This is a genomic window from Acinetobacter sp. SwsAc5 (assembly GCF_013391485.1).
Taxonomy (GTDB): Bacteria; Pseudomonadota; Gammaproteobacteria; order Pseudomonadales; family Moraxellaceae; genus Acinetobacter; species Acinetobacter towneri.
On the sequence record NZ_JACAXD010000009.1, the window covers coordinates 1 to 112,870 of the forward strand.

Genomic DNA, 112,870 nt, shown 5'->3' on the forward strand with positions numbered 1-112,870 from the left:
GTTTGAAGGATAAAAAAAGAATTGGGATTCAGCCCCAGGTTGAAACTTAATACGAGATCAAAGGGGTCAATTTTACTTTGCCATTTGTAAGGTAAAAGGGGTCAATTTTAGAATGCCGTTGACAATATTGTTGGCTATCCACGGTTTAAGTCCAAGAAAGTACCTCAACGGTCTTATCAATGCCCTCAACACGCAACGGTGAGCTTTGAGCATGGTTTACTACATCTACCCAAAATTAAAGGGATAAAAACTGTATTTAGTCGGACATTTGATGGGAAAATGGCTTTGTTGCATAAATATGTAAGCATCTGATTTAAATAAATTTAATTTTGGATCAAAAAATAATCAAAACTTTTAAAATCATATAGTTATGAAATCTTTGTGCAACAAAGCCATCCATTAATAAAAATTGATTTATGACTTGTGTGGAATATTAGATGTCTAAACGCATTAAATTTTTTTTAGGGCATTTATCTGCTTCTATTTTGATTGCATTATGTTTGAGTGTAATTGTGTTTTGCTATTGGTATCCATCGCCATTAGCTAAAGCAGTTGGGGTCACTCATTTATTTTGCATGTTATTAATCATTGATGTAATCATTGGTCCTCTGTTTGGGTTGTTGGTCTATAAAGAAGGGAAAAAAACATTAAAATTTGATCTTAGTGTCATTATTCTCATTCAAATTGTGGCTTTATGTTATGGGGTGTTTAGTATCGAACAAGGTCGTCCTGCATGGTTGGTTTATAATGTAGATCGTTTTGAATTGGTTAGAAAAAATGAATTAGTTAATACGAATATTCAGCAAGCACAGCCACAATTCCAAAAACCTTCATGGTTTAAGCCGCAATATGTTGCCACTGAATTTGCCAAAGATACACAACAACGCAATGATGAAATGTTTGCAGAAGTTTTAGGTGGTATTTCTATTGCACAGCGTCCAGAACGCTATGTAGAACTGACTCAAGCAAAAAACCAAATCCAACAACGTGCATTGCAGCTAAAAGAATTAGAGCAATACAACTCAAAAACAGAAGTTAAAAAAACTTTAGCAAAATACCCAAAAGCAGATGCTTGGCTACCTTTAAAAGCCAATGCTGTAGATATGGTGGTATTAATCAATAAAGAATCTGCATCTATCATCAAAATAGTAGACCTAAGACCATGGAAATAATATTTTAAGTTGAAAAATGGGGAATCTAAGTATTCCCCATGCAATCATCCAATTTTAAAACTAGCAGAATTCCAATCAAACTTGCCGTACAAAGTACTATCATCTTGCCTAAAAAAATATAAGATAGAGCCAGTCTTTTGATCTGTTTTTCTTATGAAATCTGCATTGCTATTTTTGGCTGCTATCCTCATCTCCCTTGCATGGTTATTGCCCATTCACTACCGCCCGTGGGTGACTTATACAGGCGAACTTTACGCATTTTTTGCTCTATTTGCGCTCGCAGCCTGCCTATTCAAAGAAAAATTACAGATACCTAAAATCAGTTTGCCCTTACTGGCACTGTGCAGTGTTCCCTTTATTCAGTGGGGCTTTGGCTTAGTCTACTTTTTTGACAAAGCCCTGCTCAGTAGCGTGTATATCTTCAGTTTTTGGCTGGCGATTATTTTTGGCTATAACCTCACGCAAATCAACAGCGAACGTGAACGCATCTTCGCAGGCTTTAGTTATGTGCTACTTGGCGTGGGTAGCATTACCGCATTCATGGCAATTTGCCAGTGGCTGACGCTCGACCAATACCTGCCAATGATGGTAGATATTAAAATTGGACAACGCCCTTATGCCAACTTCGCCCAACCCAATAACATGGCGACGTTTTTAGTGATGTCACTCATGGCATGCCTATATTTATACGAAAAACAAAAACTTAAAACCATGTGGATTGTGATTGCAGCTGCCATGATTTTGGTGGGTGTTGTACTAAGTCAATCGCGGACGTCATGGTTGGCATCGCTGTGTCTCTTGACCTATTTGGGTTATCAACAATACCGTGGCGTGATGCGGATTAAATGGCGCTATAGTTTGCTGTGGTTTGCCGCATTTATCGGGCTGATTTTTATCGCACCTGCTTTTAGTCAATTGCTTTCACAAAGTGCAGACCTTTCGGTGCAATCTCGTGATGTGGTGCAACGTGCCACAGGCGATATGTCACGTTTGGCGATTTGGCAGCAAATGCTGGCTGCGATTGAACATCAACCATGGTGGGGTTATGGCTGGCATCAAACCAGTGTGGCTTATGTAAGCATTAGTGAATTTGTGCAAGGCCCTGTGTGGATTCGCAGCGCACACAATTTTATTTTGGACTTTTTACTCTGGAATGGTGTGATACTCGGCGTGCCATTTTTGGCGTATCTGGGCTATTGGGGCTACCAGTTGCATAAATATACCCAGTCGGTTGAATCGGTTGTTGGTATTTTGATGGTCGGTGCATTTAGTGTGCATGCAATGCTGGAGTTTCCACAAAACTATGCCTACTTCTTGCTGCCTGTAGGTTTTATTATCGGCATGATTCAGTCACAACGGGTGTTTAAAAACTTCACTTTATCTGCAATTTATTTACGCAGTACTTTTGTACTTGGCGCATTGTTGTTGATGCTGATTTATCGTGATTATGAGGTGATGGTGCCTAAATTGAATCAGTCGGTACGCTATGAACAGACACCTGAAAAAATCACCCATCAAGAGCGTATTTTGGTACTCGAAGAATTTAACCGCCGCATTGCGTGGATTCGATTAAATCCGTATAGCCTACAAACGCCTGAACAATTGCAGGATATCCATGAAATTGTGTTGAATTATCCAACCCGCTACGATTTATTGAAATATGCACGCGTATTAGCATTTAACGGTTATGAAGCAGAAGCCAAAAAGCAATTATGGTTGTTAAGCACTTTGTGGCAGGTCAATGTAGATTATGCGACTTTATTGGATGAAGCGGAGCCGCGCTGATTTGTGTAGCGCAAGGAGGGGGATTTGAAAATAGTGAGCCAAATATGGTGAAAATTTTCAATGTTGAAAATCTCTCCCAACTTCTCTTTAAAAAGAGAGGAGGTATTCATTATAAAATTGATTTCATGTGCGAAAATTTAAAGAGATGCTGAACTTTTGTTCAGATAAAGGGAGTTGTGTTAGAATTGTATGATCTATTCACACAATAAGGCATGCTGATGGCGAGAACTACAAGTGTAACAATTGGCCCACAACTCGATGACTTCGTGAGCAAACTGATTGAATCTGGACGTTATGGTTCAACCAGTGAAGTGATGCGATCTGCATTAAGATTATTGGAACAGCAAGAAAATCAAACTGCAGCTTTAAAGCAAGCGATTGAAGCAGGTGAGAACAGTGGAGAAAGTACACTTAGCCTAAAAGATATTGCGGCTCAAGTGAAGCAGAAGCATCGTGTATAAACTATCTAATTTAGCTGTCGATGACTTCACTGCTATTTATGAATACACCTTACTTAATTTTGGTGTAGCTCAAGCTGACCAATACACGCAACATTTGGAAAATACCTTTCATTTGTTAGTGAGTTCACCGCTGATTGGTTATGCATGTGTAGATATTGGCGAGGGAATACGCCGTCACGATCATCATCAACATGCTATTTTTTATAAAAAACAGGATTATGGAATTTTTATTATTCGGATATTGCATCAACAGATGCAACCCATGAAACATTTTTTTGCGTTATAAATACTTTTTTATAAATCCAAGAATTTAAAATGCGCATAAGTAAAATATATTGATATTGAGAGCTTCTTCATTAGAGATGAGGAAGATGCTGAATTGTAGTTAAAGTGCTTCTCTAAAAACAAAAGACTGGAAAAACCAGTCTTTTGTGCGATTGAAACGAGATGCATTTTAGAGTTGACTTTGAATATAGTTTTCAATGCCTACCGTTTCAACCAAATCAAGCTGTGTCGTTGCCCAATCTAAATATTCTTCTTCTTTCTCTAAAATTTCCTGAACCAAATCACGGGTTACATAGTCCAATTGTTGCTCTGCTAAAACCACCGCTTTTTGGATTGCTTCAATATTTTCTTGGACTTTACGCACATCGCAGTTTAAAACTTCAACTGTATGCTGACCGATATACAATTTGCCCAAGTGTTGTAAATTTGGCAGCCCTTCTAAAAATAAAATACGTTCAATAATTTTGTCAGCATGCTTCATTTGACGAATCGATTCTTTATATTCAGCCGAGCCCAGTTGTTCAATACCCCAATCATTAAACATACGTGAATGCAAAAAATATTGGTTAATTGCAGTCAGGTGATGATATAGCACTTGGTTTAACTGATTAATCACATCGCGATTGCCTTTCATTGCAGCACTCCATCAACAATTTCTGCCTTAAACCGCTTAAGGCAATCTATATTTCTATCTTAAACAAGACTGGGCAAAATGGCGAGTGATTTATAGAACGGCAAATGAAAATCGCAATCAAAAACAATTAGCTAGGCGGTGTGAAGAAATGTAAGACAAGAAAAACCCGCTGTAGTCGGAAGCGGGGGAGGAAAAACACGGTAAAAATTAAAATAACTAAATGTGGGAATGTATTGGAAAATACGAGCTTTATGCAGCAATAGCAAGACGAGAAGCAATTTGAGCAATTTCATCACTGATGATGGCACGAGTTTCAGGTGCACAGCGACCGCAGCACGTACCTAAATCAAACATATCGCGAATTTCACGATAGCTCTCTGCACCATTGGCAACGGCTTCTTTGATGTCTTGATCTGTAATACCACGGCATAAGCAAACGTACATGAATGCAACCACAATAATTGAAATAAGATAAGTGTTATTATTGATAATTATTATCGTTTGTCAATAAAAATCATTTGAAAAGTCATTTATTGTGATTGGGTTTTTGAATTAAAAAATGCCACTTAATAGGTGGCATTGTTTATTTGTTTTTAAGTGTTTGAATGATAATGGTTTATGAATTGATAGTCACCACGCCATCCATTTCAACCAAAGCACCTTTAGGCAAGCTAGCAACACCTAAGGCTGCACGTGCAGGGTAAGGTTGTGCAAAGTATTCCCCCATAATCTGATTGACCAATTGGAAGTGAGATAAATCAGTCAGGAAAATATTGAGCTTGGCAATATCGGCCAAAGAGCCACCTGCCGCTTCGCAAACGGCCTTTAAGTTATCAAATACGCGGCGAATTTGCGCTTCAATCCCTTCTACCAATTCCATGCTGTATGGGTCTAAACCAATTTGACCTGATAAATAAACAGTATTGCCCACTAAAATGGCTTGAGAGTAAGTACCAATTGCTGCAGGTGCATTTTCAGTATGGATGACTTGGCGAGACATTGATTTCTCCTAAAATAATGTACGAACATCATAGACCATCCGACTAGCTTTCAGTAGCCTGATGAGTCAGTTATGCAAAATCGCTTGAATGTGCGGCAATATCACCATGCAGCGCATTGAATTAACAAGCTTTGGCTTCTTCTGCGATGCTGATGGGACGCGCTAAGCGGCTAATTCGTGGGAAACCGAAGTGCATACGCAAATCACGAATAATTTTGGCAATTTGCTTACGGTTATTCACCACAATATTCACGTGGGTTTTACCATCATGGCTGCGCACCATTTCTACTCCCGTTTTGGCCTTACGACATTGATAGATCAAATCGGAAATTTGTTCGTCATTCATATCCATATCAATGCTGAGGTAAGCGGTAAAACTCACGTCATCGACATCTTCCGAAGTCCATTGTAGCGGCATGATATTTTCAGGATGTTGATGTTGCTCATGCAGTAAGTTGTTGCAGCGCGCACGATGCACAATCAAACCGCGACGTGACAAGTTGCCCTGAATCGGGTCGCCCAGCACAGGATTGCAACAGTGTGCATATTTCACATCAATGCCTTCTGTGCCCTGAATTAGACGGTCAGAATGTTCGTTGCTGTCCTGATCAAGTGCGTAAATGTGATTTGCCACCAACTGCGGCAATAAATCACCGACTGCAATTTGCTCAAATAAACGGTCTTTGGAGTCGATATGACGCCATTGCAACACATTTAACCAATCTGCTTCGGTCAAGTCTTGAATCGAGTGATTAAACAATTTCAGCGCACGGTTCAGGGCTTGCTGACCTACCAAACGCTGTTCTTCAATATCCTGATCACGCAGAATGTTTTGTAAGGCACGACGGGCCTTTTGGGTATTAATAAAACTTAGCCAGTCTGGGTTTGGTGTGGCTAACACATCGGTGATGATTTCGACCACTTGCCCGCTGATGAGTGGTGTTGACAGCGGTTTGCTTTCACCATTAATTTTTGTACCGACGGCGTGGTTACCTAAGAATAAACTGGCTGCATAGGCAAAATCAACCGCGGTGGCGCCTTGCGGCAATTCATGTAAATGTCCATGCGGTGTATAAACATGAATTTTCTCTTGGTGTAGATAATCCAGTAAATCGCTAAATGTGGTTTTAGCGCATTCACCATCAACCAACACGTTTAAGCTTTTCATAGAGGCTTGAATGGCAGAACGGCAGGCTTGTGGTGCGTTTTCACCCAAGACTACGCCAAAACGTGCGGCTTTACGCATCAATTCAGTTTGAATGGTGAGTGATAAGGTGGTTTGTTCACCTTTTAGACGCATCATGAGTGATTGGTTACCGCCTGGTAGGGGGCGACGGATATGATCTTCATAATGCAAGACCTGAAAGTTGTCACGTAAAATATCGGCCAAACGGTCACAGTCGGCAATGCTTTGTAAAATAATTTCAAACGCATGGCTGTGGGTCAGTTCTTGTAGATCAATATCGTTTTTAACAAAGTGGCGCAGTAATTCTATATTGTTATTTTTCTTTTTAATCCGACCGGTAATTTGATTGTCTTGGAGTAGGTCGGCAAGATTTTGTTCCCATTTAGATTGGTATTCGCAGCGTTTTGGTTTGGTGTGCAAAAGGGCAGCTTGCACATCGTTATACATATCTAAATCAAGATTTTGATAACACAGATGTTCGAGGTTATCTGCCATTTCATTCATACCCACGATACGTGCCATGGGTACAAATACATCAAAGGTTTCTTGGGCGATACGTGCGCGTTTGTCTGGTCGCAGCGCATCTAAAGTGGTCATGTTGTGATAGCGGTCTGCCAGTTTCACAATAATGACACGTGGATCCTGTAAGGTCGCTTGCAGAATTTTACGGAACGATGCGGCTTTGTTGTATTCCTTGTCGCTGGAATGGCTAAGTTTGGTCACACCATCGACTAGTTCGGCAACGGTGCGTCCAAATTTTTCTGTGATGTCATCTTTGCTGTAGTCAGTATCTTCAATGACGTCATGCAATAGGGCAGCAATGAGCGTGTCGGCATCCAAACGCATGTGCGCCAAAATACAACTGACCGCAATCGGGTGTAACACATACGGTTCACCACTTTTACGGGTAACGCCATCATGCGCATGCTCGGCATAATCGCAAGCCGTAAGCACCTGTTCGACTTCACTTACGCTAAGGTAAGGTTCGATCATGGCTTGAAGCTGTTGTTTGGCTTGGCTGACCATCGTGCCTGGCATATAACACCCTTTAAAATACAAGTGATAACGAATATACAGTTAGACCTTATAATGAAAAGCATATTGCATGACTTGTCAATTTTTTTCGTACCAAAACATAAGGTCATTAGACCATTTAAAATTAGGTCTTAATCCTTATGTTATAACGGTTTTTAGCGCAAGATTAAAGTTCAGACAACAAAAAAGCCTAGTAAAAAACTAGGCTTTTTCAGAAAGTCGTTCTTATTGGAAAGAAAAACCATCTAAATTCAAGTTATTTGCTGAAAGTGCGAGGTCAAGACTCGAAGTTTGATAATCTTGATCACGTTGTTTCAAAATGTCTTTAGAAACGTGACCTTCTGCAATTTCACGTAAAGCAACAACGGTAGGTTTGTCGTTGTCCCACTCAACGGTAGGTTCTATGCCTTGACGTGCCAATTGACGCGCGCGCTTGCTTGCCACTAGTACAAGCTCAAAGCGGTTGTCTACATGGTCTAAACAATCTTCAACGGTAACGCGTGCCATAAGGATTCTCGTTCGAATAATAAATTTAAACAGACTGTGCAGTATAAGGTGCTTTGCTTATAGACTCAAGTTTTAATCACGCGCTTGGCGGGCTAATTAACTTTTGAATCAAGGCTTGATGACGATGCGCCTGCTGCGCCATCACCAAACGATTAGCCGTAATCACCGATTCTAAATCGTGCAGAGCCTTATTAAAGTCATCATTAATAATCACATAGTCAAAATTGACATATTGCTGCATATCTTCAACTGCGCAGCCTAGACGATGCTCAATCACATCGACAGTATCGGTGCCACGGTTAGACAAGCGTTCACGTAAATCAAACTGACTTGGTGGAAGAATAAAAATTTGCTTCGATTCAGGAAAAAGATTGCGTACTTGTTGAGCACCTTGCCAGTCAATTTCAAGTAACACATCGTGACCTTTGGCTAACTGCTCTTTAACCGTGGCTTGCGCGGTGCCGTAATAGTTGCCAAATACTTCTGCATACTCAATAAAACCGCCTTGTTTTACCAAGTCAATGAAATCTTGTTTTTGTGTGAAGTGATAATGCACACCATCGAGTTCGCCGGGACGCTGACCACGTGTTGTGTGAGAAACTGAAACGTGTAAATTATTCACACGCTCAAGCAGGGCTTTAACAAGGGATGTTTTGCCTGTTCCTGAAGCGGCAGAAACGACAAACAATAGACCCGACATGATATTTTTCCTGATATGATAAAATATCTTCTCTATTTTAGAGTAGACGCCCCTTAAACAAAATAGCCAAGATGGCTTTTGTTGGCATAAATTTTTAAACATCCGACCTATTTAACTTCAACATAGAGGGTTCTATGGAAATTGTATTGGCGAATCCACGTGGTTTTTGTGCAGGTGTAGACCGAGCAATTGCGATTGTAAATCGTGCCCTTGAGTGTTTTAACCCCCCTATATATGTACGTCACGAAGTGGTACACAATAAATTTGTGGTGGACGACTTGCGTCAGCGCGGTGCAATTTTTGTCGATGAGCTGGACGAAGTGCCAGATGACAACATTGTGATTTTTAGTGCGCACGGTGTATCTAAGGCAGTACAACAAGAAGCGGAGCGTCGCGGCTTAAAAGTATTTGATGCGACTTGTCCGTTGGTCACCAAAGTACATATTGAAGTTACCAAATATGCGCGTGAAGGCACAGAGGCGATTTTAATTGGTCACGAAGGACACCCCGAAGTTGAAGGGACGATGGGGCAGTACGACAAGAAAAATGGCGGCGAAATTTATTTGGTAGAAGATGAAGATGATGTGGCTGCACTTGTGGTTCAGCATCCAGATAAAGTGGCTTTTGTGACGCAAACTACTTTGTCGATTGATGATACAGCCAAAGTGATTGATGCCTTGCGCCAAAAATATCCGAATATTCAAGGGCCACGTAAAGACGATATTTGTTATGCCACTCAAAACCGTCAGGATGCAGTGCGTGACTTAGCCAATCAATGTGATGTGGTGTTGGTGGTTGGTTCGCCAAACTCATCTAACTCTAACCGTTTACGCGAACTTGCAGAGCGTATGGGGAAACACGCCTACTTGGTGGATAATGCCGATGAATTAAACCAAGCATGGTTTAAAGCAAATACAAAAATTGGTGTAACTGCGGGCGCATCTGCACCTGAAATTTTAATTAAACAGGTGATTCAACGCTTACAGGATTGGGGTGCAACTGCCCCTGAAGAGCTGGCAGGTCGTGAAGAAAACATTACCTTTAGTTTGCCCAAAGAGTTACGTATTCCTGTAACACAGGCTTAAACTGCGAAGTAGTACATTACACATTAAAAATTGATGAAAAATAGGCAGATAACCGTTGTATGACGGTTATCTGCTTTTTTATGCCTTTTATCCTGAAGTGTGAGGGTTTTGTAAAGTTGTTGGTTATTATTTTAAATAGGGCAAAGTCTGTGTCTTGGGGGGAGTATGCAAAGAAAAGAAAACGGGTTCACCTTAATTGAGTTGATGGTGACCATTGCGGTGTTGGCGATAGTGGCTTCAATTGCTGCTCCATCATTTTTGGATACTCTTGCATCTCAACGCTTAACCACAGCTAGTAATGAAATAGTTTCTGTATTTTCTGAAAGCAGAAGGCAAGCAATGGTTTTGAATAATACTGTTGCAGTCTGCTTAAGTAAGGATTCAGCTAAAACAAGCGTAACAGAAACAGCTTGTATCACTCAGCTTTTGCCTACGGCAAATGTGAATCAGGTCATTGCTCAAAAACGGGTACAGCTTGTGAACATCTCAGAAAAAGTGGATGTGGAATCTGCAGACTATGGTGTTGTTTTTAATGCAAATGGGACAGTTTCATCTCCAATAACAATAGAAGTATGTTCTAACGGTAAAAGTAAAACTGTGAGTGTGGCTTTAATTGGAACATTAAGCCAATCTAAAGGAACTTGCTGATGAAAAAAAATCAGATAGGCGTAGGCATGGTTGAGGTTTTAGTTGCCTTAATATTGTTGGCTATTGGTGTTTTAGGTTATTCCGCATTGCAATTGCGAGCGATTGATGCGGGCGATGAAGCTTTAGTTAAGTCTCAATCTGTCATGTTGTTACGTGGGTTGACTGAAAGCATTCGTGTAAATACGCAGGGGCAGGGGAGTTATCCTGCGGCAGTAAGGTCGTATGCATCGAAGAATGCACCTTCAGCGCCTAAAAGCTGTTTGAATTCAACTTGTACACCTGCACAAATGGCAACTTATGATGCCTATTTGGTTGCACGTGCTGCAAATCAAATAGGTGTTGTAGTTAGTATGCATCAATGTCCTGGGGTGCAGTCAGTGCGTAGACAATGCTTATTTGCAGCATGGGGAGATACAACAGTTTCTGCCAGTAGTTATGCGGGGTGCATGAGTACAACGGGTGTGTATGTCGCTAATGCGAGATGTGTAATGATGGAGGCATACTAATGAACAAGAAGCCTCATCATCTTAAATATAGTCAAAAGGGTTTTACTTTAATTGAACTCATAGTTGCACTTGCACTGGGTTTGTTAATTACAGCAGCTGCAACTCAATTGTTTCTAGGCGGTGTTGTCTCAACGCGTATTCAACAAGCTAATGCTGAACTTCAGGATAGTGGCGTATTTGGACTAGAGTATGTGGCGAGAGATGTGCGCTTGGCTAATTATGGAAATATTAGTAACCCTGAGTTGACGAATACAACCCCTATGGGAGGGATTGTATTTTCACAAGGTGGAGCAAATTCCAATGTATCTGAAGATATTGGGGAAACATCGGTTACTCGGCAGGGACTAGGGTCGAACGCTTCTGAAAACAGTGATCAATTAACGATTCAGTTTATCGCACCAAACAGAATGTTCAATTGCGAAGGTGAAGAGGTTCAAGCAGGTGAATATGTGATCCAACGTTATTTCTTGCGAAAAGATAATAATGGTGCAGCTACGGATTTAGCACTTGCTTGCGATGCAAATAAGCATGGTGTTACCTCTGCCGCAGGTATTGCAAACTTTGGTGGAAATAATGAAGGGCAGGTGATCATGCCTAGAGTTGATCACCTTCGTTTTTATTTGGGCACCATGACTAAAGATAGTACGCATACCAATATCACCTATGCATATTATAGCATTAATGACTATATTGCTGCCGTCAATGCTGCACGTAGTAATGGAGAACCTCTTCCTAGAGTTGTATCAGTAAAAGCTGTAGCTGTCGTAAGATCTATGGATAACACTAATAATGAATTAATAGATGAAACTAAGCCAGTTCAGGGGCTTGATCGTGCAGTAACTCTTATTGCGGCAAATCAAACAAAGCATTTAAGACGAACTTATATCACAACCATTGCAATACGTAATGGAATGGGAGACGCATTATGATCAACAATCACAATTTTTCTTCCCAACGTGGTGCGACGCTAATTGTTGTGATGATGATTTTATTGATCTTGACATTTGTAGGCGTTTTAGCAATTAGAGTTGCAATGTCAAGTTTAAATATTTCAACTCATACACAAGTTGGTCAGTTTTTAAGCCAAACTGCAGATACGCCAATTAATCAGGTATATACGGGTAATTTGTCGACTTTAGTTGATTTGAGTGGCGTGATTGGTTATGCATTACAAGATAGTAAGTTGGAGCCTGGGAATGAATACAACTTTTGTTTCAAGCCAATGTCTAATGAAAAATTTGGCTCAACCTTAGGTGTTGCAGTTAAGCGACCTCCTGTGAGTAATACAGCTAAAGCTTCTGGTTTAGCATCGGGTGGTAGCGACGGTTTTTGCGATTTAGATAAAGATTTTGGAAGCAGTCGTGAAGCGGTAATTACTCAGGTTGCTGTAACTATTCCTACAGATGCAATTGTTGACTTAAAACCAGGTGCTTTGTTGAGTCGAGGGACAAACCTAAGCTCAGGCACGATTATGCCTAGAAATGTGGTTGAACAACAACGTGTACGTGTTACTACCACATCTATTGTACCTAGTTTTTCGCATGATCTGAGCGCTGCTCAAAACTGTATTGGTACAGGTAGTGGGTCTGTTGGCTATATTAGCGATGATACAGGTAGTGATACACGCGGCTTTGAAACGATTGCAAAATGTTTGGCAAAACTTGGCGTGCCAGTGAACTCACAAACTCAGGAGTTTAACTTGCAGACGATCTTTAATCAGACTAAAGATCCTTGATGAAGAGGATAACATGATGAAAAAGCAAACTTATAAATTAGCTGGTGTCTCAGGATTAAAGAACATGAATTTACGTCCATTGGCTGTCGCTTGTATGTCGTTTATGGGTACTTGTGTTTTAACAGCATCCGTGGCACAAGCAAGCGATTTACAGATTTATGCAACTCCAACTGCAGGGCAAAAAACTATTGTGATGATGTTGGATACATCAGGATCGATGGAATATACAGACCGAGGACAAGCTGGTACTCGCTTAACGCGGTTAAAAAATGGAATGTATGCCCTATTAAATAGTAATGATCCAGTTTTGCGGGAAACTAAAGTCGGGTTGGGGAATTACTCATCTGGTGGTGATGGGCGTACGGGACAGATTTTGGTAGAAGCAGATAAAATGGGTCCAGTGAATTCTGCTCATAGACAAAAATTGAAAGCTGCTATAGACAATTTAAGAGCTTCAGGCGGAACTCCAACAGCACACGCCTATGCTGAAGCAGCTGCTTACTTGATGGGAACCAACACTTTAAAACGAGCAACTATTAAAGTGGATAAATTTAAGACAGAAACGAAGTCTGAAATTGTTGGTTATTCGTGTACAAATACATCATATCCTAATTTAGACGGAAATCGTTGCTATGATAAATGGTGGTATAATTATAAAACGGCATCACCCAATTATAAAAATGTCACTCGACATTATCAATGTGCTTCATGGAGAACTACAGATTTTATTAATGAAGTACAGCGATGTTCTTCTACTGGGTGGAGTGAAGTTTCTGGTATTCCGAATGGCTATGAGCAAGACGGTGTGTATTATATAGAAGAAGTTCAAGCACAAGATAGCAATTATAGTGGTTTTAATAAATCAGAAAAAGGTGCTATACGTGATGATTTGAATTATATTTCTCCACTTCCTGCTGCAGCCCAAAGACAAAGTTGTGATGGTCAAGGGGTGTATATTTTGTCTGATGGTGAGGCGAATAACTCACGAACAAGTTATGCAGAACCGATCATGCAACAAGCGCTCAATGATACAGGGTTTCGTTGTTCGGATGCTGGCTTAAGTTCCAGTGGGTCTGGTGCTTGGCATTGTATGGGGGAGTTTGCTAAATATTTATTTGATAAAACTAAAAACCCAGCGGGCGTGTCTATTCAAACAGCTTTTGTTGGTTTTGGTAATGACTTTCAAGGATTGAATAAAACGCATGTGCAACAAGCTTGTAAATTGAGTTCCAGAACACAAGACGATCGTCGTTCTAATGATGCTTGTTCACCGACTGCAGACACAGTGCATAAATTGACTAAGCCTGGCTATGGTAATGGTGGATATTTTGAGGCACAAGCTACAGAAGGAGTAACTGACAGTGTTATTCAATTTATTAAAAACTTGGGGGATACTAAAATTGAACCTTTACCGACAGGTGCAATTTCAGTTCCTGTAGATGCACTGAATCCGAATGGCTTTCAACCTTATGGTTATTTACGTGCCTTATCACCAAATCCTGGGCAGCCTGTTTCAGTTTGGGCGGGTAATTTGAAAAAGTATAATATTGTAAATGGTGCACTTGCAGATGGTGCAACGACTGTATTTACTGAATTGGGTAAATTTGATTTAACCACGCGAGATATTTGGAATAATACAGGTGTTGCAGATGGTGGATTAGTCGATCAGGGTGGGGTGTATTGGAATTTACCAATGCCAACACAAGAAGTAGAAGCCATAACTGCTAACCCATTAACAAATACTCGTGCTGTGCCTAAAATTCAAGCAAACCCGAATGCAATCCGTAACTTGTTTACTGATGCTGCTTCTGTTTCTGCTGGTCAATTGACAGCAGCAACACAGGGAGTATTGTTAGAAATACCTGCAAAATCGGGTGCTACAACAGTGAGCGGCGAGTACATTTTAGACAAATTTAACAATCAAGCTGTACTCGAAGATTTTCCATTATTGTTGAAATACAAACTTTTAAACTATTTAGGCTATAACCTAGATTTAACCACCCCAACAGAATTGCCAACCCAGTTAAACGTACCGACACAACCCTTTATTAGTTTAGGTGGAAGTATTCACTCTTTCCCAGTGCAATTAACTTACTCTGGTGAGTTGGATGTCAATGGTGATTTAACCTCGGTACGTCAGCAATCGGTTTTGTATGGCAGTATGGAGGGTGGTTTGCATGTGGTTGATGCTCGAACTGGTATTGAACAAACTGTTTTTGTTCCATCTGAAATTTTAAATAATCCTGATGCATCTAGAGCTTTGCGTTTTGGCGAAGCTGGGACTGTACAACATGGTATTAGTGGTGCATGGATAGCCGATCCTGCTTATAAAGCGGAACGAGGTACGGGTACGGGTTCGTCTGTTGTAATTGCCAGAAAAATGAATGTTTATGGCGGGATGCGTATGGGCGGTAAAAGTTATTATGGGATGGATTTAATGAATCCAAGAAAACCAGAATTACTTTTTAGAATTGGTGCAGATCAGAGTAACTTTTCAAGAATGGGACAAACTTGGTCTAAACCTGTACTCGCAAATATTCGATACCAAGATAAAATTCGTCGTGTTTTGATCGTTGGCGGTGGTTATGATCAATGCTATGAATATCCACGATTTAGCTTAGGTAGTACAAATCCTGCCGAGTTTGGTGGTGGCTGCAGTAAAACTGCTGCGGAAGGTAATGCAGTTTATATTGTAGATGCACAAACAGGTGAGCGTTTATGGTGGACAAGTAATGCGGGTTCAAACCTAAATAATGCCAATTTAGTGCATAGTATTCCATCACGTATTAGTACTTTAGATCGTGATGCGGATGGTTTAGTAGATCACTTATATTTTGGTGATTTAGGCGGACAAGTTTTTCGTATTGATTTGAATAATGCGAAAGGTACACCTACAAGTAGTTTTGGTAAAAATGTTATTCGTCTTGCAAATTTAGCAACGAGCAATACAGGTGCGGCTGTGGCTAGTGGTGATGCACCACGTTTTTATCAGCCACCAACGATTACCATACACGATGAAGGGAGTGATACCTTTATTGTGGTTGGAATTGCATCAGGTGACCGTAGTACACCACTTGATGTTGCTCCAAGTCGAGGACGAGAGAGCTTAAAACCATTCGATCCTATTCAGAATAGACCTACTAATAAAGTCTATGGATTGATTGACCGTGACTTTATTGAGCCTGAATTAATTAGAGGTAACTATACAAGTTTTAAATCTCAAAATATAACATTGGACCAATTACAGCCAAACCCTCAAAATTTAAATGCATCACTAATTCGGAATACCTTTTTAGGTACGGGGTCAGGTGTTAAGCAAGGCTGGTATCGTTCTCTTTCAAGCAATTACTTGGGTAGTGAAGTGGCAGGGAGAACACCTGGAGGGGTAAAAGCATTTGAAGAAGAGCCTATTGCAATCAAAGGAAATTTATTTATTCCTGTATATGATCCAGAAGGTACGGGTGTTGAGGATGCTGACCCATGCCAACCAAGAATTGTTGGTGAATCTAACCGTCAGCAATATTGCTTACCGTTTGGCGTATGTTTGAAAAATGGGTTAAAGGATACTGATTCTGAAAAGCGTACGGGCATGATTATTGAAGATGGTAAAAATAAGAATGTCCTTGGGGCAGGTATTCGTGGTATCACTTTAGGTCCAGTAGGTGGTGGATCGGGCAGTGGTTCTGGAGGTCCAAATACAAATAGTTGTGGAACATTGACATTGATTGGCAATCTTCAAGGAGCGGGCGAGTGGGAATGTTTACGTGTTCTTAATCCTGTACGATGGTATGAAAAAAATGTCGCACCTTAATAGTATTAATAAAGGTAACACTGTGGCAAAGTGCCATAGTGTTGCTTTTAAAAATGGATTCACATTGATTGAGGTTATGGTGGTAGTTGTGATACTTGCGATTATTTCTGCTATTGCCTTACCATCTTATGTGGCTTATACCCGTAAAGCTGCAGCATCGCAAGCTGAACAAGAGATGCAAAAAATTGCAGAGCAATTGGAGAGGCATAAATCTCGTAATTTTAGTTATAAGGGGTTTGATCCCAATTATATATATGGGAGTAATGCTCCGATGACAGAAGTTACCTTAAAAGAGTACTCGATCACGATAAGAGATATGAATACTGGAAAGCTTCTCACCTCAGCGGATGCTGATATGCGGGGGAGAAATTGGTCAATAAAGGCGGAAACAACAGATAGTCAAAATTATAATTATTTATTTACGAGCACAGGCATACGTTGTAAATCTAAAGCTTCTATCTCGACTTATCAATCATGTCCAGGAACAGAAACATGGTAGTTAAATATAAACAAGGTTTTACGCTTATAGAGATTTTGATTGTTGTAGCAATTATTGGTATTTTGGCGATGATTGCTTATCCTTCTTATACGCAATATGTGATTAAAACGAAAAGAGTTGATGCTCAAAGTAAGATGATGGAAATATCTCAGAAGCTTATGCAGTATAAAACTGCGAATGGAACTTATTCTGGGGTGAGCTTAACCGATAGTAAAATTTATGGAGCAAGTGTATTTCCTGCGACAGGAGATTCAACATATACATTTGATTTATCAGTTCCGAATGCTAATAGTTGGATATTAACTGCAACACCTGTGAATACAAGTACTCAAAATGGAAATGGCTCAATAGCTATAAACAGTCAAGGACAAAAGTGTTGGACTAAAGGTTCAAGTTGTCTACCAACTGCTGCAACAAAATGGGAATAATTTAAATTCAAACCTGCGGATAAATACGTTTAGATCTTTCATTCAGGGCAAAATTCACGTAAAATACTGCCCTCTATGAAAGGGGTTTGAAATGTATCGATGGTCGATACAGGGATAATCCGTAAAAACTATAAGGTTGTATCATGGTAGTTATTCGTCTTACTCGTGGTGGTGCTAAAAAGCGTCCATTCTATCAAATCGTTGTAACTGACAGCCGCAATGCGCGTGACGGTCGTTTCATCGAGCGTATTGGTTTCTTCAACCCAACAGCTCAAGGTAAAGCAGAAAAACTTCGTTTAGATGCTGACCGTTTTGCTCACTGGGTTGCACAAGGTGCTCAACCTTCTGAACGTGTTGCTTCTTTAGCTGCTCAAGCGAAGAAAGCTGCAGCTGCTGCATAATTTTTACAAATTAAGTCGTAGGTAGCCCATGACACCAACACAGAATGTGCCCGAAGATCGTATTCAGATTGGACAGCTACGTTCAGCATATGGATTAAATGGGTGGCTCTGGGTCTATTCCAATACAGAACCCATGAGCAATATATTTGACTACCTGCCTTGGTACATTGAAACCAAAGCAGGTTGGCAAATGGTCGATGTAAAACGTTGGAAACCACATGGCAAAGGCTTGGTGGTCAGCTTAAAAGGTGTGAGTGATCGTACCGCAGCAGACAACTTGGTTGGTGCAAATATCTGGATTTCAAAAGCGCAGCTGCCTCAACCGGGCGTGGACGAGTATTATTGGTCTGATTTAAAAGGTCTAACAGTGTTAGGTCTGGACGATGACGAACAAGAAGTGAACCTCGGTCAAATCCATGAACTGTTTGAAACAGGTGCCAATGACGTGATGGTGGTTCGCGCAACTGCTGCCAGTGTCGATAGCGAAGAGCGCATGATTCCATGGCATAAAGATGTGGTGCAACGCGTTGATCTCGAAGCGGGTCGTATCTACGTGAATTGGGGCGTAGATTATTAATCCTTTCAGGATTCACATAGCAGGAAAATAGAGGAGTCTGCGGTGTTTTTTGCAGTCATTACGCTTTTTCCTGAAATGTTTGAAGCGATTACAGCTTACGGTATTAGCGGACGTGCAGCAAAACGTGAATTGATGCAAATTCATTGTATTAATCCACGTGATTATGCACAGGGCAACTACAAACGGGTGGATGAACGTCCATTTGGTGGTGGTCCGGGTATGGTGATGATGGCAGAGCCTTTGGCGCAAGCAATCCAGCATGCCAAACAGCTTGCACAGCAAGCAGGAGCAGTTCATGTACCTGTGGTGTATATGTCGCCACAAGGTAAAACCTTAAACGAAACTGCAGTACAACAATTCGTTGAATATGATGGATTAATTGTATTGTGTGGTCGTTATGAAGGGGTCGATGAGCGTTTAATCCAAAACTATGTTGATCAGGAATGGTCAATTGGAGATTACGTTTTATCGGGTGGGGAGCTACCTGCAATGGTGTTGTTGGACAGTATTATTCGGAGACTTCCAGGTGCTATGTCTGATGAGCAATCTCATGTGCAAGACTCATTTGTGGATGGTCTTTTAGATTGCCCACAATATACCAAGCCAGACCATTTTGAAGGTTTGGATGTCCCCGAAGTACTAAAGTCGGGACACCATGCCAATATTGAAAAATGGCGGTTTTTGCAGCGTTATCAACGGACTTTAGAGCGTCGACCTGAGTTGATTGAAAAAGTTGAGTTGAGCAAGCAGCAAAAAAAATGGCTAAAAGATTCGCAAGGACAGACCAAGTAATCGGTTTGTCTAAGCAAAATTGCTACAGACAGTGTGTTTGTAGTTTTTAAATAGGCTCTTTATGCATTGAAGCGGTCAGGCATAAAGGGAAAGTCAATCGGGTCTATGCGCTTGAGCCTCTAGACCCAGTGGAAATCAGACCTCTTCTGACCCACACATATTGGAGATACCCCATGAGTGGTAAGCATCCTTTAGTACAAGCTGTTGAGAATGCACAGCTTAAGCAAGACATCCCAGCTTTTGCACCAGGCGATACAGTTATCGTTCAAGTAAAAGTAAAAGAAGGTGATCGTGAACGTCTTCAAGCATTTGAAGGTGTTGTAATTGCGAAGAAAAACCGTGGTTTGAACTCTGCGTTCACAGTACGTAAAATTTCTAGCGGTGTTGGTGTTGAGCGTGTTTTCCAAACTCACTCTCCAATCGTTGCGAAAATCGAAGTGAAACGTCGTGGTGACGTTCGTCGTGCTAAACTTTACTACCTACGCGAATTGTCTGGTAAAGCTGCACGTATTCGTGAGAAATTACCAGCACGTAAACAAGGTTAATTTTAACTTTGCTTTACAGCTAAAAAATGCGCCGTTTAGGCGCATTTTTTATGTCTGCTATTTGAGTTTATAAACCTTGTAGTTTTAAGCGATTGGCATGTTGACGATACACATCAACAGGATCTGGTGCAAAAATATCTTTCATGCCCAAGAGTTGATTGACTTCGTCCAAGTGGTTCCAATAGTAGTTATCACGAATGGTTTTACCAAATTTGGCGCTGCAGCGTGATACCAAACCATCATTATCACGACCATTATCAATCAACAAACTGGTCGCCAACATGGCTGAGTCTGGATCAAGTAAATTAGTGACAGCCGTATTGCCCGTAAATGAATAGAACTGGATGCCTTTTTCTTGATAAGCGCCCTCACCACAACTTGTCGTTGGCATACCCATTGGGAATTTGCGGTTAAATTGTGCTGAACCTGTGGTGCTCAAACTGTTGGCACCTGCCAATGAGTCATGTGGATAGCTATTTGGATCTAAACCTTGTGCCCAAGTAATGGTTTTAGACACTAAATTGACCATATCAATTAATGGTTTTTCGAGCGGTGCACCTTGTACATTCAAAATAAAGTCTGCCACAGGTGAGCCTTTATTCGGTGCACCGACAGCAGTCAGCGATGCGACTTTAGATGGCATCACGCCTGCAACATAACGAATGGTTGGTCCACCATGTGAGTGACCAATTAAGTTGATCTTGCTTGCGCCTGTAATCGCAAGAATTTCATCGACTTGTTGTGCCAATTGTTCGCCACGAACTTCTGATGAGTTAAATGGAGATACGCGGGTTGCCCAAGCGTTAGCACCGTTACGTGCTAAATTGGGTAAAATTTGGTACCAATAATCGACACCTAACTGATCTCCACCAATATTGATAAAGCCTGCCATACCGTGAGTAAACACAATCGGATATTTGGTTTTGGCATAACTGGAGATCACGAAGTTAGATTTGACCTGTTCTGCATTGGATGCGTGCGCGGTACCGAGAGTACTGGCCGCGATTAAGCCTGCAATGAATAATCCATATTTCATATAACATCCTCTATTTTATTGTGCTTTCCTAGCATGACAATATCTATTGTCAAATATCATTATTCAGGAAATTTGCTAGATTGCAAGTTCTGAATGATTCATGGTTATAGAACTTCTTGCACTTGAGTTTCAAGCACAGGAAGATGGTTTTGCCAAGATTGAAATGAGCTTTACTATTACAAACCTTGTAATTTCAATCGGTTGGCATGTTGTCGATACAGTGCAACTGGGTCAGGTGCAAACAAGCCCGTTAAGCCAAACATCATGTTGGCAAGGTCGGTATGATTTAGTCGGTAGTTGTCACGAATGACGTGTCCAATGTGGGTACTACAACGTGCGACCATGCCATCGTTGTCTAAATTGCCATAAGACAGTGGGCCGAGTTGCATTAAAATAGTGTCGATATCCAGTAAATTGGTGGCTTGAGCGACACCTGTCCATGAATAGTAATGAATTCCGCGATCTACTTTGGCACCGCTGCTGCTGCAATTTGCGGCCAAGGCTGTGGTTGGAAAACGACGGTTAAAATCTGCAGACGCTGTTTCAGTTAAAGAAGCCATCGAGGCATCAAAATCCACAGGCATGTCTGGCTGTTGCTGCGCCCAAGTAATGAGAGGCGCCACCATATAGTCGCCTAAAATATTAAACGCGGTACGAGATAAACGATTATTTTGAATATCATCGGCAACTTTGGAGCCACGGAATGTACCTGCAACGCCCGTAATTGATGCCACATATTCAGGTTTGGTCGCAGCTACATAACGTACTGTTGGGCCACCATGTGAGTGACCAATTAAATTGACTTTGGATTTGCCAGTGATTGCCATGACTTCTTCGACTTGGGCAATCAGTTGCTCACCTCGAAATTCAGTACGGTGTGCAGGGGAGAGTTGTGCGGCAAATACGGTTGCGCCATTACGTGCCATATCTGGCAAAATTTGATACCAATAATCCATATTAAAGGTTTCATTGCCAATGCGTGACCATCCGAGCCAGCCGTGTACCATGAGCAATGGATATTTGGTTTTGGCATAGTCAGATTTGGCCTGTTCCTGAATAGGCAACACGCTTGGAGCAGCTTGAGCGACACCCATTGAACCGAGCAAGCAGCCAGTGACAGCCAATGTAATTGCCCGTATGTTAGAGATGATGGTCATAAAATAATCCTGTGTTCTTTATTTTTATTACAAGTGAAGTGGTGGCTTCGCTTCCCTCCTGAAAGCTCAGATATGCAAATTGCCGTTGGTTACGGCACATTATTGTGAGTCATCCTCGACTATTTTTTGTACGCTCAGGTATTTTTTCATGCGTAATTTAGAAAAAACATATCATTTGGGGACAGTTATTGCGCATTGTCCCAGAGATTTGTAAATCTACATGCATCTTGATATCTATTTAATATTTATAGACATTTGTATATTAAATCGTTGTGGTGGGTTTGTACTAAAACAGCTTTTCAGGCATAAAAATGGGGCATGTTGCATGCCCCAGTTGTTCTATGCAATATGTTAGTCAGCAAAGGGTAATTTTCCACCTTGATCATGTACCTGTTCAAAGGTTTCTAAACGCAATTGCTCTTGTGGATTTTGAAAATGCTGTCCGCGTAATTGTTTCACGGCTTGTTGCTTGGCTTGATCATTCATTCCACTTTGCATGATTTGATCACGCGTACTTAAATAATCCTCTACTCGTGATTTCCACTGACTGCGTTGCCCATCTAATTGTTCTAAACGCTGAGTTGCTTCAGGACCAACCAGATTTAAACGCATTTGGCGGATTTCAGCAGCAGAACCACCACGTGCTTTAATTGCCGCAGTCAAGCTGCGTAAATCTTGCAAGGTGTTCAGCTGTTCTAAATTTTCTTGCCAATCTTGAGGTAATTGTTTAAATAATTCCTGCAATTGTCGTGCTTTTTCAGCTTCAGATAATTTTTTATCATCCATGACTGCCATGCGCTTTAGGGTATATTCGTGATAGGCATCTTCCGTACCAAATAAACCTTCAATTTCATAATCAGAAAAATATTGTTTACGCAGATTTTGCATGCTGCTAAAAATGCTGCGGTAATATTGCGGATCTTCCTGATTTAAATTCGGTGCTTGCAGTTGTCCAAGCGCATTGCGATAGTCCAAATAACGCTGCCATAAATCTAAAATTTGCGATAAGGCAGGCTCTTTATGTCCTTGTTGAATATACCTTTTAAAATCACCACGAATTTGTTCAATGCTTTTTTCGCCATATTGGGTAATAAAATATTCAAAACAGTTACGGGTTTGCTCATTCACAATCAGACGATTACTTGCATCCAGTTTAAGCTGACAATTGACTTCGGTGTCCTGCTGACTTGGGCTTAAAAAATTTGCAGCAGGTTGATTCTGCATGGCTTGCTGCATGCTCAAAGCTTGAGATGTTTCATCATTTGAGCTTTGCTGGGGTGATGTATCGGGGGAGTTTGATTGTGGCATCAGCCAATACACCAAAGCCGCAATCAGCAGTATCACTACGCCTAAAACAATCCATATTTTATGTTTCTGCATTTCAATGCACCTGTATATCCATTTTATTTTTTTAATCATAAGCGCTCAAATATGCCATAAAAGTAAATCGCTGTTCTAGAAATGTTGTCATTTATCGCGGCAGATTGTTACCATGACGCAGTTTTGCTTTGACCTATGTGTGCTATGAAATCATCTGCGGCTAAAATCCAGCGTCGTGCCATTAGTGGTGTATTTTTATTGAATAAGCCTTTGGGCATCAGTTCCAATGCAGCATTGCAAAAAGTGCGTTGGTTATATCGGGCGCAAAAAGCAGGACATACGGGAGCATTAGATCCATTGGCTTCGGGTTTGCTGCCGATTTGTTTGGGTGAAGCGACCAAATTTTCGCACTATTTACTCGATTCGGTAAAACGCTACCAAACCACCATTCAATTGGGACACAGCACCACCACGGGAGATGTCGAGGGTGAAGTGTTGTTGCAGCAGGCTGTACCTGCATTGAGCCAAGAAAGCATTGAACAGGTATTGGCACAATTTCAGGGCGATATTATGCAAGTTCCGCCCATGTATTCTGCCTTAAAAAAAGAAGGTCGTCCGTTATATGAATTGGCGCGACAAGGTATTGAAATTGAACGTGAAGCGCGTCCAGTCACAATTTATGCCATTGAATTGCTGTCTTTTACTGAACAGAGCATCACTTTGGATGTAACTTGTTCTAAAGGCACGTATATTCGTGTTTTAGGTGAAGACATTGCCAAAGCCTTGGGTACTTATGGACATTTGACCTATTTGCATCGGATTAAAACGGGACATTTTGACCTGATTCCAAGTTATAGCATTGAATATTTGGAAAGTTTAAGTGAAGCAGAACGTGAGGCTTTATTGCTGCCTGCGTATGCACCTGTGCAGCATTTTCTACACATTCAAGTCCCTGAAGGTCGCGCTGAATATTTTAGTCGTGGCATGGAAAGTAATATTGACCATCCTGCAGCAGCGCAAGTGTTGGTCTTTGATGGTGAAAAGTGTTTAGGTTTGGCTGAAATTACAGATAAAAAGCGCTTGGTACCGAAACGGGTTTTAAATCTCTAAATTTTGCTCAGATACATAACTTGAATAAAGTGGGTAAGTGAATTAAAGCTTTCTATACAAATAGTTGCAGGAATTCGGATTGATCCTCTATACAGTAGCTAGAGGATTAAAAAACGAAATCAAAACTGACTCCAAAACCGATGTGGATGTGCGAGTAGATTCTTATCAATCTGTTCGCCGCGCATGGGTTAAAAATAGAGGGCTGCACATGAATATTTTTGAAGCTTTACGCCAAAGTCACGACATCCAACGAGATTTAGCCCGCCAACTGACGCAAACTTCAGGTGATAGCCCTGAACGTAGAGCGGTATTTGAACAACTTAAAAATGAATTATTTGCGCATGCAGTGGCAGAAGATCGCTATTTTTATATTCCCTTAATGATGACTGATGCGGGTTTAAATATCACTCGCCATGCTTTGGCAGAGCATCATCAAATGGATGAATTACTCGAACAATTAACCGAAACGGAAATGAGCAACACGGGTTGGCTGGCAATTGCCAAGCAACTGTCAGATAAAGTGCATCATCATTTAAAAGAAGAAGAACATGGCTTTTTTCAGCAGGTAGGCAAAATTTTGTCTGAACAGCAAAAACAAAGTCTAGCCAAGCAATATTTGGCAGAATATGAAAAATACCAACAGATGTCTAAAAACAGCTTGGTTTAAACATTCTGGTTTAAATATTCTGTGGCTGTTTGGATTTTTTTACTGCTCTAAAAGTAACGCCGACCGAAGCTAACATAATGCAGCATAAAGCAAGCCATTGCAGTGAAGTAATTTTCTCACCCAACAATACCAAGCCTGTCAGTGCGGCTAAAGCAGGCGATAAACTGGAAAGTGTGCCATAGCTCATTTTGCTCAGTTGTTTTAAGGCTTGTAAATCCAGCGCATAAGGAATGGCCGTGGCAAGCACTGCAATGGCAAGCGCTTTGCCCCAATATTGGGTTTCAAACAGCGCGGGAGCATTGTTATACAGTCCAAATGGAATTAAAGCCAAAGCCGAAATACTGATGGCGATGGTCAGCGCGTGCATGCCAATATTTTGTTGCACCACTTTTTGCCCAAAATAAATATAAAAAGCCCAGCACAATCCTGCACCTAAGGCACATGCTGCACCAAACAGACTAAAATGATCTCCCTGCGCTTGTCCCCAAGGCACCATAAGAATAATGCCTAAAATTGCCAACAATACCCAGACATAATCTTTACGGTTTTGAATGGACAATAAAGCCAGCCCCAAAGGCCCGACAAACTCTAAACCCACCGCAATACCTTGTGGCAATTTGCCCAACGACAGATAAAACAGAATATTCATTAAGCCCAAGGCGGCGCTATAGCACAATAAGTCACGCCATTTTAAGTGTGCGAGTCGTGACAGAATTTGCCATGAGCGAAACATGATTGCCACAATTACACTGGCAAAGCACAGTCGCAAAATCGTCACAGTAAGCGGGTCGAGTACCTGAAAGAGTTGTTTGGCAAATGAGGCACTGATTTGATAGGAGATCATGGACAGAACCATGAACAACACCGCAGTGAGTTGGGCGTTTGGCATGAGGCAGGAAAATACTCAACAGTGTGGAAATGGGAAGGTCAGGCAGATTATAGCAAGTTTAAAAATACAGGGCTGTGGCAACTCAAGGTTACTCATAGATCAGGCATAAAAAACCACAGTGCTAAGACTGTGGTTTTTTGTAGCATCAGCGTGTGGTCTTAGAACAAGACACGTACGCGAATTGTGCCTTCAACTTCGTGTAAAGTATCTAGTGCTTCTTTAGATGCAGTCGCATCAACATCCATCACTAAATAACCGACATCACCTTTGGTCATAAGTGACTGACCAGAGATGTTGATGCCGTGTTCAGCAAACAAGTTGTTGATTTTAGACAATACACCTGGAATGTTTTGGTGAATATGCAATAAACGGTGCTTGCCTTCAGTCAATGGCAGTGCAATTTCAGGGAAGTTCACTGCAGACAAAGTCATACCTTTATCTGAATATGCAACAAATTTCTCTGCCACTTCTAAACCAATGTTCGCTTGCGCTTCCATGGTCGAACCACCCACGTGCGGTGTTAAAATCACGTTTGGTAGGTTACGTAGTGGGGAAACAAATTCTTCACCATTGGCTTTTGGTTCTTTCGGGAATACGTCAACTGCAGCACCTGCAATATGACCAGATTTGATGGCATCTGCCAAATCTTCAATCACCACACAAGTACCACGTGCCGCGTTAATGAAAATTGCGCCTTCTTTCATTTGTGCAAATTGTTCTTTTGCCATGAAATTGCGGGTAGATGGTACATCTGGAACGTGTAAAGAAACCACGTCAGCATTTGCCAATAATTCGCTCATAGAGCCAACTTGACGTGCATTACCTAACGGTAATTTGGTCACAGCATCATAATAAATTACGTGCATACCCAAGCTTTCAGCCAATACTGAAAGTTGAGAACCAATTGAACCGTAACCCACGATACCTAAAGTTTTACCACGTGTTTCAAATGAACCGACTGCAGACTTGTTCCAGCCACCTGCATGTGTATCGGTTGATTTTTCAGGTACGCGACGTAGCAATAAAATTGCTTCAGCCAATACCAATTCTGCAACCGAACGGGTGTTTGAATAAGGGGCATTGAAAACTGGAATACCACGTTCCATTGCTGCAGTTAAGTTCACTTGGTTTGTACCAATACAGAAACAACCTACCGCAATTAGTTTGTTCGCAGCTTCAAAAACTTCTTCAGTTAGCTGTGTACGTGAACGAATTCCAATGAAATGCGCATCTTTAATCGCTTCTTTTAACGCATCGCCCTCAAGCGCCGTTTTACGATAATCGATGTTGGTATAACCCGCTGCATTTAACACGTCGATTGCGTTCTGGTGTACGCCTTCTAACAACAAGAAACGAATTTTATCTTTAGGTAGTGAAAGATGTTGGCTCATTACGGCTCCGCTACAAAGGCCAAATTTAGTGGCGGTATGATAACATAGGAGATGGGTCGATATACATTTCCTTTATGACCAAGAGTGCAGGTATTTTTTGTCAGATATAATCTCTTTCAGAAATATTGCCCAAAATTACCCTGTTCTTACCACGTTATATTATCGGAATTGCCAATATTCACAGGTTTTTCAAAAAAATCGCTTATAATAAGCGGCACACATGAAAGCCAACCCACGCTGTTGCTTTGATGCACATATTTAGTCTGCAGTATCTTCAAATTGATCAAGATATGCAGACAGTCGCTTTTCTTCCTGTTTAATTCTTGCTAGGTCTGCAAACGATGAATGCTCCAGTCGCTTTAACCCCTGAGTTATTGACCCAATTAACGGCAATAGTCGGTGAAAACCGTATTAAAACGGATGCCGATAGCCTCCAAAACTGGGGTCGTGACCATACAAAGCATTTTGATCCGAACCCATCGGTCATCGTTTTCCCATCAAGCACAGAGCAAGTACAAGCCATTGTAAAACTGGCGAATCAGTTTAATGTGGCCATTACTCCATCGGGCGGACGTACAGGTTTATCTGCGGGTGCGGTGGCAGCCAATGGTGAAATTGTAGTCAGCATGGACAAGATGAACCAAATCTTGGAATTTTTCCCTGCAGACCGTATGGTACGTGTGCAAGCGGGTGTGGTGACTGAGCAACTACAAAACTATGCCGAAGAACAAGGCATGTATTATCCAGTCGATTTTGCATCTTCAGGTTCTTCACAAATTGGCGGTAATATTGGTACCAATGCGGGCGGTATTAAAGTCATTAAATACGGCATGACCCGTAACTGGGTGTTGGGTCTGACTGTGGTAACAGGCAAAGGAGATATCCTGCGTCTGAACAAAGGCATGATCAAAAACGCAACAGGTTATGCGCTGCAACATTTATTTATTGGCGGTGAAGGCACACTTGGCTTAGTGACCGAAGCTGAAATTAAGCTAGAACGCCAACCGCAAGATTTGCAAGTGATGGTGTTGGGCGTACCTGATTTTAATTCGGTGATGCCTGTATTACATGCTTTCCAAGCTAAAATTGATCTGACTGCATTTGAATTCTTTGGTGAATTGGCGATGCAAAAAGTCTTGGATCATGGTCATGTGCAACGTCCATTTGAAACCCAATGTCCATTCTACGTGTTACTTGAATTTGAAGCGCCATTTGAGCCAATTATGGACAAGGCGATGGAAATTTTTGAACACTGTATGGAACAAGGCTGGGTGATGGATGGCGTATTGAGCCAAAGCCTAGACCAAGTTGAAAGTTTATGGCGTTTGCGTGAAGACATTTCTGAGTCGATTGCACCGTTTATTCCATATAAAAACGATATTTCAGTATTGATTACTCATGTTCCTGCATTTATTCAGGAAATTGATGCAATTGTGGCAGAAAACTATCCTGACTTTGAAATTTGCTGGTTCGGCCATATTGGTGATGGTAACTTGCACCTGAACATTCTTAAACCTGCCGATTTAAGCAAAGACGAATTCTTTGCCAAATGTCAGGTGGTAAATAAGTATGTATTTGATACTGTGAAGAAATATGATGGTTCTATTTCTGCAGAACACGGTGTAGGCATGACCAAAAAACCATATTTGGAATATTCACGTTCAGCTGAAGAAATTGAATATATGAAAGCGTTGAAAAAGGTTTTTGACCCTCAAGGCATTATGAACCCAGGCAAATTATTTGATTTGTAATTCATTGCGCCTTTCATTTATTCGCGTGGTCAGATTTTCGTGAATGAGATGTAGCAAATTAATTGTAGTGAATTGAAAAACGCATCCTTGAGATGCGTTTTTTATGCTTTCGTTTTAATTTTACATTTCTATGCTAGCGTTTTTGCGCTAACAGGGCATCATAGAAGCATAAATAATAATCAACATTTTGGAGGAGTTATGTTGCGTTTAATCACGGTTTCCGCATTGGGTGTTGCGTTATTGTCAGGCTGTGCGACTACACAGAATATTATTTCACAAGTTACGCCTGCAGAAACACCTTTGGCGCAGGTACTCAAACAACGTCCAGATTTGCGTAAAGAATTGGCTACCGTTGAAATTCGTCAATACTTTAACCGTGTCGAAGCACCAACTGCGGCAGAAGTAAAAATTACCGAAACAGGCTTAATGGATGATTCGGTACGTTCAATTCGTAGTATTTATCACTTTAAAAATATTAATGGACAATGGCAGCAGGGTGATGTGCAAACCGCTTACTTATGCGCACGTGGTAAAAATACCAAGACTTTCCAAAGCAAAAAATGTCCTTAAATTGCTGTAGGGCTTAGGTAAATCTTGCATGATGTTCTAAAAATGCAACAAAGCGTCTGTGGATAATACTCGTGTTATCCACAGCTTTTATTTAGGATGACTTCATTCGATTCAAAAACGTGTGAGCGCAGCATGTCCATCAAAACGCTAGCATTTCTACACTGTAATGATCGCCTCATTGCCGTGGGTGATTTTTATCCTGTGCTTTCGGTATTTTCATATTATGAATTGGGCAATACCGTATCGCCTTAACCCGCTGAAGGAGGTGATGCCTAACTTGGTCTGATGTCACATCAAGTGCCGCAATTTATTTAACGGACTTAAAAAATGCGCCATAAATTTGCCATTCAACTCTGTTAAACTGCAGCTCAATTTTCTATTTTTATGGGCTAAACGCGGCTGACTTGCATCGTTTTGTCCTTTATAACTCATGCCACAGCAGCAAAAAAATACCATTCAACGTGCCACACTCATGTTTCCCTTGGCTTTGGTCTTGTTTGAGTTCGCGGTTTATATTGGCAATGACTTGGTTCAACCCGCAATGTTGGCCATCACACAAGATTTTGGTGTCAGTAGTGCATGGGCAGCTTCGTCCATGTCATTTTATTTGCTGGGGGGTGCTTGTGTGGCGTGGTTATTGGGGCCACTCTCTGACCGTTTGGGACGCAAAAAAGTATTATTGGGCGGCGTGGCATTTTTTACCCTAACCTGTTTATTGATTTTATTGACTCAGAACATTGAAAGCTTCCTTGTTCTTCGTTTTTTTCAAGGTTTTGGTTTGTCAGTCATTAGTGCAGTCGGTTATGCGGCTATTCAGGAAAACTTTGCAGAACGTGATGCAATTAAAGTCATGGCGCTCATGGCGAACGTCTCTTTACTTGCTCCCTTGCTCGGCCCAGTCTTAGGTGCATTTATGATTGAGCATGTTTCTTGGCATTGGGGTTTTATCGGCATAGCACTGTTGGCATTTTTGAGTTGGTTTGGACTGAAAGCCAAAATGCCTGAAAATCAGCAGCGTATTCCCAAACCTCCATTTCGAGATGTATGGGATGATTTTAAACAAGTTTTTCAAAATACCAGATTCTTAGGTTTGACATTGGCGCTGCCCTTATTGAGCATGCCTTTAATGTTGTGGATTGCGTTATCTCCTGTGATGTTGGTGGAAGAGTTAGGCTTTAGTAGTCTGCAATACGGTTTGGCGCAGTTTCCTGTTTTGGGTGGTTTGATTTTAGGCAATCTGGTACTGATGAAAGTCATTGACCGTTTACCTTTAGGAAAAACAGTCTTGATTGGTTTACCTTTAATGTTGTTGGGTAGTGTGCTGATCGTATTGGGGGCAATTTGGCAAAGCTATTTTGTTTGGTGTTTGGTGATTGGTATGAGCTTGATTAGTTTTGGTGAGGGAATGAGCTTCTCAGTCTTATACCGTTTCGCCTTAATGTCATCGGAAGTGTCTAAAGGTACTGTTGCTGCTAGTGTTTCAATGATATTGATGCTGTGCTTTTTTATTGTGATTGAACTGGTGCGTGTTTTATATATGCGGTTTGATATTTGGGCGTATAGTTTGGCTTGTTTGGTGCTGATAACGCTCTGGTTTAGTTTGCCACGCATGATGCTTAAACAGGTGATGCAGGAGCGAGTTGCTGCAGGGCAGTTTTAAGGGTTTAAATTTTTCAGCTGCATCATAAAACAAGGCGATGTGGAATCGCCTTGCAAATATTTGATTTATAAGTTAAATTTCAGAAAATGTATGGTGTGAAGAAAGCTGAAAAGGACTTGCAGATTAAGCTTGTACTGGTTGTTCCATCTTTTTCAATTTAGCATCAAAAACAAATGGGCCAAAAGGTAAAATTGAAGCAATTAAGCCCAAAATAAACATTTTAAGAGACCATTTTTGTTTTTCACAAACCACAAAAAGCACCACTAAAAATGCGATAAACAATACGCCGTGTCCCATACCTACATATTTCACTAAAATTGGGTTATCGAACATATATTTCATGGGCATAGCAATAAATAACAACAATAAGAATGAAATACCTTCTAGGAACCCAACCCAACGTAATGTTTTAATGTTCATGCCCAAATCTTTTTCATGTCGATAAAACAGCAGTGTAGCGCAAATAGTGACAATCGCAAAGACGAGCGGTTGTGATCTCTGCACATTTATAAGTTAGACACGATGTTTGCAAAATTGAGCTGTTTTCTGCTAGTTCGTAGCAAGTTTTTCAAAAATTAGTGAGTGTGGATATGAAACACGACTGATATAAAGCGAGACGAGCTGCATTGAGCTTATTTTTAGAATAATCCACAACAAGATGATTTTACTTTTTTGCGGATAAGTCGAAAGGCATGTGTATAACCCTTAACTTATCCACAATTGATTTTAAATGTTTTATTGAAAATGTATAAAGCGGGTTTAAATGACCCCACAGGCGATTCGCTCACCACCACCGCCCAATGGTTTTGGATGGTCGGCATAGTTATCGCCGCCTGCATGAATCATTAAAGCCAATCCTTCAACTTGTGCCAATGTTAAACGTGGTGCAATCACGGTTACTTTGGCTGTTCCATCGCTTGCAACACTTAAAGCAGGTAAATCACCTAAATGTCCTGTCAGTGGTGTGCCATGATGCGGGACATTTTTCGGATTAAAATGACCGCCCGCTGCCAAAGCAGCAACCATTTTTCCTTCTTTTTCTGCTGCTGCACATGAACCTTTTTCATGGATATGAAAACCTCGTTCACCTGCAGGGAGTTGCTGGAGTTGGGTGTGAATGATTAAGCCTGCTGCACTGTCACGCAGTTCGACCGTACCTAATTCTTTGCCAATACCTTGTGCTGAAACAGCATGCATTTTCACTAATTTTGATTTTTCTTGTGTGGTTGCGGTGGTGCTGCAACCCATGAGTACTAGACCACTAAAAGCAGCAAGACTGGCAAATTGGAGTATTGAGCGCATAAAAGACATCCTGTTTGTTGTGCATAATATTGAGGGATGTCTTGATTGAAACAAAGTTAGCCACGTTACAATACAACATTTGCGTAGTGGAATGTATGTACTGTGTTGAGCTGATTTGTTCAGATCAACACAGCCATGTGAGCAATATGATCAGAAAGAAAGCTTAATCAAGCTTTGAATTGGAAGATGAATCGTCTTCGGGTAGGTCGTGTGCAAGTGTGGCTTTCGGCATCATTAAAGCTTCGGGTTGATTATTTTCATGCAACCATTCACGCCAAATAGCCAGTAACACGGCCAAAATAACAGGGCCAATAAACAGACCAATTAAGCCAAAGCTAGCAATACCACCCAGTACACCAAACATAATCAATAAGAATGGAATTTGGGTCGCACCTGAAATCACCAAAGGTCGGATGACGTTATCTGCCGTGCTGACTACACACACGCCCCAAGCCATAACGCCAATGGCTTCCATGGTATGCCCTTGGGTGAATAACCATAAGGATACCGAACCATAAGCCAGCGGTGGGCCAAAGGGAATCAGCGCAAATAAGAAGGTCACAATTGTCAGTACCATTGGGTTAGGTACATCGGCCACAAAATAACTTACACCTGCCAATAAGGCCTGTGCAATTGCCGTAAGACCAACCCCATACACCACGGCACGTGTGGTTTCAGAAATGGTATCTAAATAGTGGTGAATACGTGGCCCAATCACCATTTCTAAAGCCTTGCTGACTTGATGCAAGATGGTGTGACCATCACGATAGAAAAAGAAGAGCGATAACAGGGCAAAACCCAGTTTAATCAGATTTTTACTGACCTCATTAATGACCACTTTTCCGTAGTTTAAATGTCCCTGAATCCATAAGGAAATAGACTGCACAATACTGTTGGGATCGTGGTTAATTTCTTTGAGAGTGCGGGTGACTTCTTTTCCGATAATCGGTAAATTACGAATAAGATCAGGCACATCTAAATGCCCAGAAAAGACCTGTTTTTGCAATTCGTAATATAAATTGCGACCTTCATGTTGCAGAATAAAAATGGCAAAGGTGAGTGGAATACCTACTACCAACGTGACCAACAGCATCATTAGGGCTGCACTGAGTGTAGGACGATGACCGCATAGACGTAGCACCGACTGATACAGTGGCCAGCTCATGTAGGCAATAATTGCTGCCCAAACAACAGGAACAATGAAGTATTTGAGTATATGAAAACCCAAAAACATCAGGACAAAAAACAGTCCAAACAATAAAATTTTTTGTAATGTTGGCGCGTACTGTTGCACTGAATTCACTGAAACATTCCTAAGGTCATGTGCCATATTAACTGAAAAAAAAGCTCCCGAAAACGAGAGCTTGGTAAGTTCTGGTGAATAAACCCTAAACAGGGGATATTCTAGGCTTTAAAACCATTGGCTAGGGTCATCTACTATGGCGTTTAACACAGGTTGCCATTGATCTTGCATCTGTAAATAAGTCTTTTGAGTTTTATCAAAAATACTGAGACCCTGCATGGCCAATTGTCCGTAAGCGGCGCGTTCTGAAATCCAAGCCACAGGCTGCTGTTCAATTTTTTGGAAAAAGTCCTGAATATCTTTAGAACTGGCAGAGTTTGGTTTGACACGGTTGGCCAGTAATAAAATTTGTACCTTGCCTTTGCGAATGCGCTTAATATCTTGTAAATGCTTTAAAAAGCGACGAGTGGAGTCAATATCAAAAAACGAAGGTTGTAGCGGCGTGATAATAGCATGCGCTTCACTGACCAATTGTTCAGCATGCTCGCCCGATAATGCCCCAGGTGCATCAATAATTAAGTATTCAATATTTTTAGGTGCATCACCAATCGACTTTTCGTGACGCCAGTCCAGACTTTGAATTGGGGCGGCTGTTTCTGGTCGTTGTTTTAACCACTGTAGCGCAGATTTTTGGTTGTCGGCATCAGCTAAGGCAACTTTATAGCCTTTTTGTGCAAGTGCAGATGCTAAACTAATAGCCGTAATGGTTTTACCACAGCCACCTTTTTGGTTGGCAATTAATATAGTTTTCATGACCCTCGAATCGATTTTACGCTGCTCAGTCCTAGCATAGCATTGTTTTATGCTCGGAATATGACAGTTGACAAAAGTCGTAAAGAGAACTGAAAAAATTCAGGATTAGAAGGTTAAATGTCAATTTGGATGGCCATGCTGATTGGGGCATGTATAGGCGTAGTGTTGACCACGCTGATTTTGAGTAATAGCCGTAACGGGCGGATTAAAGCTGAGTATGAGCAATATATTGCAGAAATTGAACTGGCTCATCAGCAGGCGTTATTGCAGGCGCAAAAGCGCAGTGTAAATACCAGCCGTGCGGTGTTAAAAGGCAAAATGGCAGAGCAGCTGGCACCGATTATGCCTGAATTTCAGTATTTACCCAGTGACGCCAAATTTTTAGGTGATCCTGTCGATTATGTGGTGTTTGATGGTTATACCGATTATCGGGATGGCAACGGACGTGCCGAAGATATTGCCATTGTCTTAATTGATATTAAAAGTGGTGGTGCGCGTCTGACCAAAGGCCAGCAAGCCATCGCTCAGGCAATTCAGCAGGGTAAAATTCGTTTTGAAACCATCCGCATTGATTTTCAAGATGATGATTAAACATCATTCACGCTGCAACAACGTGACATGACGTCATCTTTGTGGGGTGCATGGTAATGTAAGAGGCATAATTGGCTTTAGCTATTGAAGCAAAGTCTTCGCATTTAGATTTTAAAGTGATGACTTCAATTTATCATTTAGGTTTATGCACCCGTGCCAATAACATACGCTGTGCAAGACTTGGAATGCCTGCAACATCGATATAGCGGACTTCGCCTAATTCAAAACCCGTTTCGAGTAGGGCGACTTCAATATCACGATTTAGATGGCAGCCATCTGCAACTTTCTTTTGAATAGGGGTGAGCAGGTGCTGTAAACGCTGAATATTTAGGCTTTGTCGGTTCAGCACATGCTCCACCACATGCAAAGTACCACCAGGTTGTAGTACTCGATAAATTTCCCGCAAACTTTGTGCCAAATCTGCGATGCTGCACAGCGTCCAAGTAGACACCACATGCTGTAGTTGTTCATCGGCAAAAGGGAGTTGTTCTGCACTTGCAGCAATATGCTCAACTAAAAAGGGGGCTGCGTCAATTCGTTCCTGTGCCAGTTGAAAGACGGCTGCATTGGGCTCTAAGGCATAAACCGTATCGACATTTTGATAAAAAGCTAAATTGATCCCTGTACCAAAGCCTATTTCCAACACTTCACCTGACACGCCCAATAAAAGTTCACGGCGCAAATCCATGAGCGATGGGGTTTGCATGACTTGATTGAGCAGGTGCGGAAAAATATGTTTTTGATAAAGTCGGTACAGCATATTTTAATCTAATCATTCCTTTTTATTGCCTTTGAGCTTAGCTGAAAAGTCTGTACTTTTGCTATGTCAGTACATGCCAAAGACTGCATTTTGTTACTAATTTCAACTATTGTATTCATGATCTGGCGCTAAGATAAAAAGCTGAATACATGAATTTGATGGGCTGATGACCATGATGAAAAAGCATATTTCACTCAAACTGACCGCATTATTGCTGACTTTGGCTTTGCCATGTTCTGGCTATGCTTCGGTTGAGCGTAATATTGCCAAAGGCTTACCACCTGTGGTGAAAGGTCAGTCGATTGAAGTCTTACAACCTTTTAAAGGTGATTTTCGGATTTTGGGTTCTAAAACCTATCAACATGATGCCCAAGCCAAATTTTCCCCCATTGATTATGCGGTAAGTTGGGGCTTATTTGCTGAGCCTGAAATTGCCCGTCATATCACGGTCAATCAATATGACCGCTATTTAAACTGGAAAATAGATCGTTTGCCCGTACCTGCGGAACAAGCCATGCAAATGGTCTCCAATATGCACATCATTCCTGCCAACCCACAAATTGCCAAAGAAATTAAGAAGGTCAAACGTGGCGATTTGGTACGTTTAAAAGGGGAGTTGGTGGAAGTCAAAGATCAGGATTTGGTCTGGACATCATCGCTTACTCCTACCGATACGGGGGATGGTGCTTGTGAGGTATTTCGCGTCAGTTCAATTCAGTGGATTGAAAAGGTTAAAAGTTAGGACAGGGTGATGAATTGCTATTTGCGCATGTGTTTGAGTGGATGTGTTGTGGTATTGGGCTTAAGTGCATGCACAGGTATGAATTCAAGCATTGATGGACAAACTTTTAAATTTACGGCACAGCAGCAATGTCCCGCATTGTTAGAGATGGATGTCGGACAAACTTTAGAATTACAATTGAATGAAAACCTAAGTACAGGCTATCAATGGAGTTTGGTAGAGCCGCTGAAGCTATTTGATGTAGAAAGTATTTATCATACTGCTGAAGCTTCATCTTCTGCTCAAGTAGGACAAGGTGGACAAAAAATATTCTACTTTCAGGCAGTCAAGGCTGGTCAGGAATTGCTCCACGTGAAACATGCCCGTGCATGGGAAAAAACCGCAATACAAGAATGGCAATGTCTGGTGCGTATTTCTTGATATGTTTGATTATGCTAAACAGCTTGAATTGTTGTGAGATTTAGCAGCAAAAAATCTATAATTTTCTTAAAATAAAAAGCCGTGTGAGGCTGTTTATAATCAGTATCGCACGGCTTTCCTATCTAAATTAAAAACTAAAATACTCAAAATTATTTGGCGCTGAGTGCTTGTCCTTCAAATTGGATGCCATCCCAACCATGTTGCATAAACTGGCGAATATTTTGGTGGTCACTGCCTGTCGGGTTTGCACGTACCGAGGCATAGTGTTCTGCAAACAGACTGAGGGTTTGTGCCTGATCTAAACCTTTTAATTGAGCAAAAGAAAACACTTTAGCGCTGCCCTGATTTTCAGTGGCAGCATTGCTTTGTTGTCCATTTTTAAATGCGGTTGGGGTGTGGTTATAGTGTGCTTCAATGAATGCAATCACATCGGTAAATGTTGCGTTACCTGCCTCAACTTGAGCCAATAATTCTTTTGCCATGACTTCCTCCACATGTGCCTAAATTGAAATAATATGCAGACTAGCGCGATTTGGTTTTGAGTGGAAAACTTTTTCGTGTATTTAACTTATGTGATTTAGGAAGATGTAAAATCTGAGCAAAGATATGGATGCTTCGGGCATAAATATCTTGAAATAAAGAGTGAGATCACGTGTGACTAAAATTATGGCTGTGAGAAATACACGACATAGCCACAAAAAGGACAGTAGAACAGATGAATTGGCTATTGGTGGCAATTGGCGGTGCATTGGGGGCAAGTTTACGTTATGCCGCAAGCCTGTATTTATTTAAATCGGCACAGCATTTTCCATGGGCAACGTGGTCGGTCAATCTGTTTGGCTGCTTTTTGGCAGGTGTATTTTTTGCGTTGAGTCAGAAATATCCTGTGTTGCAGCAGGAAGCCCGTTTATTGTTGATGGTCGGAATTTTAGGTGGGTTTACCACATTTTCTAGCTTTGGTTTGGAAACTTGGCAACTGTTACGGCAAGGAGAGCACGGTTTAGCTTTTGGCTATGCCATGTCGAGCGTGGTTTTAGGTGTGATTTTTCTGGCACTAGGTTTTTATAGTATTCAACAAGTTTTAAAACATTAACTGCTTATATTTGCTTTTCAGATAAAAAGAAGCCCAAGCTGGAGGAGAGTGCTTGGGCTTTGAAGATAGAGAACTGCTCAGCTTGGGGCTAAGCAATTGGGCTATGATTAAACTATAAAATAGAAAACTTAACTGAATATGAAGTTATTGTGAGCGTTTGAAACGTGCAAAACGTTTATTGAAACTCGCCACACGACCTTCGTTACTGGTTTGACGTTGCTCACCTGTATAGAACGGATGTGAAGCACTAGAAATATCCAAAGTTACATAAGGATAAACTTTGCCTTCGTACTCTTTGGTTTGACTGCTTTGCAGGGTACTACCAATAACAAAGTAGGCATTGGCATTGGTGTCGTGGAATAAAACTTCACGATATTCAGGATGGATATCTGGACGCATAGGATTTCTCCGAACAAAAAGGTGAGATGATAAATTTATTTAAAGAAATGTTATAACATAACATTAAAATTGACAAATAAAACCCATCTCTGGGCTTTATTTTTAACATCACCTTGTTCAGTGAAACGCTGAGTTTAATCTCGTGGTGGAACCAACTCTTCAAAAATATCATTTAAATTGTCATGCACTTTTAAATGAATCAGATTCCAATAATGTCCAGATACAGTACGATTCACCATGAGGGTATCGGGCGAAGGTTTGAAGACATCCCAGTATTTCAGCGAACTTTTGACCAGTTCAACCCCATCATGGTGGGCAGAGTTTTCTGCAAAGTCATAATGTGTGGTCAGTGGGCGCATCAACACTTCTAGCCATTGCAGATATAAATCTTCAGGGAATTTACCCCGTGCAGAAATTGCCTGCAACGCATCTAAATGCTGTTCAATTTCGGCAATGTCTTGTGCACGTGCGGCATGAATCAGTTGTTTAAAATGATGTACTACATCGCTCGACAGAGTTTTCACACCGCCGTAGTCGTAAATAATGACTGAACCATCTTCACGGAAGGCAAAATTGCCTGGATGCGGGTCGCAATGGAAGCGTTTTAAATAAAAGATTTCTTGGCCCATGGCACGCAATAAGCGTCGCCCCAAAGTGTTACGGGTGCGCTGTGACCATGTACTGGCGGTTTCAATACTTTCGCCCTGTTCCAGACTTAAGGTTAAAATGTGCCGTGAAGAATAGTCTTTAAAAACCTCTGGAATAATAATTTTATCATCCAAAGCCGCGTGAAATGTACGTGCTACTTCAAGGTTTTGTGCTTCGATCTGATAATTCAGTTCATTGTCTAAACTTTCCTGAATTTCTTGAAACAGACGGTCTTGCAATTTACGGTCTATTTTTAACACACCCATTAAGCGCAGGGCTAAACGGACTTGCTTCAGGTCGCTTTCACAGGCTTCATCTACCCCTGGATATTGCACTTTAACCACGACTTGTTCGCCATTGGGCAAAGTGGCTTTATGCACTTGTCCAATCGAAGCGGCTGCAAATGGCGTTTCATCAAAGTGTTTAAAAATTTTATCGAGTGGTTTACCGAGTTCTTTTTCAACTTGTGCTTTAATTTCGGCAAAAGGCATAGCAGGCGCTTGGCGTTGTAACTTACTGATGGCTTTAGCGACTTCAGGCGGGAAAATGTCTTTATATTGCGAGGCAATTTGCCCAACTTTCATGACTGCGCCTTTCATTTCACCTAAAGTATTGGCAATTTGGACGCCAATATCTTGAAACAATTGGCTGCGTGCTGCATTTTTTTGTTGTTCATCTGCGGTCAGGTTTTTAATTGAATTCGATACGGTTTTAGTTGCAATACTTGCGGTCATGCCCGCCAGTTTCATAAAGCGACGACCGGGTGTACGCGCCGTTTTTGCCATGCGATGTTCCTCAAGATCATCTTTACTGTATTTTGATCATAAGTGTTCGTGAGCAAAATGCCTACTTTTAATTGTTAATGCATTTATTTGAATTAAAGACCCAACATGCCAAAAGGTATTTCGGCATGTTGGAGTATGTTTAAGGGCTGTGTTTATTGGGCAAACTGGCGTTCCAGTCGCTGATTATTAAAATATAAACGAGTTAAGAGCAACACGCAGGCAATACTTAAACCAACAATCAGCCCGACCCAAACGCCTGCGGCACCCATGCTGCTGTAACGGGTTAAATACACGCCAATTGGGAAGGCGATGACCCAATAGGCAAGCATGGTAATCCACATTGGGCCTTGCGTATCTTGCATGCCACGTAAGCAACCTGCCGCACTGATTTGCCAAGCATCCATGAGCTGATAAGCAATGGCAAACAACAATAAATATAAAGTGACTTGCGCTACTTGCGGGTCATTGCTGTAAATAGAAATAATTTCAGGGCGGAAAAACCACATCAGTGCCATGGTGGAAAACGCAAACAGGGTGGCCGTGGCAAAACCCAATACCTGTACTTTACGCATGGCATGAATGTTCTGTTCGCCATAATAGGTACCAATGCGAATGGTCAGAGCAATTGCCAACGACATGGGAATCATAAACAGTTGTGAGGTCACGGACATGGCAATTTGATGAGCAGCCAATGTCGTTTCACCCAAAGGACTAATGACGATGGCAGCAGTACTGAAAATACTGACTTCAAAGAAAATTGCCAGACCAATTGGCATGCCAAGCAGCAAAATGCGCTTGATCCAGACTGCATCAAGCGCTTCCCATTGACTAAAAACCTGAGTGCTTTGATAGGCGCTGCTTTTAAAAATATACAGGCTTAAGCTAAATAACATGAGCCATTGTAAAATTGCGGTGGCAAAACCACAGCCTGCACTGCCTAATTCAGGTAATGGCCCCCAGCCATACATAAACATAAAGTTGAGAGGCACCAACAAGATCAAAGCCAGCAGGCTAATGACCGTGACGGGACGTGGATAGCCCAATGCTTCAGAATAACCGCGCAAGGCGGCATACATGGTTACGGCAGGCATCCCAAAACCAATGGCATGTAAGAATAAACCTGCTTTGGGTTGTAAACTTTCAGGCACACCAAACACAGGCAGCAGAGCAGGCATGAACTGTAAAATCAGGCCTGCAATCACGCCTAAAATAAAGGCAATCCATAAGGACTGGCGGGCAATAGTGGCAATTTTTTCAGGGGTTCGTGCCCCTTTGGCTTCTGCCACCAAAGGTGTGGTGGCAATCATAATGCCACTAAACAGCAGCATAATGGGCATCCATAACCCGACCCCCACCGCAATAGCAGCCAAGTCGGTAGCAGACATGTGGCCTGCCATAATGGTATCAATCAGCCCGAGACCTGCTTGGGCAAACTGGGTGACCAAAATTGGAATCATGAGCTGAAACAGTTGTTTTAACTCAAAACGGGTGCTGGTCACAGAATTCATTTTTGACACAAAAATCTCAATATATGAGGTGCTTAGCGTTTCAGTTATGAGCGTTGTAAAGTGAGAAGCACACCAATAAAAATCACCACGCTACCTAAAAGACGTTGCCAGTTAATGCTGACTTTTTCCGTACCCAAGAACCCAAAATGATCAATCAGCATAGAAGCGAGCATTTGCCCAAAAATAATCACCCCTGATAAGGTGAGCAAACTTAATTTTGGCGCACTATAAATACTGATGCTAATTGCATAAACCCCTAAACATCCACCCATCCATAAATACCATGGAATGTGTTGCAAGGTACTGAAGCTAGGTTTTTCGACTTGTTGGAAAAAAACCAAAATGGCTAAAACTATTGTACCAACCAAAAAAGAGAAAAGGGCAGCTTGTAGCGGAGAATATAAATATTCCCGCAATTGGCTGTTAATTGCGGTCTGGAAAGCCATGGCAATCCCAATGCCCATGGCGAGCGGCAAAAGTAAGAATAGTTGACTGGAAATCTTCATCATTTTATCGCTTTTTTCTTATTGGTGATTTTCTAGTCTAAAGCAAATTATAGGGAATACAGCTGTGTCCTGCTGTAGTCATGTTAAAATCTGTATCACTGTTCTGATTTTGCACTGAGCCTTGCTTTGAAGCCCTTAATACCCGCAGATATTCCTTTGTCTTTATACATTCACATGCCGTGGTGTGTGCGTAAGTGCCCCTATTGTGATTTTAACTCGCATGCTGTGCCTGACGGCAAGCTGAGTCTAGATTTGGAGCAGGAATATCTACAGGCTTTGGTGGAAGATTTTAAAACCCAAACCCAGTTTGCACAGGGACGAAAAATTCATAGTGTCTTTATTGGTGGTGGTACGCCTTCACTGATTTCTGCGCAGGGTTATCAATGGTTATTTACACAATTGCAAGCGCTGATCGCCTTTGAAGATGGCTGTGAAATTACTTTAGAAGCCAACCCCGGTACAGTTGAGCATGATCCTTTTGCAGATTATTTAGCTGCAGGAATTAACCGCCTGTCGATAGGCGTGCAAAGTTTTAATACAGCACATTTACAAAAACTAGGGCGTATTCACTCCAATGATGATGCAATTTCTGCGATTGCATTGGCACGTGAAGCAGGTTTTCAGCGTATTAATGTAGATTTAATGCATGGCTTGCCTGAGCAAACACTAGAACAGGCGCTGCAAGATTTAAAACTGGCGGTGGAACACGGTGCAACGCATATTTCATGGTATCAATTGACCATTGAACCGAATACGGTATTTTTCCGCACGCAGCCGATTTTACCAGTAGATGATGTTTTGGAAGAGATTCAGGCACAGGGTGAAGCTTATTTAACTACGCAAGGTTTTGTGAATTATGAGGTCTCGGCATGGCGTAAAGAGCTGCCGTCTGCACATAATTTAAATTACTGGCAATTTGGCGATTATTTAGCAATTGGGGCCGGGGCACATGGCAAAGTGACTTTGCCTGATGGGGTGTATCGTTTCCAGAAAACCCGTTTGCCAAAAGATTATTTAGCCAAAGTGCCTGCAGAGCATTTGCAGTTTAAAGCGATTAGCGCAGAAGAGCTGCCATTTGAGTTTATGATGAATGCGCTGCGCCTGAATGATGGGGTAGATGCAAAACTGTATGCTGCTCGTACAGGTTTAAATTTAGCAGATATGCAGGATATTTTAGGCACTTTGCGTCAGCGTCAATTATTGCAGGATGATCCGAACCGACTGGCATGTACCGAGCAAGGGCATGTGTTTTTAAACTCGGTATTGGAAGCGTTTTTGTAGGAGAATATAAAATTCAATATTTTTCAGATTGTGGTAAGAACTCAAATAGGACAAATTTGAATGGACTTAAAAACCTTTGAGTTACTTGCGAACTATAATTTATGGGCGACTCAAAAACTAAAACATGCTTTGGTATCTGTTTCAGATGGTGATTTTTTCTCGGATCAGGGCTTATATTTTAAAAGTATTTTTGGCACGCTCAATCATTTGCTAGTCGGTGAACATTATTTATGGTTTCCACGTTTTGCTTTGCAGAATTCTGCTATGTTGCCATTAGATCATATCGTTGAAACCAATAGAACACAGCTTATTGAACAGCTTGAAAAGAAAGCTGAAAACTGGATTCACTTTTTAAAACAAGTAGATACTAATTTTTTTGATCAAGACTTACATTATAAAACATCAACTGGTGTTGCCATGAGTTTGCCGTATGCAGCAACCTTAATGCACGTGTTTAATCATGCAACACATCATCGTGGACAAATTACCGCAGTTTTAACCGCAATGGGCTATGCATGCCCCGAACTTGATTTAATTTATATGTTGCTTGAAGAAAACGCTAAGAAGTGATTTGAATGAAGCGATTAGAAATTTTATGTCTAGTGATTTTTTTTTATTTTTATACCTAATCCAGTGGATGTTTCATGGCTTTCCAACAGGTCATTAAAAGTAAATTTGAATTCATGGATAAAAAAACTAGCGTCTTAACTTTGAATCTAGGCATAAAAAAGAGCGCATATTGCGCTCTTTTATTTGCTTCTACCCAGAAAATTTTAGTAATCAAAACTAAAATGTTCTGGTGCTAAAGCGGTCATGGTTTTAGATGGATTCACCATTGCTTCTGCATGACCTTGGGTGCGTGGCAATAAACGCTCAAAGTAGAAATCGGCAACTTTGATTTTGGCTTTATAGAATTCAGGTGTTTCCTGACCGTTGCCTTCTGCCAATTTGGTTGAAGCGACAGCCGCTTGTTGCGCCCAGAAATAAGCCATCATCACATAGCCAGAGAACATCAAGAAATCAACCGAAGCACTAGAAACGATGTCACGGTCTTTACGTGCTGCCAACATAATACGCACGGTTAATGCATTCCATTGTGCACATAGCTTAGTCAAGTCCCATGCAAAACGACGCATGTATTTATTACGTGCGTGCTGACCACAGAATTTTAAAATTTCAGCAGTGTAGTCACGAATTACTTTGCCTTTAGAGCTTAATAAGACTTTACGACCAATCAAATCGAGTGCCTGAACACCAGTGGTACCTTCGTAAAGTGTTGAAATACGTGAGTCACGTACAATTTGCTCCATGCCCCATTCTTTAATATAGCCATGACCGCCATAGACTTGCATGCCGTGGTTGGCAGCTTCATATCCCATTTCAGTTAAGAAACCTTTTAAGATTGGCGTATAGAAACCTAAATGGTCATCATGCGCTTCAAAAGCAGCAGTATCACCACGCATTAAAGCGTCGTTCATTTTATCTGCCAATTGTGCAGCATGATAAATCATGGCACGACCACCTTCTGCTACGGCTTTTTGCGTTAAGAGCATACGACGTACATCGGCATGGTGAATGATTGCATCAGCTACTTTTTCAGGGTCTTTTTTACCTGAAAGCGCACGCATTGACATACGTTCTTTGGCATACGGCAATGCACCTTGGAATGCCAATTCTGCATGGCAAATCCCCTGAATTGCTGTACCAATACGCGCAGTATTCATAAAGGTAAACATGGCATGTAAGCCTTTGTGTGGTTCACCAATCAAATAACCCACGGCATTGTCAAAGTTTAGGACTGCAGTTGCAGACGCGCGAATCCCCATTTTGTGTTCAATTGAGCCACAAGTGACAGGATTGCGTTCACCCACCGTACCTTCTGCTGTTGGCAAGAATTTCGGTACGATAAATAATGAAATACCTTTCGTGCCTGCAGGTGCATCTGGGAGGCGCGCTAACACAATATGAATGATGTTTTCAGTCAGGTCATGTTCGCCTGCAGAAATAAAGATTTTGGTGCCTGAAATTGCATAAGTACCATCAGCCTGCGGTTCTGCTTTAGTTTTTACCTGACCTAAGTCGGTACCGCATTGTGGTTCAGTTAAACACATGGTGCCTGACCAAGTACCTGCAACCAAGTGCGGTAAATAGGTATCTTTTTGCGCGTCTGTACCAAATTGCATAATGGTGTTGATACAACCCACGCTTAAACCTGGATACATTTGGAATGACCAGTTTGCAGTACCCATCATTTCAGATTTAATGAGGTTTAGCGACATTGGCAGGTTTTGACCGCCGTATTGTTCAGGGTAAGACAGACCTTGCCAGCCACCTTGCACAAATTGGTCATAGGCTTCTTTAAAGCCTTTCGGTGTGGTCACATTGCCATTTTCAAAATGACAGCCTTCTTCATCGCCAGATTGATTGAGTGGAGAAAGTACATTTTCACAGAAATCTGCTGCACCTTCCAAAATCATATCGACTGTATCTGCGTCCGCAAGTTCACCGTTAGAAAGATTTTTGTAATGGGTCGGGTAATCAAGCACTTCGTTCATTAAGAAACGAATATCGTGTAATGGGGCTTTATATGCTGGCATAGTCTTAATCCTAATTTAGAAATAGTTTTGGATTATCTGTATCGATATGTTGATTATTCACACTCATGATCAAAAAACATTGATAAGAATAGCGAATAAAAATGTCAGAAATGCGAATAGTGAAAATTATTCACCTTACAAAAACGAATGAAGTGTTATGTTACAATGTATCATAATCTGTACGTTTGAACAGACCAATCTATAATGAATATAAGGTGTTTAGCAATGAAGATACAATTAAAATATTTATCTTTATGTCTTTTTAGTTTAGCTGCTACAGGTTGTTCGCAGCATGTCATTAAGACCAATTCCAATCAGACGGTAAGTATAGAACAAAAGGCAATTACGGGGTTAAATGCCATCTTTGAAACAGCTAGTTATGATTTTCAGGGCAAATTACGGGTACAGAGCAATTTAGTTGAAGCAATACCAAAAGTAACGGATATTGCTCCTACCACACTTGATCCTGTACTTAAAAAGCAATTAGATCAGTATTTAAAACAGCAAAAAGTCCGTTTAAGTACACAAGAAAAACAAAACTTATATACGGCAATGGCTAAGGAACAAAACTCTGCTTCCTATGCTGCAGGGGCAATCGAAAAATCGAGTCCTTTTAATTTTCTGTTGAATGTATTGAATGATACTGAGTTTAGCTACGATGGCTCGGTGCATTATCGGCAAAAAATTGCTGCTTTGAATGTAGCAGCACGCTATGAAAAACCGACACTTTTGGTGCAAATGAAAGTACCGATGGTGGTCGATTTTAATGAATATAAGTTCTATACCAACTATTTTTCTTTGTTGCCTTATTTGGTGAATAAAGACAGTCAAAATGACTTTGCCTATATCGACTTTTCTAAATACAAAGCCGATTTTGAGCGGATTAAAGTGGCACAATTTGCCGAATACTTAAAAGCCATGAATGCGGTGCCGTATGTATTGGCAGATTCTAAACATATTCAAAAGTTATCTTTAACTGCACAAGACCGTCAGCAAAAAATTAGTGAAAAAATTCGTTTGAACAGTAGTTTGGAAGATATGTTGCTGCAGCTTGCCATGTTTGATCAGGTCAATGCACCGTATTTGCAACAGACTGTATTGGGGCAGGCGACCACAACCGAAGATGCTGCTGAACAAGCTGAAATTACGCAAGATACATCGGCCAAAGAAAGTGTTGAAGACTACTTGAAACACAATGAAACTGCTGAAGATTATGGCATGAGCCAAGAGGCTTTTGTGGCGTATCAAGCCACCCTTGCTTTACGTGATTTGGTCAGTCAGAAATTTTATGCAACTGAAACGACAGTGAGTAATGTGGCAGATTATTCAGCAGATGCCAGTGAAGATGCCATGATCGCAGCTGAACAAGCCGTTGAAGCGGCTGCTGAGCAGGCAGAAGATTCAGCAAGCACCGCAAGTATGCTAAGCGAACAAGACTGTCAGCGTTTGATCGAAACAGCAAAAACAGCCAAAGTTGGAGATTTAACCTACTGTGCTTATGCCTATGAATTAGAAGCATTTAGCCCAAGTCGTGCTGAGCAGGCACAATCGGTTTTAGATGAGCACTTTGCTTCACCGCAAGAAAAGCTAGCTAAAGTTTTTGAACCATACCGTTCGGAACAATTGGTCGATGCCGCCGCTTTTGCAGCTTTGTGGCAAAAACATCAGGCTGAAATTCAGCAGATTATGAACGCTACACCTAAAGATAAAAAAACACCGATTCAAATTGATGTGGCTTTAGATGATCAGGGGCGTGCTGCAAAAATTGATTATGCGTTGCAATTTAAACGCGAAAATTACGGCACAATTCATGTGTATAACGATGTCAGCATTGCGAATTATGGGCAAGCCAGCAAAATTGACCGTAGTGCGCTGCGTCAAGCCAAATCCATTCAAGAGGTCAGCAAAGACTCAATTTTAGAAAAATGGGTGACAAATTTAGGGCGGACTTTGGAGCAGGAAACTGCAGAAAATAAAGATAAGACCACTGTAAAACCTGCCTTAAGTTATGATGAAGAATTGGCGCAGTTGGCGCAAAAAACCTATCAACAAACAGAATCTTTTAGTCAGACTTATCAGACTTTATTTTTAGTGCACATGGCAGCAGAGCAAAGTACGTGGGTAAAAAATCTTAGTCCACAAACCTTGCAGGAAATGGCAGAAGTGTATGCCTATTGGTTCAGTGATGAGCGCTACTATGACCCGAAAGGTGCCGCGCTAAAACGGATTGAAGCTTTACAAGCCAAGCATCATTTAGAAGAAGATGAGCAATTCAATAATGCAATTGGTCGTCGTATCAATAATTTGACTGAAGATGCAGTCGATGAAAATAAAGTCGCACTTGAATGGCGTAAGCTGAAACAGCAATACAAGCAACCACAACAGATATTTGCTCAGCAATATTTAAAAGCCTATGAAGCAGCTTATGATTGGGATGTGCCTGACTTGGAGAATTTAAAGAAAACGGCACACATTTTGGGGCAGACGTATGTTGATCGTCAGCAGGGCAAATTGAGCCAAAATTCAATTCGCACTTTAACTGAAGATCAGGCTGAACAGATTGATTATGAGTTATATATGGATGTGTATGAAGATATGCAGAAATTTGTAAAATAAACCGTGGGTGAAAAATGGGCAATCAGCGTTCAACAAGATTGCCCAGTTTAAATAAAAAAATAGCCCTTTGCTGCTCAAGGGCTATTTTTATTTGGTGATGATTTAGAGGAAATCTTTTAATTCAGGTTTCACGCCATTCCAAATATAAAAAGATTCAATCGCCTGTCCGACCAGCATGCCAAAACCTTCCGATGTCGGTACGCCACGCGCTTTGGCTTGCTGTAAAAAGCTTGAAGGTTTGCCATAAGCCATTTCATAAGCAAAATTAAACTGCAAACACTCAGGCAAGGTGAGGGCATCTCCCGTTAAGCTGGCAGACGTCGCATTAATGGCTAAATCAAATTGACCTGTTAAATCGGTAAGTGCCATGGCTTGTAATTCTGCTTGCGGTACGGCAGCTTGTAGGTCAGCAACCAGTTGTTCAGCACGGGCAAGGGTGCGGTTGGCAATCACAATTTTTTTTGCGCCTGCTTGTACCAACGGATAAATTACCCCGCGGGTTGCACCACCAGCGCCAATAATCAAAATATCACTGTGCTCTAAATTCCAGCCCAAAGCACGAATGGCATCAACCAAACCCTGACCATCGGTATTGTCGCCATGCAAAACACCATCTTGCATCCACAAGGTATTGACTGCTTTGGCAATTTTGGCACGTTCGGTTAATACGCCACATTGGGCAAATGCTTGCTCTTTAAAAGGCACGGTCACATTCATGCCTACACCGCCCTGATTAAAAAAGTCTGCAACACTGTCTCTAAAACCATCAAGAGGGGCAAGGCGTTTGCTGTATTGCAGGTCAATGCCTGTTTTTTCTGCAAAGGCATGATGCAGTTCAGGAGAACGTGATTGTTCAATTGGGTTGCCAATCACGGCAAATTGTTTGCGCATTTGCCAAAATCCATGTGCTGAAATGTGCATCAATATACGTCAAATTCAGCGCGGACTAAAGCCTATGGCGGTATAAAACGGTGGGAGTCTTTGGACTTAAGGATTACAAATCTCTAAAACGGTTTCTAATACCAAAATAGTGGCAATCACGAACATGGCAATGCCCGCTAAAATGCTGCTACTAATGGCTAAGCCATCTGAAAGATGACTTTCAAAAATAAAGGTCATGCAAATTGAGCCAAGTAACATGGCAAAGGTTGCCCAAAATAAAAAGATTTTGTGTTTGAACAGCGGGCTAAACATGCGGATCTCCTGACAGATGTGGCGCAGTGTGACATAAGGCTTTGACAGTTTGATGAATTCGCCTTTGACTCATGGTTTGATGTATGGATAGTTAAATCCTATTTGTGCATGGTCGAATAGGGTGCGCGGTCACATCATCTATTAAAATCCATCCGCACTATCATGACAGTTAATTCATGCTGTGCATATTTATTGATTTGAAAATAAGCAATAAAGTTTGTAAGTAAAAAAGCGATTCGTGGAAGAATCGCTTTTTTGAACCTTGAATGTGATCTTTTTTACACTGCGATGTACGCAAGGTTTCACCAGTCGCGAGCTTTAACTCGTCTTGAGATTTAACCAATCGCGTGGTTTTAAGTAATAGTCGGTGAGTTTTTTCTCTGCGGAATCTTCTGCCCATTCAGGACGGTACGACCATCCCGCCAAGTTTGGTAAGCTGACTAAAATGGACTCAATCCGTCCACCTGTCTGCAAGCCAAATAAAGTGCCACGGTCATAGACCAGATTGTATTCCACATAACGTCCACGACGGTAAAGCTGGAACTCACGTTGTGCTTCGGTATAGGCTTTGTCACGATTACGCTCAAAAATAGGCAGAATTGCAGCCAAATAACCGTTACCCACCGCCTGAATATAGTTGAAACAGGTGTCAAAGTCCCATTGATTCAGATCATCAAAAAATAAACCACCCACGCCACGCTGTTCATCACGGTGCTTTAAATAAAAATAGTCATCACACCATTGTTTATGTTCTGCATAGACTTGATCGCCAAAAGGCGCACATAAGTCATGTGCTGTTTGGTGCCATGCCAACACATCTTCATCATTTGGATAAAATGGTGTCAGGTCAAAACCACCACCAAACCACCAAATTGGCGGTTGTCCTTCAGGTTCAGCGACAAATAAACGCACATTGGCGTGCGAGGTGGGTACATGCGGGTTTTTCGGGTGAATTACCAATGATACACCCATCGCTTGCGCAGGTGCGCCTGCAATATTGGGATGACGCTCAGTTGCAGAAGCAGGCAGTTTGGAAATATTGATATGCGAAAACATCACCCCGCCTTTTTCAATGACTGTACCGTTTTGTAAGACACGGGAACGACCACCGCCACCTTCAGGACGTTGCCAGTCATCAATTTCAAACTGTGCGCTTCCGCCACCTGCCTGTTCTTGTTGTTCTAAAGCCGCACAAATTCGCGCCTGCAAATCGAGAAGAAATTCACGTACACGTTGAATATCCGCGTGAGTAGGATGCGACATGGCCACCTCAGCATAAAAATAAAATGGCTTACATCAAAACATAAAACTGTCTAAAAATTAAGGGGTTTATCCAGTTTGCTGCAAATCGCTCAGGCAATTGCGCAAGGTGCTTTGTATTTCAGCATGTATTCCGAGCAAAAGACTAGGTTGATTTCCATGCCTAAGCTCAGCACAATAGTTTTTACAATCTAAATTTTAGTCAGCAGCAATTAACTGAATGGGGCAGAGTGGATGACACAGCAGGCAAATTCTTTAATTCAAAAATACAATGTGCCTGGACCACGTTATACCAGTTATCCAACCGTACCTTATTGGGATGATGCTACCTTTTCAGCCGAGGCATGGCAGCAGACGCTGAAGCGTTCTTTTGATGAATCTAATGCCAGCGAAGGCATTAGTCTGTATATTCATTTGCCATTTTGCGAAAGTCTATGCACTTTTTGTGGCTGTCATAAACGTGTCACCAAACGCCATGAAGTTGAACAGCCATACATTCAGGCGTTATTAAAAGAGTGGGACTTATATTGCCAATTGCTCGAAAGCACTCCCATCATTAAAGAAATTCACTTGGGCGGTGGCACACCAACTTTCTTTTCTGTCGAACATTTGACGCAGCTCATTCAAGGCATTCTGGCAAAAGCCAAAGTGGCAGAACAGCACGAATTTAGTTTTGAAGGTCATCCCAATAACACCACCCGCGAACATTTACAGGCCTTATATGACTTGGGTTTTCGTCGGGTCAGTTATGGCGTGCAGGATTATAATGAAAAAGTGCAGCGCGCCATTCATCGGATGCAGCCTTTTGAGCATGTGCAACGTGTGACCGAGTGGGCGCGTGAAATTGGCTATGATTCTATTTCACATGATTTGGTTTTTGGTTTGCCCTTTCAAAATCTAGACGATGTACTGAATACCATTGAGCAGACCCAACGTTTAATGCCAGACCGTTTGGCATTTTACAGTTATGCGCATGTGCCATGGATTAAAGGCAATGGGCAGCGTGGTTTTAAAGATGAAGATGTACCTAAAGATGAATTAAAACGTCAGTGCTATGAAGAAGGCAAACAGCGTCTTTTGGCCTATGGTTATCATGAAATTGGGATGGATCACTTTGCCTTAGAACGTGATGGTATGTATCAGTCGTTTAAAAATGGTACCTTGCACCGTAATTTTATGGGCTATACCGCATCTAAAACGCAGCTTATGATTGGCTTGGGTGTTTCATCTATTAGCGACAGTTGGTATAGCTTTGCGCAAAATGAAAAAAGCATTGAAGATTATTATGCCCGTTTAGCCTGCAATGAAATTCCTGTGTTTAAAGGGCATGTGCTGGATCGGGAAGATTTGGTAATACGTCAGCATATTTTAAATTTAATGTGCAGCTTTGAAACGTCGTGGGCCAGTCCAGAATTGGCATTTCCTGAAATTGAGCAAGTGCTGCAACAGTTACAGGAAATGCAGGAAGATGAATTACTGCTCATTCAAGATCAGCACATTCAGATTTTGGAAAAAGGTAAACCTTTTGTGCGCAATATTTGTATGGCCTTTGATTTGCGTTTAAAACGTCGCATGCCAAATAACCGTATTTTTTCGATGACGATTTAAGTAAGTTGAGTAGAAATTATTTAATTCAAAAATTAAAAGGTGACTCAGAAGTCACCTTTATCATACATGTGCGCCATGCGTTCGTGTTTGGTTTGCAAATATTCTTCATTGAATGGATTTAGACCCACAGTTAAAGGCACACGGTCTACCACCGTAATCCCTTGTTCCTGTAATGCTTGAATTTTCAAAGGGTTGTTGGTGATTAAGCGCACAGCTTTAACCTGCAAATGATCTAGCATAATGCTGCACATATCATAGCGACGTGCATCGGCAGGTAAATTCAGCATTAAATTGGCATCCACCGTGTCATGTCCTTGATCTTGCAGGGCATAAGCACGAATTTTATTGGTCAAGCCAATCCCGCGACCTTCTTGGCGTAAATACAAAATCACACCTTGTCCTGCATCATTAATCAGGCGTTGAGTGGCTTGAAGCTGTGGGCCACAGTCGCATTTTAAAGACGCGAAAGCATCGCCAGTTAAACATTCTGAGTGAATCCGTACCAGAACAGGCTGGGTTGGCGCAGTGTCCAAACCTTTGGATAATGCCACGTGTTCTTCGCCAGTTTCAGGATCTTGAAATACCGTAATGTTGAATTCACCAAATGCGGTCGGTAATCGTGAGGTTGCGACAAACTTAATCGGCACTGTTTAACTCGTGAAATAGTCGATAAATTGTTTAAAGTATAGCGTAATGCTCAGACATTAGTAGAATAGCGAACACGAATTTATACAGAAGATTTTCTTTTTTGTATAAAGCGCACGATAATGGTTGATAAATAGTTAGATTATTCAGGATAATCTACCCACCCAACGTGTGCCCAACTGAAATCACTGCTCAAAACTACATCGCTAGAAATGTGGCTGATTGAAGGTAATACCATTCGGTTATATGATCGAGTAATTCCCATTGACCTCGCTTAGGATTTGCCAGGCTTTAGAAGGCTTTGCCACATATGCTGTATACAGAAATTCCAACTCAACGCCCTGTAACACCATTGCTCGATGAGATTGACCATCCGCAGCAATTACGTTTACTCGCGCAAAGCCAGCTTCCACAGGTGGCAGATGAGTTACGTCAATTCATTTTGTATGCCGCAGGTCAAAGTGGAGGACACTTTGGCGCAAACTTAGGCGTGATCGAACTGACCGTTGCGCTGCATTATTGCTTTAATACCCCACACGATCGCTTAATTTGGGATGTCGGTCATCAGGCTTATCCGCATAAAGCCCTAACAGGACGCCGCGAGCAACTCACCACCATTCGCGCCAAAGATGGTTTGGCTGCATTCCCTGCGCGTGAAGAATCTATTTTTGATACCTTTGGTGTTGGTCACTCCTCAACAGCAATTTCTGCAGGATTGGGGATGGCGTTGGCACGACGTTATCAACAAAACCCGTGTGAAGTTGTTGCCATTATTGGCGATGGTGCCATGACGGCAGGTATGGCTTTTGAAGCCATGAATGATGCCGTGGCTCACCAAGCCGATATGATGGTGGTGCTGAATGACAACGATATGTCAATTTCATGCAGCACAGGCGGCTTTGCTAAACATCTTGCTGCTATTTGGGAACGTGGTGAATCGGTTTATGTCAGTGAAACTGGCGAAGCTTACGTGCAGCCACATCCGAAATGGACGTATAACTCGCGTTTACACTGTGCTGCCACTGAAGCTGCAGACAATTTATTTAAAGCGATTGGGTTTGATTATTTCGGCCCTTTCGATGGACATGATGTTGAACAACTCACACACGTATTCAATGCGCTGAAAAAACGTAAAGGCCCACGTTTAATTCACGTTTATACCAAAAAAGGCAAAGGCTTTGCGCCTGCAGAAGCCGATCAAATTAAATATCACGCCATTGGTAAAATTCATGCCAAAGCTGCACCAGTTACCGCACCTAAATATTCTGATGTATTTGGGCAGTGGTTATGTGATCAGGCAGAACAAGATTCGCGTTTATTGGCAATTACGCCAGCCATGTGCGAAGGTTCGGGCATGGTGCAATTTGCCAAACAATTTCCTGAACGCTATTTTGACGTCGCGATTGCCGAACAGCATGCCGTGACTTTGGCTGCGGGCATGGCCTGCGAAGGTTTAAAGCCTGTGGTGGCGATTTACTCTACATTCTTGCAGCGCGGTTATGACCAACTGATTCATGATGTCGCTTTGCAAAACTTAGATGTCACTTTTGGCATCGATCGTGCAGGTTTGGTGGGTGAAGATGGTCCAACCCATGCAGGTGCTTACGACTACGCCTATATGCGTACCGTACCGAATATCGTGATTATGGCGCCAAAAGACGAAAATGAATGTCGTCAAATGCTGCACACCGCTTATTTATATAACGGTCCTGCAGCAGTGCGTTATCCACGCGGGCATGGTTTGGGTGTCGAAATTCAGCAGCAAATGACAGCAATTCCATTAGGACAAGCTGAAATTGTGGCGCAGTTCAATCCACAATATGATGACTATATTTCAGTGCTGGCTTTTGGTAGCCGTGTGCAAGCGGCAGTTGAGGCGGCAGAAGCATTTGCTCAGCAGCATGATGTCGCAGTACGTGTGGTGAATATGCGTTTTGTGAAGCCATTGGATGAAAAACTGTTAGCTGAGATTGCAGACAGCACTGCATTATTCGTCACTGTAGAAGAGCATGCGATTATGGGTGGTGCAGGCAGTGCCGTGAGTGAATACTTGGCGAAGGTCCAGATTGTCAAACCGATTATTCATTTAGGTTTAGAAGATAGCTTTATGCAACAAGCGACACATGGTCAAATGCTGCAACAGGCAGGTTTAGATGCACAAGGCATTGAAAAATCAATGCAAAATGCTTGGCAAAAACTGCATCAATCTATATTGAATTAATTTTTAGCAACACTTCTTCCCCAAAAGCCTCAATATTTGCTAAAATATTGGGGCTTTCATGCATTATTCTTTATCAAACTCTTCAAATTTGTAGTGGGTGTTCAATGGAACCTATGGTGGTGATGGCTGCGCGTGCGGCTCAAACAGTTGGTCAAGAGCTTTTAAAAGCGCATCAGAATCGTCATAAACTCGATCTACAAGTCGAAGAAAAAGGCATTGATGGTCCTGTAACGCGCGTAGATCGTTACCTCGAGCAATTGACCATTGATACATTACGCAAAAGTTATAAAAATCACAGCTTCTTGGGCGAAGAATTTGGCATGCAGGAAGGCAAAGGTCACGATGCCGACTGGTGTTGGGTGATTGATCCTTTAGATGGCACGCTAAACTTTGTTCACGGTTTCCCTCATTTCTGTATTTCGATTGCAGTGCAACACAAAGGTGTGACACAGCACGGTGTTATTTACGATCCTGTAAAAGATGAGTTGTTCTCTGCGAGCCGTGGCCGTGGTGCGATGATGAATCAACGTCGTATTCGTGTAAATGTAAAAGACAGTTTAGACAACACCTTCTTGGCAGTGGGTCATGCTTATCGTGCTAAGCGCGATGGCGAAATTGTTTCTTATGCCAAAAACCATTTTGAAAGTTTATTGAATGTGACAGAAGCAGGCGCTCAATACCGCCGTGCAGGTTCTGCTGCATTAGACTTGGCTTATGTGGCTGCAGGTCGTTTAGATGGTTATTTTGAACTTGGCTTAAAACCGTGGGATATTGCTGCGGGTGAGTTAATTGTGAAAGAAGCGGGCGGTACTGTGGTCGATGCACGTGGTGGCAGCGACTCTATGGAAAATGGGCAAGTTTTGGCATGTTCAATGAAAATGTTAAAACCACTTATGAAAGCGGTTGTGCCTGCTTGGGGCGAAGCAGCGAAATAATCAGCTGATCATATTTATACTTAAATAAGACACTTAGCAAAGCTCTCATCCTGAGGGCTTTTCTTTTACCTAACGGTCTAAAACTGCTGGTTTTAAATCTGTTGTTATCGTCCATATACTAGCCATAAAAGCAGAATCTATCACTGTTTACACAAAAAACAGCAAAAGTCGATTAAATAAGGTGACTTTTAAAATAATCCTGCTATAATCCGCGCACGCACTTAATTTCTGTTCATTACCTGAACATTTCTCTTCTAATCATTGTGTATGCGCGTGCGGTCCAAAGAGAGGACGATATCTCGCGCCCCAATCGCTAAAGCGATTCCTTCAGGTTAAGCCGTAATCATGCGTGCGTTATATCACATCGTCGTTACTCGGATCGCCGCTGAATCTTAAATTGTCAGCGATAATTGCTGTACCGCTTTTTGCCGATGTCCATCTGACTTTATTTAATGGAGCACCCATTTTCAGGGTGAAAATCTCTATGAGCAAAACTTTTGCTGATTTTTCTTTACATGAATCTTTACAACAAGCTTTAGAAGGCTTGAACTTTACTACGCCGACTCCTGTTCAAGAACAATCGATCCCAGCGGCACTTGAAGGTAAAGACTTATTGGTATCTAGCCAAACAGGTTCTGGTAAAACTGCTGCATTTTTACTCCCAACTTTAAACGCGCTTGCTAATCAAGATACTTTCGTACCATTTAAAGAGCGTATGAAAGCTATTACTCAGCCGTCAATTTTAGTGCTTTGCCCAACACGTGAATTGGCTCAACAAGTTAGCCAAGACGCGATTGCATTTGTACGTCACATGAAAGGTGTACGTATTGCAGCAATCATGGGTGGTATGCCTTTTGGTAAGCAAATCCAACAATTAAAAGGTGCGCAAGTGGTTGTAGCGACTCCAGGTCGTTTACTTGACTTGGTGAACCGTCGTCAAATCAAACTTGATAAAGTTGATGCCTTAATTGTAGACGAAGCTGACCGTATGCTCGATTTAGGCTTCTCTGAAGACCTAGAAGCGATTAGCGATTTAGCTGCTAACCGTAAGCAAACCTTGATGTTCTCTGCAACTTTTGCCAGCCGTATTATCACACTTGCAGAACGCATGATGAATGAGCCTGTACGTATTGCGATTGAAACAGGTCACTCAACGAACATGGACATCACCCAGACTTTACACTGGACTGATGGTTTCGAGCACAAGAAAAAATTATTGTCACACTGGTTATCTGATGAAGGTGTAGATCAAGCGGTTGTATTCGCATCTACTCAAGAAGATACCGATATGTTGGCTGAAGAATTGGCTGAAGCGGGTCACTCGGTTGTTGCGCTACATGGTGCAATGCCACAAACCGTTCGTAACCGTCGTTTACGCAGCATTCGTGAAGGCCGTGCAAAAATCTTGGTTGCAACAGACGTTGCAGCACGTGGTTTAGACGTACCAACTATTTCTCACGTGATTAACTTCGGTTTACCAATGAAAAATGAAGACTATGTACACCGTATTGGTCGTACAGGTCGTGCGGGCCGTACTGGTAACGCGATTACTTTGGCAACTTACCGTGAGCGTGGCAAAATCCGTGCGTTGGAAGATTTCTTAGATGCTCGTTTAAGCGTTTCAGAAATTGAAGGCTTAGAGCCATCTCCACCTCCAGCACGTTCTGGTCGTGACGGTGGTCGTGGTCGTCGTGATGGCGGTCGCGGTGGTCGTGGCGGTTTTGGTGGCGGTCGTCGTTTTGAAGGCGAAAGCAACTTTAAACGTCGTGAAGGCGGTGATGAACGTCCACGTCGCAGCTTTGATGACAAACCACGTGGTGAACGTCCTGCATTTGGTGAAGATCGTCCGCGTCGTGAGTTCAACTCAGACCGTCCACGCCGTGAAGGTGGTTTCGGTGACCGTCCACAACGTTCATTTGAAGATCGTCCGCGTCGCGAGTTCAACTCAGACCGTCCGCGCCGTGAAGGTGGTTTCGGTGATCGTCCACAGCGTTCATTTGATGACCGTCCACGTCGTGAATTTAATTCAGACCGTCCGCGTCGCGAAGGTGGCTTCAACGATAAGCCGCGTTTTGATGCGAATGATGACAACCGTGGCAACCGCGTAGACTACAAACCACGTCGTGAAGGTAGCTTCGGTGATCGTCCTGCACGTCGTGAAGGTGGTTTTGGTGACCGTCAACCACGTTCGTTTGATGATCGTCCTAAGCGTTCTTTTGGTGGCGAAGATCGTCCACGTCGCGAGTTCAATTCAGATCGTCCACGCCGTGAAGGTGGTTTTGATCGCCCACGTCGTAAATTTAACGACTAAAACCGCGATAGTCATTTGTATAAAGAAAAACCAGTGCTCAGCACTGGTTTTTTTATGTTAAATATTTTTGCTTTAGATAAATAAAATGTATAATAGGTCACGTTTTTAACTCTATTTGCTAATTATGAACATCAATAGCTTACGATTGCTCATGCAGACGAGAGAGGGAATGATGCCGTATATTGGTTTAGCACTCATCTTATGCAATTTAATGTATTATATTATTTCTTCTTACTTTTAAATTGTTGCTGTCCTAAAAGTGATTTAAATAACAATAATAAGACTGCTTGAACAATACGTGCACAGTTTTTAAAAATTTGCTAGATAACATTTTGCGCTTCAATCCTTTATAGTATGCGTGCTGAAAAAATGCAGGAAGACCCTCAGCTATGAATAATCCAATGCCTCAACATGAGCCGTCATTGATTGAAGTCAATGAACTGAGCTTTAAACGAGGGAAACGTGTCATTTTCGAAAATGTCAGTTTAAAGATTCGCCGTGGTCAAATTACTGCCATTATGGGACCTTCAGGTACTGGTAAAACCACGTTATTACGTTTGATTGGTGGTCAGTTGACTCCCGATCATGGTGATATTTTTCTGGATGGAAAAAATCTTGCGCAAATGTCGCGTCAGGAGTTATTTGCTGCGCGCGCACGTATGGGCATGTTATTCCAAAGCGGTGCGTTATTTACCGATATGAGCGTATATGAAAACGTCGCGTTTCCATTGCGTGCACATACCCAGTTGCCTGAACATTTAATTGCAGAATTGGTGGCTTTAAAACTTGAAGCAGTCGGTTTGCGTGGTACAGAACAACTTATGCCTGCAGAACTCTCAGGCGGGATGAACCGTCGTGTGGCATTGGCACGTGCGATTGCGTTAGACCCTGAATTGATCATGTACGATGAGCCGTTTGCAGGGCAAGACCCGATTGTAAAAGGTGTGTTGACCCGTTTAATCCGTTCCTTGCGTGAAGCGTTGGATTTAACCACCATCATCGTCTCGCATGATGTTGGTGAAACTTTATCAATTGCCGACTACATTTATATTATCGCGGAAGGCGTGATTCAGGGCGAAGGTACACCTACAGAATTAAAACAGCATGAATCGGCATTTGTACGTCAGTTCTTAACAGGCGCTGCCGAAGGGCCAGTCGATTATCAATTTAGCCATCGGGCTTATTTAAGTGATGAGGTGCGTTCATGAATGCTATTGCCGCATTAGGTCAACGCGTCATTGAGCGTGTTCGTGGCATTGGTGTCGCCACCCAAATGTTGTTGCAAATTCTATTTTCCATGCCAACCCTGCTTGGGGTGAAGCTGTTCCTGTACCAAATGTACCGTGTTGGCGTGATGTCGTTATTGATTATTGCGGTGTCGGGTTTATTTATTGGTTTGGTCTTGGGCTTACAAGGCTACTCCATTTTGGTCAATATCGGTTCAGAAGCCATGTTAGGCACCATGGTGTCTTTGACTTTATTGCGTGAGTTGGCGCCTGTCGTGGCTGCACTGTTATTTGCAGGACGTGCAGGCTCTGCCTTAACAGCAGAAATTGGTCTGATGAAAGCCACAGAACAATTGGCCAGTATGGAAATGATTGGGGTAGACCCACTCAAGCGTATTGTGTCACCACGTTTATGGGCAGGAATTGTCAGCCTGCCAATGCTCTCCATTATTTTTGCTGCGATTGGCATTATGGGCGGCAAAATGGTTGGGGTCGATTTTCTAGGTGTCGATGAAGGCTCTTTCTGGGGCGGTATGCAAAGCAGCGTGCAGTTCTATAAAGATATTTTTAACGGCACAATTATTAAAAGTTTTGTTTTTGCATTAATTTGTACTTGGATTGCAGTATATCAAGGCTATGCCTGTGTCCCAACATCGGAAGGCATTGCGACGTCAACCACACGAACCGTGGTGTATTCTTCATTATGTGTTTTAGGTTTTGATTTTGTGTTGACTGCGGTCATGTTCGGAGGTGTTTAATGAAATCACGTACAAGTGAGCTGGCCGTAGGTGTATTTGTCATTTTGACAGGCATTGCATTATTTTTCTTGGCCATGAAAGTCAGTGGATTGGTGGGTACCAATTTGCGCGACAGTTACAATATGACCGCAACTTTTGACAACGTGAATGGTTTAAAACCACGCGCCAAAGTCACTATGAGCGGTGTCACCATTGGTCGCGTCAATGATATTACCCTAGACCCTGTATCGCGTTTGGCTACAGTTGAATTTGAACTGGATGGCAAGTTGACCAGTTTTAATCCTGAACAACTAAAAACAGTGCAAAATTATGCGCTTGAAGAATTGCGTTACAGTGCAGAATACCAAGAAGCAAGCCCTCAGCAACAAAAAGAAATGGAACAACAACTGTTGGGTAACATGAAATCCATCACCAGTATTGATGAGGATGCTTACATAATGGTAGCAACCAATGGTTTATTGGGTGAGAAATATCTCAAAGTGGTTCCAGGTGGTGGTTTGAACTTTGTGAAGCGTGGCGAAAGTATTGCCAACACGCAAGGCACCATGGATTTAGAAGATTTAATCAGTAAGTTTATTACTGGCGGTGCAGCGAAAACATCCAACGCAGCGTCAGACGCAGATAAAGACACAGCGACAGCTGAAACAACAGATGCAGAAGTGTCATTTGTTGAGTAATGAAGGAGATTGTCCGTGAAAACACTTTTAAAGCAAACTCTGGCGGTAAGTGTACTTTCAACCATGTTGGCAGGAACTGCATTCGCTGCACCTGCAGAAGCGCCACCAGCTTTTGTGAAAAAAGTTGCCGATAGCTTGATTGCACGTTTAAAAGCAGATCATGCTAAATTGCAGAACAATCCAGCATTGGTCAAAACGATTGTGCGTCAAAACCTTGATCCGTATGTAGATGCGCAAGCATTTACCCGTATTGTGATGGGTACTTATGCGACGAACCAATACAGTTCAGCAGCACAGCGCGCGCAGTTTGAGAAAAACTTCCGTGAAACCTTAATTGAGAACTATGGCACAGCGTTTGCGAAATTTAGCAACCAAAGCTACACCATGCGTCCTTATAAGGCGACCAACAGCAAGAACCCAGTGGTGACCATTGATTTCTTGCATAATGGTGAAAAAATTCCTGTGTCATTCCAGTTGGCAGACAAAGGCAGCCAATGGAAAATCCGTAACATTAACGTGTCGGGTATTGATTTAGGTTTGCAATTCCGTAACCAGTTTGCAGCGAACGTGAAGCGTAATGGTGGCAATATTGATAAAGCCATTGCAACCTTTAAGCCAGATGCAGAAGCTGCGGTTGAAAAGAAAAAATAGGTTAGGTGTGGCGTGATTGAATTATCAAATCAGGAATTATGTGTTTCTGGAAAAATAGATTTCAGTAATGCAGAGCAATATTACCAAAAAGGTCTGCAGTTGATTCGTAAGCAGCAGTTGCCTTTGGTGGTTAATTTGGCGCAGCTAGAACACGGGAGTACTTTAGCTTTGGCCGTTTTGGTGCAATGGTTGCGTCAGACGCCTGAAGCCAAGGGCTTACAGTTTAAAGCGGTTCCTGAAAAAATGATGAAGATCATTCAAGCCTGTCATTTGCAAGATGATTTGCAGCTAATCGTCTAAAACTGAAAAAACCATCAAAAAAGCACCTTCTTGTAAGGTGCTTTTTTATTGCGTTTAGTTTCCCGCTTTATTCGTAAGCATCCGGTGAAGCTTATTTGAGTCAGGCAGGCTTCCACTTATGCGGTAGTAATTCTTCAACCTGGATTATTTTCTGTGTCGGCAGTCTTTTCAACACATCACTTAAATAGGCATAAGGGTCCAGTCCATTCAGTTTTGCTGACTGGATTAAGGTGCTGCAATTGAGGCTAGACTGATTATTGCGGTGGTTAAAGATATTAATGAAAAGACAGTTGCAAGATGGTCATTGATCAGCAATGTACCAACCGAGATTACCGCAGTGGAATTGATGACTTGGTATTACTGGCGTTGGTCAATCGAATGTTATTTCAAACTTCTCAAGCAAGCAGGCCATGATATTGAGTCATGGCTTCAGACTACGCCAGAAGGGATTTTAAGGCGTTTGCTGATCAGTTGCATGGCTTGTGTGTTGACGTGGAGAGTGCAGCGTTGTACAGATGAACAAAATCAGAAAGTCCGTGCATTTCTGACTAGGCTCTCAGGTAGACAACAGAAAAGAGGCAAGATAGAGAGTGCGCCTGCCATATTGGCAGGACTCTCGATTTTACTAAATACTCTTCAACTGCTCTCAGAATATTCAATAGATGAACTGAATGAAATCGCAACCATTGCACTAGGTACCTAAAGATGTGTAGATACCTATGCCTAAAAAGCATAGGTATCTACACAATTTCCATGTTTTGCGTTAAATTGAAGAGCATGCTCTTCAATTTTAACATCTCTCGCTTAGATCAGCGCCTTGTCAAACGTTACAACAACCTTGTTCAGTTCAATATGAATCCTCTTGCTTCACTTGCCCCTGCAATCAAAGATATTGCCTCTGCTCAAAAAAATAGTTTCGCAACGACGCAAGCTGTATGGCGGTTTTTAAATAATGATAAAATTTCATTTAAACAATTAAATGAACCTATTCAACAGCTTGCTTGTGATCAGATTAAGACATCGCCGCATCGCTATGCTTTAGTTATTCATGATTGGTCACAAATCCAATATGTGACACATCGTAATAGAACTCAAAAACTCCAAAGGACACATCAGTACGACTCAGGCTATGAATTACAAACGAGCTTACTTGTTGATGCTGCTTCTGGACTTCCTGTTGCTCCATTAGCTCAAACCCTTTCTAGTGCTTCAGGTTGCTATTCGACATTTAATGAGCAACAGACCGAACGTAAAACTCATTTAGACTCCCTTTCTGAACAAATACAAAAAGTTGAACAGTTTCCTCTTGAGAAAACCTGCGTACATATTATTGATCGTGAAGGAGATTCCATTGCTCATCTCAGGGAATTAAGCAGTCATGGTTTTCAATGGCTTATTCGAGCAAAGGAAGGCAATCGGATTGAGCATCAGGGTGAAATATGTAAAGTTGGAGAAGTTGCTGAACGTATCGAAATACAGCAAGTGAAACCCATTTCTTACAAGGGTAATCAACATATGCTTTATGTTGGAGAAACCAATGTTCGGCTTACCCGTGCTGCAAAATCAAATAAAAAAGATTCTTTAGGTCAAAGAGTTGCTCCTCAGAAAGGTGCTGCAATTGAGGCTAGACTGATTATTGCGGTGGTTAAAGATATTAATGATAAGACAGTTGCAAGATGGTCATTGATCAGCAATGTATCAACCGAGATTACCGCAGTGGAATTGACAACTTGGTATTACTGGCGTTGGTCAATCGAATGTTATTTCAAACTTCTCAAGCAAGCAGGTCATGATATTGAGTCATGGCTTCAGACTACCCCAGAAGCGATTTTAAGGCGTTTGCTGATCAATTGTATGGCTTGTGTGTTGACGTGGAGAGTGCAGCGTTGTACAGATGAGCAAAATCAGAAAGTCCGTGCATTTTTGACTAGGCTTTCAGGTAGACAGCAGAAAAGAGGCAAGATAGAGAGTGCGCCTGCCATATTGGCAGGACTCTCGATTTTACTAAATACTCTTCAACTGCTCTCAGAATATTCAATAGATGAACTGAATGAAATCGCAACCATTGCACTAGGTACCTAAAGATGTGTAGATACCTATGCCTAAAAAGAGAGGGAATAAAAGGCATCAAATCCATTTTTTCCATCTAAAGTAAATTAATGGGCCAATAAAGAAGCCAATTAAAATAATACTGACCACAATAAAACTGGTGGTGCCCTTGGCAAAAGGTAACACATCGGTGTTCATACCATAAACACTGGCAACCAACATCGGTGGCGCTAACATACTCGGTAAAATCGAGAATCGACGAATCGTGTCGTTCTGTTCGGTGTTAATGAAACCTGAAGTGGTATCGAGCAAGAAGCGCACTTTCTGGAATAAGAAGGCATCGTGTTCGACCAGTGAGCGTACATCTTCACTGAGTTCTCGAATGTCGGCATCGTAAATATGACTGCCCAACGCACGTGGACGTGCCAAAAAGGTCAGGACACGACGTAAATCAATCAAACACAGTTGTGCTTTTCCAAGCATGTCTTCTAATTGTGCCAGTCGGGTAATCATGTCATCGAGGTCTAAAATTTGCTCACGATGGCGGTTATTCAGAACTTCTGTGGAATACTTTTCCAAGTCCTTGTGGATATCTTCCAAGATATCCGCAAGCTCGTCTAACTTAGCCTCTAGCAAGCCTAGTAAGACCCAAGTCGGGTCTTTGTAGTCAATTTCGTAGTCATTGCGTCGTGCTCGTGCCCGAAAAGCACGAAAAGCCACTAATTTTTCACCGCGTAGGGTAAACAGGTGCTCTTTGTGCAGAATAAAGGCAACCGTTTGTACCGTGGCTAAAATACTGGAATTGTCTTCAGTTTCGCCATCGACCTGATAGTTTTTATTTTTAGTTAAAAAATAGGTACTAATGTGTAAAATACCGTCATCATCGCGGTAGAATCGCGCCGAAGATGAAATGTCTTCCAAAGACTTTAATGTGGGTAAATTTTGTGAGTATGCGTCCAGTACCCATTGCTGTTCTTCTTGTGAAGGGGCAATCAGGTCAATCCAGACCAGATCTGGATGCAAATCAAAACCACCGTTAATGGTGGCATCTTCCAGACTACCGCGCTCTGTGGCATAAAAGGCTTCAAGCATTCGTCTTTTCTCCTTGCGCAGTATGGGTTTTGTGGATGGGTGTATTTTAGACAAGGATCTTACTAAATACACTGCTCAGAATGCTATTTTATTTAAAAATCTCCCTGAAGTTTAATTTTATGGCATGACAGCCAGATAACATGGTGAAAAAATGATGTCGTCAATTGCTATTTTCTGTGGTTCTGCCCCAGGAAAAGATTCAGTTTTTGTTGAAAATGCACGAAAAGTGGGTGAAACATTGGCTGCACAAGGCAAAACTTTAATTTATGGCGGTGGACGCTCAGGCTTAATGGGTGTGGTGGCAGATAGTACTTTGGCCGCAGGTGGGCGTGCAATTGGTGTCATGCCTGAAAGTTTGGCAGAGCATGAATTGGCGCATCCGCATTTGACCGAATTACACATCGTAGAAAACATGCATGCCCGCAAAATAAAAATGTCAGAATTGGCCGAGGGCTTTATTGCTTTGCCGGGTGGTTCTGGAACTTTAGAAGAAATTTTTGAGCAATGGACGTGGGCACAATTAGGAATTCACTCAAAACCCTGTGCCTTTTTTAATGTAGCTGGCTTTTATGATGATTTGCTGAAGTTTTTAAGACAGACCTCTGAAAAAGGTTTTACTCAGCCACGTTTTTGTGAGGCATTGATTGTATCGAATTGTATTGACAATATTTTGCAGCAATTTGAACAATACCGTGTTCCTGAAATGAAATGGGAAGTGCCTGAGCTAGAGTGGGTGCAGCAGGAACTGGCGAAATAAAATGGCTGAGATCAACAACATCATTACCGTTGCAGCTGCAATTATTTTAAATGTCAAACAGCAGTTATTGGTGGTGCGTAAACAGCATACCGCGTGTTTTATGCAGGTCGGTGGCAAATTAGAACCCAATGAAGCGCCTGAAACGACCATGTTGCGAGAAATTGCCGAAGAAATTGGCTGTCAGGCGCAAATTCAACAATTTATTGGACGCTATGAAACAGCAACGGCCAATGAGCCCGACTGCCGTTTGGTCAGTTATGTGTATTGGGTTCAGCTGGATCAAGCACCACAAATTGCTGCTGAAATTGCCGAAATGAAGTGGGTAGATTTGGATGATCAAGATACTTTGTTGGCACCGCTGACCCGTGAAGTGGTGATGCCGTGGTTAAAACAATATTTACAACAAAATTAAGAGCAGTTGATCACTCTTCTATATTTCAAGTGCAATTTTTTAATGCGCTAAGCATATTCGCCTGAATAGTTTTGTTTTTTATTCAGCACTGGCTAGACAGACTGCTTCGACTTTTTGACAGCCGAGCTTGAGTAACTGCTGTTTGAGTGCATGAATTGAACTGCCCGTCGTGACCACATCATCCACAATTAAAACCCGACGATAACGGATTTTAGGCGCAGTCTGAATTTGAAATTGCTGTTGGATGTCTTCCAATCGTTCTAAGCGACTTAAGCCTTTTTGCGCATGTTGTTGCAAGCGGGTCACAGGTTGCCAAATCGGGACATTTAAATGTTGTGCCAGTCCTTTTGCCAACAATAAAGATTGATTGTAGCCGCGTTCAGTCAAGCGGGCAGTGGAAATTGGCATCGGTACAATGGCTTGAATTTTAGGATAAGACAGTTGTTTTAGCGCGCCTACTAAAAGCAGTTGGTAATGTAACTGCTGTTCATATTTAAATTGTTGAATGATGCGATTAATTGGATAGTGATAATCAAAAGTGACTTGAATCTGCATTTCTTGTCGTTGTACCGCTTGGCTACGCCACGGCAATTGTTGCCAACAGGTTTGACAGACCGAATGTTGCCATTGCGTGTCGCTATGGCAGAGCTGACACGGTTGCAGTTGGCGCAGCCATTGTATGCCGCATTGTAGTAGATTGATCGGCTGAGTCATCTTAGGACTGCAATCCGTTTAAACATAGGCATAACGTGGTGCCTCAGGCAGCCAGCGTTTTAGCAAAGCTTCGGCATGTGTAGGATAATCGTTTAAAATTTGCTGTGCCACATGATGCGCCTGTGCCAGCAAATGATCATCCCGTTCTAATTTAGCCACCCGAAAGCCCATATCTCCCGTTTGTTTGGTTCCCAAGAGTTCACCTGGGCCGCGCAGTTCTAAATCTTTTTCTGCAATCACAAAACCATCGTTGGTTTCCCGCATAATCCGCAAGCGTTCTTGTCCATTTTGCGAAAGTGGATTTTTATACAACAGGGCACAAAAACTGGCTTTGGCACCCCGTCCGACTCGTCCACGTAGCTGATGTAGCTGTGAAAGTCCTAAACGCTCGGCATTTTCGATCACCATAATTGAAGCATTCGGTACATCGACCCCGACCTCAATTACTGTGGTGGCAATCAGCAACTGTAATTGATTGTCTTTAAATTGCTGCATGACGGCTTGTTTTTCATCGGCTTTCATTTTGCCGTGTACCAGCCCAATATTCAGTTCAGGAAAGCGTTCTTTAATTTCAGCAAAAGTCGCCTCGGCAGCTTGCGCATCTAAGGTTTCCGACTGTTCCACCAAGGTACAGACCCAATAGGCTTGTTTGCCTTCGGCACAATTGCTGGCAATGCGTTGTAAGACTTCTTCACGCCGATCTAGCGGAATAGTCACCGTTTGAATAGGTGTACGTCCTGGCGGTAGTTCATCAATCACCGAAGTGTCCAAATCGCCATAGGCGGACATGGCTAAAGTTCGCGGAATAGGCGTTGCAGTCATCACCAATTGATGCGGTGTAGTGTGATTGGCACCTTTATTGCGCAAAGCCAGACGTTGATCGACCCCAAAACGGTGTTGTTCATCAATAATCACCAAACCTAATTTGGCAAATTGCACATTGTCCTGAAATAACGCATGTGTCCCAACCACCAAATTGGCGCTACCATCTTGAATGCTCAGTTCAGCCGCTGCGCGTGCTTTGCCTTTTTGTTTGCCAGACAACCACGCCACTGTTAAGCCCAACGGCTCAAACCATTTTTGAAAGTTCAGATAATGTTGTTCTGCCAAAATTTCAGTGGGTGCCATCAGCGCGACTTGCCAGCCTTCTTCTAGGGCATGACAGGCTGCGACTGCAGCGACCAAGGTTTTACCTGCACCTACATCACCTTGTACCAAGCGCAGCATGGGTTTATTACCCTGCAAATCCTGCATGATTTCTTGCGAAACCCGTTGCTGTGCGCCTGTCATTTGAAAAGGCATGTTGCCGAGTAACGCAGGCGCTAGTTTTTGACTTGGGGAAAATGCAGGTGAGGAAATTTGCTGAATATAAGCCCGTCGGGTTAGCAAGCTGACTTGATGCGCCACCAACTCTTCAAAAATCAAGCGTTGCTGTGCAGGGTGAGAGCCTTGTGCCAATTGCAGCATATTGGCATTTAAAGGTGGATGGTGAATATAATCTAGCGCCTGTTTGAGTGCATAACCATTGGTCATTTTTTCAGGCAAGAGTTCAGGCAAATCATCACTATGCTGTGCCAAAGCTTGTTTGACATATTCACGTAATTTGGCTTGGGTCAGCCCATCGGTGCTTGGGTAAATAGCGGTCAGTTGGGTTTTAGGCAGTGGAGTATGTTCAGTAATGAGTTGTAATTCGGGATGATACATTTCCAGACCACGCGCTCCAACCCGTACTTCGCCAAATACTCTTAAACGATTGCCGAGTTTGGCACGATCTGTAATGCCTTTATAAATATGATAAAAACGTAAGGTGATTTTGCCAAATTCATCTTCTAAATTGACCGCCATTGACTTGCGTTTACCCGGTGGAAAATCGACCCCTTTAACCACACCTTCGAGTAAATAGCTGCGTCCCACGTTTAATTGGTTCATGGGAATGATCGTGCTACGATCTTCATAGTCACGCGGTAGATGAAACAGCAAATCATCTGTGGTGAAAATATTTAGTTTTTCGAGTAATGCAGCAGAGGCAGAGCCTACCCCTTGCAACTGATGGACTGCAGCCATGTCCCCTCAACTTCAAATGCTATGATTAGGTGCTGAATGCATATTCTATTTATTGGTTATGGTAAAACATCGCAGCGTGTTGCAAAACAACTATTTACGCTCGGTCATCAAATTACCACAATTAGCCGCAGTCCGAAAACAGATCCTGATATGACGCATCTGCTTCAGGATATTCAACAGCTCGATTTATCACAGATTCAACCTGTTGATGCCGTTTATGTATTACTTGCACCATCTCGAGATACGGCTTTAAGTTCTATCGAAGCGTATCAACAGACTTATGTAGATTCTGTGCAGCCGATAGTCGCTGCGTTAAAAGATCATCCTGTAAAACGAATTATTGTGGTGTCATCGACACGGGTTTATGGTGAAAACGCAGGTGAATGTATTGATGATGATACTGTGCCTAAGCCGAATGATGTACAAGGGCAGTTGTTGTTGCAGATGGAACACTTGTGGCAACAGGCTTATCCTGAACAATGTGTGATCGTACGTCCTTCGGGTATTTATGGCACTTCGACTGCACGCATGCTCAAACTTGCGGAAAGCACACAAAGTTACCCGAATATACATTGGTCAAATCGGATTCATATTGATGATTTGGCAGGTTTTTTGGCACATTTACTTCACGTGGAACATCCTGAAAAATCATATATCTGCAGCAATAATCAGCCACTGCCTTTGCATGAAATCATTTTAAAACTTCAGCGCGCATGTGCTTTAGCTGAGTTGGTGCTGGAAAGTGAGCAGGAAACGGGGAAAAGGATTTTTGCTACGCGGATGGAAAAAACTGGATTTCAGTTAGAACATGTAGATTGCTTTGAGGATTATGCAAAGTTATTCGCTGAGATAGAATAATAAAAATTCCTTCTCTTGCGCCATATAGGGTGCAAGAGAAGGAACTTTAAAAACTATTTCTTTTTACGTTTCAAGCGTTTCTTCGCTTGCTGTGCAGCCAGTGCGTCTAATGCTTCACGCAACTCTTCATCACTGAACGTGGTGATGTGTTGTAACATTTGCAAAGTCACATCATCTAAAACCAAGTTGGCATATTGCGCGACGTTTTTAAAGTTGTCGTCAAACACAATCGCATTGTCGCTATTGGTACTGATATAACCCTGTTGCGTCAGTACTTTAATAAAGCTTTGGAATAAAGCTTTGTCAAAGAATTCAGGTGAGTTGAATTCATATAGAACTGATAAGCGCTGACCAACCAAATGGCTTAGTTCTTCAACCTGACGTGCCGAAATATTGCCTGAACCACGTTGTGTGATTAAAGCTAATGTCATGTAATAACGCTCCAAACTCTGCATTACAGGTGCAGCTAATACCACCAACTGGTTATGATCTTCACTGTTTGGTGCAGGAGAAATCAAATTGCCTTCTGTATCTTCAGAAATCAATTTGGCTTGAATTAGAGCTTCTACATAGGCACAAATTTTTTCTTTAAGCTCCTGATCTTGCCATTTTAAGAACAATTCAGCTTTTAAGAATGGATATAAAGTACGAATAACATTGATGAGATCGCCACGACGAATCGAACCGTTGTGTTCTACTAATGCGGCAATTAATGATGGCAAAACAAAGGCATGCAAAATGTTGTTGCGGAAGTAGGTAAGCAGTACCGCTTGATTATCTGCAATCGCAATAATATCGCCCAATACGTGCTGTACACGTTTAATCAGTTTGAGCTTTAAGCCGTAAGCAATAATTTCCTTGCCTGACAATGGCGTGACTTGGGTGCGCTCATCATAAGGTAGGGCAGTGAGCAGATTACGGTAAGTATCTAACTGCTTCTCGCAAATTTCTTCATCCAGCGTGTGTTTTGGTGTCGCCAGTAAAATTAAAGACAGTAATGAGACAGGGTTGATCACTGCAGCACGGTTAATATTTTCTAAAATCGCATGTGCTGATGTGTTTACTGCATCTGAAACTTGTGGCGGAATCGGATCATCATTTTTTTCAATGCTGATGTGTTCTGCATCGTGTTGTTTCAGTACTTCATCTAAAAATACAGGTTCGCCAAAGTTGACATGCACCTTGCCAAAAATCCGTTCAATCTTGCGCATGGTTTTTAAAATGCCGATGAGCGATTCAGATTCTTTTGGCTTGCCTTGCATTTCACCCACATAGGTTGAGCCTTCCATCAGGCGCTCATAGCCAATATATGTTGGTACAAAAGCAATCGGTTTAGCACGACCACGTAAGTGACTGTGAATGGTCATGGCCAACATGCCCGTTTTAGGGGGTAACAAACGGCCTGTACGTGAACGTCCACCTTCAATAAAGTATTCAAGCGGTGTATTGCGCGACAAAATACTGAATAAATACTCTTTAAAGACCGTGGTGTATAAGCCATTGCCACGGAAAGTACGACGGATAAAAAACGCACCACCACCACGAAGCAATTGACCTACAAATGGCATATTCAGGTTATCGCCCGCAGCAATGTACGGCACCATCATGCCGCGTTTGTAAATCACATAAGACAGCAATAAATAGTCGATATGACTGCGGTGACATGGGGTATAGATAATTTCATAGTCTTTGGCCAGTTCGCGCACGGTACTAAAATTATGCACTTCCACGCCATCGTACAATTGTGTCCATAAGCGGGTCAGTGCCATATCGGCAAAGCGTACCGCAGCATGAGAATAGTCCGACACAATTTCATTTAAATAACCAATCGCACGACGCTCGGCTTCAATCACGCTAATTTTACTGCGTAAACTTTCACGACGAATAGCATCTTGCACATCGGGAGATTTAATCAGACTGAGCATGACATTGCGACGGTCAGACAAGTCTGGGCCAAGCACGACTTCACGCTGCCCATCTAAGTAATTATTGAGCGTGTTGACAATAAAGGTCGCAGGCGACAGGTTCGGATGCTCAGTTTTGGCATGTTCAATTAAAGCGCGTAATGATTGTGGCTCGTGAAATTCCAAATAAGACTGACGACCATGCACCCCAATATTCATTAACTGCTTGACTGTGCCAGGCGTTGCCCACGTATCGGTAAACAGTAGTTTAAACCACGAATCCTCTTTGTCTGGAGAACGTCCCCACAACACGGTCACAGGTACCAATTCAATATCAAGTTCTGGGTGTTGTTCTAATTGTTCAATTAAACGTAACAAGCGTGGCGGAAAAGCATAAGGTGGTGGATTGAGTAGGTTGTTCTCATCGTGATGCTGTAAAAACAGAATCGAGGCTTTTTCTTTATGTGAACCCATCACCAATGGATCAAGCGCAGGCGTGAGTTTTAAGCGACGTGTTTCGCCATCGACCACCAAGGCATTGCTGCGTGAGTGATTTTGCAAGACATAGCAGGTTATCTTGGTGCGAGTAGCATCTGAGTCTGCACTTTGCGCATCCTTGACAGGGACTTCACCCAAAACATGCGGTGTCACTACAAGGTCAAGCAGCTTACCAGAAAGCTGACGATACATTTGACCAAAACCACGCTTGGACATACTCACTCCTACTTCATCACCTAAGTCCCTAGCCAGTAGGGAATTTATTTTGCGTCATTGTATCTAATAATGGCGCTGCATTTTTAGATAATTTGCATGAATATTGTTAGATTTTATCGTTAAAAATCGTATTTTTAGCAAAATTGATCGGCTAAGTTGTGACACAGCGGTCAGTCTTTGATGGGTAAAAGATGCAGAATCTATGGCAAAATAGCAGGCTTAAAATAGTCAGTTTATTTTGACGATTTATTTTTTCATCGACTTCGATCCCGCATCCCCAATTTCCGCCATACATAGGTTAGTTATGAACGCACTCACACAAGAGCTGGTTGAACTTCTTTGTTTAGAAAAGTTAGAAGAAAATATCTACCGAGGTATCAGTCGTAACTTGGTGGGTAAACGTGTTTTTGGTGGACAGGTTTTGGGACAGGCTTTACGTGCTGCTTCTTATACTACAGATCGTCCTGCGCACTCCTTACATGCTTATTTCTTGTTTGGTGGAGATGTCAACGCACCCATTATTTATGAGGTTGACCGCTTACGAGATGGTAAAAGTTTTTCTAGCCGTCAGGTGCGTGCCATTCAGCATGGACGTACTATTTTTACGGCAATAGTGTCGTTTGCGCCATTGGAAGAAGGCTTGAACTATCAAATTTCAGAGCCGAATTATCCCGCCGCTGAACTTTTAAAAAATGAAGCTGAATTAAAACAGCATATTGTTGAATTTGTACCTGAAAACGTTCGCGCCAGTTTTATGCGTGATCGTCATGTTGAAATTCGTCCAATTAACCCGAGCAATCCTTTTTTACCCCAGCCTGAAGCGCCTGTTTATGCGCACTACATTCGCACACATGATGCGATTGCACCAGAAGTGGATGAAGTTTCTTTACATCAGGCCATTGCCGCATTTTATTCAGACTTCACTTTAATGACGACGGCACTGCGTCCACATGGTTTAAGTTATTTATCGCCAAGTTTGCAGTGTGCCAGTATTGACCATGCCATGTATTTCCATAAGCCATTCCGTGTAGATGACTGGATGCTATATGACATGGATGCGACCATTAGTAGCAGTTCGCGTGGTTTGAACTTTGGGCGTATGTGGCAAAATGGTGAATTGGTGTGTAGTACTAGCCAAGAAGGACTGATTCGTTTACGTGAAATCGAAACGCAATAGAATTCCGCCTTTGATAATCTAGAATCATCAGCCGACATTCGAGTCGGCTTTTTTATTCTTGAGGCGTGATCTGAATCTTGTCAAAGTAGAAAAAAATACTCGATTCAATTTTGGCCACATGGCATAGTCCACACATCACATTAAAAAATTCAATTGCGTATGAGCCTCAATACACAAATTCTAATTGCCGCAATTTTGGGCGTGGTGTTTGGTTTTGTTCTGAATCTATTTCCAGACAGCACTTTTTTTAGCGCTAGTCTGTATGGCGTTGGTTTGATGAGCAGTATTTTTATTGGTTTATTAAAAATGTTACTCATACCGCTGATTTTCAGCTCAATTGTGGTCGGCGTGTCGAACTTACAGGCTGTGGGACAATTGAGTCGGGTCTGGAAAATTACGTTGGCATGCTGTGTCACCACCACGACGTTGGCTTTAATTTTAGGTTTGGCATGTGCCCATTTATTTGCAGTCGGTAAAGGCGTAGATATTTTGATGTTTCAAGATGCTATGGCGCAGCATCAAAGCCCAGACACTCTAACGCCGTCATCGTTTTTTACCAATTTTATTCAAAACACCTTAATTAATCCGTTTAAAGCTTTTGCCGAGGGTAATGTTTTGGCGGTGGTGATTTTTGCTTTATTGGTGGGTGTGGCATTGGTCAAAGGCGGGGAGCACTTTAAAACGGTGCGTAAACTCAGTCAGCAATTTTTTGAAATCATGATGTTGATGATTGGCTGGGTAATGAAACTGGCGCCTTTGGGGATTTTTGCCTTATTGGCGAAGTTGGTTGCAACCGAAGATATTTCAGTCCTGAGTCGTTTGGCAGAATTTGCTGCGGTGGTCACAGGCACCACAATTTTTCATGGTGCGGTAGTCTTACCTTTGCTACTGTGGATATTTGGTAAAATGGATCCGATTACCTTTTTTAAAGGTACACGTGCTGCCTTAATTACGGCTTTTGCCACCAGTTCTAGTTCTGCGACTATGCCACTTTCGATGAAATGTGCACAGGAAAATTTAGGTGTGCGTCCGCAAACCGCAGGCTTTGTGATTCCGCTGGGTACGCAACTGAATATGGATGGTACGGCACTGTATGAAGCCGCAGCGGCGTTGTTTGTTGCCAATTTAATGGGGTTGGATTTAAGTTTAGGGCAGCAGTTAATTGTCTGTGCCACAGCCATGATCGCTTCTTTGGGTGCACCTGGTATTCCAAGCGCAGGTATGGTGACGATGATTATGGTATTGCAATCTGTGGGCTTGCCTGCAGAAGCGATTGCGATTTTATTGCCAATCGACCGTTTGTTGGATACCGTGCGTACTGTGGTCAATGTACAGGGCGATATGATGATTAGTGTGGTGGTCGATCGGCATACTCGTGATGACCCTGCGCTTCATTCCTGATATTGGGTTTAAAATCGAATCAAGTTTTCGGCATCATCCTATTTTATCGCATTTGATAAAAGTATGATCCAAAGCAGATTAATCCCAACAAGGGTTGTAGACCACTTCCCAAACATGACCATCTAAGTCCTGAAAATAGCCTACATAACCACCATAAAAGGTGCTCTGTGCAGGTTTTAAAATTTTTGCACCTGCATTTTGTGCTTGTTTCAATACCTGATCGACCTCAAGAGGACTATGCACATTATGTCCTAATGTGATCTGTGCGGCATTGCTGGCTGTACCTGTCAAGCCTGTATCTTGTTGCAGACTCTGTTTAGACCATAAAGCCAGTTTTAAGCCGGCTTGCAGTTCAAAAAAGACCACCGCGCCTTGTTCAAATTCCTGCCCAATAATGCCTTCAGTCGCAAGTCCTAAGCCGTCGCGGTAAAAGTCGAGTGCATGTTGTAAATCTTCTACCGGTAAGGTAATCACTGAAATGTGTGCCTGCATGTTTGATCTCCTTATCTCATGTCATTATTGAAATGGCTAATTATTATGATCTTGACAGTAGGGCATTTCTTGAGGCGTTGTAAAGTGCAACTTTGGTGGTGAGGGAAATTGTGATTACGCTGTAAAATGTAGGTGGAAATGTAAATAAAAAGTCCTATTCGATATTGAGCGAATAGGACTTTATTTGATAGACCAATAGTCAGTAATTTAATGGATTATTTGGTTTCAGTATCAGATGTGGTTGGATCTTCAGTTTCTAAAAATTCAGGCTGATCAAAATCAACATCAACATCATCGTCAGTTGCTTCTGGAATGCTATCTAAATCAAATTGATGCGCTTGTTCTAGGGTAAAGTTCAAACGTCCGCCCATCACACTTGCCAGCTCTTCCAAGCCTTGCTTGTTGAGTGATGAAAACAATTGAATTGAGAAGTCTAGTTTCATCTTTTTCAACTGTTGTTTGACTTCAAGCAATACTTTATTGGCTGGGCCACGGTTGAGTTTATCCGATTTGGTGAGCAATACATGCACGAATAATTTACGCGAATACGCCCATTCCAGCATCATCACATCAAAATGTTGTAGGGGATGGCGAATATCCATCAGTAACACCAAGCCTTGTAAGCTCTTACGATGAATCAAATAATTCTCGAGTTCTTTTTGCCACACAATTTTCATGGCTTCAGGTACAGCTGCATAACCATAACCAGGTAAATCGACCAAACGCTGTTCAGGGTTGCCCAAACTAAAGAAGTTGATCATTTGGGTGCGACCCGGTTTTTTAGAAGCACGCGCCAATTGTTTTTGATTGGTTAGCGCATTAATTGCACTGGACTTTCCTGCATTAGAGCGTCCTGCAAAAGCCACTTCGTAGCCAGTATCTTCTACACATAAATTCAGTTTAGGCGCACTCATCAAAAACTCGGCTTTACGCAGCCAGTTTAAGGCGCGAACAGAGTATTCAGTAATGGCAGGGTCTACTTTTTTCTCGTAGCTAATTTTCTGCCGTGGCTGTGCTGCTGCCTTACTGTTTTTCGATTTTCCTCTGCTATGGTGCATAACTTAACTTCAATTCATGGTCTACAAACAGGCATTATAAAGCAAGTCATACAGGCAAGCGACCTTTGCGCCCTGAATGCCCGAAAAAAGCAACATCTAGGATGATATTGCTTTGACCGTTTAAGTTACTTTAAAGATGAATCAGCGGGATTGGAGATTGTGTACTGAACTGTAAATTGGGTACAGGCTGTAGCACTTCACCCAAGCTGTATTGATCTAAGCTTTGATAAAACTGTTCCATGGCCTGATTGAGAATGCCTTTTAGTCCACATTGCGCACGCAGCACGCAGGGCGGGGTATTACACTCTACAATTTGATTTTCACCTTGCAGGATTCTCACTACTTGACCTAAACGTAAAGGCAGTGTTTCAGGATGCAAACGAATCCCGCCACCTTTGCCACGTGTGGTAATGAGCCATCCTTGCTTACCCATAAAGTGAACGATTTTTACCAGATGGTTCTGGGAAACATGCAAATCCTGTGCAATTTCCGCAATGGTATAGGGTACATCTCGAGGACGCGAGATATACATTAAAATACGCAGCGCATAGTCGGTGAATTTATTTAATTGCATGATCGCACAGATGTTTTTTTTAAATACAAATAAATTAAGGCTAGTCTAGCATAACTAGACTAGCCTTACCTATTAGCTTTTAACGCTTTAGATTAGTGGCGAACACCACCTGTACCAAACGCTTCGCTATGGATTTGCTCATCTTTGATGCCACGCGCAAGTAAAGCTTTACGCTGTTCTGCCATGAATGGCATTGGACCACATAAGTAGTAATCTGCATCGGCTGGTAACAGCGCTGCATCTACAGTGCTGAGGTCTAAACGACCAGCAACATCGTAATCTTGACCCAGTACATCACCTTCGTTCGGGAACTCATACGCAGTCAACGTATGAATACGTGGACATTTCGCAGTTAAGTCTTGAAGATGCTGTTTCATCGCATGCACTTGTTTGCTACGACATGCGTGAATGAATGTCACAGGTTGTGGTACATCTAAAGTCACTAATTGATTCAACATCGCAATCATTGGTGTTAAGCCTACGCCACCACTAATGAAGACATTACGTTTGTTGCTGTCGATGAGGAAGAAGTTACCTGTTGGTGCAGATACTTCAACTTCAGAACCTTCTGGTAATTGGTGCAATACGTTCGATACCCAACCTGCAACTTTATCTGCACCATTGCCTGGCTCACGTTTTACAGAAATACGTAAGTAATCTTGTTGTGGGCTAGTCGATAGCGTGTATTGACGTGGTTGCTTCAAGCCAAGTTCAGGAACAAATACGCGTACTGAAATATATTGACCTGCTTCGTATTTTGGTAAATCGCCACCATCTACTGGCTCGAAGTAAATAGAAGTGATTTCGTCACTTTCTACAACTTTCTTGGCAATTTTGAAATTACGCCAGCCTAACCAGCTGCCTTTAGTTTGTTCGTGTTGTTCATAGATCGCACGTTCAGCATTAATAAATACTTCTGCTAACTGACCATAAGCAGCTGCCCATGCATCAATTAGAGGATCTTCCATTGAAATGTTTAATACTTCGCTAATTGAGTGAAGTAGGTTTTCGCCCACAATATTATAGTCAGGTGCTTGAATGTTTAAGCTCACGTGTTTGTGGGCAATCAATTCAATCACAGGCGCAAGCACAGAAGGATCTTCAATGTTTTCAGCATAAGCCAATACAGCACCTGCAAGCGCTTGAGCCTGTGCACCACTACGTTGGTGACCCATGTTAAAGGTTTCTTTTAGATCAGGATTATTCCCCAACATGCGGTTATAGAAATAACCCGTTAGTGCGACACCATTTTCACGGAGTACAGGAACAGTTGCTTTTACAAGGTCAATTTGCTGTGGAGTCATGTTCGATCTCTCATGGCTGTTATTTATAAGATGTATTCAAAATACATCTTATAAATAAGGATTGCAAACATTTTTTTGTGAAACCTTAAAAAAAATATGGATTATAAAAATATCCCATTATTTTTAAAGTTTTTATGGGGTTTGTAGATGTGACAGCGAGAGGTTTGTAAGTGTTCATTTAGGTTTTGGATGGTGCATCCATGAATGAAATCTATACAAACCTCATCGTTTATAACATGCTATTTCTTACCAAATAATGACCCTAACAAACCTCGTACAATTTTCTGCCCAGTAGAACCGCCTAAGCTGCGTGCTGCGCTTTTGGCAAAGGTACCCACAATATCTTGAGTCAGTTTTTCACGCTGTTTGGCAGCGCGTTCTGCTTCTTTTTGCTGTTCGCGGGCTAGACGTTCTTGCTCGCGCGCTTGTTGTTTGGCGAGTGCTTCGGCTTCTTTTGCCTCTTGCTTGGCGCGAGCTTCAGCTTCTTTGGCTTCAATTTTAGCTTGTTCTGCTGCTGCGGCTAGTTGCTGACGTTGTTCAACTTTTTGTTGCAGCATTTCATAAGCACTTTCACGATCTAATTGCTGCTCATACACACCTGCAATGACACTTTGGCTGATACAGGCTTGTCGTTCTTCTGTGCTAATTGGGCTAAACGATGAGTAGGGCGGCATTACCCAAGCGCGTTCTACAATTTGCGGTGTGCCTTGTTCATCTAAGCAACTAATTAAGGCTTCACCTACCGCAAGTTCGGTAATGGCTTGTTCAACTTTAAAGTCTGGGTTGGCACGGAATGTATCTGCGGCAGTTTTTACTGCTTTTTGGTCTTTGGGTGTAAAAGCACGTAAGGCATGCTGAACACGGTTACCCAATTGTCCCAATACGCTTTCAGGCAAATCCAGCGGGTTTTGGGTCACAAAATAAATCCCCACGCCTTTAGAGCGAATTAAGCGTACCACTTGTTCAATTTTTTCTTGTAGCGCGCTGCTGGCATTGTCAAATAACAAGTGTGCTTCATCAAAAAAGAACACCAGTTTTGGCTTGTCCATATCGCCCACTTCAGGCAATTGTTCAAACAGTTCTGATAACATCCATAATAAAAAGGTGGCGTACAGTTTTGGCGTGTTCATGAGTTTGTCTGCAGCCAAAACATTAATATTGCCGCGTCCCTGACTGTCAGTTTGAATAAAATCCAAAATATCCAAACTCGGCTCACCAAAGAATTTATCACCGCCCTGATCAGCTAAAGCCAGTAAATTGCGCTGAATCGCACCCAAACTGGCTGGAGAAAGATTGCCATACTCAGCTTTAAATTCACTGGCGTGTTCGCTGACATAGGTCAGCATGGCTTTTAAATCTTTAAAATCAATCAGTAATAAACCCTGATCATCGGCAATACGGAATACCGCAGACAACACGCCCTCTTGGGTGTCATTCAGGTTCAGCATTTGTGCCAATAATAACGGGCCAATTTCAGAAATGGTGGTACGAATCGGATGACCTTGTTCGGCAAATAAATCCCAAAACACCACAGGAGATGCTGCAAACGGAATGCTTTCGATACCTAAGCTCTTAATACGTGCATCAAACTTTGGGCTGCTGCTGCCTGCTTTGGCTAGACTGGAAACATCGCCTTTGGCATCGGCTAAAAATACGGGTACACCAATTCGTGAAAAGCTTTCTGCCAAGACTTTTAAGGTGACGGTTTTACCTGTACCTGTTGCACCTGCAATTAAACCGTGGCGGTTGGCAAGCTGAGAATGCAGCACGATATCCTGTGTGGTATCGGCGGTTTTTTTAGCAATAACGATTGGTGTATTCATTGACTTGAAAACCTCTATATAAATTTTTGTCTTTTGGAATACTTAAATTTCCCTTATGCACGGATTCGTGATTTAAGCCTCTTTTTTGGTTTATTGTGTTACATGTTAAGGTATTTTTACTTTATTGTTGAAATTTTATCCATTTTTTTGTAATATTCACCATTCATTTTATTTTTAATAACATTATGAAAAATAAAATTTTAATTTAATAGCTTTTATTAAATAGTTTGAAAACGGTTAGAGGGTATAAATGAAACTTAATAAACAATTATTAGCAATGTTAGTGGGAACATCTGTATTTTTAACGGCATGTGGTGGTGATTCAGATAGCTCAATATCTACAAAGCCTACTGATCCAGTTCCACCAGAACAGCCAGACGAAACGCTTACTACTATTCAAGATGTTGCAACTGTAGTAAGTGAAAAGGCAAATATTGCAGTTTTTGGTGCAGTGGATCCTAAATATTTTACAGAGACAGCATTAACATCAGGTCGGACTGTTTTATTGTTAGATGATAATGTGACAAAAGCAGCTGGATTTGCTTCACAGGTTGATTTAACTGCTTCATCGGCACAGAATCAAGCGAAAGTGAGATCCGTTGTATTAAATCAAAATTTAGATGAATTTAGTAAATTCTATTTAGCTGCATTTACTGATGCTCTTATCCAGCAAAATGCAAAAGTCAATATTTTAACTAATCGTGTATCTACGAATGCTCAAGGTGAAGTGGTTAATGTAATCTTGGATATTGATTTTTCTAATGCCAATGAACTGACTAAAGTTCGTGATCTGTTGTTATCTGTATTAAATTCAAATTCATCTGTTACTACTCCTGTAGCCGTACAAGCAAGTGATAAAAAATTACGTCTCAATCTATCTTTTTGGCTTGCAAACCAATTAGGTTATATTTGGGGAAATACTTACGTAGCGAGTAATAGTGATCAAGTTAACCAAGTATATGGTGATTTGAATATTGCTAGTGCTTTAAGTAGCAATGCGGTTATTGAAGTGGCTACAGTAAAAGAAACTTTTACTCAAACAACACAATCTGCAAATGCGGTTGACATTTTATGGAATATTGATTCTTCAGGTTCAATGTCTGAAGAACAGCGTAACTTGGCTAATGGTGCTGCACAGTTCTTTAAATCATTGAATCAAGCAGGTGTAGATTATCGTTTAGCAGTGAATACGCAGGATGCGTACGCATGTAAGTCGCTTAGAACTTTAAAAGATAAAACGACTAATTTTATTGATAGAAATACACCTGATGCAGAGCAAGAGTGGGCAACCTTGGCTCAACCTGGAACTTATGGTTCAGCTACTGAAACAGGTTTTTACTGCGTTCGTGAAGCAGATTTGACTGGTTTTGACCGTCCAAACGTGAAGAATTTAGTGGTGTTTGTTTCAGATGAGCCTGAAAATGAAACATATTGGCAGTACAGTCCAGTATATAGTAACTATACACGACGAGATTTTAATGATTATAAAAATTATTTCTTGTCTACAAACACTACCTACTTTTCGATTGTAGGTACATCTGATCATATTCGTCCAACTTTTGCAGATCCTACAATTTCTTGGAGTACACCAGGATTCGAATGTAATGGTCAAGGTGGATCAGCAGAGGGCGGTGGTCATTTTAAAGAGATTGCACGGTTGACTGGTGGGGCTTCTGCTTCAATTTGTGCGGATGCCACAAGCTGGAATGTAGTATTTGATGACATTATTCGTGTAGCAACCGGTCTTGCAAGTCAGTTTAGTTTAAAACAGGTACCAGTACCTTCAACTGTTAAAGTGACAGTAAATGGTCAAAATGTTGCGCGTGATACAACACATCGACAAGGCTTTGATCTAGTTTATAGTAATTCTGGCGTAAGTTTAGTGTTCTATGGAACAGCTTTACCAAAAGCAGGTGAGACTGTTTCAGTAAGCTATGATTACTTTAAGTAAAGCGAAACAATAATGTAAAAAATTGGGCAAATTGCCCAATTTTTTATGTCGATATTTAAGCTAAGACTTTTAAAGCTTGTTGAATATCGTGAATTAAATCTGCAGGATGTTCTAGCCCAATACAAAAACGCACCAATAATCCTTCAGCCAAGTGAGAGTGCTCTAGGGTACGCATGGACTTGAGATCATAAAGCATCACTAAACTTACAGGGCCGCCCCAGCTAAAGCCGAGCTTAAATAAAGATAAAGCATCGCAGAATTGACGTACAGCGGCTAAATCATATTCAGGCTTAAAAATCACACTGACCAAACCTGCACTGTGTCCATCGCGACAAATTTCTTTCCAATACGCATGCCCCGCAGATGTGGCATCGGCAGGATGCAACACCTGAGCAAATTGTGGTTGTAGTTTCAGCCAGTTGAGTAATTCAATTGTGCTTTTTGCTTGGTGCTCATAACGTAGTTGCATCGAAGCCAAACTGCGTTGTACTTGCGCGACATCATCGCCCGATACGCAAATACCTTGAATGGCATGCATACGAAACAGTTGATGATGTAAGTGTTGATCACGGGTCACGACAGACCCCATTAAAATGTCACCACCACCACTTGGGTATTTGGTCAGGGCATGGACGCTTATATCGACACTTAAATGTTCATCACCAAAATCGAAAGCATTAAACGCAAGTCCTGCACCCCAAGTATTATCTAAGGCTGTGAGCATGTGATGTGATTTGGCTTTTTTGACTAATGCAGTTAGGTTTGGAAACTCTAGTGTGACCGAACCTGCCGCTTCTAGCCAAATCAGTTTGGCTTGGGCAGAAGGTTGAAAGCTATCGACATCAATTGGATTGTAGACTTGAACGGTGATGCCGTAACGCTGCTCTAAATTGCGTAAATGCTCCATGTTTGGGCCGTAAATATTGTCAGCCACCCAAACTTCATCGCCTTGACTTAAAAAGCAGGAATTCACCAAATTAATTGCTGATAGTCCGCTTGGTGCGAGTAAGCAGTATTCACCACCTTCTAATTGCGCAATCTGATCAGCGAGTGTGAATGTAGTCGGTGTGCCATGTGTGCCATAGCTATAATCATAAGCATCAGTCCAGTGTCGATTAAACAGTGCATCTGTGTTTTCAAAGATAATGGTCGATGCACGAAATAGGGGAGGCTGTACCGTTTGAATATATTGTGGGGCACGTCTTGGTGCATGAATTAAAGCAGTTTGAGCATTTTTCTTCACAGGTTCACTCAGAAAATAAGCAAATATTGAGTTTAGCTTAAGAGAAATACTGGCTTTAGGCTATAAAAAGCTGCACTACAAGACATGCCTTGAACTTGGCGCTATTTTTGCAGAAGCTGAAGTATAGAAAATACAAAGGATGATCCAGATGAAAGCACCACTAAGCGTGCATTATTTTCAGCATAGTGCAGGTGAAGGTTTTGGAAGTTGCTATGACTATTTAAAGCAGATGGGGGCGCATATCACTGCAACCGAATTTTTTGCTTTACCGCCTGAGCAAAATATTGAAATTGAAGCCTTACCCAAAGTTGAAGATATTGACCTGTTAATTGTGATGGGCGGTGCCATGAGTGTAAATGATGAAGTACATTATCCATGGCTAAAAACAGAAAAACGCTGGATTAGGCGTTATTTGGCGATGGGTAAACCTGCAATCGGTTTGTGTTTAGGTGGGCAGATGATTGCCAATGCGTTGGGTGCAGCAGTGAGTCCTAATCCTGAACAGGAGCGCGGTTGGCATCCTGTCTATAAAGTCGAAAATATACCAGAAAGCTGTTTCCAAATGCCTGATCAAATCTCAGTGATGCAGTGGCATGGCGAAACTTTTGAATTACCTAAGGGCGCGGTAAGACTTGCCAGTAATGCCGCTTGCACCAATCAACTGTATCAAATTGGGAAAAACGTACTAGGATTTCAGTTCCATCCAGAAATTACCCCACGGGCTTTGCAGTTGTTTTTGGACAATGCTGAAATGAAACCTGCATTTTCAGGCATGTATGTACAACCCGCGTATGAATTAAAACAGATGTCTGCAGCACAATTTCAGGCAGGCAACCAATTAATGAATCGTGCAATAGATTATGTTTTAGTACAAAGCAAACTTAGGGAATAAAGTCATGGATTGTGGAGTGAACACAAAAAATGAAAGTTAGTCATGGTGAGGATGATTTGCGCTGTCAAGGTAGAGGAAATGGTCAAAAAGCAGATTACCTACATTTACACTCAATAATTGGATAGGAATGCTGCTTAACTCATATATAAAGTGCTAATCGTATATTTTAAAAAGAGAAATCGGCAGAGCGTGAAAAATAAAGCAATAAAGCCAAAAAGAGATTTGCTTATGCATTAAACAATCGTTATAATGGGCGACCCTTTATGCAAGGGGGTTAACTGCGAAGAAAGTAGTTAACATCGTGACAGTCGTGGCATCGATCATGACCTTAGTGATAATTCACTGCCTTTGACACTTGCCTTAAATTAGTGGGGTGAGATGCGTCAAGGGTGATTCTTTATATATTTGGCTTGGAGTTAACTGGTATGTCTAACCAGAGAATTCGTATCCGTTTGAAGTCTTTTGATCATCGTCTGATCGATCAATCTGCTCAAGAAATCGTAGAAACCGCTAAGCGTACTGGCGCACAAGTTTGTGGTCCAATCCCGATGCCAACTCGCATCGAACGCTTCAACGTTTTAACATCACCACACGTAAACAAAGATGCGCGCGACCAGTATGAAATCCGTACTTACAAGCGTTTGATCGACATCGTTCAACCTACAGATAAAACTGTTGATGCGTTGATGAAATTAGATCTAGCAGCTGGTGTTGATGTTCAGATTGCATTGGGTTAAGGCTTTCGGTTAATTAACACTCTAAGTTAATTAGGCCGCTTTTTTAGAGGTTTATGCACATGGCTATTGGTTTAGTCGGTCGCAAGTGCGGTATGACCCGTATCTTTACAGATGCTGGTGTTTCTGTACCTGTTACAGTGATTGAGGTTGATCCTAACCGCATCACTCAAATCAAAACGCTTGAAACAGATGGTTATCAAGCAATTCAGGTTACTACTGGTGAACGTCGCGAATCTCGCGTAACTAACGCTCAGAAAGGTCACTTCGCTAAAGCGGGTGTTGCTGCTGGTCGTTTAGTTCAAGAATTCCGTGCTACAGAAGCTGACCTTGAAGGTCGTGAAGTTGGCGGAACTATCGGTGTAGATTTGTTCACAGTAGGTCAGATCGTTGACGTAACTGGTCAGTCTAAAGGTAAGGGTTTCCAGGGTGGTGTTAAGCGTTGGAACTTCCGTACTCAAGACGCTACTCACGGTAACTCTGTTTCTCACCGTGTTCTAGGTTCTACAGGTCAAAACCAGACTCCTGGTCGCGTATTCAAAGGCAAAAAAATGGCTGGCCATTTAGGTGCTGAACGCGTAACTGTACAGGGTCTTGAAATTGTATCTATCGACACAGAGCGTTCAGTTCTTGTTGTTAAAGGTGCGATTCCTGGTGCGACTGGTGGTGACGTAACTGTACGTCCTACGATCAAGGCTTGAGGGGAAATAACGTGAATTTAAATACTGTTTCCGGCTCTGCTGTTGAGTTATCTGAAGTTGCGTTCGGTCGTGAATTCAATGAAGCACTTGTACACCAAGTTGTTACAGCTTACTTAGCTGGTGGTCGTCAAGGCTCTAAAGCTCAGAAATCACGTGCAGACGTTGCTGGCGGTGGTAAAAAACCATTCCGTCAAAAAGGTACTGGCCGCGCTCGTGCTGGTTCTATTCGTAGCCCAATCTGGGTTGGTGGTGGTAAAACTTTTGCTGCTCGTCCACAAGATTGGTCTCAAAAAGTTAACCGCAAAATGTACCGCGGTGCAATGCAATGTATCTTAGCTGAACTTGTTCGCCAAGATCGTCTTGTATTGGTTGAAGAGTTTGCTGTTGAAGCTCCTAAAACTAAAGAGTTGCTTGCAAAACTTAACGACTTGAATGCAACTCGCGCATTGATCGTAACTGAAGCTGTAGATGAGAATCTATATCTTGCAGCGCGTAACCTTCCACACGTTGATGTGGTTGATGCTACTGCAATCGATCCTGTTAGCTTGATCGCGTTCGACAAAGTTGTAATGTCTGTTGCTGCTGCTAAGAAAATTGAGGTAGAACTCGGATGAACAACGAACGTTTATATCAAGTCCTACAAGGACCTGTATTTTCAGAAAAAGCACAAGTTTTAGGCGAAACTGCTGGTGTTCAAGTATTCAAAGTTGCATTAAATGCAAACAAACTTGAAATCAAAAAAGCAGTTGAGCAATTATTTGGTGTGGAAGTTGTTAAAGTTAACACGACTATCACTAAAGGTAAGACTAAGCGCTTTGGTCGTACATTGGGACGCCGTTCTGATGTTAAAAAAGCATACGTCACCCTGAAAGCTGGCCAAGATGTTGAAATGGCTGACTTGGGCGATACCGCTGAAAGCGCAGCGGAATAAGGACGAAATTTATGCCGATTCAAAAATGTAAGCCAACGTCTCCAGGACGTCGCTTTGTAGAGAAAGTCGTTCACGACCATCTTCACAAAGGTGCGCCTTATGCGCCGTTGGTGGAAGCTAAAAAACGTACTGGTGGTCGTAACAACAACGGTCACATTACTACACGTCACGTTGGTGGTGGTCATAAGCAACACTACCGTATCGTAGACTTCAAACGTAACAAAGATGGCATTCCTGCTGTTGTAGAGCGTATTGAATACGATCCAAACCGTACTGCACACATCGCATTGTTGAAGTATGCTGACGGTGAACGTCGTTATATTATTGCGCCTAAAGGTTTACGTGCTGGTGATCAAGTTCAATCTGGTAACGATGCTCCAATTCGTCCAGGTAACTGCTTGCCACTTCGTAACATGCCAATTGGTGCTACTCTTCACAACATCGAACTTAAAATCGGTAAAGGTGCTCAATTAGCGCGTTCTGCTGGTACATCAGTTCAATTGTTGGGTCGTGACGGTTCATACGCTATCGTTCGTCTACGTTCAGGCGAAATGCGTAAAGTGCACGTTGAATGTCGCGCTGTGTTAGGTGAAGTATCTAACTCAGAAAGCAACCTTCGTTCACTTGGTAAAGCAGGTGCTTCGCGCTGGCGTGGTGTTCGTCCTACCGTTCGTGGTATGGCAATGAACCCGGTTGATCACCCGCACGGTGGTGGTGAAGGGCGTACTAAAGGTATCCAACCTGTAAGCCCATGGGGTCAAAAAGCTAAAGGGTACAAGACACGTACCAACAAGCGTACGACTAAGATGATTATTCGCGACCGTCGCGTTAAGTAACAAGTAAAGGAATCTGACAATGCCTCGTTCTCTGAAAAAAGGCCCATTCGTCGATGCGCACTTGTTCGCTAAGGTTGAAGCGGCAATCGCGGCTAATAACCGTAAGCCGATCAAAACTTGGTCGCGTCGTTCGATGATCCTCCCAGATTTTGTTGGTTTAACAATTTCTGTTCACAATGGTCGTAACCATGTTCCAGTGATTATCTCTGAACACATGGTTGGTCATAAACTCGGTGAATTCGCGCCAACTCGTACCTATCGTGGTCACGGTGTTGACAAGAAGTCTAAACGTTAATAGGTGCTATGATGGAAGTAACTGCTAAATTACGCGGTGCCGCTATCTCGGCACAAAAAGCACGTTTGGTTGCAGATCTTATCCGCGGCAAATCTGTTGCGCATGCACTTAACATTTTAAACTTCAGCAACAAAAAAGCTGCTGTTTTAGTTAAGAAAGCATTGGAATCTGCAATTGCAAATGCTGAACACAATAACAGTTTAGATGTAGACGACCTTAAAGTATCTACGATTTACGTTGATGAAGGCATGAGCCTTAAACGTATTATGCCACGTGCTAAAGGCCGTGCAGATCGTATTACTAAGCGTACTTGTCACATCACCGTTAAGGTAGGGGTTTGATATGGGTCAGAAGGTTCATCCAATCGGTATCCGCCTAGGTGTTGTGAAACGTCATAACGCTAACTGGTATGCGAATCCGAAACAATACGCTGAATACTTGCTTAAAGACCTTCAAGTTCGTGAGTTTTTAACTAAAAAACTTAAGAACGCAATGGTAAGCAATATTCTTATCGAACGTCCAACGGGTGCTGCTAAAGTAACAATTAGCACTGCGCGTCCTGGTATCGTAATCGGTAAAAAAGGCGAAGACATTGAGAAATTACAACGCGAATTAACATCTATTATGGGTGTTCCTGCGCAAGTAAGCATCAACGAAATTGACCGTCCAGACTTAGATGCACGTTTAGTTGCTGAAGCAATCGCTTCTCAATTAGAAAAGCGTGTAATGTTCCGTCGTGCTATGAAGCGTGCGGTACAGAACTCTATGCGTGCTGGTGCTAAAGGTATCAAAGTTGAAGTTTCTGGTCGTTTAGGTGGTGCAGAGATTGCACGTACTGAATGGTATCGTGAAGGTCGTGTACCTTTGCATACACTTCGTGCGGACATCGACTATGCAACTATGCGTGCTGAAACTACTTACGGTACGATTGGCGTTAAAGTTTGGGTATTCCGTGGTGAAATCTTGGGTGGCATGAAACAAGTCATGAACCCAGCACCTGCTGAAGAACGTCCAGCTAAACGCAGTCGCGGTCGTGGTGAAGGTCAAGAGCGTCGTGGTCGTCGCAATGATCGTTCTGCTGAAAAAGGAGAATAATCCATGTTGCAACCTAAACGTACTAAATTCCGTAAGGTGCAAAAAGGCCGTAACACTGGCTTAGCGCACCGTGGTAGCTCAGTATCTTTCGGTACTATCGCTCTTAAATCAGTTGAACGTGGTCAAATGACTGCGCGTCAAATTGAAGCGGCACGTCGTACAATCAGCCGTCGTATTAAGCGTGGTGGTAAGATCTTTATCCGTGTATTCCCAGACAAACCAATTACTTCTAAGCCTCTTGAAGTGCGTATGGGTAAAGGTAAAGGTTCTGTGGAATATTGGGTTTGTCAAATCAAACCAGGTAAAGTCTTGTACGAAATTGATGGTGTGAACGAAGAATTGGCACGTGAAGCATTTACGCTTGCTGCTGCTAAACTTCCGTTTAAAACCACTATCGTGACTCGGACGGTAATGTAATGAAAACTAAAGATCTACGTGAAAAGTCGGTAGAAGAGTTGACAGCTTTGCTTGATGAGCAACAGCTTAACCAATTCCGTCTTCGTATGGCGAAAGCAACTGGTCAATTGGGTAAATCGCATGAAGTTGCGCTTACTCGTAAAACTATTGCACGCATCAAGACCCTCCTTACCGAAAAACAGGGGAACGGGCAATGAGTCAAAATACAGTCCGCACGTTAACTGGCAAAGTTGTAAGCGACAAAATGGAAAAATCTATTGTTGTCCTTATTGAACGCCAAGTTCAACACCCGTTGTATGGCAAATTGATTCGCCGTTCAACCAAATTACACGCTCATGATGAGAACAATACCGCCAAGATTGGTGATGTTGTAACCATCAAAGAAAGCCGCCCAATGTCTAAAACTAAGTCATGGACTTTAGTTGAAGTTGTTGAAGCTGCTGCTGAGTAATTAACGTTCTTGTTGCATCATCGGTCAATTTCGAGTACTCTTTGATCCTTTCGAAATTGTGACCGGTGATGCTCGGTTTTGGAGTAGGGCAATGATTCAAACCGAAACGATGCTTGACGTAGCTGACAACAGTGGTGCTCGCCGCGTACAATGTATTAAAGTACTAGGTGGTTCACATCGTCGTTATGCTTCTGTTGGCGACATTATTAAAGTTACTGTAAAAGAAGCTATTCCACGCGCACGTGTTAAAAAAGGTGACGTGATGAATGCTGTTGTTGTACGTACAAAGTTCGGTATTCGTCGTCCAGACGGTTCTGTGATCCGTTTTGATGATAACGCTGCTGTTATTTTGAATAACAACAAAGCACCGATTGCAACTCGTATTTTCGGACCAGTGACTCGTGAACTTCGTACTGAACAGTTCATGAAAATCATTTCATTGGCTCCTGAAGTTCTATAAGAGGCAATCATGGCTAAGATTAAAAAAGGCGATCAAGTAATTGTGATCGCAGGTAAAGAAAAAGGCAAACAGGGTACTGTTCTGTCAGTTTCTAATGACCGTGTTAAGGTCGAAGGTCTTAACTTGGTTAAGAAGCACCAGAAGCCAAACCGTGCTACGGGCGCTGAAGGCGGTATCGTAACGCAGGAAGCTTCGCTTCATATCTCAAACGTGGCAATTTTTAATGCTACAACCCAAAAGGCTGACCGTGTTGGTTACCAAACGATTGATGGCGTGAAAACTCGCGTTTATAAATCGAATGGTGAATCAGTGGCGGTGGCGAAGTAATAGGTTGAAATAGGCAATGGCCAGACTTAAAACACGTTACAACGACGAACTTAAGGCTCAATTACAAGAACAATTGGGCGTTAAGAATGTGATGGAGATCCCTCGCATCACTAAAATTACCATCAACATGGGTGTTGGTGCTGCAGCTGCTGACAAGAAATTGTTAGATGGCGCTCTTTCTGATATGCAAGCTATTGCTGGTCAAAAACCAGTTTTAACATTAGCTCGTAAATCAATCGCTGGTTTTAAAATCCGTGATGGTTGGCCGATTGGTTGTAAAGTTACTTTACGCGGCGAACGTATGTACGAATTCTTAGACCGTTTGATCTCTATCGCGATCCCTCGTATCCGTGACTTCCGTGGTTTCTCTTCGAAATCATTTGATGGTCGTGGTAACTACTCTATGGGTCTCAAGGAACAAATCATGTTCCCTGAAATCGATTTCGATAAGATTGATCAAATTCGTGGTATGGACATCACCATTACTACGACTGCTCGCACCGATGACGAAGGCCGTGCGCTTATGCGTGCATTCGGCTTCCCGTTCAAATAAGAGGTCGATATGGCTAAGAAAGGTATGATTAATCGCGAATTGAAACGCGAAGCTACTGTTGCTAAATACGCTGCAAAACGTGCTGAATTAAAAGCAACGATTGCAAACGTAAATGCAAGCGACGAAGAGCGTTTCGAAGCGATGATGAAATTACAAGCATTACCACGTAATGCGTCTCCAGTACGTCTTCGTAACCGTTGTGGTTTAACTGGTCGTCCTCATGGTTACTTCCGTAAGTTCGGTTTAAGCCGTAACAAATTACGTGACACAGTAATGCAAGGTGATGTACCGGGCGTTGTTAAGGCAAGCTGGTAAGGAGCACTATAAATGAGTATGCAAGATACCGTTGCCGACATGCTAACGCGTGTTCGTAACGCTCAAATGGCAAAGAAACAAACTGTTTCTATGCCTAATTCTAAGTTGAAGGTTGCTATTGCAAACGTACTTCAACAAGAAGGTTATATCGCAAATGTAGAAGTGGCTGACAACGAAGGCAAACCTACATTAACGATTACTTTAAAATACTATGAAGGCAAACCAGTTATCGAAACTGTGAAACGCGTAAGCCGTCCAGGTCTACGTCAGTATCGCGGTAAAGATGCACTTCCAAGCGTTAAGCAAGGTTTAGGTATTGCAATCGTTTCTACAAGCAAAGGCATCATGACTGATCGCGCTGCACGTGCTGCAGGTATCGGTGGTGAAGTTATTGCTTTTGTTTCTTAATAATAGGTGATTCCTCATGTCTCGTGTGGCTAAAGCCCCAGTAACTGTACCTAACGGTGTTACAGTTACTCAGAACGGCCGGCAGGTCGAAGTGAAAGGCAGCAAAGGTACATTGTCTTTCAACCTGCATGCGCTGGTCGAGCTAAAACAGGAAGACGGTATTTTAGCTATTGCTCCTAAAGCTGAGTCGAAAGACGCTTGGATGCAAGCTGGTACTGCTCGCGCTGTGCTTAACAATCTTGTAAAAGGTGTGAGCGAAGGCTTCGAACGTAAGTTACAATTGATTGGTGTTGGTTATAAAGCTGCGGTAAAAGGTAATGTTGTTAACCTTAACCTTGGTTTTTCACACCCAATCGATTACACCCTTCCTGAAGGTGTAACTGCAGAAACTCCAACTGCAACTGAAATTATCCTTAAATCTGCTGACAAAGCAGCTTTAGGTCAAGTTGCTGCGGATATCCGTGGATACCGTCCACCAGAGCCATATAAAGGTAAAGGTGTTCGTTATTCGGATGAAGTTGTTCTTCGTAAAGAAGCTAAGAAGAAATAAGGCGCGAGGTTCTTATGAACGAAAAGAAACAATCCCGTTTGCGTCGTGCGAAAAGCACACGCTTGCACATCCGTGCATTGGGTGCGACTCGTTTGTGTGTAAACCGCACGCCGCGTCACATCTATGCTCAAGTTATTTCAGCAGATGGTGGCAAAGTTTTAGCGCAAGCTTCAACTTTAGATGCTACTTTACGTGCTGGTACAACTGGTAACGTTGAAGCAGCTCAAAAAGTAGGTGCTTTAATCGCAGAACGCGCGAAAGCAGCTGGCGTAACTAAAGTTGCGTTTGACCGTTCTGGTTTTAAATATCATGGTCGTATCAAAGCCTTGGCTGATGCTGCTCGTGAAAACGGCTTGGAGTTCTAATCATGGCTAAAGTTGAACAAAACGAAGGTCTTGTTGAAAAGCTGGTTGCCGTTGATCGCGTAGCCAAAGTTGTTAAAGGTGGTCGTATCTTCTCTTTCACAGCATTAACTGTTGTGGGTGATGGTAATGGTCGCGTAGGTTTTGGTCGTGGTAAAGCACGTGAAGTTCCAGCTGCTATTTCTAAAGCACTTGAAGCTGCACGTCGTAACATGATCACTATCGAATTGGCAGATGGTACTTTACAACACCCGATTCATGCGCGTCATGGTGCAAGCCGTGTTTACATGCAGCCAGCATCTGAAGGTACTGGTGTAATTGCGGGTGGTTCTATGCGTGCAGTTTTAGAAGCTGCAGGTGTACGTAACGTATTGACTAAATGCCGTGGTTCTACTAACGCTGCAAACGTAGTGAACGCAACTTTCAACGGTTTGCGTGACATGACAACTCCTGAAAAGGTTGCTGCGAAACGTGGTCTTTCAGTAGAACAAATTCAAGGGTAATCAATCATGAAAACGATTAAAGTTACCCAGACTAAATCTGCATCGCACCGCTTGAAAAATCACAAGCTTAGCCTTAAAGGTTTAGGTCTGCGTCGTATTGGTCATACTGTAGAAGTGCAAGATACGCCTTCTAACCGTGGTATGATCAACCAAGTCTACTATATGGTTAGTGTAGAGGAATAAGCCATGACTCTGCGTTTAAATGAACTTGCACCTGCAGAAGGTGCTAAGCGTGAAGCCCGTCGTTTAGGCCGTGGTATCGGTTCTGGCGTTGGTAAGACTGGTGGTCGTGGTATCAAAGGTCAAAACTCACGTAAGAGCGGTGGTACACGTCCTGGATTCGAAGGTGGTCAAACTGCGTTATATCGTCGTTTACCTAAATTCGGTTTCACTAGCCAAATCGCTTTGAAAACTGCTGAAGTACGTTTATCTGAGCTTGCTAAAGTGGAAGGCGACATCGTTAGCCTTGAAACTTTAAAAGCAGCGAACGTTGTACGTAAAGATATGGCTCGTGCTCGTATCGTACTTTCTGGTGAAATTACTCGCGCATTCACTATTCAAGGTGTTGCTGTGACTAAAGGCGCTAAAGCTGCTGTTGAAGCGGCTGGCGGTAAAGTCGAGGAGTAATCCCCAGTGTCTATGTCTCCTAGTTCTTCAGGTCATGTTCACATGATGAAAGGCCAACCATTTCACGTGAAATACCGTGAAATTATACGCCGAATGATGTTTCTCATTGGTGCGTTGTTGGTATTTCGACTAGGAGCGCATATTCCAGTACCAGGCATTAATAATGCCGCACTTGAACAATTGTTTAATGCAAACCAAGGTACAATCCTTGGTTTGTTTAACATGTTTTCGGGTGGTGCATTAGAGCGGATGTCGATTCTTGCTTTAGGGATCATGCCATACATTTCTGCTTCGATTATCGTACAGTTGATGTCTACCGTGGTTCCTTCGCTTGAAGCTTTGAAAAAAGAAGGCGAGCAAGGCAAACGCAAAATTAATCAATATACGCGCCAAGGCACATTGTTTCTTGCACTTGTGCAAGCGATTGGGATGTGTGCAGGTCTGATTGGTCAAGGTATTACCTTAACGTCAGGTCTGGCTTTTTACGTTCCAGCTGTTACCTCTTTGGTTGCAGGCACAATGTTCCTAATGTGGTTGGGTGAACAAATTACCGAACGCGGAGTGGGTAATGGTATTTCCATGATCATTTTCGCAGGTATTGTTGCAGGCTTGCCTAATTTAATTATGCAATCCTTCACATCTATTGATAGTGGCCAGTCAAGCCTGATTGGTTTGGCAATTTTTGGTTTATTGTCTTTGGGTGTACTTGCAGCAATTGTGTTTATTGAGAAGGCGCAGCGTCGTATTCCAGTAAACTATGCCCAAAAACAACAAGGTCGTCGTGTATTTACTGCTCAGCAAACGCATTTGCCATTAAAAATTAATATGGCAGGTGTGATTCCAGCAATTTTTGCCAGTTCATTGCTTTTGTTCCCAGCGAGCTTAGGTCAATGGGTCGGCAGTGCGGACCCTAATGCTGGATTAATCAAGCGTAGTCTACAAGACTTGGCATTGGTATTGTCGCCTGGACAACCGTTGTATTTGGTGCTCTTTGGTGCGTTAATTATCTTTTTCTGTTACTTCTACACTGCGCTGGTTTTCAGCCCTAAAGAAGTTTCGGAAAACTTGAAACGCAGCGGAGCTTATGTGCCTGGTATTCGCCCAGGTGAGCAAACTGCTCGTTACTTAGATCATATTCTCAGTCGTTTGACCTTTATTGGCGCGATTTACATCACTGTAGTCTGCTTAATGCCGATGATTCTACAAAGCTCATTTGGAATTCCATTTAGCTTAGGTGGTACATCATTATTAATCGTTGTAGTGGTTGTGATGGACTTTATGGCTCAGCTTCAAGCACATCTCACCTCGCACCAGTACGATAATCAAACGTTAATGAGAAAAACGACTGCTCATCCTAAGGGATAAGCGCACTTAGAGGTTTCATCATGAAAGTACAAGCTTCTGTAAAGAAAATTTGTGGTAGCTGCAAAGTTATCCGTCGTAATGGGGTTATTCGCGTAATTTGCAGCGCAGAACCTCGTCATAAGCAGCGTCAAGGTTAATTTGATTAAGACCTGTTGATTTCAGTAGGCTAATTAGGTTATTATCCGCCCCTCAAGATTTTTGTGGGGCGGTTGATTATCTTAACTGCCTTTTTGGAGAAAATTGAATGGCTCGTATTGCCGGTGTAAACATTCCGGATAACAAGCACGCTGTTATCTCTCTCACTTATATCTTTGGTATTGGTCGCCACACTGCTAAGACTATCTTAGCTGCTGCTGGTATCGCACCAACAACAAAGATCCGTGAATTAGATGACGCTCAGCTTGATGCGATTCGTGCAGAAGTTGCTAAGGTTCCGACCGAAGGTGACTTACGTCGCGAAATTTCCATGAACATTAAACGTTTAATGGATTTAGGCTGCTACCGCGGTCTTCGTCATCGTCGCAGCTTGCCTGTCCGTGGTCAACGCACCAAAACTAACGCACGTACCCGTAAAGGTCCGCGCAAACCGATTAAGAAATAAGATTTCTGGAAGCTAAAAGATGGCTAAAGATACTCGCACACGCAAGAAGGTCACTCGTACCGTCTCTGAAGGTGTTGCACACATTCACGCTTCTTTTAATAACACCATTGTGACCATTACCGATCGTCAAGGTAATGCACTGGCTTGGGCTACCTCAGGTGGACAAGGCTTCCGTGGATCACGTAAATCAACTCCGTTCGCTGCTCAGGTAGCTGCTGAAGTTGCTGGTAAAGCTGCTTTAGATTACGGTTTGAAAAACTTGGACGTCCTTGTTAAAGGTCCTGGTCCAGGTCGTGAGTCTGCGGTTCGTGCATTAGGTGCAGTGGGTTATAAAATTAACAGCATTACCGATGTGACTCCAATCCCTCACAACGGTTGCCGTCCACCTAAAAAACGTCGCGTGTAAGGAGAAACATTCATGGCTCGTTATATTGGTCCAAAATGCAAACTCTCTCGCCGCGAAGGGACAGACCTGCAACTAAAATCTGGCGTTAAACCATTTGACGTCAAAACTAAAAAACACGCTAAAGCTCCTGGCCAACATGGCGGGGCTCGTGGTGGTAAGCAATCTGAGTACTCACTACAATTACGTGAAAAACAAAAAGTACGTCGTATGTACGGTGTTTTAGAGCGTCAATTTAGTAACTACTATAAAGAAGCTGCTCGTGTGAAAGGCGCAACAGGTGAGAACTTGTTGAAATTGCTCGAAAGCCGTCTTGATAACGTTGTTTATCGCATGGGTTTTGGTTCTACACGTGCAGAAGCTCGTCAGCTTGTATCTCACCGTAGCATTACTTTAAATGGTCGTCGTGTTAACATTGCGTCTATTCAAGTTAAAGCTGGTGATGTAATTGCAGTTCACGAAGGTGCAAAACAACAATTACGTATTAAAAACGCAATTGAATTGGCTGCTCAACGTGGTATCCCTTCATGGATGGAAGTTGACCATTCTAAATTTGAAGGTACGTTTAAAGCTGCACCAGATCGTTCTGATTTACCTGCTGAAATCAACGAAAGCTTGATTGTAGAATTGTATTCTAAATAATCCTTGAGGTAGCAATAATGACGCGTACTGCAAATGAGTTTCTTACTCCGCAAGCGATCAAGGTCGAAGCGGCAAGCGGGACCTCGGCAAAAGTTATTCTAGAACCATTAGAGCGTGGCTTTGGTCATACTCTTGGTAATGCTTTACGTCGCATCCTTCTTTCTTCTTTACCTGGCGCAGCTGTGGTAGAAGTTGAAATTGAAGGTGTCGAGCACGAGTACAGTACTTTGGAAGGCTTGCAGCAGGACATCGTCGAGCTCTTGCTGAACCTGAAAGGATTGTCTATTAAGCTGTTCGATCAAAATGAAGCTTATTTGACATTGGAAAAACAAGGTCCAGGCGATGTAACTGCTGCAGACCTTCGTTTACCGCATAATGTTGAAGTGGTTAACCCTGAACACTTGATCGGCACTTTAAGTGCTACAGGCAATTTAAAAATGCGCCTGAAAGTTGCTCAAGGTCGTGGTTATGAAACATCTGACTCACGTTTCCCAGAAGGCGAAACTCGCCCTGTAGGTCGTTTGCAGTTAGATGCTTCTTATAGCCCAATTAAACGTGTGTCTTACATCGTAGAAAATGCGCGTGTAGAACAACGTACTGACCTTGACAAGTTGATCATTGATCTTGAAACCAATGGTACAGTTGATCCAGAAGAAGCAATCCGCAAAGCGGCAACAATCTTGCAACAACAAATTGCAATTTTTGTTGATCTTCAGAAAGATCAAGCTCCTGTTGCTCAAGAGCCTCGTGAAGAAGTTGACCCAATCTTGCTTCGTCCAGTAGATGATCTAGAGCTTACTGTTCGTTCTGCTAACTGTTTGAAAGCAGAAAATATTTACTACATTGGTGATCTTGTACAGCGTACTGAAGTTGAGCTACTTAAAACGCCTAACTTGGGTAAAAAATCGCTTACAGAGATCAAAGATGTTCTGGCTTCTAAAGGCTTACAGCTCGGCATGCGTTTAGAGAACTGGCCACCGGCTAGTCTCCGTATGGACGATCGTTTCGCCTATCGTAGCCGTTAATTAAGTAGGACTATCACCATGCGTCATCGTAATAGTGGTGTGAAATTAGGCCGTACAAGCAGCCATCGCAAAGCGATGTTCCAAAACTTGGCTAATTCTTTGTTCGAACACGAGTTAATCAAAACAACTGTTCCTAAAGCAAAAGAATTACGTCGTGTTGCTGAGCCTTTAATCACTTTAGCTAAAAACGATACAGTAGCAAACCGTCGTTTAGCGTTTGCTCGTACTCGTTCAGCAGCAACTGTTGGTAAATTATTTACCGTTCTTGGCCCTCGTTACAAAGAGCGTAACGGCGGTTATCTACGTGTTCTTAAAGCGGGCTTCCGTGCGGGTGATGCTGCACCGATGGCTTACGTTGAGCTTGTAGATCGCGAAGTTAAATAATTTCGCCAAGAATAACGCACGTTGTTCAGAAAAAGACCGGTTTTACCGGTCTTTTTTTATGAAAAAAATAAGTTGATCTCAAAAATGATCAAATTGTCCCGAATTGATATAAATTTTAGTAACTTTTGCTAAACTTGACATTGTGTATTGTCAAATTTATGCTTTAATAAAAAACATCATTCAAGCTGGACAATAAAACATGGATAAGCAGGTTGATATATTAATTATTGGGGCAGGGATTTCGGGCATTGGTGTAGCAGCACATTTAAGTCAAAACTGCCCACAGCGTTCTTTTGAAATTATTGAGCGTCGTCAAAGTTTTGGTGGCACTTGGGATTTATTCCAATATCCGGGCATTCGTTCAGATTCGGATATGTCGACCTTTGGTTATAATTTTAAGCCTTGGAAGAAAACCAATGTACTAGCCGATGGCGCATCTATCAAAGGTTATTTAGCAGAAGTCATTCAAGAAAAAGCCTTACATTCAAAAATTCATTTTCAGCATCGTGTACTATCTGCCAATTATGATTCTCAAACACGTAAGTGGACGTTACGCATAGAAAATGCAGCACAACAGATTGAAACTTGGGTGGCTAATTTTGTTTTAGGCTGCACAGGCTATTACAATTACGATCAAGGTTTTCAGCCTGACTTTCCGAATCAGCAGGCGTTTAAAGGCACATTTATCCACCCTCAGCATTGGCCTGAAAATTTAGATTATCGTGGTAAAAAGGTGTTAATTATTGGCAGTGGTGCAACTGCGATTACCTTAGTCCCTGCCATGTCGAAAGGTGGTGCAGCGCATGTCACCATGCTGCAACGCTCACCGACATATATTGCTTCAGTGCCTGCAATGGATTTTGTTTATCAGCAAATGCGTAAAGTTTTGCCTGAAGATGTTGCTTACAAAATCACGCGCGCACGTAATATTGGCATGCAACGCGCCATTTATGCTTTAGCACAAAAACAGCCGAAATTACTGCGGACTTTGTTGCTGAAATCTATCCAAATGCAGCTCAAGGGCAAGGTAGATATGAAGCATTTCACGCCACATTATAATCCGTGGGATCAGCGTTTATGTGTTGTGCCTGATGGTGATTTATTTAAGATTTTACGCGAAGGGCATGCCTCGATTGAAACCAATCAAATTGCAAGTTTTACTGAAACAGGTGTGCAATTAAAATCGGGTAAACATTTGGATGCCGATATTATTGTGTCTGCGACAGGTTTGAATATTCAGATTCTAGGCGGTATTCAAGCCACAATTGATGGTGTGCCTTTAGACACCTCGAAGCACATGCTATATCAAGGTGTGATGATCAGCGATGTACCGAATATGGCGATGATTATTGGCTATATTAATGCCTCTTGGACGCTTAAAGTGGATGTGGCTGCGGATTATATTTGTCGTTTGCTCAATTATATGGATCGACAAGGTTATGACGAGGTAATTCCTCAAGGTGACCAAACAGAGTTATTGGAAGATACGGTGATGGGCAGTTTGAGTTCGGGCTATATCGCGCGTGCTGCTGATGTGATGCCAAAGCAAGGCAAACATGCGCCATGGCGAGTGACCAACAATTACTTAGAAGATCGCAAAACTTTAAAACAAGCAAGTTTTGAAGATGGTATTTTAAAATTCAAACAAGCTGTGCCTGCACAGCAGCGTAAACCTAAATTAGTGTCTTAAATCGTTGGGTGCAAAAATAATATGGCACAAGAAATTTAAAATTGCTTGCGCCATTTTTATGTTGAGGTGGAAATTTTATAAAGAACGTGAAATCAGCTCTTTCATAATTTCATTGGTGCCTGCATAAATACGATTGGCCCGATTGTCTAAGTAAGCACGTGCAATTGGATACTCAAGCATATAGCCATAACCACCATGCAGTTGTAGACATTCATCCACCACTTTGGAGTACATCTCTGAAATTTTATATTTGGCGGCCGCTGCAGCTTCAACACTGAGCTGATCTTGAAGTTGTAACTGCATACATTGATCTAAAAAAGCACGACAGAAATCAATTTCGGTGCGTAATTCTGCCAGTTTAAAGCGCGTATTTTGAAAGCTATGAATACTTTTGCCAAAGGCTTGACGTTGCTGAGTATATTGCAGTGTATGTGCAAAAGCAGCTTCTGCACCTGCTTGGCAAATAATCGCGACAATTAAGCGTTCCCAAGCCAGTTCTTTCATCAGCATGATAAAGCCCATGCCTTCTGCACCCAATAAATTGCTGCGAGGCACGCGGACATTATCAAAAAATAATTCGCAAGTGTCCTGACCTTTCATACCAATTTTATTCAGTGGTTTGCCTTTGCTAAATCCCGCACGGTCTGCTTCTACCAATATTAAAGACAGATTGGCTGAACCTTTGTCTGTGTTCGCTGTTTTACATACCACAATCGCCATGTCGCACAAATAGCCGTTGGTAATAAAAATTTTAGAACCATTAATCACGTATTCATCGCCATCCAATACCGCAGAGGTACGCACAGCTTGTAAGTCTGAACCTGTACCGGGTTCGGTCATGGCAATCGCGGTTATCACTTCGCCTGTGGCCATGCGGGGTAACCAGTGTTGTTTTTGTTCAGTTGTGCCAAAGTTATTAATGTAATTGGCGACAATATCTGAATGCAGTGAAAAACCGGTAGCACTGTCACCTGCATAGGCTTGTTCTTCAATCAAAATCATGCTGTATAAGCGGTCTACCCCTGAACCTGCATATTCTTCAGGCATGGTGCTACACAGCAAACCCAAAGCACCTGCTTTACGCCATAGCTCACGATCTACATGCTGCTGCGCTTCAAACTTTTCAGTATGGGGGATGACTTCCTGCAAATAGAATTTTCGTACCAAATCACGAAAACTATCGTGTTCAGCGCTGAATAAGGTGCGCGGTAACATATTGGCAATGGGGCGAATTGCGGCAGATTGCATGGTTTTATCTTCCTGATGTTGTTATTTTGAATTCACCTTAGAAGAATTTATAGGGGGCAACAAGGTGCAAAAGTTTCAATTGCAAATGAAAGATGATGCTTTTGGTCAATGCTGCATAAAAGTCATCGAAACTTTAAAAGGGGTCGGTTAAACTAGCCTGAGTTTAATTTTAATGGGGAAACCGCATGAGTGATGACATCAGCTTAGAAGAACGCAAAGTGATTTACCGTGCCCGTCGTGGTTTAAAGGAAATTGATGTCTATTTTGACCCGTATGTGAAAAATCATTATTTGACTGCCAGTGCGGAAGAAAAACAAATGTTTGCCGATTTGGTTGAGCAGGAAGACCCAGATTTATTGGATTGGTTTATGGAAGTGTCTGAGCCACCACGTCCTGAGTTGAAAGATTTTATCCGTAAACTAAAGCATTATGTGCATGGCTAAGCAGCAGTTTCAGCTGAAACCTAGTGTCATCGCAATAGTGTTTCAGCTGATGATCGCTCTACTCATCGTTTGGCTTTTACTACAAGTGTTAAAGCCATGGCTTAGCGTTGTATGTATTGTCATTATGGGCTGGACATATTTTAAATTTGTTCGTGCAAACCGAATTGTTGGTTTAGATCAATTAGATGACCGTGAATGGTCAATTTCCTATCTCGCGCCTCGTGTAGTATCACAACAGATTAAAAGCACAGCTCGCCAAATTGAAATTCAGCGTGTGCAACTGCGTCAAGTGATAGATCATCAAATTTATATCGTCATGGAATTTCAGCAAGCCTTTAAACCTCTGGTGATTTGGTGTGATCAGGTTTCCAAGGCGGAATGGAAGGCTCTAAAAGTATTGGCGAAAATGCTCTAATTTACAGACAGCTGTATATTTTTATAATAATAAAAAACTATAAGTATCATAAAGATAAAGTTATCATCTATTTTTCGTGTCCTGATCAGTCATTTTATATTGGCATAAAAGATTACACATATCCCTATTTTCAGTTATATTCATTCCAGACAAGTGTAGATCAATACAAATCAGATTCCTGAAATGTGCAGATTTAAATTTAGTCGAAAGATTTTTTAAGATAAGCCCGAATTGGGCATCAGTTAATAAGTAGCATGTGCTGAACCGTCGCAATGCTACTTTTTTTTGCCTAAATTTTGTCGGATGACAGATTTCAGTCAATTTTAGTCACTTTAAAACATGGCAAAGTTATCCATCTGAAGCAGCAAGTAGACGCTTTTATTCAGATATTGCTTCTGCTATGTTTGTTGCAATGGACATAAACACAATTATAGAGGACAGGAAAATGTCGCAAGTCCAAAAAATAGGCCAGGGTGTGGCCGTATTTGCAATCACAAGTTTATTATTATCAGGTTGTTCACAAGTGATCAAAACAGGTGCCAATGTCGCACTTGGATTTACTGAAAAACATCTTGTGCCGCCAATTTTAGCGATGGAAGATGCTGAAATGGTGTGTAATTCTGGTAATTCCTTAACCCCTGCCATTATGGCGACTAAAGATATGGGCGCAGACCCAACCCGTGTTGCGGTACTAATGTATTCGGCTGCGGGTATTTGTGCCGAAGAAAAAGCTTTGGATGCTGAATTGCGTTATTTACGTGCAGCAAAAGCAGGGCAAGTGGGCGAAGCGCAAGATGCGCGGATTCAGCAAAAACGTTGGGCGGCTTTGGCGGCACAGCGCCAATACACAGGCTATCAATTGTTTCAGCATCGTTGGGAAAAGAAATATCGGAAACCTTTGGGCGAAGGTTGTCCAAAAATGAACAGTGATATTGATCAAACTGTGTATATGTTGGGGATGTTGAGTGGCTTGCAAGCCATGACCAATGATATTAATTCAGGCGGGGCAGTGCATGTGCCTAAAGATATTGCCGCGATTGTTGAACGTGGTATGACCTGTTTAAACAATGAAAAATTCTGGGGCGCACCAGAGGCTACACGTGCCGTAATTTGGACTTTGCTTCCAGGTGCGGGAGATGGCAAACCTGATCCGTATCAAACCTTAAAGCAGTCGATGCAAATTGGTGAAAATAAAGGGGTGCGTTTATCACACGCTTTATATGCGGTTGCTGCCCAAGCCAGTGGTGAAGATGCCAAAATCCGCGATGCACTCAAAGCCTTTTCTAATGCACGCAGTGACGAAAAACCTGTAAATCCACAATTTAAATTGATTGATGCCATGGCAGGAAGCATGGTACAAGGAATTTCAGACCGTTACTGGACTGAACATACAGGTGTGCGTACTGGTGATCAGCAACGTTTCTGGGATGAACAAGATGATTCATCTGAATTAGATGATTTATTTAATGAGGATACGGCAGCTCAATTGTAAAAATATCAAGATTGCCCAATTCAATATAGACAAGAAGTTTTAGGATTGGGCAATCCGTTTGCCGAAGCACATAACAAGAATAATTTGGAGGATGCAAGCGCCTATGCAATATTCATCTCAATTTCTCAGTCGAAAAATTGTGTTTATTGCGGCATGTATGTCGGTTTCGGCATGTTTGCAGATTTTTGCAGAGCATTTTATTTATTGGTCTACACATTTATTGGATGAATTTTGGCGCTTATGGACAGGGCATTGGGTGCATGTGGGCTGGATTCATTATTTACTCAATATGATCGCGTTTGCCTGTTTACCTTTTATTTTTCCGCATGCCAAAGTATGGCACTTTGTGGCGCTTTTGTTGGTACTACCGCCAGCGATTAGTCTGAGTTTCTATTACTTCCTTGCCGATATTGATGCCTATGCAGGACTTTCTGGGGTGTTGCATGGTGCTTATGTGGCGGTGGCATGTGTGCATTTGCTTTATAAAAAAGAACGTGGCTTTGCCACATTGGTCTTGCTGCTTATTTTATCTAAACTGATTTGGGAAAATACCGTGGGCAGTTTGGGTACAGCAGAATTAATCGGGAGTCCTGTATTAGTTGAGGCACATTTATTGGGGGTGATTTGGGGAGTAATTTTTGCACTGGCTTATATTATTTGGGCCTATTGCATTGATCCGCATTAAAATTACATCAAAATGATGGCAAAAAGGGCTCACATAAAATCTCACAATTGACCATTTTTTCTTAAAAGAAAATCTATATTGTCATTTTAAAAATAACGACGCTCATGCACATTTAAACTGAATACAAAAATGCTCAATGGAAGATGGACATTCCGTTGAATAAGGATAGACAGAAATTCGAGAGTCTCGGTTTCTGCGCAGAATAAAAACAGGAAAATATATGCACAATAACGGACAACGCAGGTCTGGCTTGGCTTTGCTCAGACATATATGGACAGAATGGATTTCTACATTCGTTATTTTGATCTTGTTGTTACTGACCCTCATTATTGGTACAGGTGAAATGGTACATGGTCAGTTGTTGCGCATGGGTGAACGCCTATATGGTGACCCTGCAACAGGTATGCAATATTCATTTTTACGTGCCGAACCCACTGCACCTGACTGTGAACGCAACCCCGATGTCGATGCGCAAGTACATGCCCAAATGCAAGCCAATGCTGCTGATGAGTTTGCCGATATTTTTGGCACCGCCTCTGAGTCAGATGTCCGGGCTTCAATTTTGGCAGCCAAACAAATTTGTGAAGAAAAATTTCAATTTCATGATCAGGCGATTCAGCATATTCAAGCTCATCCAAGCTTGAAAATGTATCGAACCATTGAAACCTCTTTCTTTGGCATTTTTAAATTTGGTACTGAAAACCGTGCCATTTTATTGGTGTTGATGGTGGTCTTTGCTGCAATTAGTGCCACTTTAAAGACCCATCACATTGGTTTACGTGGCCCTGCGACCAAAATTGACTTCAAGGTGTATTCGACCTTAATGGTGGTGGCGAATGGTTTCTTAACCTCGTCAAGTATCAGTCAATATCGTTCAGTACTCAATTCAGGCGTACCGATGAGTGGTGAAACGCAAATCATTTACTGGATGTGGATGATTCTGTTTGCAACTCTGACTTTAATTAGTTTATTCCAGCTTATTAAGCCACCTGCACCGACCCGTGAAGGCGGTAGTTTAGGTCTTGCTTTCCTGAGCGTACCTTTGTATGCCTATATGGCAATTAGTACGGGTTTCTCTTTTACCTTCCTGATGGATTATCCAATGGGGCAAGGGATTTACCTAGGGCAACTGGTCGAATTCTCCAGTATTTTCCTGAACTTGGCATTGTTTATTTGGGCGGGGATGTTGCTCAAACAAACCCGAATTGTGGATTTGTTCCTGAATATTCTGCGTCCGTGGAATTTGGCACCTGAAACTTTAACCTGGCTGATTTTGATTGCTGCGGCATTGCCGACGGCTTATACCGGTGCATCGGGGATTTTTGTCATTGCCGCAGGTGCGATCATTTATAAAGAAGTTTGGAATGCGGGTGGACGACGTCAGTTTGCACTGGCGGCAACAGCTATGTCGGGTTCAATGGGGGTCGTGCTTCGTCCATGCCTATTGATTGTTGTGGTGGCATCGCTGAATAAAGAAGTCACAACGGACATGCTGTATCACTATGGCTTGTATGTCTTCTTATTAACCTCAACTTTATTCTTGATCATTTCGCTGTTCTTTGCCGAGAGTAAATTCCGTATTGCTGCGCCAAGTGTTGCTGCACCATTGTCGTTCCGTGCTTTAGGCCCAGTTCTGCCGTATATCATTATTTTTGTGTTGATTTGGGCTTTCTATAAATATGCTCTCGACACCAATATGAATGAATTTACAGCACCTGTGATGATGCCTGTGATTCTTTTGATGATGGTGTTGTTTGATAAATTACGTCACGAACCTGCACCGATTCCACCAATGGGGCAGTGGGATCAGACCTTAGATACGCAGCCCGCAGCATCACAGACCGCAAATACAGCGGAGCGTTCATTACTGACTGCGCCAGATTCACCATTGCGTCAATATGGATTCTTTAAAGCATTACATCTATCTACCAGTGAAACGGTGGGACACATTGGTGCTTTGGTCATTTTGATGGCGCTGTCGGTGAGCGTAGGGGGATATTTAGAACGCATTGAAATTATGGATGCTTTCCCAACTGATATTAGCAGCATCTTTATTGTGATTAGCCTGATTGTTGCCCTGATGATTTTTGTGGGCATGATTATGGATCCATTCGGTGCGGTGATTCTAATTTCGGCAACGGTTGCACCTGTGGCGTATCAATATGGAATTCATCCTGTGCATTTCTGGATGATTACCCTCATCGGCTTTGAATTGGGCTATGTGACGCCACCTGTAGCGCTGAATCACTTATTGGCAAGGCAGTCAATTGGTGATGAAGAAGTCGCTGCAGCCGATGCGGAAGTTCGTCATAAACCGTTCTATTATCGCTTTGAGCGTTGGGTTTTACCTGTGATTGTGATGCTGCCTGCGATGTTGATTATTGCCTATGTACCGTATGTGTTTAAGCTATTCGGTTGGTATGAATAAGCATACTCAATCACAGTCATCTTATTGTTTAACAACACCCTGTAGTTCGCTACGGGGTATTTTTTTATAAGGTTTATGAGGCTGATGTGTAGGGAATACAAAAACAGCATTAAGAATGTGGTGAGTGGTGATTCAGGTGTTTTTGTAACAGTGGACTGCACAAAATAATGGCAAGCAAAATTAGGGCAAAGCCAATTAAACTAAATAAGTCTGGCGTTTCATGCCAAAAGCTAAAGCCCCAAATCCCTGCAAAAATAATCGCAATGTAATTGACAGGGCCAATTTGCCCAGCAGGGGCAAGACGGTAGGCATTGGACATAAAGATCTGACTGATATTGGCCAGCAATCCTGCACCAATTAAAAAACTCAATTCTTTTAAGTTGTAAGGACGCCATGACCAGAACATCGGTACAACAGAAATGAGTGTCCCAATCATGCAAAAATAAAACACAATGCGTTCAGGCGGTTCGGTTTGAGTCAGGGCGCGTACCGTGACAAAAGCCATCGCTGCTAAAAAACTGGCACTGAGTCCAATTGCGGACATGCTATTAAACATACCTGCATCGGGTTTGGCGACAAATAACACGCCAAATAAACCAATGAACGCAGCCAATAGCATCGGTTTGGTGATTTTTTCTTTAAGGAATAGCCATGCAATTAAGGGAATAAAAATAGGCGATGAATAGGTAAAGACCATCGCATTGGACAGTTTTAGATTGGCAATCGCGTAGAAAAAACCATACATGGCGGTTAAGCCGACCACCGAACGCCAAGTGTGCATCCATAACTTTTCAGTTTTAAAAAAGCCCAAGCCTTTATTGAAAATGAACGGGATAAAAATAAACAAACCAATAAAATTACGGAAAAATACCACTGTGGCATTATCTACCGTTTCTGATGCGTAACGAACGCACACTCCCATGAGTGAAAACAGAAAGGCAGAGCAGGTCAACAGCATAATTGCTTTGAGCAAATTTTGTTGGGCAGAACCAGAAGATGTCATACAAATAAAGCCAGAATAACCTCTGGCTATTCTAGCTTAAATTGGCAACAATACTGACCATTTATCGCACTTTAAAACGACTGATGTGAAGCAGAGGAGGCTTACTGTGCCAGTTGGGCTTCCAGTATTTTGATTTGTTCTTCTTTCAGTTTAATCAATTCATCGGCATCGTTATGTTGCTGTTTTAATAAGGCACGTTGATCATTCAGCTGATTTTGAATGTCATCTAATTTAGCCACTTCTTCTTTGGCAAGCGCTGCATTCTCAGATATAGGTGCTTTGAGTAAATCTTCTGTGACCAACTGTTTTGGTGCTGCTTCATATTCTTGCAATGGCGTTGCTTCAGCAGGTACAGCTTTCGCTACAGACGCCGTAGTTGGGGCAGTTTCTATAGGCGCAGTATTGTCGCTATCGCCCATCCATTGAAAGATAAATACGGCAATAATGACAATAATTAACCCACCCGTAATCGCCCATAAAAGCTTAGGGTTATGTCGTTGATCTTCAGTCATGCGTTGTTGAACCTTATTGTTTTACTTTGACTGACGCGGCTTAAACTGGATCACCCCAATTTCATCTGAAACCTCTGGGATTTCAGGTTCATCAATATGTGTTGGACGGTTTTCCGTATAATCACACTCGATACATTCGATCCATTCAGCTTCGTCAGCGGTGAGCATGACAACCCGATCCATCGCCTGACATTTTGGACATTTTGCGCCTGCAATGAAACGACGTTTAATGGTCATCATGACTCCCCTAACTTCATCTAAAGTTCTTAGTTTAAGCGTTTTTCACCGTGTTCGTCCAACCTTGATGACGTAATAGTGCGTCTATTTTTGGCTCGCGTCCGCGGAAATTGATAAATGCATCAAGTGCTGAATCTTTTCCGCCAACTGCTAGAATAAACTGTCTAAACTGCTTACCCGTTTCGGTATTAAACAGTCCTTCATTTTCAAAACGATCAAAGGCATCACTGGCCAAAACCTCTGCCCATTTGTACGAATAATAACCTGCTGCATAGCCGCCTGTGAAAATATGGCTAAAGCTGTGCTGGAAACGGTTATAGCTTGTGGTCGGCACAACGGCATAATTCTGGCGAATGTCATTTAGGGTGGCTTGAATCTGTTCAGCGGTTAATGCAGGGTTGCTGCGGTGAATACTTAAGTCAAATAGGGCAAATTCAATTTGACGTAGGCTTTGCATACCTGATTGGAAGAAACGTGCATCTAACAGCGCTTTGAGCAAGTGTTCAGGTAGTGTCGCTTGCGTATCAATGTGCGCACTCAGCATATCTAAACTGTCCTGATCCCAAGTCCAAAATTCCATGAATTGGCTTGGTAATTCCACCGCATCCCAAGCGACACCATGTGTACCTGCCACAGCAATATTATCTACTTCAGTTAGCATGTGATGTAAGCCATGTCCAAATTCATGGAATAGGGTGATGACTTCATCATGCGTTAAAAGCGCGGGTTGGTCTGCAACAGGTGGGGTAAAGTTACACACCATATAGCAAATTGGTTTTTGTAAACCTTGTGCCAATTGCATGCGTGAACGGAAACCACTCATCCATGCGCCGCCGCGTTTGCCTGTACGGGCATATAGATCAAAGTAAAAACCACCAATCACTTGACCTTGATCTTCAAGTTCAAAATAACGTGCATCAGGATGCCAAACAGGGGCAGCGCGCTCAATAATATCGACATCGTATAAACGCTTGACGATGCTAAATAGACCTTCAACCACTCTAGGGGCAGGGAAATACGGTTTTAGCATCTCCTGCGAAAGGTTAAATTGTTGCAGTTTTAATTTTTCTGAATAGTAGCCTGTATCCCATGGTTGCAGGGTATCAATGCCGTCTTTGGCAGCAATGGCTTTAAGTTCTGCAATTTCCTTTTCTGCAGGTGCTCGTGCATGTTCTGCTAGTTCACGCAAGAACTGATCGACTGCTTCGACACTTGGTGCCATTTTGCTGGCAAGGGATAATTCTGCGTAATTGTTAAAACCGAGCAGCTGAGCCATTTCTTGGCGCAAACTCAGGATTTCTTGCATGATTGGTGTATTGTCAAATTCAGACTGGGCTGATTGATCGGACGCGCGAGTAGTGTATGCCTTATACAAGGTTTCGCGCAAAGCACGATCATCGGCATAGGTCATAATGGCTAAATAGGCAGGAATATCCAGTGTTGCCACAGCTTGTTCCAATTCGCGTTGCTGACCATATTGTTTCAGCAATTCAACGCTGCTTGGCGGTAAACCTTTGAGCTGATCTTCGGACAATACTTTGTAATAGGCTTGGGTGGCATCCAACACATGATTGGAAAAGTCTGATGACAGTTGCGATAAACGCGCTGAAATTTCAGCATAGCGTTTTTTAGCTTCACCTTCTAAGGCCACACCTGACAGTTTAAAGTCGCGCAATGCCAGTTGAATTGCGCTTTGTTGTGCAGCAGGCAAATCTTTAAAGGTGTTGGCGTCGTGAATATGTTGATAGCTTTGATACAACACCGTGTGCTGACCCAATTGAGTGTAGTAGTCGCTTAAACTTGGTAACAGCGCTTGATACACTTCGCGGGTTTCAGGATTATTCATGACCGCATTTAAATGTGACAGCACGCCCCATGCTTCGCTCATGTTATTTTCGAGCTGATCAATCTGTTCTAAAACATTTAATTGCGCCGTCGTATTTTCAGGTACTGCAGTCAGATTATTTAAAAAGTTTTGTCCCTGCTGAATGGCATGCTCAATTTTTTGTTTTAAATCTGCCAGTGTAATTTGATCAAATTGGGGAACAGGTAAAGTTGCTTGCTGTAATTTCATTTTTTGAGTGCCATCTAAATTTCTTTCATGATTTATAGATGTAGGGCTTTTGAGGGCTGAAATCAAGGCATAAGCGCAGATTTAGCTAATCAAGGTGATAAATTTGGCAGAATAGGGCTGTTTGATACGATCCCCAAAAAACAAAAAGAGCCGTAGCTCTTTTTGAAGTTGTTAGAAAGAAGTTGAAAATAGTTGATGCTAGTCCAATTTAGACTTGGCATTGGCTTTTTTCTTTTTCACCTTGGTCTTTTTTTTGGCTTTGTCTTTCGGTTTAGCTTCCGACTTCGCTGAGGTTTTTTTACCGTAAGAGCTCGGTTTGCTTTTTGGCTTTTTCTTCGGCACAGGTTGCTCACCGTTTTCACTTAAAGTCGCCTTGCTTGGACGCTCAGAAAAAACTTCTTCAGTGGCTTCACGGCTGAACGGTTTTGCCACGCGCGGTGCGCGCATACGAATAGCACGACCTGCATGGGTGAGTTGCTGCATGAGTTCAAAATCAATTTTGCGGTCTTCTAAATTGACAGCCGCGACTTTAATTTTGACTTCATCACCCAAGCTAAAGCTTTGACCACGTGCTTGTCCAATTAGGCTTTGGCTGGCTTGGTCAAATACAAAGAAGTCATCGCCCAATTGGCTGACATGAATCATGCCATCGACATAAAGGTCTTTGAGAGTGACAAACAGACCGAATTCGGCTACTGCAGAAATTACGCCTACAAATTCTTCGCCCAAGTGCTGCTGCATATAGTGGCATTTTAGCCATGTGGTGACAGAGCGCGAGGCTTCATCGGCACGACGTTCAGTTGCAGAATAATGTTCGCCTGCATCATCTAAAGCTGCGCCCGAAAGTGGTGATGGTTTTTGTTTTAAATGCGCTTTAATGGCACGATGCAACAATAGGTCAGGGTAGCGACGGATTGGTGAAGTGAAATGCGTGTAGGCATCGTAAGCTAAACCATAGTGACCTGAATTATTGGCGCCATAATAGGCTTGCATCATTGAGCGTAATAACACCGCGTGAATACTTGGTGCATCAATACGATCTTTAGTGGCTTCAATCACCGCTTGATAGTCGGCCTGAGTGGGTTGTTCTGGAAAATGTAGCCCAAGTAATTTGACAAAATCACGGACTTTTTGAATACGTGAAAACTCTGGCGGTTCATGCACACGGTACAGCATCGGCACATCATGTTTGAGTGCATATTCTGCTGCTGCGACGTTGGCGAGTAACATACATTCTTCAATCAGTTTATGCGCATCGTTACGGCTGCGCGGCAAAATTTCTTTAATTCCACCTAACTCATCAAAGATCATGTAGGTTTCAACGGTTTCAAACTCCATGGCATGACGTTCAGCACGTAAACCTTTCAGCACTTGATACAGTTGGAACAGAGTATTTAATGATTTGCGCACCTCCCGATCTTCTGGAATTGCCGCACTATCACCCTCAAAATATTGTGCCACTTGAGTATAGGTTAAACGTGCTTTGGAATGCATGACCGATGGATAAAATTCAAAACCTGTGACACGACCTGCGCGTGACAGTTTTAAATCGCAGACCATACACAAACGGTCAACCTGTGGATTGAGCGAACATAAGCCATTCGATAAAGCTTCAGGCAACATCGGCAATACAAAATGCGGGAAATAGACTGAAGTCCCACGTTCCTGAGCTTCATCATCCAGAGGTTTGCCTGTGCGGACGTAATGGCTGACATCGGCAATTGCGACCACGACACGGTAACCACC

General features: G+C 42.2%; 121 protein-coding genes and 3 pseudogenes (1 of these 124 cut by a window edge). 81 read left to right on the forward strand and 43 right to left on the reverse strand.

Translation table 11 applies throughout. The features are described 5' to 3' along the window. Window positions 1-437: 437 nt before the first annotated feature. The 4 genes from tfpZ to HYG89_RS06740 all read left to right on the forward strand — a co-directional run bounded on the left by tfpZ (window position 438) and on the right by HYG89_RS06740 (window position 3,704). Window positions 438-1,172, forward strand: a complete 735-nt coding sequence (gene tfpZ, locus HYG89_RS06725; RefSeq protein WP_178866785.1) for a TfpX/TfpZ family type IV pilin accessory protein — start codon at window positions 438-440, stop codon at window positions 1,170-1,172. 153 nt (window positions 1,173-1,325) lie between these two features. Beyond that, window positions 1,326-2,957: a PglL family O-oligosaccharyltransferase gene (locus HYG89_RS06730; protein ID WP_178866787.1), complete on the forward strand. Its 1,632-nt coding sequence runs from the start codon at window positions 1,326-1,328 to the stop codon at window positions 2,955-2,957. 218 nt (window positions 2,958-3,175) lie between these two features. Then, window positions 3,176-3,418, forward strand: coding sequence for a type II toxin-antitoxin system ParD family antitoxin (locus tag HYG89_RS06735; RefSeq protein ID WP_019836164.1), 243 nt, complete (start codon window positions 3,176-3,178; stop codon window positions 3,416-3,418). Beyond that, window positions 3,411-3,704: a type II toxin-antitoxin system RelE/ParE family toxin gene (locus HYG89_RS06740; protein ID WP_070153485.1), complete on the forward strand. Its 294-nt coding sequence runs from the start codon at window positions 3,411-3,413 to the stop codon at window positions 3,702-3,704. The genes HYG89_RS06735 and HYG89_RS06740 overlap by 8 nt, the downstream gene beginning before the upstream one ends. Window positions 3,705-3,872: 168 nt before the next feature. Here HYG89_RS06740 and bfr read toward each other — a convergent pair whose 3' ends face one another. The 6 genes from bfr to gmk all read right to left on the reverse strand — a co-directional run bounded on the left by bfr (window position 3,873) and on the right by gmk (window position 8,765). Further along, window positions 3,873-4,337, reverse strand: coding sequence for a bacterioferritin (gene bfr / locus HYG89_RS06745; protein WP_131260631.1), 465 nt, complete (start codon window positions 4,335-4,337; stop codon window positions 3,873-3,875). A gap of 249 nt (window positions 4,338-4,586) precedes the next feature. Then, window positions 4,587-4,781, reverse strand: a complete 195-nt coding sequence (locus HYG89_RS06750) for a bacterioferritin-associated ferredoxin (protein WP_178866789.1) — start codon at window positions 4,779-4,781, stop codon at window positions 4,587-4,589. 172 nt (window positions 4,782-4,953) lie between these two features. Beyond that, window positions 4,954-5,337, reverse strand: coding sequence for a RidA family protein (locus HYG89_RS06755; RefSeq protein WP_178866791.1), 384 nt, complete (start codon window positions 5,335-5,337; stop codon window positions 4,954-4,956). A 121-nt stretch (window positions 5,338-5,458) separates the two neighbouring features. Continuing rightward, the gene (locus HYG89_RS06760) at window positions 5,459-7,561 is read right to left on the reverse strand and encodes a bifunctional (p)ppGpp synthetase/guanosine-3',5'-bis(diphosphate) 3'-pyrophosphohydrolase (RefSeq protein ID WP_178866793.1); all 2,103 of its coding nucleotides are present in this window, start codon (window positions 7,559-7,561) and stop codon (window positions 5,459-5,461) included. 222 nt (window positions 7,562-7,783) lie between these two features. Continuing rightward, a complete protein-coding gene (rpoZ, locus tag HYG89_RS06765; protein WP_004809957.1) occupies window positions 7,784-8,065 on the reverse strand; it encodes a DNA-directed RNA polymerase subunit omega in 282 nt (93 codons plus the stop codon). Window positions 8,066-8,141: 76 nt separating this feature from the next. Then, window positions 8,142-8,765, reverse strand: coding sequence for a guanylate kinase (gene gmk / locus HYG89_RS06770; RefSeq protein ID WP_178866795.1), 624 nt, complete (start codon window positions 8,763-8,765; stop codon window positions 8,142-8,144). 134 nt (window positions 8,766-8,899) lie between these two features. Here gmk and ispH point away from each other — a divergent pair, with 134 nt between their 5' ends. From ispH to rplS, 12 genes are all read left to right on the forward strand, one after another. After that, entirely contained in the window at window positions 8,900-9,850 is a 951-nt protein-coding gene (gene ispH / locus HYG89_RS06775) for a 4-hydroxy-3-methylbut-2-enyl diphosphate reductase (protein WP_178866797.1), read from the forward strand. A gap of 165 nt (window positions 9,851-10,015) precedes the next feature. Next, window positions 10,016-10,498 (forward strand): GspH/FimT family pseudopilin, encoded by a 483-nt coding sequence (locus HYG89_RS06780; protein WP_154321236.1) that lies wholly within the window; start codon window positions 10,016-10,018, stop codon window positions 10,496-10,498. Further along, window positions 10,498-11,004, forward strand: a complete 507-nt coding sequence (gene pilV, locus HYG89_RS06785) for a type IV pilus modification protein PilV (protein ID WP_178866799.1) — start codon at window positions 10,498-10,500, stop codon at window positions 11,002-11,004. Before HYG89_RS06780 ends, pilV begins: the two co-directional genes overlap by 1 nt. Then, complete coding sequence (locus HYG89_RS06790; RefSeq protein WP_256733952.1) at window positions 11,004-11,933, forward strand: PilW family protein; 930 nt, start codon at window positions 11,004-11,006, stop codon at window positions 11,931-11,933. The genes pilV and HYG89_RS06790 overlap by 1 nt, the downstream gene beginning before the upstream one ends. Further along, on the forward strand, window positions 11,930-12,739 hold the full coding sequence (locus tag HYG89_RS06795) for a hypothetical protein (RefSeq protein WP_178866803.1): 810 nt from the start codon (window positions 11,930-11,932) through the stop codon (window positions 12,737-12,739). The genes HYG89_RS06790 and HYG89_RS06795 overlap by 4 nt, the downstream gene beginning before the upstream one ends. A 64-nt stretch (window positions 12,740-12,803) precedes the next feature. Further along, entirely contained in the window at window positions 12,804-16,550 is a 3,747-nt protein-coding gene (locus tag HYG89_RS06800; RefSeq protein ID WP_178866804.1) for a VWA domain-containing protein, read from the forward strand. Next, complete coding sequence (locus HYG89_RS06805) at window positions 16,537-17,049, forward strand: type IV pilin protein (RefSeq protein ID WP_178866805.1); 513 nt, start codon at window positions 16,537-16,539, stop codon at window positions 17,047-17,049. The genes HYG89_RS06800 and HYG89_RS06805 overlap by 14 nt, the downstream gene beginning before the upstream one ends. Next, complete coding sequence (locus tag HYG89_RS06810; protein ID WP_154320273.1) at window positions 17,043-17,477, forward strand: type IV pilin protein; 435 nt, start codon at window positions 17,043-17,045, stop codon at window positions 17,475-17,477. The genes HYG89_RS06805 and HYG89_RS06810 overlap by 7 nt, the downstream gene beginning before the upstream one ends. Before the next feature lie 143 nt (window positions 17,478-17,620). After that, entirely contained in the window at window positions 17,621-17,878 is a 258-nt protein-coding gene (rpsP, locus tag HYG89_RS06815; protein ID WP_004974526.1) for a 30S ribosomal protein S16, read from the forward strand. Between the two features lie 28 nt (window positions 17,879-17,906). After that, entirely contained in the window at window positions 17,907-18,455 is a 549-nt protein-coding gene (gene rimM / locus HYG89_RS06820; RefSeq protein ID WP_178866806.1) for a ribosome maturation factor RimM, read from the forward strand. Between the two features lie 42 nt (window positions 18,456-18,497). Continuing rightward, on the forward strand, window positions 18,498-19,247 hold the full coding sequence (trmD, locus tag HYG89_RS06825; RefSeq protein WP_154320275.1) for a tRNA (guanosine(37)-N1)-methyltransferase TrmD: 750 nt from the start codon (window positions 18,498-18,500) through the stop codon (window positions 19,245-19,247). Window positions 19,248-19,420: 173 nt separating this feature from the next. Beyond that, window positions 19,421-19,792, forward strand: a complete 372-nt coding sequence (rplS, locus tag HYG89_RS06830; protein ID WP_004974529.1) for a 50S ribosomal protein L19 — start codon at window positions 19,421-19,423, stop codon at window positions 19,790-19,792. Between the two features lie 67 nt (window positions 19,793-19,859). On the opposite strand, the gene HYG89_RS06835 is transcribed toward rplS, so the two are convergent. The 3 genes from HYG89_RS06835 to HYG89_RS06845 form a co-directional block, all read right to left on the reverse strand. Then, complete coding sequence (locus HYG89_RS06835) at window positions 19,860-20,828, reverse strand: triacylglycerol lipase (protein WP_178866807.1); 969 nt, start codon at window positions 20,826-20,828, stop codon at window positions 19,860-19,862. Between the two features lie 176 nt (window positions 20,829-21,004). Further along, window positions 21,005-21,922 carry a triacylglycerol lipase gene (locus HYG89_RS06840; RefSeq protein ID WP_256733955.1) on the reverse strand — a complete coding sequence of 306 codons (918 nt, stop codon included), beginning with the start codon at window positions 21,920-21,922 and terminating at the stop codon, window positions 21,005-21,007. Window positions 21,923-22,336: 414 nt separating this feature from the next. Then, entirely contained in the window at window positions 22,337-23,365 is a 1,029-nt protein-coding gene (locus HYG89_RS06845; protein WP_178866809.1) for a lipase secretion chaperone, read from the reverse strand. A gap of 144 nt (window positions 23,366-23,509) precedes the next feature. Here HYG89_RS06845 and truB point away from each other — a divergent pair, with 144 nt between their 5' ends. Both truB and HYG89_RS06855 read left to right on the forward strand, forming a co-directional pair. Next, window positions 23,510-24,415, forward strand: coding sequence for a tRNA pseudouridine(55) synthase TruB (gene truB, locus HYG89_RS06850; protein WP_178866810.1), 906 nt, complete (start codon window positions 23,510-23,512; stop codon window positions 24,413-24,415). 208 nt (window positions 24,416-24,623) lie between these two features. Continuing rightward, a complete protein-coding gene (locus HYG89_RS06855) occupies window positions 24,624-25,082 on the forward strand; it encodes a hemerythrin domain-containing protein (RefSeq protein ID WP_178866811.1) in 459 nt (152 codons plus the stop codon). 10 nt (window positions 25,083-25,092) lie between these two features. Here the strand turns inward: HYG89_RS06855 and HYG89_RS06860 are convergent, their stop codons facing one another. Together HYG89_RS06860 and serA are read right to left on the reverse strand one after the other, a co-directional pair. Beyond that, the gene (locus tag HYG89_RS06860; RefSeq protein ID WP_154320281.1) at window positions 25,093-25,971 is read right to left on the reverse strand and encodes a DMT family transporter; all 879 of its coding nucleotides are present in this window, start codon (window positions 25,969-25,971) and stop codon (window positions 25,093-25,095) included. 158 nt (window positions 25,972-26,129) lie between these two features. After that, window positions 26,130-27,362, reverse strand: a complete 1,233-nt coding sequence (serA, locus tag HYG89_RS06865) for a phosphoglycerate dehydrogenase (RefSeq protein WP_096901252.1) — start codon at window positions 27,360-27,362, stop codon at window positions 26,130-26,132. A 341-nt stretch (window positions 27,363-27,703) separates the two neighbouring features. Here serA and HYG89_RS06870 point away from each other — a divergent pair, with 341 nt between their 5' ends. From HYG89_RS06870 to HYG89_RS06885, 4 genes and pseudogenes are all read left to right on the forward strand, one after another. After that, window positions 27,704-29,113, forward strand: coding sequence for an FAD-binding oxidoreductase (locus HYG89_RS06870; protein WP_004974544.1), 1,410 nt, complete (start codon window positions 27,704-27,706; stop codon window positions 29,111-29,113). Between the two features lie 198 nt (window positions 29,114-29,311). Further along, window positions 29,312-29,683, forward strand: a complete 372-nt coding sequence (locus HYG89_RS06875) for a hypothetical protein (protein ID WP_004974545.1) — start codon at window positions 29,312-29,314, stop codon at window positions 29,681-29,683. A gap of 138 nt (window positions 29,684-29,821) precedes the next feature. Next, window positions 29,822-29,932: pseudogene (locus HYG89_RS06880) on the forward strand (pirin family protein); the annotation flags it as partial. Between the two features lie 181 nt (window positions 29,933-30,113). After that, window positions 30,114-31,343, forward strand: coding sequence for an MFS transporter (locus HYG89_RS06885; protein WP_178319399.1), 1,230 nt, complete (start codon window positions 30,114-30,116; stop codon window positions 31,341-31,343). A gap of 123 nt (window positions 31,344-31,466) precedes the next feature. On the opposite strand, the gene HYG89_RS06890 is transcribed toward HYG89_RS06885, so the two are convergent. The 4 genes from HYG89_RS06890 to HYG89_RS06905 all read right to left on the reverse strand — a co-directional run bounded on the left by HYG89_RS06890 (window position 31,467) and on the right by HYG89_RS06905 (window position 34,701). After that, on the reverse strand, window positions 31,467-31,763 hold the full coding sequence (locus tag HYG89_RS06890; protein WP_004974548.1) for a DUF3817 domain-containing protein: 297 nt from the start codon (window positions 31,761-31,763) through the stop codon (window positions 31,467-31,469). A gap of 339 nt (window positions 31,764-32,102) precedes the next feature. Next, window positions 32,103-32,591, reverse strand: a complete 489-nt coding sequence (sodC, locus tag HYG89_RS06895) for a superoxide dismutase [Cu-Zn] SodC (protein ID WP_256733956.1) — start codon at window positions 32,589-32,591, stop codon at window positions 32,103-32,105. 217 nt (window positions 32,592-32,808) lie between these two features. Then, window positions 32,809-33,948: an AI-2E family transporter gene (locus HYG89_RS06900; protein ID WP_096901248.1), complete on the reverse strand. Its 1,140-nt coding sequence runs from the start codon at window positions 33,946-33,948 to the stop codon at window positions 32,809-32,811. A gap of 108 nt (window positions 33,949-34,056) precedes the next feature. Beyond that, complete coding sequence (locus HYG89_RS06905; RefSeq protein ID WP_096901247.1) at window positions 34,057-34,701, reverse strand: ParA family protein; 645 nt, start codon at window positions 34,699-34,701, stop codon at window positions 34,057-34,059. Window positions 34,702-34,818: 117 nt separating this feature from the next. Between HYG89_RS06905 and HYG89_RS06910 the strand changes: the two genes are divergently transcribed. Beyond that, complete coding sequence (locus HYG89_RS06910; RefSeq protein WP_096901246.1) at window positions 34,819-35,292, forward strand: Holliday junction resolvase-like protein; 474 nt, start codon at window positions 34,819-34,821, stop codon at window positions 35,290-35,292. A 133-nt stretch (window positions 35,293-35,425) separates the two neighbouring features. On the opposite strand, the gene HYG89_RS06915 is transcribed toward HYG89_RS06910, so the two are convergent. Next, window positions 35,426-36,052 (reverse strand): class I SAM-dependent methyltransferase, encoded by a 627-nt coding sequence (locus HYG89_RS06915; protein ID WP_178866815.1) that lies wholly within the window; start codon window positions 36,050-36,052, stop codon window positions 35,426-35,428. Window positions 36,053-36,227: 175 nt separating this feature from the next. On the opposite strand from HYG89_RS06915, the gene HYG89_RS06920 reads away from it, so the two are divergent. Together HYG89_RS06920 and HYG89_RS06925 are read left to right on the forward strand one after the other, a co-directional pair. Next, on the forward strand, window positions 36,228-36,794 hold the full coding sequence (locus HYG89_RS06920) for a hypothetical protein (RefSeq protein ID WP_171287417.1): 567 nt from the start codon (window positions 36,228-36,230) through the stop codon (window positions 36,792-36,794). Window positions 36,795-36,803: 9 nt separating this feature from the next. Further along, entirely contained in the window at window positions 36,804-37,214 is a 411-nt protein-coding gene (locus HYG89_RS06925) for a protease inhibitor I42 family protein (RefSeq protein WP_178866816.1), read from the forward strand. Between the two features lie 149 nt (window positions 37,215-37,363). On the opposite strand, the gene HYG89_RS06930 is transcribed toward HYG89_RS06925, so the two are convergent. Then, complete coding sequence (locus HYG89_RS06930) at window positions 37,364-37,696, reverse strand: HopJ type III effector protein (protein WP_178866818.1); 333 nt, start codon at window positions 37,694-37,696, stop codon at window positions 37,364-37,366. A 233-nt stretch (window positions 37,697-37,929) separates the two neighbouring features. Here HYG89_RS06930 and crcB point away from each other — a divergent pair, with 233 nt between their 5' ends. Beyond that, a complete protein-coding gene (gene crcB / locus HYG89_RS06935; RefSeq protein ID WP_178866820.1) occupies window positions 37,930-38,307 on the forward strand; it encodes a fluoride efflux transporter CrcB in 378 nt (125 codons plus the stop codon). Between the two features lie 144 nt (window positions 38,308-38,451). Here crcB and HYG89_RS06940 read toward each other — a convergent pair whose 3' ends face one another. The 4 genes from HYG89_RS06940 to HYG89_RS06955 form a co-directional block, all read right to left on the reverse strand. Next, on the reverse strand, window positions 38,452-38,706 hold the full coding sequence (locus HYG89_RS06940; protein WP_096901241.1) for a type B 50S ribosomal protein L31: 255 nt from the start codon (window positions 38,704-38,706) through the stop codon (window positions 38,452-38,454). A gap of 134 nt (window positions 38,707-38,840) precedes the next feature. Beyond that, on the reverse strand, window positions 38,841-40,139 hold the full coding sequence (locus tag HYG89_RS06945) for an AarF/ABC1/UbiB kinase family protein (protein ID WP_178866822.1): 1,299 nt from the start codon (window positions 40,137-40,139) through the stop codon (window positions 38,841-38,843). A gap of 152 nt (window positions 40,140-40,291) precedes the next feature. Further along, a complete protein-coding gene (locus tag HYG89_RS06950; protein ID WP_178866898.1) occupies window positions 40,292-41,647 on the reverse strand; it encodes an MATE family efflux transporter in 1,356 nt (451 codons plus the stop codon). Window positions 41,648-41,691: 44 nt separating this feature from the next. Beyond that, window positions 41,692-42,156, reverse strand: coding sequence for a DMT family transporter (locus tag HYG89_RS06955; protein ID WP_168526366.1), 465 nt, complete (start codon window positions 42,154-42,156; stop codon window positions 41,692-41,694). Window positions 42,157-42,279: 123 nt separating this feature from the next. On the opposite strand from HYG89_RS06955, the gene hemW reads away from it, so the two are divergent. Both hemW and HYG89_RS06965 read left to right on the forward strand, forming a co-directional pair. Further along, window positions 42,280-43,434 carry a radical SAM family heme chaperone HemW gene (gene hemW, locus HYG89_RS06960; protein WP_178866824.1) on the forward strand — a complete coding sequence of 385 codons (1,155 nt, stop codon included), beginning with the start codon at window positions 42,280-42,282 and terminating at the stop codon, window positions 43,432-43,434. Window positions 43,435-43,494: 60 nt separating this feature from the next. Then, complete coding sequence (locus HYG89_RS06965; protein ID WP_178866826.1) at window positions 43,495-44,004, forward strand: DinB family protein; 510 nt, start codon at window positions 43,495-43,497, stop codon at window positions 44,002-44,004. Window positions 44,005-44,207: 203 nt separating this feature from the next. On the opposite strand, the gene HYG89_RS06970 is transcribed toward HYG89_RS06965, so the two are convergent. Next, window positions 44,208-46,031: an acyl-CoA dehydrogenase C-terminal domain-containing protein gene (locus tag HYG89_RS06970; protein ID WP_154320290.1), complete on the reverse strand. Its 1,824-nt coding sequence runs from the start codon at window positions 46,029-46,031 to the stop codon at window positions 44,208-44,210. A gap of 225 nt (window positions 46,032-46,256) precedes the next feature. Here HYG89_RS06970 and HYG89_RS06975 point away from each other — a divergent pair, with 225 nt between their 5' ends. Next, a complete protein-coding gene (locus HYG89_RS06975) occupies window positions 46,257-48,647 on the forward strand; it encodes a hypothetical protein (RefSeq protein WP_178866827.1) in 2,391 nt (796 codons plus the stop codon). Window positions 48,648-48,749: 102 nt separating this feature from the next. Here HYG89_RS06975 and aroE read toward each other — a convergent pair whose 3' ends face one another. The 3 genes from aroE to hemF all read right to left on the reverse strand — a co-directional run bounded on the left by aroE (window position 48,750) and on the right by hemF (window position 51,104). Next, window positions 48,750-49,538: a shikimate dehydrogenase gene (gene aroE / locus HYG89_RS06980; protein ID WP_178866828.1), complete on the reverse strand. Its 789-nt coding sequence runs from the start codon at window positions 49,536-49,538 to the stop codon at window positions 48,750-48,752. A 96-nt stretch (window positions 49,539-49,634) separates the two neighbouring features. Beyond that, window positions 49,635-49,841, reverse strand: coding sequence for a hypothetical protein (locus HYG89_RS06985; protein ID WP_004974627.1), 207 nt, complete (start codon window positions 49,839-49,841; stop codon window positions 49,635-49,637). A 318-nt stretch (window positions 49,842-50,159) separates the two neighbouring features. Further along, complete coding sequence (hemF, locus tag HYG89_RS06990) at window positions 50,160-51,104, reverse strand: oxygen-dependent coproporphyrinogen oxidase (protein ID WP_131260599.1); 945 nt, start codon at window positions 51,102-51,104, stop codon at window positions 50,160-50,162. A gap of 231 nt (window positions 51,105-51,335) precedes the next feature. On the opposite strand from hemF, the gene hemN reads away from it, so the two are divergent. Next, on the forward strand, window positions 51,336-52,709 hold the full coding sequence (gene hemN, locus HYG89_RS06995; RefSeq protein ID WP_096901232.1) for an oxygen-independent coproporphyrinogen III oxidase: 1,374 nt from the start codon (window positions 51,336-51,338) through the stop codon (window positions 52,707-52,709). Between the two features lie 44 nt (window positions 52,710-52,753). On the opposite strand, the gene ribA is transcribed toward hemN, so the two are convergent. Continuing rightward, complete coding sequence (gene ribA / locus HYG89_RS07000; protein ID WP_004974633.1) at window positions 52,754-53,356, reverse strand: GTP cyclohydrolase II; 603 nt, start codon at window positions 53,354-53,356, stop codon at window positions 52,754-52,756. 308 nt (window positions 53,357-53,664) lie between these two features. On the opposite strand from ribA, the gene dxs reads away from it, so the two are divergent. From dxs to HYG89_RS07040, 8 genes are all read left to right on the forward strand, one after another. Beyond that, window positions 53,665-55,575, forward strand: coding sequence for a 1-deoxy-D-xylulose-5-phosphate synthase (gene dxs / locus HYG89_RS07005; protein WP_178866829.1), 1,911 nt, complete (start codon window positions 53,665-53,667; stop codon window positions 55,573-55,575). Between the two features lie 104 nt (window positions 55,576-55,679). Continuing rightward, window positions 55,680-56,510 (forward strand): inositol monophosphatase family protein, encoded by an 831-nt coding sequence (locus tag HYG89_RS07010; protein WP_019836885.1) that lies wholly within the window; start codon window positions 55,680-55,682, stop codon window positions 56,508-56,510. A 484-nt stretch (window positions 56,511-56,994) separates the two neighbouring features. Continuing rightward, window positions 56,995-58,821, forward strand: a complete 1,827-nt coding sequence (locus HYG89_RS07015; RefSeq protein WP_178866830.1) for a DEAD/DEAH box helicase — start codon at window positions 56,995-56,997, stop codon at window positions 58,819-58,821. 389 nt (window positions 58,822-59,210) lie between these two features. After that, window positions 59,211-60,029 (forward strand): ABC transporter ATP-binding protein, encoded by an 819-nt coding sequence (locus HYG89_RS07020; RefSeq protein ID WP_178866831.1) that lies wholly within the window; start codon window positions 59,211-59,213, stop codon window positions 60,027-60,029. Further along, window positions 60,026-60,805, forward strand: coding sequence for a lipid asymmetry maintenance ABC transporter permease subunit MlaE (mlaE, locus tag HYG89_RS07025; protein WP_004974646.1), 780 nt, complete (start codon window positions 60,026-60,028; stop codon window positions 60,803-60,805). Before HYG89_RS07020 ends, mlaE begins: the two co-directional genes overlap by 4 nt. Next, complete coding sequence (locus HYG89_RS07030) at window positions 60,805-61,482, forward strand: outer membrane lipid asymmetry maintenance protein MlaD (protein ID WP_131260598.1); 678 nt, start codon at window positions 60,805-60,807, stop codon at window positions 61,480-61,482. Before mlaE ends, HYG89_RS07030 begins: the two co-directional genes overlap by 1 nt. A gap of 15 nt (window positions 61,483-61,497) precedes the next feature. Then, window positions 61,498-62,133 carry a phospholipid-binding protein MlaC gene (locus HYG89_RS07035; RefSeq protein ID WP_004974651.1) on the forward strand — a complete coding sequence of 212 codons (636 nt, stop codon included), beginning with the start codon at window positions 61,498-61,500 and terminating at the stop codon, window positions 62,131-62,133. A 12-nt stretch (window positions 62,134-62,145) separates the two neighbouring features. Further along, complete coding sequence (locus HYG89_RS07040) at window positions 62,146-62,433, forward strand: lipid asymmetry maintenance protein MlaB (protein ID WP_178866832.1); 288 nt, start codon at window positions 62,146-62,148, stop codon at window positions 62,431-62,433. Window positions 62,434-62,533: 100 nt separating this feature from the next. On the opposite strand, the pseudogene HYG89_RS07045 reads toward HYG89_RS07040, so the two are convergent. Then, window positions 62,534-62,674: pseudogene (locus HYG89_RS07045) on the reverse strand (transposase domain-containing protein); the annotation flags it as partial. Here HYG89_RS07045 and HYG89_RS07050 point away from each other — a divergent pair. Next, a pseudogene (locus HYG89_RS07050) lies at window positions 62,663-63,136 on the forward strand (transposase); the annotation flags it as partial. The pseudogenes HYG89_RS07045 and HYG89_RS07050 overlap by 12 nt on opposite strands. A gap of 149 nt (window positions 63,137-63,285) precedes the next feature. Beyond that, the gene (locus HYG89_RS07055; protein WP_178866834.1) at window positions 63,286-64,515 is read left to right on the forward strand and encodes a transposase; all 1,230 of its coding nucleotides are present in this window, start codon (window positions 63,286-63,288) and stop codon (window positions 64,513-64,515) included. 45 nt (window positions 64,516-64,560) lie between these two features. On the opposite strand, the gene HYG89_RS07060 is transcribed toward HYG89_RS07055, so the two are convergent. Further along, a complete protein-coding gene (locus HYG89_RS07060) occupies window positions 64,561-65,574 on the reverse strand; it encodes a CorA family divalent cation transporter (RefSeq protein WP_096901036.1) in 1,014 nt (337 codons plus the stop codon). A 154-nt stretch (window positions 65,575-65,728) separates the two neighbouring features. On the opposite strand from HYG89_RS07060, the gene HYG89_RS07065 reads away from it, so the two are divergent. Together HYG89_RS07065 and HYG89_RS07070 are read left to right on the forward strand one after the other, a co-directional pair. Beyond that, a complete protein-coding gene (locus tag HYG89_RS07065; RefSeq protein WP_026438479.1) occupies window positions 65,729-66,331 on the forward strand; it encodes a TIGR00730 family Rossman fold protein in 603 nt (200 codons plus the stop codon). 1 nt (window position 66,332) lies between these two features. Further along, window positions 66,333-66,743 (forward strand): NUDIX domain-containing protein, encoded by a 411-nt coding sequence (locus HYG89_RS07070; protein WP_178866837.1) that lies wholly within the window; start codon window positions 66,333-66,335, stop codon window positions 66,741-66,743. Window positions 66,744-66,821: 78 nt separating this feature from the next. Here the strand turns inward: HYG89_RS07070 and HYG89_RS07075 are convergent, their stop codons facing one another. Continuing rightward, entirely contained in the window at window positions 66,822-67,457 is a 636-nt protein-coding gene (locus HYG89_RS07075; protein ID WP_178866839.1) for a ComF family protein, read from the reverse strand. A gap of 18 nt (window positions 67,458-67,475) precedes the next feature. After that, a complete protein-coding gene (recG, locus tag HYG89_RS07080; RefSeq protein ID WP_178866841.1) occupies window positions 67,476-69,521 on the reverse strand; it encodes an ATP-dependent DNA helicase RecG in 2,046 nt (681 codons plus the stop codon). 36 nt (window positions 69,522-69,557) lie between these two features. On the opposite strand from recG, the gene HYG89_RS07085 reads away from it, so the two are divergent. After that, window positions 69,558-70,379 (forward strand): NAD-dependent epimerase/dehydratase family protein, encoded by an 822-nt coding sequence (locus HYG89_RS07085; protein ID WP_178866843.1) that lies wholly within the window; start codon window positions 69,558-69,560, stop codon window positions 70,377-70,379. Window positions 70,380-70,432: 53 nt separating this feature from the next. Here the strand turns inward: HYG89_RS07085 and plsB are convergent, their stop codons facing one another. Continuing rightward, window positions 70,433-72,997: a glycerol-3-phosphate 1-O-acyltransferase PlsB gene (gene plsB, locus HYG89_RS07090; RefSeq protein ID WP_178866845.1), complete on the reverse strand. Its 2,565-nt coding sequence runs from the start codon at window positions 72,995-72,997 to the stop codon at window positions 70,433-70,435. Window positions 72,998-73,301: 304 nt separating this feature from the next. Here plsB and HYG89_RS07095 point away from each other — a divergent pair, with 304 nt between their 5' ends. Then, window positions 73,302-74,174 carry an acyl-CoA thioesterase II gene (locus tag HYG89_RS07095; protein WP_178866847.1) on the forward strand — a complete coding sequence of 291 codons (873 nt, stop codon included), beginning with the start codon at window positions 73,302-73,304 and terminating at the stop codon, window positions 74,172-74,174. A 159-nt stretch (window positions 74,175-74,333) separates the two neighbouring features. After that, window positions 74,334-75,575 (forward strand): dicarboxylate/amino acid:cation symporter, encoded by a 1,242-nt coding sequence (locus HYG89_RS07100; RefSeq protein WP_178866849.1) that lies wholly within the window; start codon window positions 74,334-74,336, stop codon window positions 75,573-75,575. A 78-nt stretch (window positions 75,576-75,653) separates the two neighbouring features. On the opposite strand, the gene HYG89_RS07105 is transcribed toward HYG89_RS07100, so the two are convergent. The 5 genes from HYG89_RS07105 to HYG89_RS07125 all read right to left on the reverse strand — a co-directional run bounded on the left by HYG89_RS07105 (window position 75,654) and on the right by HYG89_RS07125 (window position 80,826). After that, window positions 75,654-76,067, reverse strand: coding sequence for a VOC family protein (locus HYG89_RS07105; RefSeq protein ID WP_178866851.1), 414 nt, complete (start codon window positions 76,065-76,067; stop codon window positions 75,654-75,656). 215 nt (window positions 76,068-76,282) lie between these two features. Continuing rightward, the gene (gene yihA, locus HYG89_RS07110; RefSeq protein ID WP_178866853.1) at window positions 76,283-77,125 is read right to left on the reverse strand and encodes a ribosome biogenesis GTP-binding protein YihA/YsxC; all 843 of its coding nucleotides are present in this window, start codon (window positions 77,123-77,125) and stop codon (window positions 76,283-76,285) included. A 130-nt stretch (window positions 77,126-77,255) separates the two neighbouring features. Then, window positions 77,256-77,699: an Rrf2 family transcriptional regulator gene (locus HYG89_RS07115; protein WP_178866855.1), complete on the reverse strand. Its 444-nt coding sequence runs from the start codon at window positions 77,697-77,699 to the stop codon at window positions 77,256-77,258. 92 nt (window positions 77,700-77,791) lie between these two features. Next, the gene (gene hmpA / locus HYG89_RS07120; RefSeq protein ID WP_004974691.1) at window positions 77,792-79,003 is read right to left on the reverse strand and encodes an NO-inducible flavohemoprotein; all 1,212 of its coding nucleotides are present in this window, start codon (window positions 79,001-79,003) and stop codon (window positions 77,792-77,794) included. 239 nt (window positions 79,004-79,242) lie between these two features. Then, complete coding sequence (locus HYG89_RS07125; RefSeq protein ID WP_178866857.1) at window positions 79,243-80,826, reverse strand: helicase HerA-like domain-containing protein; 1,584 nt, start codon at window positions 80,824-80,826, stop codon at window positions 79,243-79,245. A gap of 250 nt (window positions 80,827-81,076) precedes the next feature. Here HYG89_RS07125 and HYG89_RS16010 point away from each other — a divergent pair, with 250 nt between their 5' ends. Further along, entirely contained in the window at window positions 81,077-82,777 is a 1,701-nt protein-coding gene (locus HYG89_RS16010) for a vWA domain-containing protein (RefSeq protein WP_256733954.1), read from the forward strand. A gap of 55 nt (window positions 82,778-82,832) precedes the next feature. Here the strand turns inward: HYG89_RS16010 and HYG89_RS07135 are convergent, their stop codons facing one another. Next, the gene (locus tag HYG89_RS07135) at window positions 82,833-84,020 is read right to left on the reverse strand and encodes a PLP-dependent transferase (protein ID WP_178866859.1); all 1,188 of its coding nucleotides are present in this window, start codon (window positions 84,018-84,020) and stop codon (window positions 82,833-82,835) included. Window positions 84,021-84,168: 148 nt separating this feature from the next. On the opposite strand from HYG89_RS07135, the gene HYG89_RS07140 reads away from it, so the two are divergent. The 30 genes from HYG89_RS07140 (at window position 84,169) to HYG89_RS07285 (ending at window position 100,587) form a co-directional block, all read left to right on the forward strand. Next, complete coding sequence (locus HYG89_RS07140; RefSeq protein WP_178866861.1) at window positions 84,169-84,912, forward strand: type 1 glutamine amidotransferase; 744 nt, start codon at window positions 84,169-84,171, stop codon at window positions 84,910-84,912. A gap of 425 nt (window positions 84,913-85,337) precedes the next feature. Continuing rightward, entirely contained in the window at window positions 85,338-85,649 is a 312-nt protein-coding gene (gene rpsJ / locus HYG89_RS07145; protein ID WP_000070912.1) for a 30S ribosomal protein S10, read from the forward strand. A 59-nt stretch (window positions 85,650-85,708) separates the two neighbouring features. Next, window positions 85,709-86,347, forward strand: a complete 639-nt coding sequence (rplC, locus tag HYG89_RS07150; RefSeq protein WP_026438075.1) for a 50S ribosomal protein L3 — start codon at window positions 85,709-85,711, stop codon at window positions 86,345-86,347. Between the two features lie 11 nt (window positions 86,348-86,358). Continuing rightward, window positions 86,359-86,961 carry a 50S ribosomal protein L4 gene (rplD, locus tag HYG89_RS07155; RefSeq protein WP_004974702.1) on the forward strand — a complete coding sequence of 201 codons (603 nt, stop codon included), beginning with the start codon at window positions 86,359-86,361 and terminating at the stop codon, window positions 86,959-86,961. After that, window positions 86,958-87,278 (forward strand): 50S ribosomal protein L23, encoded by a 321-nt coding sequence (gene rplW / locus HYG89_RS07160; protein WP_004974703.1) that lies wholly within the window; start codon window positions 86,958-86,960, stop codon window positions 87,276-87,278. The genes rplD and rplW overlap by 4 nt, the downstream gene beginning before the upstream one ends. Before the next feature lie 11 nt (window positions 87,279-87,289). Beyond that, the gene (gene rplB / locus HYG89_RS07165; RefSeq protein WP_004974706.1) at window positions 87,290-88,114 is read left to right on the forward strand and encodes a 50S ribosomal protein L2; all 825 of its coding nucleotides are present in this window, start codon (window positions 87,290-87,292) and stop codon (window positions 88,112-88,114) included. Between the two features lie 19 nt (window positions 88,115-88,133). After that, complete coding sequence (gene rpsS / locus HYG89_RS07170; protein WP_004673001.1) at window positions 88,134-88,409, forward strand: 30S ribosomal protein S19; 276 nt, start codon at window positions 88,134-88,136, stop codon at window positions 88,407-88,409. A gap of 11 nt (window positions 88,410-88,420) precedes the next feature. Next, on the forward strand, window positions 88,421-88,750 hold the full coding sequence (gene rplV / locus HYG89_RS07175; RefSeq protein ID WP_001982638.1) for a 50S ribosomal protein L22: 330 nt from the start codon (window positions 88,421-88,423) through the stop codon (window positions 88,748-88,750). A 1-nt stretch (window position 88,751) separates the two neighbouring features. Continuing rightward, complete coding sequence (rpsC, locus tag HYG89_RS07180; RefSeq protein ID WP_178866864.1) at window positions 88,752-89,504, forward strand: 30S ribosomal protein S3; 753 nt, start codon at window positions 88,752-88,754, stop codon at window positions 89,502-89,504. 3 nt (window positions 89,505-89,507) lie between these two features. Continuing rightward, a complete protein-coding gene (gene rplP, locus HYG89_RS07185) occupies window positions 89,508-89,921 on the forward strand; it encodes a 50S ribosomal protein L16 (protein WP_004691317.1) in 414 nt (137 codons plus the stop codon). Beyond that, complete coding sequence (rpmC, locus tag HYG89_RS07190; RefSeq protein ID WP_004650482.1) at window positions 89,921-90,118, forward strand: 50S ribosomal protein L29; 198 nt, start codon at window positions 89,921-89,923, stop codon at window positions 90,116-90,118. The genes rplP and rpmC overlap by 1 nt, the downstream gene beginning before the upstream one ends. Next, complete coding sequence (rpsQ, locus tag HYG89_RS07195; RefSeq protein ID WP_004974714.1) at window positions 90,115-90,372, forward strand: 30S ribosomal protein S17; 258 nt, start codon at window positions 90,115-90,117, stop codon at window positions 90,370-90,372. Before rpmC ends, rpsQ begins: the two co-directional genes overlap by 4 nt. Window positions 90,373-90,463: 91 nt before the next feature. Continuing rightward, window positions 90,464-90,832 (forward strand): 50S ribosomal protein L14, encoded by a 369-nt coding sequence (gene rplN / locus HYG89_RS07200; RefSeq protein ID WP_001982634.1) that lies wholly within the window; start codon window positions 90,464-90,466, stop codon window positions 90,830-90,832. Between the two features lie 9 nt (window positions 90,833-90,841). Beyond that, window positions 90,842-91,159 (forward strand): 50S ribosomal protein L24, encoded by a 318-nt coding sequence (gene rplX, locus HYG89_RS07205; protein WP_004974717.1) that lies wholly within the window; start codon window positions 90,842-90,844, stop codon window positions 91,157-91,159. A 16-nt stretch (window positions 91,160-91,175) separates the two neighbouring features. After that, window positions 91,176-91,712 (forward strand): 50S ribosomal protein L5, encoded by a 537-nt coding sequence (gene rplE / locus HYG89_RS07210; protein WP_004974719.1) that lies wholly within the window; start codon window positions 91,176-91,178, stop codon window positions 91,710-91,712. A 9-nt stretch (window positions 91,713-91,721) separates the two neighbouring features. Then, window positions 91,722-92,027: a 30S ribosomal protein S14 gene (gene rpsN, locus HYG89_RS07215; RefSeq protein WP_004825185.1), complete on the forward strand. Its 306-nt coding sequence runs from the start codon at window positions 91,722-91,724 to the stop codon at window positions 92,025-92,027. Window positions 92,028-92,039: 12 nt separating this feature from the next. Continuing rightward, window positions 92,040-92,435, forward strand: coding sequence for a 30S ribosomal protein S8 (rpsH, locus tag HYG89_RS07220; protein ID WP_004974720.1), 396 nt, complete (start codon window positions 92,040-92,042; stop codon window positions 92,433-92,435). A gap of 16 nt (window positions 92,436-92,451) precedes the next feature. Further along, complete coding sequence (gene rplF / locus HYG89_RS07225; RefSeq protein ID WP_004974722.1) at window positions 92,452-92,985, forward strand: 50S ribosomal protein L6; 534 nt, start codon at window positions 92,452-92,454, stop codon at window positions 92,983-92,985. A 14-nt stretch (window positions 92,986-92,999) separates the two neighbouring features. Then, on the forward strand, window positions 93,000-93,350 hold the full coding sequence (rplR, locus tag HYG89_RS07230) for a 50S ribosomal protein L18 (protein WP_004281497.1): 351 nt from the start codon (window positions 93,000-93,002) through the stop codon (window positions 93,348-93,350). Between the two features lie 2 nt (window positions 93,351-93,352). After that, complete coding sequence (gene rpsE, locus HYG89_RS07235; RefSeq protein ID WP_004974725.1) at window positions 93,353-93,850, forward strand: 30S ribosomal protein S5; 498 nt, start codon at window positions 93,353-93,355, stop codon at window positions 93,848-93,850. A 6-nt stretch (window positions 93,851-93,856) separates the two neighbouring features. Further along, a complete protein-coding gene (rpmD, locus tag HYG89_RS07240; protein ID WP_004786899.1) occupies window positions 93,857-94,033 on the forward strand; it encodes a 50S ribosomal protein L30 in 177 nt (58 codons plus the stop codon). Between the two features lie 3 nt (window positions 94,034-94,036). Continuing rightward, window positions 94,037-94,477: a 50S ribosomal protein L15 gene (gene rplO / locus HYG89_RS07245; RefSeq protein WP_004974728.1), complete on the forward strand. Its 441-nt coding sequence runs from the start codon at window positions 94,037-94,039 to the stop codon at window positions 94,475-94,477. Between the two features lie 45 nt (window positions 94,478-94,522). Further along, window positions 94,523-95,842, forward strand: a complete 1,320-nt coding sequence (gene secY / locus HYG89_RS07250) for a preprotein translocase subunit SecY (RefSeq protein ID WP_171257418.1) — start codon at window positions 94,523-94,525, stop codon at window positions 95,840-95,842. A gap of 20 nt (window positions 95,843-95,862) precedes the next feature. Further along, entirely contained in the window at window positions 95,863-95,979 is a 117-nt protein-coding gene (gene rpmJ, locus HYG89_RS07255; protein WP_000867907.1) for a 50S ribosomal protein L36, read from the forward strand. A 107-nt stretch (window positions 95,980-96,086) separates the two neighbouring features. Continuing rightward, window positions 96,087-96,443, forward strand: a complete 357-nt coding sequence (rpsM, locus tag HYG89_RS07260; RefSeq protein WP_004974734.1) for a 30S ribosomal protein S13 — start codon at window positions 96,087-96,089, stop codon at window positions 96,441-96,443. A 19-nt stretch (window positions 96,444-96,462) separates the two neighbouring features. Further along, a complete protein-coding gene (gene rpsK / locus HYG89_RS07265) occupies window positions 96,463-96,849 on the forward strand; it encodes a 30S ribosomal protein S11 (protein ID WP_001040166.1) in 387 nt (128 codons plus the stop codon). Window positions 96,850-96,861: 12 nt separating this feature from the next. Continuing rightward, a complete protein-coding gene (gene rpsD, locus HYG89_RS07270; protein WP_004974744.1) occupies window positions 96,862-97,488 on the forward strand; it encodes a 30S ribosomal protein S4 in 627 nt (208 codons plus the stop codon). Between the two features lie 17 nt (window positions 97,489-97,505). Further along, window positions 97,506-98,513: a DNA-directed RNA polymerase subunit alpha gene (gene rpoA, locus HYG89_RS07275; RefSeq protein WP_004974745.1), complete on the forward strand. Its 1,008-nt coding sequence runs from the start codon at window positions 97,506-97,508 to the stop codon at window positions 98,511-98,513. Window positions 98,514-98,531: 18 nt separating this feature from the next. Then, window positions 98,532-98,897, forward strand: a complete 366-nt coding sequence (gene rplQ / locus HYG89_RS07280; protein ID WP_004974746.1) for a 50S ribosomal protein L17 — start codon at window positions 98,532-98,534, stop codon at window positions 98,895-98,897. 199 nt (window positions 98,898-99,096) lie between these two features. Beyond that, window positions 99,097-100,587, forward strand: a complete 1,491-nt coding sequence (locus HYG89_RS07285) for an NAD(P)/FAD-dependent oxidoreductase (RefSeq protein ID WP_178866866.1) — start codon at window positions 99,097-99,099, stop codon at window positions 100,585-100,587. Window positions 100,588-100,662: 75 nt separating this feature from the next. On the opposite strand, the gene HYG89_RS07290 is transcribed toward HYG89_RS07285, so the two are convergent. Continuing rightward, a complete protein-coding gene (locus tag HYG89_RS07290) occupies window positions 100,663-101,835 on the reverse strand; it encodes an acyl-CoA dehydrogenase family protein (RefSeq protein WP_178866868.1) in 1,173 nt (390 codons plus the stop codon). A gap of 185 nt (window positions 101,836-102,020) precedes the next feature. On the opposite strand from HYG89_RS07290, the gene HYG89_RS07295 reads away from it, so the two are divergent. From HYG89_RS07295 to HYG89_RS07315, 5 genes are all read left to right on the forward strand, one after another. Beyond that, window positions 102,021-102,278 carry a succinate dehydrogenase assembly factor 2 gene (locus tag HYG89_RS07295; protein ID WP_004974752.1) on the forward strand — a complete coding sequence of 86 codons (258 nt, stop codon included), beginning with the start codon at window positions 102,021-102,023 and terminating at the stop codon, window positions 102,276-102,278. Then, entirely contained in the window at window positions 102,271-102,693 is a 423-nt protein-coding gene (locus HYG89_RS07300; protein ID WP_096901367.1) for a protein YgfX, read from the forward strand. The genes HYG89_RS07295 and HYG89_RS07300 overlap by 8 nt, the downstream gene beginning before the upstream one ends. A gap of 445 nt (window positions 102,694-103,138) precedes the next feature. Beyond that, complete coding sequence (locus tag HYG89_RS07305) at window positions 103,139-104,185, forward strand: hypothetical protein (RefSeq protein ID WP_178866870.1); 1,047 nt, start codon at window positions 103,139-103,141, stop codon at window positions 104,183-104,185. 103 nt (window positions 104,186-104,288) lie between these two features. Then, window positions 104,289-104,870 (forward strand): rhombosortase, encoded by a 582-nt coding sequence (gene rrtA, locus HYG89_RS07310; protein WP_104853260.1) that lies wholly within the window; start codon window positions 104,289-104,291, stop codon window positions 104,868-104,870. A gap of 220 nt (window positions 104,871-105,090) precedes the next feature. Continuing rightward, window positions 105,091-107,298 carry a TRAP transporter large permease subunit gene (locus HYG89_RS07315; RefSeq protein WP_178866872.1) on the forward strand — a complete coding sequence of 736 codons (2,208 nt, stop codon included), beginning with the start codon at window positions 105,091-105,093 and terminating at the stop codon, window positions 107,296-107,298. Window positions 107,299-107,407: 109 nt separating this feature from the next. Here the strand turns inward: HYG89_RS07315 and HYG89_RS07320 are convergent, their stop codons facing one another. The 5 genes from HYG89_RS07320 to rnr form a co-directional block, all read right to left on the reverse strand. Continuing rightward, a complete protein-coding gene (locus HYG89_RS07320; RefSeq protein WP_131260580.1) occupies window positions 107,408-108,301 on the reverse strand; it encodes a DMT family transporter in 894 nt (297 codons plus the stop codon). Window positions 108,302-108,402: 101 nt separating this feature from the next. Next, window positions 108,403-108,813, reverse strand: a complete 411-nt coding sequence (locus tag HYG89_RS07325; RefSeq protein WP_178866874.1) for a hypothetical protein — start codon at window positions 108,811-108,813, stop codon at window positions 108,403-108,405. Between the two features lie 21 nt (window positions 108,814-108,834). After that, window positions 108,835-109,044 (reverse strand): YheV family putative zinc ribbon protein, encoded by a 210-nt coding sequence (locus tag HYG89_RS07330; RefSeq protein WP_171324836.1) that lies wholly within the window; start codon window positions 109,042-109,044, stop codon window positions 108,835-108,837. 40 nt (window positions 109,045-109,084) lie between these two features. Further along, the gene (locus tag HYG89_RS07335) at window positions 109,085-111,124 is read right to left on the reverse strand and encodes a M3 family metallopeptidase (protein WP_178866876.1); all 2,040 of its coding nucleotides are present in this window, start codon (window positions 111,122-111,124) and stop codon (window positions 109,085-109,087) included. A gap of 198 nt (window positions 111,125-111,322) precedes the next feature. Next, window positions 111,323-112,870, reverse strand: the 3' portion of a protein-coding gene (gene rnr, locus HYG89_RS07340; protein WP_178866878.1) for a ribonuclease R. Its footprint extends 876 nt past the window's final position; 1,548 of the gene's 2,424 nt are visible here — the last part of the coding sequence; its start codon lies off the right edge, out of view; it ends in the stop codon at window positions 111,323-111,325.

What these genes read in the sequence shown, in the direction of transcription:
- tfpZ (WP_178866785.1), top strand. Translation starts at nt 438, where the DNA reads ATGTCTAAACGCATTAAATTTTTTTTAGGGCATTTATCTGCTTCTATT.
- HYG89_RS06730 (WP_178866787.1), top strand. Translation starts at nt 1,326, where the DNA reads ATGAAATCTGCATTGCTATTTTTGGCTGCTATCCTCATCTCCCTTGCA.
- HYG89_RS06735 (WP_019836164.1), top strand. Translation starts at nt 3,176, where the DNA reads ATGGCGAGAACTACAAGTGTAACAATTGGCCCACAACTCGATGACTTC.
- bfr (WP_131260631.1), bottom strand. Translation starts at nt 4,337, where the DNA reads ATGAAAGGCAATCGCGATGTGATTAATCAGTTAAACCAAGTGCTATAT.
- HYG89_RS06750 (WP_178866789.1), bottom strand. Translation starts at nt 4,781, where the DNA reads ATGTACGTTTGCTTATGCCGTGGTATTACAGATCAAGACATCAAAGAA.
- HYG89_RS06755 (WP_178866791.1), bottom strand. Translation starts at nt 5,337, where the DNA reads ATGTCTCGCCAAGTCATCCATACTGAAAATGCACCTGCAGCAATTGGT.
- HYG89_RS06760 (WP_178866793.1), bottom strand. Translation starts at nt 7,561, where the DNA reads ATGCCAGGCACGATGGTCAGCCAAGCCAAACAACAGCTTCAAGCCATG.
- rpoZ (WP_004809957.1), bottom strand. Translation starts at nt 8,065, where the DNA reads ATGGCACGCGTTACCGTTGAAGATTGTTTAGACCATGTAGACAACCGC.
- gmk (WP_178866795.1), bottom strand. Translation starts at nt 8,765, where the DNA reads ATGTCGGGTCTATTGTTTGTCGTTTCTGCCGCTTCAGGAACAGGCAAA.
- ispH (WP_178866797.1), top strand. Translation starts at nt 8,900, where the DNA reads ATGGAAATTGTATTGGCGAATCCACGTGGTTTTTGTGCAGGTGTAGAC.
- HYG89_RS06780 (WP_154321236.1), top strand. Translation starts at nt 10,016, where the DNA reads ATGCAAAGAAAAGAAAACGGGTTCACCTTAATTGAGTTGATGGTGACC.
- pilV (WP_178866799.1), top strand. Translation starts at nt 10,498, where the DNA reads ATGAAAAAAAATCAGATAGGCGTAGGCATGGTTGAGGTTTTAGTTGCC.
- HYG89_RS06790 (WP_256733952.1), top strand. Translation starts at nt 11,004, where the DNA reads ATGAACAAGAAGCCTCATCATCTTAAATATAGTCAAAAGGGTTTTACT.
- HYG89_RS06795 (WP_178866803.1), top strand. Translation starts at nt 11,930, where the DNA reads ATGATCAACAATCACAATTTTTCTTCCCAACGTGGTGCGACGCTAATT.
- HYG89_RS06800 (WP_178866804.1), top strand. Translation starts at nt 12,804, where the DNA reads ATGAATTTACGTCCATTGGCTGTCGCTTGTATGTCGTTTATGGGTACT.
- HYG89_RS06805 (WP_178866805.1), top strand. Translation starts at nt 16,537, where the DNA reads ATGTCGCACCTTAATAGTATTAATAAAGGTAACACTGTGGCAAAGTGC.
- HYG89_RS06810 (WP_154320273.1), top strand. Translation starts at nt 17,043, where the DNA reads ATGGTAGTTAAATATAAACAAGGTTTTACGCTTATAGAGATTTTGATT.
- rpsP (WP_004974526.1), top strand. Translation starts at nt 17,621, where the DNA reads ATGGTAGTTATTCGTCTTACTCGTGGTGGTGCTAAAAAGCGTCCATTC.
- rimM (WP_178866806.1), top strand. Translation starts at nt 17,907, where the DNA reads ATGACACCAACACAGAATGTGCCCGAAGATCGTATTCAGATTGGACAG.
- rplS (WP_004974529.1), top strand. Translation starts at nt 19,421, where the DNA reads ATGAGTGGTAAGCATCCTTTAGTACAAGCTGTTGAGAATGCACAGCTT.
- HYG89_RS06835 (WP_178866807.1), bottom strand. Translation starts at nt 20,828, where the DNA reads ATGAAATATGGATTATTCATTGCAGGCTTAATCGCGGCCAGTACTCTC.
- HYG89_RS06840 (WP_256733955.1), bottom strand. Translation starts at nt 21,922, where the DNA reads ATGGGTGTCGCTCAAGCTGCTCCAAGCGTGTTGCCTATTCAGGAACAG.
- HYG89_RS06845 (WP_178866809.1), bottom strand. Translation starts at nt 23,365, where the DNA reads ATGCAGAAACATAAAATATGGATTGTTTTAGGCGTAGTGATACTGCTG.
- truB (WP_178866810.1), top strand. Translation starts at nt 23,510, where the DNA reads ATGAAATCATCTGCGGCTAAAATCCAGCGTCGTGCCATTAGTGGTGTA.
- HYG89_RS06855 (WP_178866811.1), top strand. Translation starts at nt 24,624, where the DNA reads ATGAATATTTTTGAAGCTTTACGCCAAAGTCACGACATCCAACGAGAT.
- HYG89_RS06860 (WP_154320281.1), bottom strand. Translation starts at nt 25,971, where the DNA reads ATGCCAAACGCCCAACTCACTGCGGTGTTGTTCATGGTTCTGTCCATG.
- serA (WP_096901252.1), bottom strand. Translation starts at nt 27,362, where the DNA reads ATGAGCCAACATCTTTCACTACCTAAAGATAAAATTCGTTTCTTGTTG.
- HYG89_RS06870 (WP_004974544.1), top strand. Translation starts at nt 27,704, where the DNA reads ATGAATGCTCCAGTCGCTTTAACCCCTGAGTTATTGACCCAATTAACG.
- HYG89_RS06875 (WP_004974545.1), top strand. Translation starts at nt 29,312, where the DNA reads ATGTTGCGTTTAATCACGGTTTCCGCATTGGGTGTTGCGTTATTGTCA.
- HYG89_RS06885 (WP_178319399.1), top strand. Translation starts at nt 30,114, where the DNA reads ATGCCACAGCAGCAAAAAAATACCATTCAACGTGCCACACTCATGTTT.
- HYG89_RS06890 (WP_004974548.1), bottom strand. Translation starts at nt 31,763, where the DNA reads ATGAACATTAAAACATTACGTTGGGTTGGGTTCCTAGAAGGTATTTCA.
- sodC (WP_256733956.1), bottom strand. Translation starts at nt 32,591, where the DNA reads ATGGGTTGCAGCACCACCGCAACCACACAAGAAAAATCAAAATTAGTG.
- HYG89_RS06905 (WP_096901247.1), bottom strand. Translation starts at nt 34,701, where the DNA reads ATGAAAACTATATTAATTGCCAACCAAAAAGGTGGCTGTGGTAAAACC.
- HYG89_RS06910 (WP_096901246.1), top strand. Translation starts at nt 34,819, where the DNA reads ATGTCAATTTGGATGGCCATGCTGATTGGGGCATGTATAGGCGTAGTG.
- HYG89_RS06915 (WP_178866815.1), bottom strand. Translation starts at nt 36,052, where the DNA reads ATGCTGTACCGACTTTATCAAAAACATATTTTTCCGCACCTGCTCAAT.
- HYG89_RS06920 (WP_171287417.1), top strand. Translation starts at nt 36,228, where the DNA reads ATGAAAAAGCATATTTCACTCAAACTGACCGCATTATTGCTGACTTTG.
- HYG89_RS06925 (WP_178866816.1), top strand. Translation starts at nt 36,804, where the DNA reads ATGAATTGCTATTTGCGCATGTGTTTGAGTGGATGTGTTGTGGTATTG.
- HYG89_RS06930 (WP_178866818.1), bottom strand. Translation starts at nt 37,696, where the DNA reads ATGGCAAAAGAATTATTGGCTCAAGTTGAGGCAGGTAACGCAACATTT.
- crcB (WP_178866820.1), top strand. Translation starts at nt 37,930, where the DNA reads ATGAATTGGCTATTGGTGGCAATTGGCGGTGCATTGGGGGCAAGTTTA.
- HYG89_RS06940 (WP_096901241.1), bottom strand. Translation starts at nt 38,706, where the DNA reads ATGCGTCCAGATATCCATCCTGAATATCGTGAAGTTTTATTCCACGAC.
- HYG89_RS06945 (WP_178866822.1), bottom strand. Translation starts at nt 40,139, where the DNA reads ATGGCAAAAACGGCGCGTACACCCGGTCGTCGCTTTATGAAACTGGCG.
- HYG89_RS06950 (WP_178866898.1), bottom strand. Translation starts at nt 41,647, where the DNA reads ATGAATTCTGTGACCAGCACCCGTTTTGAGTTAAAACAACTGTTTCAG.
- HYG89_RS06955 (WP_168526366.1), bottom strand. Translation starts at nt 42,156, where the DNA reads ATGATGAAGATTTCCAGTCAACTATTCTTACTTTTGCCGCTCGCCATG.
- HYG89_RS06965 (WP_178866826.1), top strand. Translation starts at nt 43,495, where the DNA reads ATGGACTTAAAAACCTTTGAGTTACTTGCGAACTATAATTTATGGGCG.
- HYG89_RS06970 (WP_154320290.1), bottom strand. Translation starts at nt 46,031, where the DNA reads ATGCCAGCATATAAAGCCCCATTACACGATATTCGTTTCTTAATGAAC.
- HYG89_RS06975 (WP_178866827.1), top strand. Translation starts at nt 46,257, where the DNA reads ATGAAGATACAATTAAAATATTTATCTTTATGTCTTTTTAGTTTAGCT.
- aroE (WP_178866828.1), bottom strand. Translation starts at nt 49,538, where the DNA reads ATGCGCAAACAATTTGCCGTGATTGGCAACCCAATTGAACAATCACGT.
- HYG89_RS06985 (WP_004974627.1), bottom strand. Translation starts at nt 49,841, where the DNA reads ATGTTTAGCCCGCTGTTCAAACACAAAATCTTTTTATTTTGGGCAACC.
- hemF (WP_131260599.1), bottom strand. Translation starts at nt 51,104, where the DNA reads ATGTCGCATCCTACTCACGCGGATATTCAACGTGTACGTGAATTTCTT.
- hemN (WP_096901232.1), top strand. Translation starts at nt 51,336, where the DNA reads ATGACACAGCAGGCAAATTCTTTAATTCAAAAATACAATGTGCCTGGA.
- dxs (WP_178866829.1), top strand. Translation starts at nt 53,665, where the DNA reads ATGCTGTATACAGAAATTCCAACTCAACGCCCTGTAACACCATTGCTC.
- HYG89_RS07010 (WP_019836885.1), top strand. Translation starts at nt 55,680, where the DNA reads ATGGAACCTATGGTGGTGATGGCTGCGCGTGCGGCTCAAACAGTTGGT.
- HYG89_RS07015 (WP_178866830.1), top strand. Translation starts at nt 56,995, where the DNA reads ATGAGCAAAACTTTTGCTGATTTTTCTTTACATGAATCTTTACAACAA.
- HYG89_RS07020 (WP_178866831.1), top strand. Translation starts at nt 59,211, where the DNA reads ATGAATAATCCAATGCCTCAACATGAGCCGTCATTGATTGAAGTCAAT.
- mlaE (WP_004974646.1), top strand. Translation starts at nt 60,026, where the DNA reads ATGAATGCTATTGCCGCATTAGGTCAACGCGTCATTGAGCGTGTTCGT.
- HYG89_RS07030 (WP_131260598.1), top strand. Translation starts at nt 60,805, where the DNA reads ATGAAATCACGTACAAGTGAGCTGGCCGTAGGTGTATTTGTCATTTTG.
- HYG89_RS07055 (WP_178866834.1), top strand. Translation starts at nt 63,286, where the DNA reads ATGAATCCTCTTGCTTCACTTGCCCCTGCAATCAAAGATATTGCCTCT.
- HYG89_RS07060 (WP_096901036.1), bottom strand. Translation starts at nt 65,574, where the DNA reads ATGCTTGAAGCCTTTTATGCCACAGAGCGCGGTAGTCTGGAAGATGCC.
- HYG89_RS07065 (WP_026438479.1), top strand. Translation starts at nt 65,729, where the DNA reads ATGTCGTCAATTGCTATTTTCTGTGGTTCTGCCCCAGGAAAAGATTCA.
- HYG89_RS07070 (WP_178866837.1), top strand. Translation starts at nt 66,333, where the DNA reads ATGGCTGAGATCAACAACATCATTACCGTTGCAGCTGCAATTATTTTA.
- HYG89_RS07075 (WP_178866839.1), bottom strand. Translation starts at nt 67,457, where the DNA reads ATGACTCAGCCGATCAATCTACTACAATGCGGCATACAATGGCTGCGC.
- recG (WP_178866841.1), bottom strand. Translation starts at nt 69,521, where the DNA reads ATGGCTGCAGTCCATCAGTTGCAAGGGGTAGGCTCTGCCTCTGCTGCA.
- HYG89_RS07085 (WP_178866843.1), top strand. Translation starts at nt 69,558, where the DNA reads ATGCATATTCTATTTATTGGTTATGGTAAAACATCGCAGCGTGTTGCA.
- plsB (WP_178866845.1), bottom strand. Translation starts at nt 72,997, where the DNA reads ATGTCCAAGCGTGGTTTTGGTCAAATGTATCGTCAGCTTTCTGGTAAG.
- HYG89_RS07095 (WP_178866847.1), top strand. Translation starts at nt 73,302, where the DNA reads ATGAACGCACTCACACAAGAGCTGGTTGAACTTCTTTGTTTAGAAAAG.
- HYG89_RS07100 (WP_178866849.1), top strand. Translation starts at nt 74,334, where the DNA reads ATGAGCCTCAATACACAAATTCTAATTGCCGCAATTTTGGGCGTGGTG.
- HYG89_RS07105 (WP_178866851.1), bottom strand. Translation starts at nt 76,067, where the DNA reads ATGCAGGCACACATTTCAGTGATTACCTTACCGGTAGAAGATTTACAA.
- yihA (WP_178866853.1), bottom strand. Translation starts at nt 77,125, where the DNA reads ATGCACCATAGCAGAGGAAAATCGAAAAACAGTAAGGCAGCAGCACAG.
- HYG89_RS07115 (WP_178866855.1), bottom strand. Translation starts at nt 77,699, where the DNA reads ATGCAATTAAATAAATTCACCGACTATGCGCTGCGTATTTTAATGTAT.
- hmpA (WP_004974691.1), bottom strand. Translation starts at nt 79,003, where the DNA reads ATGACTCCACAGCAAATTGACCTTGTAAAAGCAACTGTTCCTGTACTC.
- HYG89_RS07125 (WP_178866857.1), bottom strand. Translation starts at nt 80,826, where the DNA reads ATGAATACACCAATCGTTATTGCTAAAAAAACCGCCGATACCACACAG.
- HYG89_RS16010 (WP_256733954.1), top strand. Translation starts at nt 81,077, where the DNA reads ATGAAACTTAATAAACAATTATTAGCAATGTTAGTGGGAACATCTGTA.
- HYG89_RS07140 (WP_178866861.1), top strand. Translation starts at nt 84,169, where the DNA reads ATGAAAGCACCACTAAGCGTGCATTATTTTCAGCATAGTGCAGGTGAA.
- rpsJ (WP_000070912.1), top strand. Translation starts at nt 85,338, where the DNA reads ATGTCTAACCAGAGAATTCGTATCCGTTTGAAGTCTTTTGATCATCGT.
- rplC (WP_026438075.1), top strand. Translation starts at nt 85,709, where the DNA reads ATGGCTATTGGTTTAGTCGGTCGCAAGTGCGGTATGACCCGTATCTTT.
- rplW (WP_004974703.1), top strand. Translation starts at nt 86,958, where the DNA reads ATGAACAACGAACGTTTATATCAAGTCCTACAAGGACCTGTATTTTCA.
- rplB (WP_004974706.1), top strand. Translation starts at nt 87,290, where the DNA reads ATGCCGATTCAAAAATGTAAGCCAACGTCTCCAGGACGTCGCTTTGTA.
- rpsS (WP_004673001.1), top strand. Translation starts at nt 88,134, where the DNA reads ATGCCTCGTTCTCTGAAAAAAGGCCCATTCGTCGATGCGCACTTGTTC.
- rplV (WP_001982638.1), top strand. Translation starts at nt 88,421, where the DNA reads ATGGAAGTAACTGCTAAATTACGCGGTGCCGCTATCTCGGCACAAAAA.
- rpsC (WP_178866864.1), top strand. Translation starts at nt 88,752, where the DNA reads ATGGGTCAGAAGGTTCATCCAATCGGTATCCGCCTAGGTGTTGTGAAA.
- rplP (WP_004691317.1), top strand. Translation starts at nt 89,508, where the DNA reads ATGTTGCAACCTAAACGTACTAAATTCCGTAAGGTGCAAAAAGGCCGT.
- rpmC (WP_004650482.1), top strand. Translation starts at nt 89,921, where the DNA reads ATGAAAACTAAAGATCTACGTGAAAAGTCGGTAGAAGAGTTGACAGCT.
- rpsQ (WP_004974714.1), top strand. Translation starts at nt 90,115, where the DNA reads ATGAGTCAAAATACAGTCCGCACGTTAACTGGCAAAGTTGTAAGCGAC.
- rplN (WP_001982634.1), top strand. Translation starts at nt 90,464, where the DNA reads ATGATTCAAACCGAAACGATGCTTGACGTAGCTGACAACAGTGGTGCT.
- rplX (WP_004974717.1), top strand. Translation starts at nt 90,842, where the DNA reads ATGGCTAAGATTAAAAAAGGCGATCAAGTAATTGTGATCGCAGGTAAA.
- rplE (WP_004974719.1), top strand. Translation starts at nt 91,176, where the DNA reads ATGGCCAGACTTAAAACACGTTACAACGACGAACTTAAGGCTCAATTA.
- rpsN (WP_004825185.1), top strand. Translation starts at nt 91,722, where the DNA reads ATGGCTAAGAAAGGTATGATTAATCGCGAATTGAAACGCGAAGCTACT.
- rpsH (WP_004974720.1), top strand. Translation starts at nt 92,040, where the DNA reads ATGAGTATGCAAGATACCGTTGCCGACATGCTAACGCGTGTTCGTAAC.
- rplF (WP_004974722.1), top strand. Translation starts at nt 92,452, where the DNA reads ATGTCTCGTGTGGCTAAAGCCCCAGTAACTGTACCTAACGGTGTTACA.
- rplR (WP_004281497.1), top strand. Translation starts at nt 93,000, where the DNA reads ATGAACGAAAAGAAACAATCCCGTTTGCGTCGTGCGAAAAGCACACGC.
- rpsE (WP_004974725.1), top strand. Translation starts at nt 93,353, where the DNA reads ATGGCTAAAGTTGAACAAAACGAAGGTCTTGTTGAAAAGCTGGTTGCC.
- rpmD (WP_004786899.1), top strand. Translation starts at nt 93,857, where the DNA reads ATGAAAACGATTAAAGTTACCCAGACTAAATCTGCATCGCACCGCTTG.
- rplO (WP_004974728.1), top strand. Translation starts at nt 94,037, where the DNA reads ATGACTCTGCGTTTAAATGAACTTGCACCTGCAGAAGGTGCTAAGCGT.
- secY (WP_171257418.1), top strand. Translation starts at nt 94,523, where the DNA reads ATGAAAGGCCAACCATTTCACGTGAAATACCGTGAAATTATACGCCGA.
- rpmJ (WP_000867907.1), top strand. Translation starts at nt 95,863, where the DNA reads ATGAAAGTACAAGCTTCTGTAAAGAAAATTTGTGGTAGCTGCAAAGTT.
- rpsM (WP_004974734.1), top strand. Translation starts at nt 96,087, where the DNA reads ATGGCTCGTATTGCCGGTGTAAACATTCCGGATAACAAGCACGCTGTT.
- rpsK (WP_001040166.1), top strand. Translation starts at nt 96,463, where the DNA reads ATGGCTAAAGATACTCGCACACGCAAGAAGGTCACTCGTACCGTCTCT.
- rpsD (WP_004974744.1), top strand. Translation starts at nt 96,862, where the DNA reads ATGGCTCGTTATATTGGTCCAAAATGCAAACTCTCTCGCCGCGAAGGG.
- rpoA (WP_004974745.1), top strand. Translation starts at nt 97,506, where the DNA reads ATGACGCGTACTGCAAATGAGTTTCTTACTCCGCAAGCGATCAAGGTC.
- rplQ (WP_004974746.1), top strand. Translation starts at nt 98,532, where the DNA reads ATGCGTCATCGTAATAGTGGTGTGAAATTAGGCCGTACAAGCAGCCAT.
- HYG89_RS07285 (WP_178866866.1), top strand. Translation starts at nt 99,097, where the DNA reads ATGGATAAGCAGGTTGATATATTAATTATTGGGGCAGGGATTTCGGGC.
- HYG89_RS07290 (WP_178866868.1), bottom strand. Translation starts at nt 101,835, where the DNA reads ATGCAATCTGCCGCAATTCGCCCCATTGCCAATATGTTACCGCGCACC.
- HYG89_RS07295 (WP_004974752.1), top strand. Translation starts at nt 102,021, where the DNA reads ATGAGTGATGACATCAGCTTAGAAGAACGCAAAGTGATTTACCGTGCC.
- HYG89_RS07300 (WP_096901367.1), top strand. Translation starts at nt 102,271, where the DNA reads ATGGCTAAGCAGCAGTTTCAGCTGAAACCTAGTGTCATCGCAATAGTG.
- HYG89_RS07305 (WP_178866870.1), top strand. Translation starts at nt 103,139, where the DNA reads ATGTCGCAAGTCCAAAAAATAGGCCAGGGTGTGGCCGTATTTGCAATC.
- rrtA (WP_104853260.1), top strand. Translation starts at nt 104,289, where the DNA reads ATGCAATATTCATCTCAATTTCTCAGTCGAAAAATTGTGTTTATTGCG.
- HYG89_RS07315 (WP_178866872.1), top strand. Translation starts at nt 105,091, where the DNA reads ATGCACAATAACGGACAACGCAGGTCTGGCTTGGCTTTGCTCAGACAT.
- HYG89_RS07320 (WP_131260580.1), bottom strand. Translation starts at nt 108,301, where the DNA reads ATGACATCTTCTGGTTCTGCCCAACAAAATTTGCTCAAAGCAATTATG.
- HYG89_RS07325 (WP_178866874.1), bottom strand. Translation starts at nt 108,813, where the DNA reads ATGACTGAAGATCAACGACATAACCCTAAGCTTTTATGGGCGATTACG.
- HYG89_RS07335 (WP_178866876.1), bottom strand. Translation starts at nt 111,124, where the DNA reads ATGAAATTACAGCAAGCAACTTTACCTGTTCCCCAATTTGATCAAATT.